The organism is Clostridium nitrophenolicum, from assembly GCF_055391695.1.
In genome coordinates, this window is the sequence record NZ_AP042469.1 from 2,479,711 (window position 1) to 2,595,053 (window position 115,343).

The 115,343-nt window shown below is 31.1% G+C and carries 112 protein-coding genes, 2 tRNA genes, 2 pseudogenes, 3 riboswitches and 2 other annotated features (2 of these 121 only partly in view); of the genes and pseudogenes, 93 read left to right on the forward strand and 23 right to left on the reverse strand.

Annotated features, from left to right (window positions below; translation table 11 throughout):
- Positions 1–275: the 3' end of a class I SAM-dependent methyltransferase gene (locus ACZ5N4_RS11615; RefSeq protein WP_464210081.1), read on the forward strand. Its footprint begins 346 nt before the window's first position; only the last 275 of its 621 coding nucleotides appear in the window; its start codon lies beyond the left edge, outside the window; the stop codon is at positions 273–275.
- Positions 276–339: 64 nt separating this feature from the next.
- Here ACZ5N4_RS11615 and ACZ5N4_RS11620 read toward each other — a convergent pair whose 3' ends face one another.
- Complete coding sequence (locus ACZ5N4_RS11620; protein WP_464210083.1) at positions 340–960, reverse strand: lysostaphin resistance A-like protein; 621 nt, start codon at positions 958–960, stop codon at positions 340–342.
- Between the two features lie 285 nt (positions 961–1,245).
- On the opposite strand from ACZ5N4_RS11620, the gene ACZ5N4_RS11625 reads away from it, so the two are divergent.
- The 11 genes from ACZ5N4_RS11625 (at position 1,246) to ACZ5N4_RS11675 (ending at position 13,398) form a co-directional block, all read left to right on the forward strand.
- A complete protein-coding gene (locus ACZ5N4_RS11625) occupies positions 1,246–2,361 on the forward strand; it encodes a S1C family serine protease (protein ID WP_464210084.1) in 1,116 nt (371 codons plus the stop codon).
- Between the two features lie 31 nt (positions 2,362–2,392).
- Positions 2,393–3,076 carry a response regulator transcription factor gene (locus ACZ5N4_RS11630; protein ID WP_464210086.1) on the forward strand — a complete coding sequence of 228 codons (684 nt, stop codon included), beginning with the start codon at positions 2,393–2,395 and terminating at the stop codon, positions 3,074–3,076.
- The gene (locus tag ACZ5N4_RS11635) at positions 3,076–4,455 is read left to right on the forward strand and encodes a HAMP domain-containing sensor histidine kinase (RefSeq protein ID WP_464210088.1); all 1,380 of its coding nucleotides are present in this window, start codon (positions 3,076–3,078) and stop codon (positions 4,453–4,455) included. Before ACZ5N4_RS11630 ends, ACZ5N4_RS11635 begins: the two co-directional genes overlap by 1 nt.
- Before the next feature lie 234 nt (positions 4,456–4,689).
- Positions 4,690–5,835, forward strand: a complete 1,146-nt coding sequence (locus ACZ5N4_RS11640) for an isochorismate synthase (protein WP_464210090.1) — start codon at positions 4,690–4,692, stop codon at positions 5,833–5,835.
- A gap of 15 nt (positions 5,836–5,850) precedes the next feature.
- Positions 5,851–7,500 carry a 2-succinyl-5-enolpyruvyl-6-hydroxy-3-cyclohexene-1-carboxylic-acid synthase gene (menD, locus tag ACZ5N4_RS11645; protein WP_464210909.1) on the forward strand — a complete coding sequence of 550 codons (1,650 nt, stop codon included), beginning with the start codon at positions 5,851–5,853 and terminating at the stop codon, positions 7,498–7,500.
- Between the two features lie 9 nt (positions 7,501–7,509).
- Complete coding sequence (menH, locus tag ACZ5N4_RS11650) at positions 7,510–8,301, forward strand: 2-succinyl-6-hydroxy-2,4-cyclohexadiene-1-carboxylate synthase (protein WP_464210092.1); 792 nt, start codon at positions 7,510–7,512, stop codon at positions 8,299–8,301.
- Positions 8,302–8,531: 230 nt separating this feature from the next.
- On the forward strand, positions 8,532–9,374 hold the full coding sequence (gene menB / locus ACZ5N4_RS11655; protein ID WP_464210094.1) for a 1,4-dihydroxy-2-naphthoyl-CoA synthase: 843 nt from the start codon (positions 8,532–8,534) through the stop codon (positions 9,372–9,374).
- A gap of 32 nt (positions 9,375–9,406) precedes the next feature.
- Complete coding sequence (gene menE, locus ACZ5N4_RS11660) at positions 9,407–10,741, forward strand: o-succinylbenzoate--CoA ligase (protein ID WP_464210096.1); 1,335 nt, start codon at positions 9,407–9,409, stop codon at positions 10,739–10,741.
- Between the two features lie 40 nt (positions 10,742–10,781).
- A complete protein-coding gene (gene menC / locus ACZ5N4_RS11665; RefSeq protein ID WP_464210098.1) occupies positions 10,782–11,891 on the forward strand; it encodes an o-succinylbenzoate synthase in 1,110 nt (369 codons plus the stop codon).
- A gap of 1 nt (position 11,892) precedes the next feature.
- Entirely contained in the window at positions 11,893–12,270 is a 378-nt protein-coding gene (locus tag ACZ5N4_RS11670) for a PaaI family thioesterase (RefSeq protein WP_464210100.1), read from the forward strand.
- 228 nt (positions 12,271–12,498) lie between these two features.
- On the forward strand, positions 12,499–13,398 hold the full coding sequence (locus ACZ5N4_RS11675; protein WP_464210102.1) for a prenyltransferase: 900 nt from the start codon (positions 12,499–12,501) through the stop codon (positions 13,396–13,398).
- Between the two features lie 253 nt (positions 13,399–13,651).
- Here ACZ5N4_RS11675 and ACZ5N4_RS11680 read toward each other — a convergent pair whose 3' ends face one another.
- Positions 13,652–14,479, reverse strand: coding sequence for a hypothetical protein (locus ACZ5N4_RS11680; RefSeq protein ID WP_464210104.1), 828 nt, complete (start codon positions 14,477–14,479; stop codon positions 13,652–13,654).
- Between the two features lie 351 nt (positions 14,480–14,830).
- Between ACZ5N4_RS11680 and ACZ5N4_RS11685 the strand changes: the two genes are divergently transcribed.
- From ACZ5N4_RS11685 to ACZ5N4_RS11710, 6 genes are all read left to right on the forward strand, one after another.
- On the forward strand, positions 14,831–15,640 hold the full coding sequence (locus tag ACZ5N4_RS11685; RefSeq protein ID WP_464210106.1) for an electron transfer flavoprotein subunit beta/FixA family protein: 810 nt from the start codon (positions 14,831–14,833) through the stop codon (positions 15,638–15,640).
- Positions 15,628–16,917 (forward strand): FAD-binding protein, encoded by a 1,290-nt coding sequence (locus tag ACZ5N4_RS11690; RefSeq protein WP_464210108.1) that lies wholly within the window; start codon positions 15,628–15,630, stop codon positions 16,915–16,917. The genes ACZ5N4_RS11685 and ACZ5N4_RS11690 overlap by 13 nt, the downstream gene beginning before the upstream one ends.
- 3 nt (positions 16,918–16,920) lie before the next feature.
- Entirely contained in the window at positions 16,921–18,216 is a 1,296-nt protein-coding gene (locus tag ACZ5N4_RS11695) for an FAD-dependent oxidoreductase (protein ID WP_464210110.1), read from the forward strand.
- Positions 18,216–18,509, forward strand: coding sequence for a ferredoxin family protein (locus ACZ5N4_RS11700; RefSeq protein WP_464210112.1), 294 nt, complete (start codon positions 18,216–18,218; stop codon positions 18,507–18,509). Before ACZ5N4_RS11695 ends, ACZ5N4_RS11700 begins: the two co-directional genes overlap by 1 nt.
- 430 nt (positions 18,510–18,939) lie before the next feature.
- The gene (locus ACZ5N4_RS11705; RefSeq protein ID WP_464210114.1) at positions 18,940–19,986 is read left to right on the forward strand and encodes a C40 family peptidase; all 1,047 of its coding nucleotides are present in this window, start codon (positions 18,940–18,942) and stop codon (positions 19,984–19,986) included.
- Between the two features lie 118 nt (positions 19,987–20,104).
- Complete coding sequence (locus ACZ5N4_RS11710; RefSeq protein WP_464210116.1) at positions 20,105–20,476, forward strand: hypothetical protein; 372 nt, start codon at positions 20,105–20,107, stop codon at positions 20,474–20,476.
- A 142-nt stretch (positions 20,477–20,618) separates the two neighbouring features.
- On the opposite strand, the gene ACZ5N4_RS11715 is transcribed toward ACZ5N4_RS11710, so the two are convergent.
- A complete protein-coding gene (locus tag ACZ5N4_RS11715) occupies positions 20,619–21,515 on the reverse strand; it encodes a multicopper oxidase family protein (RefSeq protein WP_464210117.1) in 897 nt (298 codons plus the stop codon).
- A gap of 481 nt (positions 21,516–21,996) precedes the next feature.
- Here ACZ5N4_RS11715 and ACZ5N4_RS11720 point away from each other — a divergent pair, with 481 nt between their 5' ends.
- From ACZ5N4_RS11720 to ACZ5N4_RS11765, 10 genes are all read left to right on the forward strand, one after another.
- Positions 21,997–22,977: an N-acetylmuramoyl-L-alanine amidase family protein gene (locus ACZ5N4_RS11720; RefSeq protein WP_464210119.1), complete on the forward strand. Its 981-nt coding sequence runs from the start codon at positions 21,997–21,999 to the stop codon at positions 22,975–22,977.
- A gap of 77 nt (positions 22,978–23,054) precedes the next feature.
- The gene (locus ACZ5N4_RS11725; protein WP_464210120.1) at positions 23,055–24,836 is read left to right on the forward strand and encodes a stage V sporulation protein D; all 1,782 of its coding nucleotides are present in this window, start codon (positions 23,055–23,057) and stop codon (positions 24,834–24,836) included.
- 52 nt (positions 24,837–24,888) lie between these two features.
- A complete protein-coding gene (locus ACZ5N4_RS11730; RefSeq protein WP_464210122.1) occupies positions 24,889–25,041 on the forward strand; it encodes a hypothetical protein in 153 nt (50 codons plus the stop codon).
- Between the two features lie 451 nt (positions 25,042–25,492).
- A complete protein-coding gene (locus ACZ5N4_RS11735) occupies positions 25,493–25,861 on the forward strand; it encodes a hypothetical protein (RefSeq protein ID WP_464210123.1) in 369 nt (122 codons plus the stop codon).
- Positions 25,862–26,129: 268 nt separating this feature from the next.
- A complete protein-coding gene (locus ACZ5N4_RS11740) occupies positions 26,130–26,711 on the forward strand; it encodes a sigma-54-dependent transcriptional regulator (RefSeq protein ID WP_464210125.1) in 582 nt (193 codons plus the stop codon).
- On the forward strand, positions 26,686–27,291 hold the full coding sequence (locus tag ACZ5N4_RS11745; protein ID WP_464210126.1) for an AAA-type ATPase lid domain-containing protein: 606 nt from the start codon (positions 26,686–26,688) through the stop codon (positions 27,289–27,291). Before ACZ5N4_RS11740 ends, ACZ5N4_RS11745 begins: the two co-directional genes overlap by 26 nt.
- Positions 27,292–27,439: 148 nt before the next feature.
- Positions 27,440–28,837, forward strand: a complete 1,398-nt coding sequence (locus ACZ5N4_RS11750; RefSeq protein ID WP_464210127.1) for a two-component system sensor histidine kinase NtrB — start codon at positions 27,440–27,442, stop codon at positions 28,835–28,837.
- Between the two features lie 448 nt (positions 28,838–29,285).
- On the forward strand, positions 29,286–29,849 hold the full coding sequence (locus tag ACZ5N4_RS11755; RefSeq protein WP_464210129.1) for a DUF6803 family protein: 564 nt from the start codon (positions 29,286–29,288) through the stop codon (positions 29,847–29,849).
- Between the two features lie 191 nt (positions 29,850–30,040).
- The gene (locus ACZ5N4_RS11760; protein WP_464210131.1) at positions 30,041–30,508 is read left to right on the forward strand and encodes a DUF6803 family protein; all 468 of its coding nucleotides are present in this window, start codon (positions 30,041–30,043) and stop codon (positions 30,506–30,508) included.
- 333 nt (positions 30,509–30,841) lie between these two features.
- Positions 30,842–32,122 (forward strand): S8 family peptidase, encoded by a 1,281-nt coding sequence (locus ACZ5N4_RS11765; protein ID WP_464210133.1) that lies wholly within the window; start codon positions 30,842–30,844, stop codon positions 32,120–32,122.
- A gap of 224 nt (positions 32,123–32,346) precedes the next feature.
- On the opposite strand, the gene ACZ5N4_RS11770 is transcribed toward ACZ5N4_RS11765, so the two are convergent.
- A complete protein-coding gene (locus tag ACZ5N4_RS11770) occupies positions 32,347–33,417 on the reverse strand; it encodes a YncE family protein (RefSeq protein WP_464210134.1) in 1,071 nt (356 codons plus the stop codon).
- Positions 33,418–33,771: 354 nt separating this feature from the next.
- Between ACZ5N4_RS11770 and ACZ5N4_RS11775 the strand changes: the two genes are divergently transcribed.
- The 6 genes and pseudogenes from ACZ5N4_RS11775 (at position 33,772) to ACZ5N4_RS11800 (ending at position 39,621) form a co-directional block, all read left to right on the forward strand.
- The gene (locus tag ACZ5N4_RS11775; RefSeq protein WP_464210136.1) at positions 33,772–34,311 is read left to right on the forward strand and encodes a YqaA family protein; all 540 of its coding nucleotides are present in this window, start codon (positions 33,772–33,774) and stop codon (positions 34,309–34,311) included.
- A gap of 463 nt (positions 34,312–34,774) precedes the next feature.
- Positions 34,775–36,148, forward strand: coding sequence for an MATE family efflux transporter (locus ACZ5N4_RS11780; RefSeq protein WP_464210138.1), 1,374 nt, complete (start codon positions 34,775–34,777; stop codon positions 36,146–36,148).
- Positions 36,149–36,168: 20 nt separating this feature from the next.
- A complete protein-coding gene (locus tag ACZ5N4_RS11785; protein ID WP_464210139.1) occupies positions 36,169–36,447 on the forward strand; it encodes a metal-sensing transcriptional repressor in 279 nt (92 codons plus the stop codon).
- A 175-nt stretch (positions 36,448–36,622) separates the two neighbouring features.
- Positions 36,623–36,891: pseudogene (locus tag ACZ5N4_RS11790) on the forward strand (CNNM domain-containing protein); the annotation flags it as partial.
- A gap of 635 nt (positions 36,892–37,526) precedes the next feature.
- A complete protein-coding gene (locus ACZ5N4_RS11795) occupies positions 37,527–38,087 on the forward strand; it encodes an NfeD family protein (protein WP_464210141.1) in 561 nt (186 codons plus the stop codon).
- A gap of 46 nt (positions 38,088–38,133) precedes the next feature.
- Positions 38,134–39,621 (forward strand): flotillin family protein, encoded by a 1,488-nt coding sequence (locus ACZ5N4_RS11800; RefSeq protein WP_464210143.1) that lies wholly within the window; start codon positions 38,134–38,136, stop codon positions 39,619–39,621.
- A gap of 161 nt (positions 39,622–39,782) precedes the next feature.
- On the opposite strand, the pseudogene ACZ5N4_RS11805 reads toward ACZ5N4_RS11800, so the two are convergent.
- Positions 39,783–40,367 (reverse strand): annotated as a pseudogene (locus tag ACZ5N4_RS11805) (peptide-methionine (S)-S-oxide reductase MsrA); the annotation flags it as partial.
- Between the two features lie 500 nt (positions 40,368–40,867).
- On the opposite strand from ACZ5N4_RS11805, the gene ACZ5N4_RS11810 reads away from it, so the two are divergent.
- From ACZ5N4_RS11810 to ACZ5N4_RS11820, 3 genes are all read left to right on the forward strand, one after another.
- The gene (locus ACZ5N4_RS11810; RefSeq protein ID WP_464210145.1) at positions 40,868–42,187 is read left to right on the forward strand and encodes a M48 family metallopeptidase; all 1,320 of its coding nucleotides are present in this window, start codon (positions 40,868–40,870) and stop codon (positions 42,185–42,187) included.
- A 163-nt stretch (positions 42,188–42,350) separates the two neighbouring features.
- The gene (locus ACZ5N4_RS11815) at positions 42,351–43,046 is read left to right on the forward strand and encodes a metallophosphoesterase family protein (RefSeq protein WP_464210147.1); all 696 of its coding nucleotides are present in this window, start codon (positions 42,351–42,353) and stop codon (positions 43,044–43,046) included.
- Positions 43,047–43,063: 17 nt separating this feature from the next.
- The gene (locus ACZ5N4_RS11820; RefSeq protein WP_464210149.1) at positions 43,064–43,393 is read left to right on the forward strand and encodes a hypothetical protein; all 330 of its coding nucleotides are present in this window, start codon (positions 43,064–43,066) and stop codon (positions 43,391–43,393) included.
- A 60-nt stretch (positions 43,394–43,453) separates the two neighbouring features.
- Here the strand turns inward: ACZ5N4_RS11820 and ACZ5N4_RS11825 are convergent, their stop codons facing one another.
- Positions 43,454–44,767, reverse strand: a complete 1,314-nt coding sequence (locus ACZ5N4_RS11825) for an aminotransferase class V-fold PLP-dependent enzyme (RefSeq protein ID WP_464210151.1) — start codon at positions 44,765–44,767, stop codon at positions 43,454–43,456.
- A 287-nt stretch (positions 44,768–45,054) separates the two neighbouring features.
- Positions 45,055–45,138: riboswitch (cyclic di-GMP riboswitch) on the forward strand.
- Between the two features lie 77 nt (positions 45,139–45,215).
- Between ACZ5N4_RS11825 and ACZ5N4_RS11830 the strand changes: the two genes are divergently transcribed.
- Genes ACZ5N4_RS11830 through ACZ5N4_RS11840 form a run of 3 tightly spaced genes read left to right on the forward strand, consistent with a single transcriptional unit; the run spans position 45,216 to position 47,150 of the window.
- Positions 45,216–45,587, forward strand: coding sequence for a response regulator (locus ACZ5N4_RS11830; protein ID WP_464210153.1), 372 nt, complete (start codon positions 45,216–45,218; stop codon positions 45,585–45,587).
- Entirely contained in the window at positions 45,584–46,219 is a 636-nt protein-coding gene (locus ACZ5N4_RS11835; protein WP_464210155.1) for a chemotaxis protein CheC, read from the forward strand. Before ACZ5N4_RS11830 ends, ACZ5N4_RS11835 begins: the two co-directional genes overlap by 4 nt.
- Entirely contained in the window at positions 46,212–47,150 is a 939-nt protein-coding gene (locus ACZ5N4_RS11840; protein ID WP_464210157.1) for a GGDEF domain-containing protein, read from the forward strand. Before ACZ5N4_RS11835 ends, ACZ5N4_RS11840 begins: the two co-directional genes overlap by 8 nt.
- Positions 47,151–47,319: 169 nt before the next feature.
- Here the strand turns inward: ACZ5N4_RS11840 and ACZ5N4_RS11845 are convergent, their stop codons facing one another.
- From ACZ5N4_RS11845 to ACZ5N4_RS11855, 3 genes are read right to left on the reverse strand one after another with little or no spacing between them, the layout of a single operon-like run.
- A complete protein-coding gene (locus tag ACZ5N4_RS11845) occupies positions 47,320–48,426 on the reverse strand; it encodes a DegT/DnrJ/EryC1/StrS family aminotransferase (protein ID WP_464210159.1) in 1,107 nt (368 codons plus the stop codon).
- A 20-nt stretch (positions 48,427–48,446) separates the two neighbouring features.
- Positions 48,447–49,628, reverse strand: coding sequence for a DegT/DnrJ/EryC1/StrS family aminotransferase (locus ACZ5N4_RS11850; RefSeq protein WP_464210911.1), 1,182 nt, complete (start codon positions 49,626–49,628; stop codon positions 48,447–48,449).
- A 39-nt stretch (positions 49,629–49,667) separates the two neighbouring features.
- The gene (locus ACZ5N4_RS11855) at positions 49,668–50,867 is read right to left on the reverse strand and encodes a MerR family transcriptional regulator (RefSeq protein ID WP_464210161.1); all 1,200 of its coding nucleotides are present in this window, start codon (positions 50,865–50,867) and stop codon (positions 49,668–49,670) included.
- 143 nt (positions 50,868–51,010) lie between these two features.
- Here ACZ5N4_RS11855 and ACZ5N4_RS11860 point away from each other — a divergent pair, with 143 nt between their 5' ends.
- The 8 genes from ACZ5N4_RS11860 (at position 51,011) to ACZ5N4_RS11895 (ending at position 55,739) form a co-directional block, all read left to right on the forward strand.
- The gene (locus ACZ5N4_RS11860) at positions 51,011–51,145 is read left to right on the forward strand and encodes a hypothetical protein (protein WP_281395940.1); all 135 of its coding nucleotides are present in this window, start codon (positions 51,011–51,013) and stop codon (positions 51,143–51,145) included.
- Between the two features lie 134 nt (positions 51,146–51,279).
- Positions 51,280–52,104, forward strand: coding sequence for a shikimate dehydrogenase (gene aroE / locus ACZ5N4_RS11865; protein ID WP_464210164.1), 825 nt, complete (start codon positions 51,280–51,282; stop codon positions 52,102–52,104).
- Complete coding sequence (locus ACZ5N4_RS11870) at positions 52,097–52,597, forward strand: shikimate kinase (protein WP_464210166.1); 501 nt, start codon at positions 52,097–52,099, stop codon at positions 52,595–52,597. The genes aroE and ACZ5N4_RS11870 overlap by 8 nt, the downstream gene beginning before the upstream one ends.
- Before the next feature lie 14 nt (positions 52,598–52,611).
- The gene (gene aroQ, locus ACZ5N4_RS11875) at positions 52,612–53,055 is read left to right on the forward strand and encodes a type II 3-dehydroquinate dehydratase (protein ID WP_464210168.1); all 444 of its coding nucleotides are present in this window, start codon (positions 52,612–52,614) and stop codon (positions 53,053–53,055) included.
- A gap of 162 nt (positions 53,056–53,217) precedes the next feature.
- Entirely contained in the window at positions 53,218–53,790 is a 573-nt protein-coding gene (locus tag ACZ5N4_RS11880; protein ID WP_464210170.1) for a nitroreductase family protein, read from the forward strand.
- Positions 53,791–53,830: 40 nt separating this feature from the next.
- Complete coding sequence (locus ACZ5N4_RS11885) at positions 53,831–54,208, forward strand: VOC family protein (RefSeq protein WP_464210172.1); 378 nt, start codon at positions 53,831–53,833, stop codon at positions 54,206–54,208.
- A gap of 23 nt (positions 54,209–54,231) precedes the next feature.
- Positions 54,232–54,972 carry an MBL fold metallo-hydrolase gene (locus ACZ5N4_RS11890; protein ID WP_464210174.1) on the forward strand — a complete coding sequence of 247 codons (741 nt, stop codon included), beginning with the start codon at positions 54,232–54,234 and terminating at the stop codon, positions 54,970–54,972.
- 74 nt (positions 54,973–55,046) lie between these two features.
- Positions 55,047–55,739, forward strand: coding sequence for an SDR family oxidoreductase (locus ACZ5N4_RS11895; RefSeq protein WP_464210176.1), 693 nt, complete (start codon positions 55,047–55,049; stop codon positions 55,737–55,739).
- 174 nt (positions 55,740–55,913) lie between these two features.
- On the opposite strand, the gene ACZ5N4_RS11900 is transcribed toward ACZ5N4_RS11895, so the two are convergent.
- Positions 55,914–56,468 (reverse strand): GNAT family N-acetyltransferase, encoded by a 555-nt coding sequence (locus ACZ5N4_RS11900; RefSeq protein ID WP_464210178.1) that lies wholly within the window; start codon positions 56,466–56,468, stop codon positions 55,914–55,916.
- A gap of 495 nt (positions 56,469–56,963) precedes the next feature.
- On the opposite strand from ACZ5N4_RS11900, the gene nirJ1 reads away from it, so the two are divergent.
- From nirJ1 to ahbB, 4 genes are all read left to right on the forward strand, one after another.
- Positions 56,964–58,127 (forward strand): putative heme d1 biosynthesis radical SAM protein NirJ1, encoded by a 1,164-nt coding sequence (gene nirJ1, locus ACZ5N4_RS11905; RefSeq protein ID WP_464210180.1) that lies wholly within the window; start codon positions 56,964–56,966, stop codon positions 58,125–58,127.
- 52 nt (positions 58,128–58,179) lie between these two features.
- Complete coding sequence (nirJ2, locus tag ACZ5N4_RS11910; RefSeq protein WP_464210912.1) at positions 58,180–59,175, forward strand: putative heme d1 biosynthesis radical SAM protein NirJ2; 996 nt, start codon at positions 58,180–58,182, stop codon at positions 59,173–59,175.
- 87 nt (positions 59,176–59,262) lie between these two features.
- Complete coding sequence (ahbA, locus tag ACZ5N4_RS11915; protein WP_464210182.1) at positions 59,263–59,718, forward strand: siroheme decarboxylase subunit alpha; 456 nt, start codon at positions 59,263–59,265, stop codon at positions 59,716–59,718.
- A 3-nt stretch (positions 59,719–59,721) separates the two neighbouring features.
- A complete protein-coding gene (ahbB, locus tag ACZ5N4_RS11920; protein ID WP_464210184.1) occupies positions 59,722–60,201 on the forward strand; it encodes a siroheme decarboxylase subunit beta in 480 nt (159 codons plus the stop codon).
- A gap of 158 nt (positions 60,202–60,359) precedes the next feature.
- Here the strand turns inward: ahbB and ACZ5N4_RS11925 are convergent, their stop codons facing one another.
- Positions 60,360–61,031, reverse strand: coding sequence for a hypothetical protein (locus ACZ5N4_RS11925; RefSeq protein WP_464210186.1), 672 nt, complete (start codon positions 61,029–61,031; stop codon positions 60,360–60,362).
- 226 nt (positions 61,032–61,257) lie between these two features.
- Here ACZ5N4_RS11925 and ACZ5N4_RS11930 point away from each other — a divergent pair, with 226 nt between their 5' ends.
- Positions 61,258–62,265: an asparaginase gene (locus ACZ5N4_RS11930; RefSeq protein WP_464210188.1), complete on the forward strand. Its 1,008-nt coding sequence runs from the start codon at positions 61,258–61,260 to the stop codon at positions 62,263–62,265.
- 113 nt (positions 62,266–62,378) lie between these two features.
- Here the strand turns inward: ACZ5N4_RS11930 and ACZ5N4_RS11935 are convergent, their stop codons facing one another.
- Positions 62,379–65,843: a beta strand repeat-containing protein gene (locus ACZ5N4_RS11935; RefSeq protein WP_464210190.1), complete on the reverse strand. Its 3,465-nt coding sequence runs from the start codon at positions 65,841–65,843 to the stop codon at positions 62,379–62,381.
- A gap of 488 nt (positions 65,844–66,331) precedes the next feature.
- On the opposite strand from ACZ5N4_RS11935, the gene ndk reads away from it, so the two are divergent.
- The 3 genes from ndk to ACZ5N4_RS11950 all read left to right on the forward strand — a co-directional run bounded on the left by ndk (position 66,332) and on the right by ACZ5N4_RS11950 (position 68,545).
- Positions 66,332–66,736 (forward strand): nucleoside-diphosphate kinase, encoded by a 405-nt coding sequence (gene ndk / locus ACZ5N4_RS11940; protein WP_464210192.1) that lies wholly within the window; start codon positions 66,332–66,334, stop codon positions 66,734–66,736.
- 359 nt (positions 66,737–67,095) lie between these two features.
- Positions 67,096–68,094: an NADH:flavin oxidoreductase gene (locus ACZ5N4_RS11945; protein ID WP_464210194.1), complete on the forward strand. Its 999-nt coding sequence runs from the start codon at positions 67,096–67,098 to the stop codon at positions 68,092–68,094.
- Between the two features lie 226 nt (positions 68,095–68,320).
- Positions 68,321–68,545: a DUF5652 family protein gene (locus tag ACZ5N4_RS11950; RefSeq protein ID WP_464210196.1), complete on the forward strand. Its 225-nt coding sequence runs from the start codon at positions 68,321–68,323 to the stop codon at positions 68,543–68,545.
- Positions 68,546–68,707: 162 nt separating this feature from the next.
- Here ACZ5N4_RS11950 and ACZ5N4_RS11955 read toward each other — a convergent pair whose 3' ends face one another.
- A complete protein-coding gene (locus ACZ5N4_RS11955) occupies positions 68,708–69,646 on the reverse strand; it encodes a DMT family transporter (RefSeq protein ID WP_464210198.1) in 939 nt (312 codons plus the stop codon).
- 222 nt (positions 69,647–69,868) lie between these two features.
- A riboswitch (TPP riboswitch) is annotated at positions 69,869–69,976 on the forward strand.
- Between the two features lie 147 nt (positions 69,977–70,123).
- Between ACZ5N4_RS11955 and thiS the strand changes: the two genes are divergently transcribed.
- From thiS to ACZ5N4_RS12010, 11 genes are all read left to right on the forward strand, one after another.
- Positions 70,124–70,318: a sulfur carrier protein ThiS gene (gene thiS, locus ACZ5N4_RS11960; RefSeq protein WP_464210200.1), complete on the forward strand. Its 195-nt coding sequence runs from the start codon at positions 70,124–70,126 to the stop codon at positions 70,316–70,318.
- A 4-nt stretch (positions 70,319–70,322) separates the two neighbouring features.
- Complete coding sequence (thiF, locus tag ACZ5N4_RS11965) at positions 70,323–71,123, forward strand: sulfur carrier protein ThiS adenylyltransferase ThiF (RefSeq protein ID WP_464210914.1); 801 nt, start codon at positions 70,323–70,325, stop codon at positions 71,121–71,123.
- A gap of 14 nt (positions 71,124–71,137) precedes the next feature.
- Positions 71,138–71,902: a thiazole synthase gene (locus tag ACZ5N4_RS11970; protein ID WP_464210201.1), complete on the forward strand. Its 765-nt coding sequence runs from the start codon at positions 71,138–71,140 to the stop codon at positions 71,900–71,902.
- An 11-nt stretch (positions 71,903–71,913) separates the two neighbouring features.
- Positions 71,914–73,029, forward strand: a complete 1,116-nt coding sequence (thiH, locus tag ACZ5N4_RS11975; protein ID WP_464210203.1) for a 2-iminoacetate synthase ThiH — start codon at positions 71,914–71,916, stop codon at positions 73,027–73,029.
- Positions 73,016–73,645, forward strand: a complete 630-nt coding sequence (locus tag ACZ5N4_RS11980) for a thiamine phosphate synthase (RefSeq protein ID WP_464210205.1) — start codon at positions 73,016–73,018, stop codon at positions 73,643–73,645. The genes thiH and ACZ5N4_RS11980 overlap by 14 nt, the downstream gene beginning before the upstream one ends.
- A 349-nt stretch (positions 73,646–73,994) precedes the next feature.
- Positions 73,995–74,254 (forward strand) — a binding site (T-box leader).
- A gap of 235 nt (positions 74,255–74,489) precedes the next feature.
- Positions 74,490–75,809 carry an aspartate--tRNA(Asn) ligase gene (gene aspS, locus ACZ5N4_RS11985; protein ID WP_464210207.1) on the forward strand — a complete coding sequence of 440 codons (1,320 nt, stop codon included), beginning with the start codon at positions 74,490–74,492 and terminating at the stop codon, positions 75,807–75,809.
- A gap of 77 nt (positions 75,810–75,886) precedes the next feature.
- Entirely contained in the window at positions 75,887–76,186 is a 300-nt protein-coding gene (gene gatC, locus ACZ5N4_RS11990; RefSeq protein ID WP_464210209.1) for an Asp-tRNA(Asn)/Glu-tRNA(Gln) amidotransferase subunit GatC, read from the forward strand.
- A gap of 32 nt (positions 76,187–76,218) precedes the next feature.
- On the forward strand, positions 76,219–77,679 hold the full coding sequence (gene gatA, locus ACZ5N4_RS11995; protein WP_464210210.1) for an Asp-tRNA(Asn)/Glu-tRNA(Gln) amidotransferase subunit GatA: 1,461 nt from the start codon (positions 76,219–76,221) through the stop codon (positions 77,677–77,679).
- Positions 77,680–77,798: 119 nt separating this feature from the next.
- Positions 77,799–79,238 carry an Asp-tRNA(Asn)/Glu-tRNA(Gln) amidotransferase subunit GatB gene (gatB, locus tag ACZ5N4_RS12000; RefSeq protein ID WP_464210212.1) on the forward strand — a complete coding sequence of 480 codons (1,440 nt, stop codon included), beginning with the start codon at positions 77,799–77,801 and terminating at the stop codon, positions 79,236–79,238.
- A gap of 277 nt (positions 79,239–79,515) precedes the next feature.
- Positions 79,516–80,970, forward strand: coding sequence for an MFS transporter (locus ACZ5N4_RS12005; RefSeq protein WP_464210214.1), 1,455 nt, complete (start codon positions 79,516–79,518; stop codon positions 80,968–80,970).
- 79 nt (positions 80,971–81,049) lie between these two features.
- Positions 81,050–81,370 (forward strand): hypothetical protein, encoded by a 321-nt coding sequence (locus tag ACZ5N4_RS12010; RefSeq protein ID WP_464210215.1) that lies wholly within the window; start codon positions 81,050–81,052, stop codon positions 81,368–81,370.
- A gap of 57 nt (positions 81,371–81,427) precedes the next feature.
- On the opposite strand, the gene modA is transcribed toward ACZ5N4_RS12010, so the two are convergent.
- The 3 genes from modA to modB all read right to left on the reverse strand — a co-directional run bounded on the left by modA (position 81,428) and on the right by modB (position 83,663).
- Positions 81,428–82,210 (reverse strand): molybdate ABC transporter substrate-binding protein, encoded by a 783-nt coding sequence (gene modA, locus ACZ5N4_RS12015; RefSeq protein ID WP_464210217.1) that lies wholly within the window; start codon positions 82,208–82,210, stop codon positions 81,428–81,430.
- Positions 82,211–82,315: 105 nt separating this feature from the next.
- Positions 82,316–82,981, reverse strand: coding sequence for an ATP-binding cassette domain-containing protein (locus ACZ5N4_RS12020; RefSeq protein ID WP_464210218.1), 666 nt, complete (start codon positions 82,979–82,981; stop codon positions 82,316–82,318).
- 19 nt (positions 82,982–83,000) lie between these two features.
- Entirely contained in the window at positions 83,001–83,663 is a 663-nt protein-coding gene (gene modB, locus ACZ5N4_RS12025; RefSeq protein WP_464210220.1) for a molybdate ABC transporter permease subunit, read from the reverse strand.
- Positions 83,664–83,892: 229 nt separating this feature from the next.
- Here modB and ACZ5N4_RS12030 point away from each other — a divergent pair, with 229 nt between their 5' ends.
- From ACZ5N4_RS12030 to ACZ5N4_RS12085, 12 genes are all read left to right on the forward strand, one after another.
- Positions 83,893–84,939 (forward strand): XdhC family aldehyde oxidoreductase maturation factor, encoded by a 1,047-nt coding sequence (locus tag ACZ5N4_RS12030; protein ID WP_464210222.1) that lies wholly within the window; start codon positions 83,893–83,895, stop codon positions 84,937–84,939.
- Between the two features lie 30 nt (positions 84,940–84,969).
- Positions 84,970–86,847 (forward strand): sigma-54 interaction domain-containing protein, encoded by a 1,878-nt coding sequence (locus ACZ5N4_RS12035; RefSeq protein ID WP_464210224.1) that lies wholly within the window; start codon positions 84,970–84,972, stop codon positions 86,845–86,847.
- 172 nt (positions 86,848–87,019) lie between these two features.
- Positions 87,020–87,255: a binding site (T-box leader), on the forward strand.
- Positions 87,256–87,350: 95 nt separating this feature from the next.
- Positions 87,351–87,451: riboswitch (SAM riboswitch) on the forward strand.
- Between the two features lie 102 nt (positions 87,452–87,553).
- Positions 87,554–87,703, forward strand: a complete 150-nt coding sequence (locus ACZ5N4_RS12040) for a hypothetical protein (RefSeq protein WP_464210225.1) — start codon at positions 87,554–87,556, stop codon at positions 87,701–87,703.
- A 90-nt stretch (positions 87,704–87,793) separates the two neighbouring features.
- Entirely contained in the window at positions 87,794–89,416 is a 1,623-nt protein-coding gene (locus ACZ5N4_RS12045) for a nitrite/sulfite reductase (protein ID WP_464210227.1), read from the forward strand.
- A gap of 23 nt (positions 89,417–89,439) precedes the next feature.
- The gene (cysC, locus tag ACZ5N4_RS12050; RefSeq protein ID WP_464210229.1) at positions 89,440–90,048 is read left to right on the forward strand and encodes an adenylyl-sulfate kinase; all 609 of its coding nucleotides are present in this window, start codon (positions 89,440–89,442) and stop codon (positions 90,046–90,048) included.
- Between the two features lie 26 nt (positions 90,049–90,074).
- On the forward strand, positions 90,075–91,118 hold the full coding sequence (locus ACZ5N4_RS12055; RefSeq protein WP_464210230.1) for an aliphatic sulfonate ABC transporter substrate-binding protein: 1,044 nt from the start codon (positions 90,075–90,077) through the stop codon (positions 91,116–91,118).
- A 16-nt stretch (positions 91,119–91,134) separates the two neighbouring features.
- On the forward strand, positions 91,135–91,974 hold the full coding sequence (locus ACZ5N4_RS12060; protein ID WP_464210232.1) for an ABC transporter ATP-binding protein: 840 nt from the start codon (positions 91,135–91,137) through the stop codon (positions 91,972–91,974).
- Positions 91,907–92,683, forward strand: coding sequence for an ABC transporter permease (locus tag ACZ5N4_RS12065; protein ID WP_464210916.1), 777 nt, complete (start codon positions 91,907–91,909; stop codon positions 92,681–92,683). Before ACZ5N4_RS12060 ends, ACZ5N4_RS12065 begins: the two co-directional genes overlap by 68 nt.
- 20 nt (positions 92,684–92,703) lie before the next feature.
- A complete protein-coding gene (locus ACZ5N4_RS12070; RefSeq protein WP_464210918.1) occupies positions 92,704–94,386 on the forward strand; it encodes an adenylyl-sulfate reductase subunit alpha in 1,683 nt (560 codons plus the stop codon).
- Positions 94,376–94,690: a 4Fe-4S dicluster domain-containing protein gene (locus ACZ5N4_RS12075; protein WP_464210234.1), complete on the forward strand. Its 315-nt coding sequence runs from the start codon at positions 94,376–94,378 to the stop codon at positions 94,688–94,690. Before ACZ5N4_RS12070 ends, ACZ5N4_RS12075 begins: the two co-directional genes overlap by 11 nt.
- 56 nt (positions 94,691–94,746) lie before the next feature.
- Positions 94,747–95,628 carry a sulfate adenylyltransferase subunit CysD gene (gene cysD / locus ACZ5N4_RS12080; RefSeq protein ID WP_464210236.1) on the forward strand — a complete coding sequence of 294 codons (882 nt, stop codon included), beginning with the start codon at positions 94,747–94,749 and terminating at the stop codon, positions 95,626–95,628.
- 39 nt (positions 95,629–95,667) lie between these two features.
- Complete coding sequence (locus ACZ5N4_RS12085; protein WP_464210238.1) at positions 95,668–97,467, forward strand: GTP-binding protein; 1,800 nt, start codon at positions 95,668–95,670, stop codon at positions 97,465–97,467.
- A gap of 53 nt (positions 97,468–97,520) precedes the next feature.
- Here the strand turns inward: ACZ5N4_RS12085 and ACZ5N4_RS12090 are convergent, their stop codons facing one another.
- A complete protein-coding gene (locus tag ACZ5N4_RS12090; protein ID WP_464210240.1) occupies positions 97,521–98,351 on the reverse strand; it encodes a methyl-accepting chemotaxis protein in 831 nt (276 codons plus the stop codon).
- A gap of 179 nt (positions 98,352–98,530) precedes the next feature.
- Between ACZ5N4_RS12090 and ACZ5N4_RS12095 the strand changes: the two genes are divergently transcribed.
- The 3 genes from ACZ5N4_RS12095 to ACZ5N4_RS12105 all read left to right on the forward strand — a co-directional run bounded on the left by ACZ5N4_RS12095 (position 98,531) and on the right by ACZ5N4_RS12105 (position 99,256).
- On the forward strand, positions 98,531–98,680 hold the full coding sequence (locus ACZ5N4_RS12095) for a hypothetical protein (protein WP_464210242.1): 150 nt from the start codon (positions 98,531–98,533) through the stop codon (positions 98,678–98,680).
- 16 nt (positions 98,681–98,696) lie between these two features.
- Complete coding sequence (locus ACZ5N4_RS12100; RefSeq protein WP_464210244.1) at positions 98,697–98,837, forward strand: hypothetical protein; 141 nt, start codon at positions 98,697–98,699, stop codon at positions 98,835–98,837.
- Between the two features lie 227 nt (positions 98,838–99,064).
- A complete protein-coding gene (locus tag ACZ5N4_RS12105; RefSeq protein WP_464210246.1) occupies positions 99,065–99,256 on the forward strand; it encodes a hypothetical protein in 192 nt (63 codons plus the stop codon).
- A 47-nt stretch (positions 99,257–99,303) separates the two neighbouring features.
- On the opposite strand, the gene ACZ5N4_RS12110 is transcribed toward ACZ5N4_RS12105, so the two are convergent.
- The gene (locus ACZ5N4_RS12110; protein ID WP_464210248.1) at positions 99,304–99,984 is read right to left on the reverse strand and encodes a Crp/Fnr family transcriptional regulator; all 681 of its coding nucleotides are present in this window, start codon (positions 99,982–99,984) and stop codon (positions 99,304–99,306) included.
- A 136-nt stretch (positions 99,985–100,120) separates the two neighbouring features.
- Here ACZ5N4_RS12110 and ACZ5N4_RS12115 point away from each other — a divergent pair, with 136 nt between their 5' ends.
- Positions 100,121–100,858 carry an ATP-binding protein gene (locus ACZ5N4_RS12115; RefSeq protein ID WP_464210250.1) on the forward strand — a complete coding sequence of 246 codons (738 nt, stop codon included), beginning with the start codon at positions 100,121–100,123 and terminating at the stop codon, positions 100,856–100,858.
- 348 nt (positions 100,859–101,206) lie between these two features.
- On the opposite strand, the gene iadA is transcribed toward ACZ5N4_RS12115, so the two are convergent.
- Positions 101,207–102,376 (reverse strand): beta-aspartyl-peptidase, encoded by a 1,170-nt coding sequence (gene iadA / locus ACZ5N4_RS12120; RefSeq protein ID WP_464210252.1) that lies wholly within the window; start codon positions 102,374–102,376, stop codon positions 101,207–101,209.
- Between the two features lie 251 nt (positions 102,377–102,627).
- Between iadA and ACZ5N4_RS12125 the strand changes: the two genes are divergently transcribed.
- The 4 genes from ACZ5N4_RS12125 to ACZ5N4_RS12140 all read left to right on the forward strand — a co-directional run bounded on the left by ACZ5N4_RS12125 (position 102,628) and on the right by ACZ5N4_RS12140 (position 104,806).
- Entirely contained in the window at positions 102,628–103,014 is a 387-nt protein-coding gene (locus ACZ5N4_RS12125) for a zinc ribbon domain-containing protein (RefSeq protein WP_464210254.1), read from the forward strand.
- A gap of 133 nt (positions 103,015–103,147) precedes the next feature.
- Positions 103,148–103,222, forward strand: a tRNA-Glu gene (locus ACZ5N4_RS12130).
- 35 nt (positions 103,223–103,257) lie between these two features.
- Positions 103,258–103,332: transfer RNA gene (locus tag ACZ5N4_RS12135), tRNA-Glu, on the forward strand.
- Positions 103,333–103,909: 577 nt separating this feature from the next.
- A complete protein-coding gene (locus ACZ5N4_RS12140; protein WP_464210256.1) occupies positions 103,910–104,806 on the forward strand; it encodes an HD domain-containing protein in 897 nt (298 codons plus the stop codon).
- 124 nt (positions 104,807–104,930) lie between these two features.
- On the opposite strand, the gene ACZ5N4_RS12145 is transcribed toward ACZ5N4_RS12140, so the two are convergent.
- A complete protein-coding gene (locus ACZ5N4_RS12145) occupies positions 104,931–105,905 on the reverse strand; it encodes a dipeptidase (RefSeq protein ID WP_464210258.1) in 975 nt (324 codons plus the stop codon).
- Between the two features lie 255 nt (positions 105,906–106,160).
- Here ACZ5N4_RS12145 and ACZ5N4_RS12150 point away from each other — a divergent pair, with 255 nt between their 5' ends.
- Both ACZ5N4_RS12150 and ACZ5N4_RS12155 read left to right on the forward strand, forming a co-directional pair.
- Entirely contained in the window at positions 106,161–106,715 is a 555-nt protein-coding gene (locus ACZ5N4_RS12150) for a biotin transporter BioY (protein WP_464210260.1), read from the forward strand.
- 275 nt (positions 106,716–106,990) lie between these two features.
- Positions 106,991–107,347, forward strand: coding sequence for a DUF3307 domain-containing protein (locus ACZ5N4_RS12155; RefSeq protein WP_464210262.1), 357 nt, complete (start codon positions 106,991–106,993; stop codon positions 107,345–107,347).
- 307 nt (positions 107,348–107,654) lie between these two features.
- Here ACZ5N4_RS12155 and ACZ5N4_RS12160 read toward each other — a convergent pair whose 3' ends face one another.
- The gene (locus ACZ5N4_RS12160; RefSeq protein WP_464210264.1) at positions 107,655–108,644 is read right to left on the reverse strand and encodes a biotin--[acetyl-CoA-carboxylase] ligase; all 990 of its coding nucleotides are present in this window, start codon (positions 108,642–108,644) and stop codon (positions 107,655–107,657) included.
- Between the two features lie 169 nt (positions 108,645–108,813).
- Positions 108,814–108,984, reverse strand: coding sequence for a hypothetical protein (locus tag ACZ5N4_RS12165; RefSeq protein ID WP_464210266.1), 171 nt, complete (start codon positions 108,982–108,984; stop codon positions 108,814–108,816).
- Between the two features lie 171 nt (positions 108,985–109,155).
- Here ACZ5N4_RS12165 and ACZ5N4_RS12170 point away from each other — a divergent pair, with 171 nt between their 5' ends.
- The 4 genes from ACZ5N4_RS12170 (at position 109,156) to ACZ5N4_RS12185 (ending at position 112,535) form a co-directional block, all read left to right on the forward strand.
- Complete coding sequence (locus tag ACZ5N4_RS12170; protein WP_464210268.1) at positions 109,156–109,377, forward strand: helix-turn-helix domain-containing protein; 222 nt, start codon at positions 109,156–109,158, stop codon at positions 109,375–109,377.
- A gap of 135 nt (positions 109,378–109,512) precedes the next feature.
- Entirely contained in the window at positions 109,513–109,716 is a 204-nt protein-coding gene (locus ACZ5N4_RS12175) for a hypothetical protein (RefSeq protein ID WP_464210270.1), read from the forward strand.
- Between the two features lie 30 nt (positions 109,717–109,746).
- Positions 109,747–110,658 carry a ribonuclease Z gene (locus tag ACZ5N4_RS12180; RefSeq protein ID WP_464210272.1) on the forward strand — a complete coding sequence of 304 codons (912 nt, stop codon included), beginning with the start codon at positions 109,747–109,749 and terminating at the stop codon, positions 110,656–110,658.
- 587 nt (positions 110,659–111,245) lie between these two features.
- Positions 111,246–112,535 carry an NCS2 family permease gene (locus tag ACZ5N4_RS12185; RefSeq protein ID WP_464210273.1) on the forward strand — a complete coding sequence of 430 codons (1,290 nt, stop codon included), beginning with the start codon at positions 111,246–111,248 and terminating at the stop codon, positions 112,533–112,535.
- Positions 112,536–112,600: 65 nt separating this feature from the next.
- Here ACZ5N4_RS12185 and ACZ5N4_RS12190 read toward each other — a convergent pair whose 3' ends face one another.
- On the reverse strand, positions 112,601–115,343 hold the 3' portion of the coding sequence (locus tag ACZ5N4_RS12190; RefSeq protein ID WP_464210275.1) for an AAA domain-containing protein. Its footprint extends 1,358 nt past the window's final position; only the last 2,743 of its 4,101 coding nucleotides appear in the window; its start codon lies beyond the right edge, outside the window; it ends in the stop codon at positions 112,601–112,603.

Genomic DNA, 115,343 nt, shown 5'->3' on the forward strand with positions numbered 1-115,343 from the left:
TTTGTTCCGTACCAGATCCAATAAAATGTCTTAATGAAATAAGAAGAGTATGCAGACCAAATGGGAAAATAATAATGATAGAACATGTTAGAAGTGAGAAAAAAGTTTTGGGTATAATTATGGATATATTAAATCCGATTGTAGTAAATACCTATGGAGCTAATATAAATAGAAGAACATTAGAAAATATTAAAAAATCAGGTTTTAAAAATGTTGAAGTAACTAATTTATACGGAGATATTGTTAAGAAGATAGTAATATATAATGAAAAATAAGAATTCTAAAAAAAAGTGTACTGATAACAGCATCAGTACACCTTTTTTAGATGAATACTTTTTATTACATCAGCGGGAATAAAACAAATATAGTTACATCCCAAATAGCATGAGATATTATCACAGGTAAAAGACTTTTTTCTTTCTTATAAAGCCATCCCCAAAATAATCCACATACTAAAGCTGCTATAATTAGCATAAAGTTACCGGTGACAATATGTGTAGCTGAATATAATAAAACAGATATTAAGTACCCTTTAGTATGACCTAGTTTTTTACTTAAAGCATTTTGTATAAATCCTCTCCAGTATATCTCCTCTCCTGGACCAATTATAAAAAGTAGTAACAGGCCTATTAATGTTAGATTAGTATTTGATTTATTACTATAAACTGATAAGATTTGAGCGTCTTTGAATGGAAATAAATATCCTGATATAATATTTCCTACATAAAATATTCCATACAAGACTAATGCTGATATTATTCCAACTAGAATATATCTAGGCTTTAGTTTTCCAAAATGAAAGATATTTCTGTCAGCAAAAAATGCCATTAATACTAAGAATAATATTGATAAACTCATTTCTATCCAAAAGTTAAAAAGTTTTATAACAAACATTAAGTACCATAAGATTGCTGCTGAAAATAATGTAAAAGCTAAGTATTTATAATTTTTATTATTCAAGAAAATGCCTCCTTATAGATATTAAGACTTTGTTGCTATTAATATTAAAGCGTTCTTACAAAGTTACAGGATCAATTTTTGATTTACATACACTATAAATTAAGAATATGAAGATTTTATAAAGATTTTACATAGAAAACTTTATAAAATGCATCTAAATCGAAGGGTATTAAAATTCTTATAGCACTATAATCTACATAAAATCTTTATAAAATTGAGTTATTATATGAAAATAATATTAAAATAATTTTAAGAATCTGGTGTAGGTTAAAAGGAGCGATTAAAATGGATAATAATAAAGATAAAAACAAAGGAAAATTTGGATATTTTCTATCTTCTTTATTAGGAGTTTTAGTAGGGGCGGGTTTAGTATTTGGAATCTACAATGTAGATACATCTACTAGTACTCAAATTTCTAAAACAACGCAAGTAAGGCAAGAACAAGGAGAAGGACAAATTAGCAGTCAAAAGACTGGAACTTCAACCATAAGTGTTGTGGCTAAGAAACTTATGCCAGCAGTGGTTGGAATTACATCAACAGTTAATCCAGGAATATACAAACAGGGAGAATCAGGTGTTGGATCAGGAATTATAGTAGATGAGAGAGGTTATATATTAACTAATAATCATGTAGTTAGTAAAAAAACAGATGAGATTTTAGTTTCATTATATGATGGAAGAGAAGTTAAAGGTAAAGTAGTATGGGCAGATGAAAATCTTGATATGGCTGTAGTAAAAATTAATGCTAATAAACTTGTAGCAGCGCCACTTGGTGATTCAGATGCTTTAAGTGTAGGGGATACTGCAGTAGCTATAGGAAATCCACTTGGGCTTACATTCCAAAGAACTGTTACATCAGGAATTATCAGTGCAATGAATAGAACCATAGGAGAAGAAGGAGGCGTGTTTATGGAGGACTTATTGCAGACAGATGCCTCCATAAATCCAGGGAATAGTGGAGGACCACTTATTAATATAAATGGTGAAGTAATAGGAATGAATACTGTTAAAGTTACAAGCGCTGAAGGCATGGGTTTTGCTATTCCTATAAATCTAGCAAAGCCAATTTTAAAGAGTATTGAAGAAAAAGGAAGTTTCGCTACACCAATTATAGGTATCCAAGGTGTTGACAAACAAATGGCAGGATTTACAACAAATATTAAAGTAGATAATGGAATTTATGTTTATGAGTCAATAATAGGGGGACCAGCATACAAGCAGGGGATTAGAAAAGGCGATGTGATTTTATCGGTTAATGGTAAGCAAACTAATACTATGATTAGCTTTAAAACTGAACTTTATACTGCAGGTGTGGGAAACACAATAAGTCTGAAAGTTAAAAGTGCAGATGGTAGTGAAAAGGACATAAAAGTTAAGTTAGAATCTGCTAAGTCTAATTAAATTATAACAATGTTAAGTTGAGGTGAGTAGAATGAATAATATTTTAATAATAGAGGATGAAGAAAAAATATCTAATGTCCAAAAGGCATATTTAGAAAAGGAAGGTTACGGAGTATATACTTCAACTACCGGGTTAAAGGGTTTAGAATTATTTGATTCAATAGAATTTAATTTAATTATACTAGATCTGATGCTGCCTGATATTCAAGGAGAAGAAATATGTAAGATTATAAGAGATAAATCTGATGTACACATATTTATGATTACTGCTAAGTCTTCATTAGAAGATAGAATAGAGGGCCTTAATACTGGAGCTGACGAGTATTTAGTTAAGCCTTTTAGTCCAAGAGAACTGGTTGCAAGGGTTAACGCTTTATTTAGAAGGTTAGAGGTAAATACTAGCTCAGTTTTATCTTTAGATAATGGAAATCTTCAAATCGACAAAGAAAGTAGAATTGTACGGGTTAATGGAGAAGAAATAGCTCTAACTCCTAATGAATTTGACATTTTATATGTTCTTGCAACGAATAAGGGAAAGGTCCTTACTAGAGAACAATTAATCGATAGGGTGTTTGGCATGGACTTCGAAGGATTTGATAGAACAGTAGATGTTCATATTAAAAATATAAGAAAGAAAATTGAGGAAGATAGTAAAAAACCTAAGTATATTTTAACTGTGCCTAGAATAGGCTATAAATTTGGTGGTGAAAGTTGATGTATAGTATAAGAAGGAAATTAAGTATTATAATTTTATTTTGTTCTATACTAGCTATACTTTTAACTGCAGTTTTTGTAAATGCTATAATAAATAATAAGTTTAATACGTATATGGTGGATATTCAGAATAAAAGAAATGATAGAATTGTACAGTATTTTGAAGAAGTTTATAAGAGAGATAAAAAGTGGACAACAGATTCAGGAAGTGAAATGAAACATGAGGCATATATGAGTAATTATTGTATAACGCTTTTGGATTCAAATAAAAAATTAGTTTGGATGATGGATCCAAACGATGTAAAAGAAGAAGACCATTTTAAGACCATAAGTAGTAACAGTAATAATGGAATTTACAGTACAACAAGTTTTCCAATCAAATATAACGGTAATAATGTTGGCTATGTGGAGATAGGCCAATATTCTTCAGCTTTAGTATCTGCTGAGGATATAAATTTTAAGTTGTCCATTAATAGGGGAATTGTTGCTAGCATTTTTTTTAGTCTTTTTATTGTAATAATCATTAGTATCTATATTTCAAAACAGTTTTCAGTACCTATTAAAGAAGTATCCGATGTATCAGTAAAATTATCTAATGGAGATTACAATCCCAGAACCTATGTAGATACAAATATATTAGAAATTGAAAAGCTTAAAAATAGCATAAATACTTTGGGAGAAAAACTTAGGCAGCAGGACTCATTAAGAAAAAGGTTAGTTTCTGATATATCTCATGAAATAAGAACTCCACTGAATATCCTTCAAAACAATTTAGAGGCCATGATTGATGGGATTTTTCCTGTAACCACAGAACAGTTGATAGGCTTGAATGATGAGGTTATTAGATTTGGAAAACTTTTAAATAATCTAAATACTCTAAAGGAGTTTGATTCAGAAACAGTTTCTATTAACAAAGATGAAGTTTCTATAGATAAGTTACTACATTCTGTATGTGATGACTTCTCAGTTGCATTAAAGGAGAAAAGCATAGATTTAACCTATAATGCAATACCAGATGAAGATTATACTATAGTTGGAGATGTAGATAAATTAAAACAGGTATTTATTAATCTTCTGTCAAATGCAGTAAAATTCTCAAACTATGGAGGAAAGATTTGGGTTAATTTAGTTAGAAGTAAGAAGGATATCATTGTTAGTATAAGAGATAACGGAATTGGAATTAACAAAGAAGACTTACCTTTTATATTTGAAAGACTTTATAGAGGCGATAAGAGTAGAAATAAAATTGAAGGCAGTGGGATAGGGTTGACTATAGTAAAGGATGTTTTAATTCGTCATTCAGCATCTATTGATGTTGAAAGTGAAGTTAACAAGGGGACTAGTTTTACTATAAGATTTAGTAATATAAAAAATTTATAAAATAATAAACCTAAAATCAAAATATGAAATTGGAAAAATGGCTCAGGCTACTGAAAGATAAGTCAGTAGTCTTAATTGCGATATCTTAATTTTGGGCAACCCATACTAAAAGATATAATGAATCCAGAAATGCTTATGTAAATGTAGGGACATCTTCATAATATCTTCATAGTATGACTTTATAATTAATCCATGAAAGAACTAAAAATATATATATAATTGGAGGTGTGTAATTTGAAATATCAGGAAAAACAAATCAAATTAGACAACCCACTTTCATTTTTAAAGCATTTTAAAAATGAAGAATGTTTTCTATTTTATAATCCATTAAAAAAGGAGTTTATTATTGGTGCTAAACGCTTAAAAACTCTTTCTATAGAAGAAAGTTCAAAGGATTATTTATATACATTTTCCTCAATGACATTTTTTGATTCAATCAAAGATGAAAAGTGGGCAGGGATTGGAAATGAGACTATTGCATTTGAATATTACTTTGTTCAAAAAGATGGAAAGCAGACACTTTATTACTTAAAAGATTTAGTTGAAATAGAAAATGCAGAAGTGAAAATTTGCAAACATTCTTACAAATATGCAGCAGAAGATTATGAAGATTGGAAACAATTGTTTCATAGTGTAAATAATTCAATATCAACACAAGAAGTAAATAAAGTTGTTATTTCAAGAGAAGTTAAAATTGAATGTGATACTTTAATAAACGTAGAAAGTGTTTTACAAAATCTTTTAGAAAAGAATCCAAATAGCTTTGTATTTGCTTATTCTAAAGAAGGAAAAACTTTTTTAGGAGCAACACCAGAGATTTTGGTTCAAAAGGAAAAAGATAATATTTTAAGTTATGCTTTGGCAGGTACAATTTTACGAGCTGACAAAAATGATGAATTACAAAAAAATATGCTGCTAGATGATGCTAAAAATCGTCATGAACATCAAATTGTTATTGATTCGATAGTTGATGTAATGGAAAAATTCACCTCTGAAGTAATAGTAGATGAAACAAGAATTTTAACTCTTAAAAATTTACATCACTTGCACTCAGGTATCCATGTAAAGGATAAAAGCAGCACATTATTAGAATGGGTAATGCGATTACATCCTACCCCAGCATTAGGTGGAAGTCCTGTAAGTAAAGCATTAGAATTAATTAGAAGATATGAAAAACATGAAAGAGGATTATATGCTGCTCCGATTGGTATAATAAATGAAAATGGAGATGGTATTTTTGTAGCGGGGATACGATCTGCACTTATTCGAGAAAATGTAGCTTTTGCGTACACGGGCTGTGGCATAGTAGATAAATCAAATTGTGAAATTGAATATATTGAAACTAAAAACAAATTAAGAACCATAATTGAAAGTTTATAGAGAAAGGTGAAAGGAATGACAAATTATATTGCTGCTTTAGTTGATGAATTGTATCAATTAGGTTTACGAGAAGTTGTAATTAGTCCAGGTTCACGATCTACCCCTTTAGCTTTATTATTTTGTGAACAGGATTTTAAAACTTTTATAAATATTGATGAGCGTTCAGCAGCTTTCTTTGCACTTGGTATTGCCAAAGAATGTGAAAGACCTGTTGTATTAGTTTGTACTTCAGGCTCTGCAGTTGCAAATTATTTACCTGCAATTGTTGAAGCAAAGTATTCACGAGTACCTTTAATTGTTTTAACAGCTGATCGTCCACATGAATTGCGTCAGATTGGTGCACCTCAGACGATTGATCAAAATAAAATATTTGGTGATTATACAAAATACTATGAAGAATTAGCATTACCTGAAGAAAGTGAAAATATGTATCGCTATGTACGTGTGGTGATGCAAAAAGCATATGCAAGTGCTATGTCAAAAGAATATGGTGTAGTTCATATTAACGTACCTATTCGTGATCCTTTAATTCCAGATTTAGATAAATTGGACTTTACTATAGGACGCCAAAAAGACAAATTTGAATATATAAGAGGAGAAAATTGTTTTTTATTTGATGCTTCAATTTTAAAAAATAAGAATGGAATTATCATTTGTGGTGGAGATGCTTACTCAGACTATCATAAAGAAGTATTGGAATTAGGTGATCGGTTAAAGGCACCAGTATTAGCTGATCCAATCTCAAATTTACGAAATTACTCAAAAGATATTATTATTGATAGTTACGATGCATTTTTAAAAAGTGATATTATTAAAAAAGAGTTAGAGCCAGAATTTATTATTCACTTTGGGCAAGTTCCTGTATCGAAACGTTTGCAGCAATTTTTGTCTATGCATCAAGATGTTTTATATATACAAGTAGATGAGACCTTTGAATATCGTAATCCATCTCTCTCTACGAAAAAATATGTTGTTTCATCGCCAAGATTGTTTGCTAAATCTATTTCTATAGAAAATAGTAACATAGAATATTTATCTAAGTGGATAAACTATCAAAAACAAATGCGTAAACAATTAAATGGTGCCAAAGATGAAATAAATTTATTTGAAGGTAAACTAATTCAAAAGTTACAAAATATGCTGCCAGAGGAAAGCCGATTAGTTGTTTCAAACAGTATGTCAATTCGTGAAATTGATTACTTTTTTGAAGCTCGCAATCAAAACATCAAAGTATTGTGTAATAGGGGTGCCAATGGAATTGATGGCACTGTTTCAACTGCACTAGGTGTATCTACATCAGATAAACCAACGATTTTATTAACTGGTGATTTGTCATTTTACTATGATTTAAATGGATTGCTAGTTGGAAAAACACATAATTTGAATTTAACCATTATATTATTGAATAATGATGGCGGTGGAATCTTTAGATATTTACCACAAAGTAAAGAGAAACGTTTTGACTATTTATTCTTAACGCCACATGGAATGAACTTTGAGGGTATAAAAACTTTGTATAACTTAACATATTATGAAGCAATGGATTATCAAGCTTTTGAAGATGTTTTTAAAGAAGCATTAACTTTAGAAGGAGTTAAGTTAATTGAAGTAAAAATTGATTCAGAGCTAAGTAAAAAAATACACGATAAATATACAACATTATAGGGTGTTATCATGTTTATTGAAATTGAAAATATTAAATATCACTTTCAGATAAAAGGTGAGGGAAAACCAATTATTTGCTTACATGGTTTTTCTGAAAATTTAAGTACATGGGAACTACTTGAATTAGAGGATTATCAGCTAATATTAATAGATCTTATTGGACATGGAGAAAGTGGCAAACCATTGTCGAGTAAATGCTATAGCTTAGAGATAATAATCAAACATTTAAATAAGCTCATTTATCAATTAGGTTTAAAAAAATATTCAATGTTAGGTTACTCAATGGGAGGAAGAATTGCATTAGCCTATACATTAGCTTATCCCAATGAAATTGATAGGCTTGTTCTAGAAAGTGCATCTTATGGTGAATGTGATTTGGTAAATCGATTAAAAAGACGCAAAAGCGATTTAGAACTAGCGAAAAAAATAAGAGAAAATGGAATAGAATGGTTTAGTGAATATTGGTCAAGTTTGAGTATTTTTGAATCGCAAAGAAGATTACCAAAATCTATTATCGATGAGATAGTTAAAAGACGTTTATTAAATAGAGCTCATGCACTTTCTAACACATTGCTATGCACTGGACAAGGGAAATTCCCATGTTTGAAAAATCAAATATTCAATCTGCCGATGCCTGTATTATACATCAGTGGAGAATACGATAGAAAATACAATCAAATAGGTAATGAATTTACAAAACTGAATTCTAATATAAAGCACAAGATAATAGAGGGTGTGGGGCACAATACTCATATCGAAGATATAAATGCATTTATTGAAGTTTTAAATAAATTCTTATGAAGTGAAACTTGAATCAGATGGAGTTTGTCTACGACTCCGCCCGTTAAATGCCATTTAGGCATTTAGCCCCCACCTGATTCTTAGTTGAACGAATCCAGGTGTGTAGCTGCTCTTTACTTCCACTTTGGAGATGGGAGTATTAGAGCAGATAGCTATCGGATAAATAGTTTTATAAAATATAAAAATTATAGAAAAGTATAAATCAGTAAAATTTTAGGAGGGGTAATAGCATGAATAAGTTTTCTTGGGAAAAACTAAATCGTAATTATGAAGATGTTATTTATGAAACATATGATGGAATTGCAAAGATTACAATTAATCGTCCAGAAGTACGTAATGCATTTCGTCCTAAAACAATCATGGAATTAATTGATGCTTTTACAATAGCTCGTGAAGATAACAAAATAGGTGTCATTATTTTGACTGGTGCAAATCATGGGCAAGGTCAAGATAAAGAAGCGTTTTGTTCTGGAGGGGATCAAAAAGTACGTGGACATGGAGGTTATGTAGGAGATGATCAGATTCCACGTTTGAATGTTTTAGATTTGCAGCGATTAATCCGTGTTACACCGAAGCCAGTTATTGCTATGGTAAATGGATATGCAATTGGTGGAGGACATGTATTGCATATAGTGTGTGATTTAACAATTGCATCTGAAAATGCTAAATTCGGTCAAACAGGGCCTAAAGTAGGCTCTTTTGATGGTGGATATGGTGCTGGATATTTAGCTCGCATTGTTGGTCATAAAAAAGCACGTGAAATTTGGTTTTTATGTCGCCAATATACTGCAAAAGAAGCTCTTGATATGGGATTAGTAAACACTGTTGTACCATTCGATAAATTAGAAGAAGAAACAGTAAAATGGGCAAAAGAAATTTTGCAACATTCACCTACTGCAATACGTCTTTTAAAGGCATCCTTTAATGCAGATACAGATGGATTAGCTGGATTACAGCAATTAGCTGGAGATGCTACATTGTTATTTTACACAACAGAAGAAGCAAAAGAAGGTCGAGATGCATTTAAAGAAAAAAGAGATCCTGATTTTGACCAATTCCCGAAATATCCATAAAATAAGAAATCCATTTAATAAAGGTGATAAAAATGAATTGGCTTAAAAAGTGGAACATTGAAAGACCTGATAAAAAGTTTATTAACGATCTAACCTTTAGTGAGGTTTATGAGAGTGTAATAGATTTAGCTAAAAGACTATATCTATATGTAAAGAATGAGAGAAGGGTTGCCATTTATTCAAATAACTCAGTTGATATGGCACTTTTCTTTTTAGCACTCCAATTTTTGCAAAAAGAAGTATTGATGCTTAATACACGTTTGACAGATGAAGAAATAACAAAACAATTGAAAGTATTAAATATTCGAGTTGTATTTTCTTTTGATAACAAATTTATATCATTTAGTGAAGTTTATAAAAATGAAAAGGAAGATGATATAAAGTTAGTAGAAGAATTTAATAAAGAAAAAATTGCTGTTATCATGAATACAAGTGCTACAACAGGTGAATTCAAATCAGTCCCCCTTAGATGGAAACAGCTTTACTCTCATGTAAAAGCATCACAAAAAAGTCTAGGAGTAACAGATGAAGATAACTGGCTTGTCGTATTGCCTATGTATCATATTAGTGGGTTATCTATCTTAATACGAAGTTTATACAATGGAACGAAAATTACTATATTAGAAAAATTTAATGAAGAACAAGTAATAGAGCTAATTGAAAACAATAGAATTAATATGCTATCAATTGTACCAACTATGTTAAATAGAATTATTGATAGAATTGAGAAGCATAATTTACGTGTAGTATTAGTAGGTGGTGAATTCATTCCTAATTCACTAGTTGAAAAAAGTATAATAAAAAGTATTCCTATATATAAGACCTATGGAATGACGGAGACTACAAGCCAGTCTGTAACATTTTCAGTATTAGAGTGTCCAGAAAAAATTGATTCAGTAGGATTGCCACTTGAGGAAGTGGATATTAGAATTGAAAACCCTGATGAAAAAGGAATAGGTGAAGTTTTAATTAAAAGTCCAATGTTAATGGACGGATATATAGGAAAAGAAAAAATTTCTGGTTATTTTAATACAGAAGATGTAGGTTATATAGATGAAAATGGATTTTTATATATACTTGACCGCCGCAAAAATATAATTATATCTGGTGGCGAAAATATTTATCCTAAAGAGATTGAAAATGCTTTATATGCACATCCTAAAATAAATGAATGTGCAGTTGTTGGTAAGAAAGATGAGAGGTGGGGACAAATTCCTGTTCTATATGTGGTATCTTCATTAGATGAAGATACAATATTGGATTATCTTTCAAACAAACTAGCAAAATATAAAATTCCACAAAAAATTATTTACTTGGAGGAGCTTCCTAAAAATGCATCAGGCAAAATATTAAAAAAGAATTTGTAGGAGTTCCAATGTGCAATCCTATAAATAAGAGGTTGGCTATATGAGAATTGAAAGAATAGAACTTTTTCATGTTAAAATGCCTTTAAATTTCACATTTAAAACATCACAGACTAGCTTAAAACATCGAGAGACAATTATAATTAAAGTAATTGATGGACTTGGAAATAAGGGCTATGGTGAAGTGGTTGCATTTAATGAACCATTTTATACAAATGAAACATTGATAGACTCTAAATTTATGTTAATAAATACTTATATCCCTAAGTTGATTCAAAAAGATATTAAACATCCATTTGATATACATAAGTGGATAAATCTATCATATCCAATGGCACTTACAGGTTTAGAAAATGCTTTAGTAGATTTGTATGCTAGACAACATAAGCAATCTATTATGGATATTATATTTGATGAAGAAACTAATGATGAGATATATGCAGGAGTTGTATTAGGAGATCAGGATCTGCCCAATCTCATTAAAGAAATTGATCAATATCAGAAAGAAGGATATACTCGTTTTAAAATAAAAATTAAACCAAGTGATGGGTTTGTAAAGTTAGAGGCTATTAGAAAAAAGTATCCTAATATTAAATTATTAGTAGATGCAAACAAAAGTTATAAGATTGATCAAATTAAAGAATTAAAGAAATTGGATACATTGAACTTGCTTTGTATAGAAGAACCGCTAGATTCAGTAGATTTTCAAGTATATCAAAAACTTCAAGAAGAGATGGAAACTCCCATATGCTTGGATGAAAGCATTCAAACAATTAATGATTTAAAAACAGCAATTGAATTAAAAGCTTTTAAAGTAGTAAATATAAAAATAGGTCGCATTGGCGGAATGTATTATGCAAAGCAAATGATTGATTTATGTAGAAAAAATAATATTCAATATTGGATAGGAAGTATGCTTGAAAGTGGTATTTCTAAAATATTACATGTTCATTTAGCAAGTTTAAAAGATACTTATATACCTGGAGATTTATCATCAACAAATCGTTACTTTAAAGAAGATATAATTAAACCCGAAATCATAGCTAAAAAGGGAATAATTAAAATTCCAAAAGGCAATGGTTTAGGGGTAGAGATTGACGAAAATACATTAAATAGTTTTACAATTGACTATATTAAAATAGATGGTGATTAGCATGAATTTAATAGAGTGCCTAAATATTGAATATATTCGTGTATATGATAATGAGCTTGAAGCTAAAATGAATTTAACACAATTTCACGACCAAACCTTTGGTTATTTGCATGGAGGTGCCACAATAGCCTTTGGAGAAACTATTGCAGGTTATGCTTCAAATCAAAAAATAGATAAGAAGCAAACAGCAGTAGGTCAAAGCATTACTGCAAATCATATGAAATCTAAGAAAATAGAGGGTTATATTATAGCAAAAGGAAAGCTTATGCATAAAGGAAGCACATCGCATGTTTGGAGTATTGAAATGTTTGATGAAAATAATGTATTGATTTCATATGTAACAGTTACAAATGCTATTATTAAGTTAAATAAAGACTAGCTATTTTATCATGATAAACAGGATTCTTGGCTTCAAATGGAGTTTTAAACTTCACCTGAAGCTTAGAAGCCGTTATCCAGGGCCGTAGCGCCACTTATCCTCAACTTTAAGAAAAGCAGAGAGCCAAAATCTCCGATTTGGTGCGAATCGCTTTCACAGAGTGCGTTGGGGTGTTAGTGGCGATAGACATCGGATAAACATAGTTGCTTGAGTAATTAGAGGTGGAAAATGAATTTTCAGACAATAATAAAGCTTATGGATATAAAAACTCTTGTTGCAGGAATTGTTCCTGTAATTTTAGGTTCAATTTATTCAAGGTATGCTTTTGGAAAGTTAAATATTATTTATCTTATATTATTATCTGTTGCCATGATATTGATTCAAAGTGCAACTAATATGATTAATGATTATTTTGATTTTAAACGTGGAGCAGATAGTAAAGAGAAGGAGAAGGAAAAAGCTTTAGTGAGTGGTGAGATTACTCCGAAACAAGTTTTGTTTATTATATTCATATATCAATTTATTGCTTTTATAATTGGTATTTTTATAGCGAGCCAAACAAGCTATTACATTTTACTTGTTGCTGTCATTGGTGAAATTATTTCAATTTTATATGCTTGTGGACCTTTACCTATTTCATATACCCCAATAGGTGAAGTTGTATCTGGAATAACCATGGGGATTGGTATAACAACAACGGTGATTTATATTCATTCGGGTATATTTAATTTAAATACAGTGTTAGTAGCATTACCTACTTCGCTCTTTATTGGTACCATATTACTATCTAATAATTTAAGTGATATAGAAGAAGATAAAAAAATTGGTAGAAAAACATTACCTATACTGATAGGAATTAAAAACGCTGAGAAGTTATGGATTATTAATGTAGTGATGTTACTTGCGTTGACACTTCTCTTAGCGTTGATACGCATTTATCCTTTTGTTGTAGTAGTAATTGTTATTTTATTATTTCCTTATAAGTCAATTTCTAATTTTTTATCATATAGTAAGAGTATTCATACAAAAGGCAGAACAATGGGCCTTATAGGTCAGATTGGATTAAAATATCATTTAGCTGTAATTATTGGATTATTAATATCAATTATATTTAAAGTAGGGATCTGATAATATCAGCTTCTTAGAAAAAACTACTCTAAGAAAGAAGTAGGATTAAAATTTAATAATAAAATAAGAAACCTCTTTGTATTTTATCTTTAAGATTATATATCAAAGTAATATTGAAGCATTATAGTAAGTAAATTTGATATGAAAGCATATTAATAAAAACAGCCCAGTTACTTTTACAGAGCTGTTTTTTTATATTTTTTATGATTTTATACAGTGCCTATTTTTTTGTTTTAACACGTAATTTTAAGGTTTATATTATTAAGCGAGCGTTGCTAAGTTTATTTAATTCACTTATAAATTCATTAAGAGTATGAGTCCCCATTAATATTCCATCTAAATATTTTTCAGATATCTTATTATAGTCATTTAAGTTATATAGAGAAGTTATGGCTGAAATTATAAAATTATATTTACTTAAATGGCGTATCCTTAATTGTGAATTGGTTGCATCTACTAGGTTTCCATTTATAACTGCAGTACCCTCATCATATTCAGCTCTTGTGATTATTGTGCCATCAAGTAGTGCGTATTCTTCTGACATATATACAGACTTATCGATTTTTTTAGTTATTTCTTCATGTGTTATTCTATAAAGTCCTGTTGGTTCTTCTGGCTTTGCTTCTATATAAATAAAATTCCTTTCATATGAAGAAGTCGAGAAAACTGCAATTTTATTTATCTCCAGTTCATCGAATCCAATTAAAATTTTAGAGTCACTTATAACCTCAAAGTCTTGTATACTAAAACAATTATCTCCATGGAGGGCCCAAATTGGTTCACAACAATGTCTACCGTCAGCTTTAAAGGAAATAGGGGCTTTTAAGAGAATTTTGAGTCTTTCTACTGCTTCTTTAGGACTATCAAACCATTTAAGTCCTCTTACATCAGGAAAAGCGTAAGATAGTCTATAAGAGAAAAAAGTAGCAGGATTTTCATATAAAATTGGTAATTGCTCTTCAGTAGCAGTTATTAATGTTTCTTCTTCTGAGATTGTTATTTTTTTGTGTTCTATCAAGTATGATTCTTCGAACAATTTGTTAAATTTATTATTTGTCTCATTTGGTAAGTTCCTTTTCATATAAATTTTCCCTCCAAAATTGTTATTAGTAAAAAATTTTAAAGTATTACATAAAAATAATTGTAATTTAAACTATGTAAAGTAAATAAAATTACTATCTAAGATTTTTAAAATTTATTATGAATCTAGTATAGTAAAGTGATATGAAGATTTTATAAAGAAAGATATGTTTAAAAATAAGTTCTTTACGAAGTTAAAAAGAAGAGTTATTTATTTTTAAAATCTAATAAATCTTCATTTTATCTTCATATCAGATTTATATAATAAAGCTGTAAATAGTTGGTGTAAATTTTATACTTTAATATAAGTTGAAATTAAAAAAGTGTTAGAAGAGAAGGAGTTGTTGTATACTTGCATATTTTAGTTTGTGTAAAACAAGTACCAGATACTACAGAAATTAAAATGGATCCCAAAACAAATACATTAGATAGATCAAGCGCGCCCACAATTATTAATCCTTATGATGCACATGCTGTAGAAGAAGCTGTGAAGATTAAAAATAAGTTTGGCGGTAAGGTTTCTATTATTTCAATGGGACCACCTCAAGCAGAAGAAGTAATTAAAAAATGTATTGAAATGGGAGCTGATGAAGGGTATCTTCTTTCAGATAGAGCCTTTGCTGGTTCTGATACCTTATCTACAAGTTATATACTCGCAATGGGAATAAAAAAAATAATGAAAAAGGAGCCTATTGACTTAGTGTTTTGTGGAAAGCAGGCTATAGATGGAGATACTGCTCAGGTTGGACCAGGCATTGCATCTAGACTTGGAATACCGCAGTTAACCTATGTTGAAAATATAAAACATTTAAATTTAAAAAATAACACTGTTATGGTACACAGAAAAATTGATAATGGATACGAAGTTGTTCAATCAAAACTTCCTTGTTTAATTACAGTAGAAAAAGATATAAATGATTTAAGTTATTCCCCGCTGCCAAACATGATTAGGGCAGCACGATATAGTCCAACAGTTTGGGGAATTAACTCTTTTAATGCAGATATGAGTCAGTTAGGACTTAAAGGTTCTCCAACTTCAGTTCGCCGTATATTTCCTCCACCTCAAAGGCCTGGTGGAGAATTACTAAAGGGCAATGTTGATGAAGTGGTAAAACTGATTACAGATAGCTTGAAAGGAGGAATAGTTAAATGGCAGTTATAATTGCAGATTCCTGTATTGGATGTGAATCCTGTATTCCAAGTTGTCCATTTGATGCTTTAGAGATTAATGGAGAAGGTAAACTAGTAGCTAGTAAAGAAAAGTGTATTGAATGTGGAAAATGTGTGTCTGTGTGTCCAGTTTCTGCATTGAGTATTTTGGGAGATAAGAAGCAAGTTAAAAATGATTTACAGAAAAAGCCTAAAGAAAATAATAAAGCTTCAAGTACTGAAGAACCTACAGGAGATGTATGGGTTTTTGCGGAACAATTAGAAGGTAAATTAGCATCTGTTACGCTTGAACTAATTGGTGAAGCAAAAAAACTTGCTTTAAAGTTGAATGTAAAAGTATGTGCAGTTTTGTTAGGAGATAAAATTGAATCTATAATACCTGAATTATTTGCACATGGTGCAGATGGCGTGTATGTTATAGATAATCCAGTATTTCATTTTTATAGAGCTGAGACCTATAACAAAGCTTTTTGCTATTTAATAGATAAGTATAAACCAGAAATATTGTTAATGGGAGCAACAACTACTGGGCGAGATTTAGCTGGTGCTGTTGCAACTGCAATGAAAACTGGACTTACAGCAGACTGTACTCAGCTGGATATTGACTTAGATAAAAGAGTACTACTTGCCAGCCGCCCAGCCTTTGGAGGAAATATAATGGCCACTATAGTATGCGAAGAACATCGTCCTCAAATGGCTACTGTTCGTCCAAGAGTTATGCAGATGCCAGAACCTGAGGTAAATAAAACAGGCTCAATAATTAAAGAGACATTTAAAATTGAAGAAAAATCACTTAGAACTAAGGTGCTTGAGATTATTAAGGAACAGTCAGAAAATGCAAAACTTGAAGATGCTAAAATCATGGTTTGTGGCGGAAGAGGTGTGCAGAATCAGGAAGGATTTAAATTGTTGGAGGAGTTAGCAAAAGTTATTGGAGGTGTAGTTGCAGGAAGTCGTGGTGCTGTTGAGAAGGGGTTAGTGGATCATAAACGTCAAGTTGGGCAGACTGGTCAAACAGTATCTCCTAAGCTTTATTTTGCTATAGGAATTTCCGGTGCAATACAGCATACTGTTGGAATACAGGGAGCAGAAACTATAGTCTCTATAAATACAGATTCAGACTGCGAAATGATGAAGCTAGCTACCTATGGAATTCAAGGAGATGTTTTTGAAATATTACCTAAGTTAATTAGTAGTTTTAAAGAAGCACTCGGAGATATTTCACAGGCAAAAACTAAAGATTTATGTGCAGTTACGGAGGAGGTTTAAAGATTGGCAGAAAAATTTGATGTTATTGTTGTAGGTGCAGGTGTTTCTGGACTTGCAGCAGCATATATAATGGCAAAAGAAGGTCTTAATGTTATTGTAATTGAAAAAGGTAAATACCCTGGTTCAAAAAATGTTATGGGAGGGGTATTATATCGTCACATGATGGATGAAATCATTCCAGAGTTCTGGAAGGAAGCACCTCTTGAACGCCCTATTGTTGAGCAAAATTTTTGGCTTCTAGGTAAAGAATCTGTAGCAAAAACCGGTTATAAAGGGATGGAATGGTCAAAGCCTCCTTATAATAATTTTACAGTCTTCAGAGGCAAGTTTGACCAGTGGTTTTCAAAAAAATGCATAGAAGCTGGTGCGTTAATTATCAATGAGACCGTTGTAAAGGAATGTATTATAGAAAATAATAAGGTGGTTGGGGTTAAAACAGATAGACCAGATGGAGATATCTATGCTGATGTGGTTGTTCTTGCGGATGGTGTTAACTCATTACTAGCAAAAAGTCTTGGCTTTCATAAAGAGTGGCGTAAAGAGCAAGTGGCTCTTGCGGTTATGGAGGAACTAAAGCTGCCGTCAGATAAAATAGAAGAGAGATTCAATTTGGACAAAGGTATGGGAGCAACCATTGAAATGTTTGGTGATGGAACTTTAGGAATGGTAGGTACAGCATTTATCTATACAAATAAGGAGCATATATCTGTTGGTTGTGGAGCTTTGCTTTCTCAGATGAGTGAGAGAAATGTTAAACCTTATGAACTATTAGAGTATATAAAGCAACATCCTGTTGTAAAGCCTTTAATTGCAGGAAGTGAAGCAAGTGAGTATTATGCACACTTAATTCCAGAAGGAGGATATAATAGTATACCTAAATTAATAGGAGACGGTGTTTTAGTAGTTGGTGATGCAGCACAGTTTGTAAATGGTATTCATAGAGAAGGATCAAATTTAGGAATGACTTCTGGACGTTTTGCTGCTGAGACTATTATACATGCCAAGAAGCTAGGTAAATTTAATGAACAAACCCTTTCACGTTATCAGGAACTACTTAAAGAAAGTTATGTTATGAAAGATCTAAAAAAATACAAAAATGCATCTACAACTATGGAAGAAAATCCACATTTCTTTAACCACTATATACCAGCGACTAATAAAGTTATGAGTGAAATGTTTACAGTAGACGGACTATCAAAATGGGAGAAACAAAAGTTGGCTATTAAGCATATGGCTGGTGGGAAGTCTATATTAAGTATGGGTATGGATGGATTTAAAATATGGAGGGCGATGAAGTAATGGAAAATATAAAGATAAAAGTTAATATTGATGATAAATTATTTTTGAATACCTATAATGTAGATAATGTTTCACACTTAGCCATAAAAGATCAGACAATATGTGAGAATTGTAAAGAAAAGACCTGCACTTTCATTTGCCCAGCCCGTGTTTATGAATTTAAGGATGGACATATTGCTGTTGGGTATGAAGGTTGTCTTGAATGTGGAGCTTGTCGTATAGCTTGTTCACATGATAACATTGATTGGAACTTTCCAAGGGGAGGTTTTGGTATACAGTTTAGGTTGGCATAAGAGAACTATGAGTTATATAAAAATAAAAAATCTGAGATGTGATAAATACATTTCAGATTTTTTATTTTAGTTATAGTCTGTAATGAATAGTTAAGAGGTCTATATTAATTAAAAAAGCGGAAATTTGATTAAGTTATTTATATATCTATTGATTGTATGGCTGTAGTTTAATGATTCACGAGGGTAGAAAATTATAAAAAGTTTCATCTCAATAAAAAATCTACATAAAATCTTCATAAAAATCTTGTATAATGCAAAGGGATATATACTCTAATAAATTGGAATAAATTGTGATATTCTATATCTTTAGGCATTTTGGTAAAATATCTGATATAGATATTATGTTAATTTACTAAAATATATTATTTAGTATGAATACATCAATTTATGTATTTGCGTTAAATAAGTATTAAAGTTAGGAGAGGTAGTATTGAATAAAAGATTAAAGCAGCTTTTGATGGCATTATCACTTACGGTAACAGTTAACAGTGTAGTTTTTGCACAACCGACATCAAATACTAATAACTCATATTCAAAGATTCAAGAACTTGAAAGAAATATAGAAAACTTGGACAACCAAATAGAAGGTATAATGGAAAAAATCAGTGATAATAAAAAACAAATACTGACAAAAGAAAAGGATATCAAGAATTCAGAAAATGAATTAAAAACAGCTGAAAGTGATATGAAAAAAGAAAAAGAATTATTTAATAGGAGAATGAGGGCATTTTACATAAATGGGTCTAGCGGATATTTAGGTATTCTTTTAGAATCTAATGGATTTGGAGATTTAATTTCAAGAGTTGACATGGTTAAAAGCATAGTAAGTTTTGATAATAAGGTTATCTCAAACTATAAGGCAAAACAAAAGAGTATTGAGGATAAAGTGGATAAGCTAAAAACAGAAAACAAAAAATTGTTAGCGTTAAAGACAGAAAATGAAAAGAAACTAAGTGACCTTAATAAAAATAAAAGTGATCAAAAAAAATTGATAGAACAAGCTAAGCAGCAGCAAAGACAATATGCAGCAGCTGAACAATCAGCAGTAAGCTCAGCAGTAAAACAAGTTGCTAGTATAAGAACTGCAGCACCAAAGGTAAGTCTATCTAGGGGAGGCTCACCTATAAGTAATGATAATGTTGTTGCATATGCCTCAAATTTTCTAGGAACACCGTATTTGTGGGGTGGAACTACACCAAGCGGGTTTGATTGTTCAGGATTTACTCAGTATGTATATAAACACTTTGGAATTTCTGTAGGAAGGACTACATATGATCAGATAAATGATGGAGTAGGTGTATCAAGAGATCAATTACAGCCAGGAGACTTAGTTTTCTTTGGAAAAGGTGGCGACCCTACTCATATGGGAATGTATGTAGGTAATGGTGCATATATACACGCCCCACGTACTGGTGATGTAGTTAAGATATCGCCAGTTGATAGAAGTGATTATATAACAGCTCGAAGAGTTAAATAGTATAAATATCTATGAGTGTATAGCTATATTTTAAAAAGTGAATTTCTCCATATTTTCTACATAATTAAAACTTATAATAAAAACATAGAAAAGAGAAAATAAAAAGGAGAGATAAATAATGAAAAAGAGATTAATTGTTTTAATGACAACAGCAATATTAGCTATAGGAGGAATTTCAGTAGCTTATGCACAAGGAAAGGATTATGTAAATTCAAATAAAGCAAATGAGAATTTAAATTATCAAAATACAAGCGATTTCAGTAATATGACAAAGATTATGAGAGAAAATGGCTTTAGTGATGCAGCAAAAGCTATGGAAAATAAAGATTTTGATTCTATGAATAACTTTATGAACAACTTAACTGATGAAGATTATAAGAATATGAGTGAAATGATGAAGAACAATGGATATGCTCCAATGGCAAAGATGATGGAGTCTGTTAGTAGACAAGATATGATAAATATGCATAAATCTATGATGGGAAGGTAGCAAATATAATAAAAGATGAAATTTAGTGAGAGATACTAATTTCATCTTTTATTATATTTTAAGTAAATTTTATTAATTATTAGATAATACTAGCATTGCAGAAGATGATAATTAGATTATCTAATTTTATTTAGCTTTTAATTTAACAATAAACGATTGTTGTAAACATACCTCCAGAAGGAGCTGTTCCGTTATTAGACATGTGATGAGGTATATGACAGTGGAAAGGCCAAATTCCAGGATTATTAGCTATAAATTCTATATCCCAGGTTTCACCAGAAGATACATAAATAGTACTCTTAGTCATCCTATTTTGAGGCTCAATCATATTACCATCAGAAGCAGTTACGGAAAATTGATGACCATGAATATGAATAGGATGAGACTTTTCCATCGAGTTAGCCAATCTGATTCGTATTCTTTCTCCAAACCGCGCATTCAATGGCGTAACAAATGGAAAACATCTTCCATTCATTGTAGAAAAGTTAAACTCATGACTGTGCGGATCAATATCATAGACACCTGTTTTTACTACTTTCATAGGTAAATTAGGAATTTTGAATTCTTGAAGAAGTATAAAATAATCTCTACTAATTTCTTTATTGCATTCTTCCTTTGGATCTAAAATAATGAATCCGCCTGTAAGACCCATCATTTGTTGTTTTGGAGAATTCTCATGGGTATGATACATGTGAGTCCCTGGAGGATTAGTTATTTTAAATCTATAATCAAAGTAGCATCCAGGTTCAATTTTAGGAGTAGGTTGAACATCTGAAACTCCGTCCATGGTAATAGGAACATCTAAACCATGCCAATGTATAGTTGTGGCTTCAGGAAGCTTATTATAAACTCTAATGTTGACATAATCACCAGGATATACTTGAATAGTAGGACCTGGTATACTACCATTATATCCCCATCCTTTTATAAACAAGCCTGAAAGTAACTCTCTTTCAACAGGTTCAGCAACTAATTCAAAATATTTCAATCCTTTTCTCATTGTAAAAGGAAGAGAAGGAGCATCTGGAGTAATAACCATTTCAATATTTCTCCTAAATATAGCAATAACACTAATAATATATGTATTAATATTTAGAAGTGTTCAGAAATTTTAAATTATAAATAACTTCAGCATATAGTTAACCAATTAAGTTCTTTTTTGCTAATCTGTACACTATCTTCATAAAACCTACACAATAATTGTATATAATATAAAGACGTTTAATAATTTTTTAATATTTATTAAGCATGATCAAAAATTAGAGATTATGTAGAGGTATCAAGAGGCTAACTATAAAGAGATTTGTTAGTCATTTTATGATAATGGACAATTCATATCATATGATATGTTTATCAATAATATGATATATTTTTATGCGTCTTGTACTGGAGGTGTAGCTAAAAATTCTTCTGTTAATAGAAGTGACTATCCAAAAGACAGAAGGGTGAAATGATAATTAAAAGCTATTTTATTAATAAAAAATGCATACAGATTAATGAAAAAATAAGGAGGAACGAAATTGAAACATATAAAGGTCATTATATTATGTATTTTCTCGATAATGTTCTTAACAATTTTTGTTTCTAATAAGTGTTTGGCTGCAAGTAATAGTGATTATGTTAATATTAAACTTAAATCTGATCTTGTTGCTGTAGACAAGGTGTTATCCGTAAAATTTAATAATAGTTTAAATAGAAATACAATAAATAATAACAATGTTTTAGTATTGGATGAAAGTAACAAGAATGTTAACATAAATGTTAAAGTTGGAGTTGATAATAAGTCCATAATAGTTTCTGCAGTAAACAACTACGAGCATGGGAGAAATTATACATTAATTATAAAGAAAGGAGTACAATCTTCTAAAGGAAAAAGCTTATCAAAATCAATAAGGATGAGATTCACAACAGAAAGTAAAAATAAAATAACTTCTCCAATAACTATTACTATTGATGCTGGGCATGGGGGATATGACTCAGGAGCAGTTGGCCCTACTGGAGTTTTAGAAAAAAATATTACTCTACCTATAGCGTTGAAAGTAGGAGAGATACTGTCTAAAAATGGCATTAATGTTATCTATACAAGAGCATCGGATAATGTAGTTTGGCCGTCTAATGAAGGGGAAGATCTTGAAAAAAGATCTGATATGTCAGATAAAGCTAATGCAGATTATTTTGTGTCTATACATGCTAATAGTATAGATAATTCAAGTATTAATGGATTAGAAACTTTTTATTTTGAAGGTAGTTCAAAAGGAGAAAAGTTAGCCAAATCAGTACAACAGGAATTGCTACAGATATCAGGATTAAAGGATAGAGGCGTCAAGGTTGAAAGATACTATGTATTAAAAAATACAAATGCTGTGGCTATTTTGACAGAGGTTGGATTTATAAGTAATCCTGAACAAGAAAAAGTTTTAAATACACTAGAATACCAAAATAAATATGCTGAGGCAATTGCTGCAGGAATTCTCAAATATTTAGAGATAAAATATAATTAATTTTAAAATTGTGTAGTATATAATTTATAATTAAAAAGTTATGAAGGTTGAATTGAAATTATTAAAGAGGCAATAAGATGAAGAAAAGAATTTTTATTAAAAAACATAGGTTTATAGTTGTTTTGATATTTATATGTACAGTATTTCTAGCACTTGTTGGACGACTTTTTTATGTAATGGTAGCAATATCTCCAAAATATAAGGCCATTGCTGATGAACAACAAAAAAGTGAAATACAAATTAATGCGAAACGAGGAAGAATACTTGATAGAAACGCAAATGAGTTAGCTATAAGCGTCGATGTTTACCGAATAGACTTAGATTTAAAAACTATAAGGCAAACGTTAGCAAATAATACTATGACTTCTGATGAACTAGCCAATAAACTTGCATCAATACTTAATATGAAACAAGAAGGTATCGCTAAGATATTAAATTCAACTCTACCTAGTGGTTTGCCAGCTAGTTCTGCTGTATTAAAGAGAGAAGTAGAAAAACCTCAAGTAGATAAAATTAAAGCTCTAAATATTAGAGGGATAATTGTATCTCCAGATATGAAAAGGTATTATATTAACGGCAATTTTTTATCAAGTGTATTAGGATATGTAAACTCTGATGGTAAAGGTGTTTCAGGAGTTGAATTAAGCTATAATAAAGAACTTTCAGGAACTTCTGGCAATATTATTTATGAAAAAGATGTAAAGAATAATCCATTGCCGTATGAGAACCCTGAGTATGTACAACCTATAGATGGTAAAGATGTTGTTCTAACAATAGATGAAACAATTCAGGATTATGTTGAAAAAGCTGCGCAGAAAGCATTAGAAAACAACAAAGCTAGAGCAGTGAATATTATAGTTATGAACCCGAAAAATGGAGAAATATTAGCAATGGCAAGTAAACCAAGTCTTGACCTCAATAATCCATCAAATATTTCAAGTAATTCTAAAGACGTTCAAAAACTTTGGAAAAATGCCTCTGTTCAAGATAACTTTGAACCAGGGTCTATTTTTAAAGTTATAACTGCTGCTTCAGCACTAGAAAGTGACACTGGACTAAATGATACATATATAGACAATGGAAGTATAAAGATTGGTAATACAGTGATTCACTGTTGGAACTTAGATGGTCATGGTAAGCAAAACTTTGTAGATATAATAAAGAATTCTTGCAATGTAGGATTTGTAGAATTAGGACTTAAGTTAGGCAAAGAGAAACTCATATCTTTTGGGCAAAAGATGGGCTTTGGTAAAAAAACCGGTATAGACTTACCTGGAGAATCTTCAGGTGTTTTAAGAAATGCAAACAAGACAAATGATGTAGATTTGGCAACTTTAGCTTTTGGACAAGGAGTCGCAGTTACTCAGGTCCAATATATGGCAGCTTTTAATGCTATTGCTAATGGAGGAACATGGATAAGGCCGCACGTTATGAAAGATATTGTTCACTTTGATGATAATAATAAAATGTTTATAGATAAAAAATATAGCGATTATGATAAAAGAAATGTTTTTGATGCAAATCTATCATCAACTTTAAGACAGGATTTGGTAAAGGTTGTTACTGAAGGTGTGGGACAAAATGCATTTGTACAGGGGCTTGATATTGCTGGAAAAACAGGTACTGCACAAGTAGCAGATGCTGAAACCGGTAAATACGCTCCAGGAAAATATATGTCTTCCTTTGCAGGTATGGCTCCAGCTGAGAATCCCAAAATAACTCTTTTAGTAAGTGTAGATCAACCAGAGGGATCAAACTATTATGCTGGAGAGGTTTCTGCTCCTGTAGCAAGAGATTTGTTTAGTCAAATATTTAATTATATTGCAATCAAAGGAGAAGAAAATGTGTTAGGTAAATAGGCTGAAACTAGTCTAAACTTAAAACACAGATAAATAAGGAAGAAAAACGAATATGATAAAGAATAAATTTAAACAAAAGAAGATTAAGCGAAAGAAAAAAGTTGCTAAGCTTCTTGTAGTATCAGTATCTATTTTTGCAGTTTTAACTGGAGGATTTTTGATACTTAGGAGACAAGCTGAAAAGGCAAATCATTCCAGCAGATAAGTTAATAGAAAATGTAAAAGAAACAAGCAAAGGTAAAAATAAGATAGTAATCTTAATGCATGATATATCAACAAAGGAAACAACAGTACAAGCACTACCACAGATAATAGAACATTTAAAGTCACAAGGGTATAGTTTTAAAACTTTGTAGTAGAATTCGAATAAAGGTAATACTTATTTAATTTTAAAAAATTAATAAGTGTTACTTTTATTTATAATAGTTTATAGAGTGCCATGGCAAGAAGAAAAAGTAAATTATATTTCTAGATGTTAAGTAAAAATTTAAATGATGTTATGAAAGAATTATTGTTTATTTATAATATATTAAAAAAATAGATACAATTTCAAATTCTTCATCTTATCTACATAACTCTATTTTATACTATGTGTAAGATAATAAAAGATTAAACAAATTAGAATATGATTTTAATATTAAAGAGAGGTGTTTAAATTGAGATTCTTAGCAGATAACTGGTGGTATATTTTATTTTGGGGATTAATGGGATATATAATGTTCCGAGGAGGAGGATGCTGTGGAGGTGGACATTCAAGTCACAACGATTCAAGTGGAGAAAATCATGGGGGTGGCTGCTGCGGGGGCGGGCATACAGATCATTTGAATCACAAAAACAAAGTAAAACACAATGAAATATATAGTGAGAAATCAACAAATGTTAGTATAGATACTGCTCGAGATCCTGTATGCGGCATGATCGTATCAAAGGCAGATTCTATATCAAGAGAGATAAATAGTGAGACGTACTATTTTTGCAGCCAGATCTGTGCCAATGAATTTGAAAGAAAGCATGCAATTAGATAAAATAATTATAAAAAATTTAGTGAATAGTTGGTGTAAAGAAGATATGCCTAGAAAATTAAATTATATTTGAATTGCTATTGAACTAAAAATTCAATAGCAATTTAAAAAATCTTTTAGCTCCCCCCTAACGGGGAGAGTGATATATGAATGAAGAAAGCTTTAAGGTTAAAGCTTACTAAGAGTTGGTGAATATAAAGTATCTTATTTTTTGGTTATATAGGAGGAGATTTAGATTAAAAAGATATTAATAGCAGATGATGAAAAAAATATGCTTTGGGCGTTAAAAAAAGCATTTAAGAATGAGGAGTATAAAATAATTACAGCATCTGATGGTTTAGAAGCTATTGATATAGTTCTAAATGATGATATAGATTTAATATTACTTGACCTTAAAATGCCAAAAGCAGATGGTATGGAAGTGCTAATAAAAGTTAAGGAAAAAAATCTTAAGATTCCCATTGTAATGATTACAGCCCATGGAACAATGGAAAGTGCGGTTGAAGCTATGAAGCGTGGAGCCATAGATTATATATCAAAGCCCTTCAACATTGATGAACTAAAAGTAATAATAAATAATGCACTTAATATAAGTAATATGCAGGAAAAAATAGAATTACTTACAGAGGAGCTCAATAGTAAATCAGGAAAAACTATGATCTATAAAAGTGAAAAAATGAAAAGAATATTAGATGTACTAAATAAGGTCGCAGATAGTAATGCAACTGTACTAATAACTGGAGAAAGCGGCACAGGTAAGGAACTAATTGCTAATGCCCTTCATTTTGGTAGTAATAGAAATAATAAACCATATGTTAAGGTAAACTGTGGAGCTCTTCCAGAAAGCATTTGAAAGAGTTGGAGGAATTGACACCATTAAAGTAGATGTAAGAATACTTGCTGCAACTAATAGAAATCTTTTGGATATGGTTAAAAAAGGAGAATTTAGAGAAGACTTATTCTACAGGCTCAACGTAATACCAATAGAAATTCCTCCGCTAAGAGATCGAAAAGAAGAAATACCATCTCTTGTGCAATTTTTTATAAATCGTTATTCGTCTAATATAAAAAGAGGTGAGATAAAGTTTTCAGACGAGGCATTAGAAGCACTTGTAAATTATAAATGGATAGGCAATATAAGAGAACTTGAGAATTTTATTGAAAGACTTGTAATTTTAAATGACGGAAAAACTATTGAAATTTTTGATCTACCAAAAGAAATTTTAAATCATAGTAATGAATCAACAGAATTTACAATTCCAGATGAAGGAATTAATCTTGATGAAGTGGAAAGACGACTTATAGTACAAGCGCTTAAAAAAGCGAATAATAATCAAACGAAAGCAGCAAAGCTTTTGGGGATTACTAGACATACCTTGCTATATAGAATGGAGAAATACAATATTAAAGAATTAAAACAACTGGTAGTATAAGCCGGTTGTTTTAATTTTATAAATATGAAATATTGGGCATAAAATTTGCTGTTAAATATATGAACAAATTAAACAAAGGGGGAAATAGCACAGACAGGTGTGTCGAATAGCACAATTAAAGCGGATAAATAAAAAGGTAGGTGTGACAATGAAATCAACTATTAAAACAAAAATATTTATAGGATTTAGTATTATTGTGATTACTTTAATGCTTTATTTAACTATGTATTCTAAAGGAGGGCTTCATGATTTTTATAGAAGGTTATATTATATCCCTATAATACTAGCTGCATTTAAGTTTAGATTAAAGGGTGCAATTATAACATTCAGTGTTATTATATTACTTTATGCTCCGCATCTTTTACTGTATTTTATGGTGACAGATGCTAATATTGTAAATCAGATGCTTGAAATAATAATGTTTGTAGTTGTTGCATGTATAACAGGAACCCTTGTAGAAAAAGAATTTAGAGTAAAAAAGCTTTTAGAAGATCAAATTACGAAAATTACAGGTTTAGAGAATTATACAAAAAATATTTTAGACAGTATTTTAAATGGTGTCATTGCCATTGATAGAAATCTAAAAATTACTTCTATTAATAAAGAAGGCAAAGATATATTAGGTTATCAAGATAATCATGATAAGTATATATACGAATTTTTTGAGAGTAAAGAAATAATTAGGAAGCTGTTAAAAGATGCTTTAGATTTTAATAAAAATATTGTGGGATATGAAACATATAGTATTAATAAAAAAGGAACTAAAGTTCCTATTAGAATACATTCCTATGTTCTTAAAAATCTACTTGATATATCACAAGGAATGGTATTGATAATCGAAGATATTTCTCAGATTAAAAAGTTAGAGGAACATATAAGAAGGACTGAAAAACTCTCAGCCGTAGGTGAGCTAGCATCAGGAATTGCACATGAAATTAGAAATCCTTTGGGAATTATTAAAACAATTGCTCAAACTATTAATAAGGATGTGGAAGATGAAGAAACAAAAGAGGGACTTGCGATTATAGAGCATGAAATAGATCGAGCTAATAAAGTAATACAAGGACTTTTAGACTTTGCAAGGCCTAGTATTTTTAAGAGTTCAGTTCAATATTTAGATAAAACTATAGATATTGTAATAATGATAATAAACAAGTATGCTGAGCAGCATAAGGTCAATATAAGTTTTAATTATGAAAAAGATATTACCTCGAGTGTTGATGAAGATAAGCTGAAGCAGGCATTCATAAATATTATTTTTAATTCAGTCCAAGCTATGCCTGGTGGCGGAAATATTTATATAAATCTATATAGGAAAGATGAATGGAATGTTATTTCATTTAAGGATGAAGGATTTGGTATAAATAAGAATAAATTAGAAAAAGTATTTGAGCCCTTTTACACTACGAAAGAAAATGGAATAGGGCTTGGTTTATCCATAACCCATAGAATTATAGAAGAACATAAAGGTTATATGCAGATTGAGAGTGAAGAGGGAAAAGGAACTCAAATAAAGATTTATTTACCATTTATTAAATCAGAATAATACTACTTCAGAGATTTGGCATAAAAATTGCTGATTTATATATATGAATCAATTAATTTATAGTATGGATTTCATATAAACTATGGATCAAATGCTGGTGATTGATTTAATGACCTATCTAGTGTTTAGAATGTTTTGATGTAGGGGAAGGAGGAATGTTTGGACATGTTGAACCTTATTTAAAATTTGTATTATATAACGCATTGAATGTGGCATATGACACAATAATTAGAACAATTTCATTTATTGTAGGTGGTGCAGATGTATGAAATATACAATTGATACACTTTCATATGGATGGGTGGTGTAGTATTAGGTTTCAAAATTTCAAAGTAATTTATAGTATTTGATGAAACTAACTTATTATAATTAACGGTATGCATGATAATAAAAACAGAATTACGAAGGAGGTAGCTTACGTTTTACCGTTTCGTAGGCATAAATAATTATGAATAGCATGACACATTATATGGCTTTAGTAATGGGAAATCAACCATGGAATTTGATTATTTTTTCAGCACTACCAATTATCTTCGCAGAAACATTAACTATAACAGAGTTCGTTACTCTTTTTAATAGGAAAGGTAATAGTGCTGCTCTTGGAGAAGTGGCGGTAGCTATGGGACCTAGTCAATCTTTTAATAAGCAAAATAATAGCATTGCTAGAAAAATAAATAAGTTTGTAGGAATAGTAGGTGGACTTTACTTTACTGTTATATTTGCTTATTTGTTTACTGCAGTAGCTATCCCTCTAACAATGAGTGGGCAATGGAATACATGGGTAGATGTTATAGCAGTAGGCTTCTATCTTAGTAGAGTACTTTTCTTGTTACCAATAGCACTTATGGATCTGGGATTAATTTTTAAAAATAAATCAGAAGAAGAGAAAATGCAGATTCACTTTAAATTAGTTGTTGGATTTTTAATTGTAGCACATATTAATATGATATTTGGTATGCTTAATCCAGATGTAGTTAGAATGGCACCTTCAATGGGAAATATGAAAATGTAATAAGTGTTTAAAAAATAGTTGATATGTAATTAAGAATATTGTACTTGTTCTTAGTATCTAGATATATCTTATTGTAGAATACACTAACATATCAAAATTAAGTAAATTGTTTTAAGTAACGATTATTATAAATAAAATAAAGCAAGGAAAAGGAGAAGCTTACGTTTATCATCTCGTAAGCACAACATAATATGAACAGTATGACACATTATATGGGTTTATTAGCAAGTAATCAACCATGGAACTTAATTATTTTTATGGCAATACCAGTTATTCTGGCAGAAACATTAACTATATCAGAGTTATTTATAATTTATAGTAGACAAAAAGATGGTACTGTTAAGAAAATAAGCAAACTTGCAGGAATAATATGTGGATTTTACTTCACAGGTATATTCGTTTATTTATTTAAGACAGCAGTTATTCCATTAACAATAAATGGTGAGTGGAACACTTGGGTAGATGTTTTGGCAGTAGGTTCATATTTAAGTGGGGTGATTTTTCTATTACCTATAGCTCTTATGGAATTAGAAGTAATTTTCAAAAGTAAGTCAGAAGAGAATAAAGCGAAACTTCACTATAAACTTATATCTGGTTTTCTCGTAGTTGCACATATAGCTATGGTATTTGGCATGTTAAATCCAGACTTGATTAGATAATCTATTAGTTGAGAGCGTGAAAATGTAATAAGTGATTAAAATAGATGAGAAATTTATTTATAGCAAATGTTTATACTAAAGCTTAATACTTTTTAACTAAAGCAGTCTTTTTCGATATGAAGGAGACTGTTTTCTTATATCCTAATTTAAAATATATAGTAAAAAATCAACTGTTAAATAATTATAAACTAAAACAATCTACATAACATCTACATAATTATTATGTATTATAGGTTTATAATAATAAGTTTAGTAGAGATTACCAATGATGTAAATACTCACAAGTAACAAATATTAATTCATTAGCAGTATAAACCTAAAGGAGGACTTTCTATGGTAAAAAGAGTCATTGCAGGGATAACAACAGCATCAGTAGTACTTGTATTAAGTTCGTTATTTACTTATGCAGATATAAAAAATAATATAAATAATCTTAGATATGACAATAACTCCAATAGTATTAATAATCTAGAAAAGGTATCAATAAAGGTAGATTCTAATAACTTTCTAAGCCGATTAAGACATATTCAGATTGTACAATTGTCTAATGGAAAATATATCTTAATATCACATAATATGCAAGAGCAAGATATTCTAGACAAAATTCATAATATAAGAGAAATTCAAATAATCGAAGCACCCCAAAATATAGAGATTGTTAAACCAATACAAAGAACACCTGTAAAAAAAGATTTTAAATTAGGAGAGATAAACGAGAATACTAGCAATGCTGTGAATGACCCAGGTGCAAAATACGAATGGGACATTTCGTATACACAAGCTGATAAAGCATGGGCTTTAATAAATCAGAAAAGAGAAGTGAAAGTAGCAGTTTTAGATACAGGAGTAGATTATACGCATCCTGATTTAAAAAATAGAGTATTAACAGATGAGGGATATAACTTTGTAGATAACAATTACGATTTAATGGACTATAATGGTCATGGAACTCATGTATCAGGAATTATTGCTGCTGAAGCAAATAATAAAGTGGATATAGCAGGCATAGCTGGAAAGCTAGATGTTAAGATTATTCCAGTAAAGGTACTTGATAAAAATGGAGAGGGAGTAACGGACGACATCGCTAAAGGTATAGTATATGCAGTAGATAAGGGTGCCGACGTAATTAATTTAAGTTTTGGAATCAAATCTAAAAGTAAATTAATTGCAGATGCAATAAACTATGCTAAGAGTAAAGGTGTATTTGTAGTAGCTGCTTCTGGTAATGATAATGAAAACAGCGATAATTTTAGTCCAGCTGGTGATGGTGCATTTACGGTAGCTGCAATGAACTATAATTATAAAAAGGCTTATTTCTCTGACTATGGCAACTCTATAAAAGTTGCTGCACCTGGTGTAAGTATACTAAGTACGGTTCCAGGTGGTTATGAGGCATGGAGTGGGACAAGCATGGCGGCACCAGTGGTATCAGGTATTGCAGCTATGATCAAGGCTGAAAATCCTCAGTTATCTCCAAGTCAAATGGAAGATATTTTAGATAGTACTGCTAAGGATATTATGTATAAAGGTAAAGATCAACAATCTGGGTATGGACTTATAGATGCCTATAATGCTATTAAAAAGGTAAAAGAACTAGAAAAGAATAATAAATAATTAACTTAAGATATTGAAATGGCGTAAATTTTGCCTATTAATAAGTTACTAATAGGATGTCTTTATATTTCAAAAGTTTTAGCCTCTTTATATTTGATAAAGAGTATTTAACTTACATTCAAGATAATGTAATTCGAGATATAAATGTAAAGATTAAAGTGAAAACTCAGCACTTTAAGGGTGCTGAGTTAATTTTTAACTAAAGTAAAAAGCTCAATATTTTATTATCTATAGCTTATGCCATTAGGTGTTTTGTCTACTGCAACTGTTGCTATTACTTTATTACTAGTATTATCAATTACACTAACAGTATTATCGTACATATTAGTTACATAAATAAACTTATTATCAGCACTTGTTACTACTCCATGGGCACCCTTACCAGTTTCTATTGTAGCTACAACTTTTTTTGTAACTAAATCAATCTTACTTACAGTATTTGAAGGTTTATCTTCAGTACCTTGATTTGCTACGAAAGCAAATTTATCATCTGGTTGAATGTAAACCTGCGCTGGTCCCACGCCTACAGGTATTTTTTCAACTTTATCTGTAGAAAGGTCGATTATTGCTAAAGCATTTTCACTGTTTACAGTTGCTAAAAGGGTTTTACCATCGCTTGTTATACCAGTAGTTACAGGAGTTTTTCCGACTTTAATTTTCTTTACTTCTTTAAAGTTTGTAATATCCAAAACACTTATAGTATCTTCATTCATATTAGCTACATAAGCGAACTTACTATCTTTGGAGACACGGAAGCCATGAGGACCATTACCAGTAGAAATTTTACCAACTACGTTATAATCTTTTATATCAATTACTGATACATTGTTGTCTTCGTTGTTTGTTATTAATACATATTTACCATCGGATGTAAATACTATGTGAGCAGGGTGCTTACCTACTTCTACTTTTTTAATAAGTTTATTAGTTTCAACATCATAAAATAGTGCTGATCCATTCATACTCATCGTACCATGTTCAGTTTTACCTTTCTCCATCATGACAGCTGAGGTAGCAGCTGCTATTTTGCCATCTGGTGAAACTTGCACATTATGTGGAGCACCATCTACTTTGATAGTTTCTAATACTTTGTTTGTTTTAGAATCTATTTTTGAAATACTTCCACCTTCATTTGCAGTATAATAATAGGAAGTTCTTTGTTCTACCTTGGTCTGGTTAGGGGGTTGTTCATTTTGCTTATTAGTTTGATTTTTATTTGTATTACCACAACCAGATAAAACCAAAGTTAGTGCAGTTATAGTACTCAATGCTTTGAAGTATTTAGATTTAAACATTAATATCATCCTTTCTTGAAATTAACAGTCGTTTCGATAGTATTATTGTAATTAATGCATATGAAGAAATTATGAAGAAGTTATATTATTTATTTAGTAGATACATACAAATGTTATATTTTTAGTTTAACAATTATTATAGATAAAACTAACTATTTTTATTCTATAACCTATCGTGAACTACGTTTGAATAAGTAGTAAGCTTAAAAGTTATTAAGATGTCTCATGCTTTTTTGCATAGGAATATTTTAACTGATCTTATGTAAACTTTAATTTAAGGAAGTAATTAAAAATATGAGTAAAACTTAAGAGTTTCTAAGGATTTAAAGATACTACGTTAAGGAGTTAAGTGATATGGTAAGTTTTTTAATAAACTATGGAATTTTAGGGATTATAATAGCTGCTTTAATCGAGCCAATTTTTATGCCACTTCCTATGGAGGTAGTATTTATTCCAATTGTTATTACAAATACTAAAAGAGCATTTTTGTATTCTTTAATTTTAGTAATTTTCTCTGCAGTTGGTTCTGTTATAGGGTATATAGTGGGTAAAAGCATAGGAAGGAATATTCTAAAAAAGTTAATATCCGAAGAGAATTTAGAAAAGATTGAGGATAAATATAATAAGAATGCATTTTTGGCTATTTTAACATCTGCTTTTACGCCAATCCCATATGAAGCCTATGTGCTTTCAGCAGGTATATTTAAGGTTAACTTTATAAAGTTCATTACATCAGCAGTACTTAGTAGAGCAATACGATATATTCCTCAGGGAATTATTATAAGTTTATATGGAGTGACTTTGATAAATGTAATAAAAAATTACACTATAATCATGGGTATAGCAGTGCTTATGGCTATACTATTAGCTAAATATGCTTTTAAGAGAAAATGAATCAATTAAGATATGGTATCAAAGTGTATATAAGCTTTCCCTTATATTTAGATAGTTAGAATAAGGTTATATGATAACAAATGGGTTAAGAATAAAATCATAGGAGTTTTTGAACTTATATATGTCACAGAGCAGGATTAAGTAAAACATTCTTATATACATATTCTTATGAACTTATAACGCTATTCTTTTAGGTAAATTATCACAGAAATAATGGTTCGCTTATACACAATTGTAATATATTATGAAACATCAAGAGCAGAAATGCTCTTTTTATTTTTTTGTTAAATACCTAATCGTTATGATATTTAGGTAATATAATAAAGTCTTATTCAAACAAATTAATGTAATTTTAGTTTATAACATATCTAAGTTATATAGTAATAAATTGACAATAATCATAGAGAAGATTTATAATTTAAATATCCCCCTGCGGGGGATATTGTAGATGGGAGGAGACGATATGGTTAAAATAAAAAAAAGTAATATTTTAAAAAACTATTTTGATATACAGACGATTAAGATAATTATGCCTCTTGCAATACCAGTAATAATAGAAAATATTTTACAAATTTTTCTTGGAACAACTGATACGTATTTTGCTGGAAAATTAGATTCTAATGCTATCGCAGGTGTAGGTATTACTAACCTTATAATGAATATATACATTGCATTTTTCACTGCTGTAGGAGTTGGGACAACTGCCATTGTTTCAAGAAACATAGGGTTAAATCAAACAGAGAAAGCTGCTGATACAGTTAAGCAATCTATAATATTAACAGTAGTAATTAGTTTAGTACTAGGTGGTATTAGTTATATTTTTGCAAAACCTATTTTAACAGTATTAGGTGCTGAGTCAGAGGTTCTAGTATATGCGTTGCCTTATTTCATGGCTGTTGCTGTACCATCAGTATTTTTATCTTTAATGTTAGTACTATCAAGTGCTTTAAGAGGAGCAGGAGATACAAAGACTCCAATGGTAGTTACAACAGTAGCAAATTTAATTAATATAGTATTAAATTATATTTTAATATTTGGTATTTGGAACTTTAAAGGATTAGGAATATTAGGTGGTGGATTAGCTACTACTATTGCTCGAATGATTGCAGTTATAATACTTCTACTTACTCTTTGTAAGGGGAAAACGGTTATAAAGTTAAATATGTTTGTGAAATGGTCAATAGATAAAAAACTATTATTATCAATAAGTAGAATAGGTATTCCAGCTGGAATAGAAAAATTAATAATGAGAGCTGGTCAATTGGTTTATGGCTCGGTGATTATAGCTTTGGGAACTTCATCTTATGTAGCCCATAATATTGCTGGGACTATAGAAAGTTATTCTTATCTTCCAGCTATGGGGTTTGGTGTAGCAGCAGCCACATTGGTTGGAAATAACCTTGGAGCAAACAAACCAGAAGAAGCAAAAAAATATGCTTTAATATCAAATATTTTATCAACTATGTTAATGGTAATAATGGGTATTTTCTTTTTTATTACAGCACCATTTTTAGCAAAATTATTTACAAGCGATAAAGAAGTACAAGAATTAGTTGTATCAGTATTAAGAATAATAGCATTATTTCAACCATTTTTATCATTAACAATGGTTATATCTAGTGCATTGCAAGGAGCAGGAGATACTAAATTTCCAATGTATTCTACATTAATAGGAATATGGGGAATACGAGTTGTATTTGGATATTTATTTGCCATAATATTTAAGCTTGGATTAGTAGGTATTTGGTTAGCTTATTCCCTAGATATAGTTATAAGAGGTATAATACTGTTATTAAGATTTTTAAATGATAAATGGAAATATATTAAAATTGATTAACGGTTAAAGGAGAATTAAATATGGATAATCATAGTCATAACCATCCAAACCAAAAGCAGATAATAAATAGATTATCAAGGATAATCGGACATGCGGAAGCTATAAAAAGAATGTGTATAGAAGAAAAAGAGTGCAGTGAAATATTAATTCAGATAGCTGCAGTTAAATCAGCACTGAATAATGTAGGAAAAATTATATTACAAGACCACATAAATCATTGCATAATAGATGCTGCTAAAAATAATGATGAAGAAGCGTTAAATAAGTTGAACAGTGCTATTGACAAGTTTTTGAAGTAGAAAAATATTATTAGTATATAATAAGCAAAAGTTTACGTTATACTTATTACGCTGAGGCGCAACATAAATGACGTAGACCTTTTTTAATAAAATATTGAAGAGTCTCATGTTTAGCTATTAATATGAATCCTTTGTTTTCTAAAAAAATATTATTATTGTATTTTTACTTGTATTTATGAACGCTTTTTTTGTTGCCACAGAATTTGCAATGGTAAAAGTACGAAAGTCTAGGATAGAAACATTAGTACTTGAAGGAAATAAAAACGCAAAACATACTTTAAAGGTTGCTAATGATTTGAATTCATACTTATCCGCTGTCAGCTAGGAATAACTTTAGCATCATTATGTTTAGGATGAATAGGAGAACCTGCTATTTCAGATATTCTAAATCCGATGCTTAATCTATTTCATCTATCAGAAAGTGCTGTACACTCAATTTCGTTAAACGAAAGAGTCTCGCGTGCAATTTAAAAAATGCGTATGAAATATTAGTGTTAACAGAGGATGATATTAGAGAATCGGGAACTCACGAACAGCTTATGCATAAAAAGGGTATATATGCTTCTATATATAGTTTACAATTTGAACAAGTGTCATAATAAATTTTAAAGGTAATATCAGTGGCAATTTACAGTTAAATACTTAAAATGTTTGTATTTTCAAAATAAAACTGTTTTTTCTCAAAAGGAAAAAACAGTTTTATTATTTTGGAAAAAGAAAAGTACAGTTACAGCTGGGTTTTTAGCCTATTTTATTGCCAATGTTCATAAATATAATATAGAGAGTGATATTTAGCATTAGTGAGCGTAAGTTAGAAAACACAACTTAATTCTAATATTTAATTGTTTGCCTATATAGATTGCCCAATACAACCTATTAAGGATTTGATTTAAATGTAATACGTGGTATAATAAGGTACAATACATAATAAGTTATTGAATAACGTATTATGTATTGCAATTAGCAAACATACTTATAATCTATATGGCCATTTAGTAAATATATATTATGTAATGATCAGTATAATTTTAAAATAAAACTAAAAATGTTATACATAGGGTATGAAGGAGGGTTTTTTTATGGAACATGTATATACTATTGTTTTTTGGGTAGGGGTTATATACACCTTGGTAACATTTTTATTAGGAGGTTTATTTGATTTTATTCATATTGAGGGGCATATTGATACACATGTTGACACTCATATTGATACTCAAGGTTCAGGACATACACTCACGGTTTTCCCATTAAAACCTATAACTATAGTTTCATTTATCACTATATTTGGTGGTGCTGGAATTATGGGGAACCACTATGGACTAAATGCAATATATACATTTATATTGGCAGTTGTTTCCGGTATTATGGTTTCATTTATATTATATAAATTTCTAGTAGTACCACTTTATAAGGCACAAAATACAAGTGCAGTTTCCCAGGATAAGCTTATAGGAATGAAAGCTATAGTTATATCTCCAATATTAGAAAATGGATTTGGAGTTATATCATATATTGTCAACGGAAATAAATATAATGCGCCTGCACAGCATATTGGTAAAAAATCAATATTACAAGGAGAAGATGTAATTATATATGAAATTAAAAATAATGTATTTTATGTTCAACCTTTAAATGAATAAATTAAAATTTATTAAATAAAAAATATAATAAAAAGGGGAGAGAAATATGTTCGACATGTCAATTATGATTGTTCCTGTAATCATTGTGGGGGTCATTATACTTTTAGCATTGGGTGTTTTCTCCATGTGGAAAAGAGTACCTCAGGACAAAGCATTGGTTGTTACAGGTCTTAAAAAGAGAGTCATTACTGGTGGTGGTGGATTTGTAATACCAATGTTAGAAAGGACAGACAAAATATCACTAGAAAATATGGAGATTGAAATAAGTATTGATGGTGCTTTAACCGGTCAGGGAGTAGGAATTGCAGCAGATGGAGTTGCTGTTGTAAAGGTAAAATCAGATACTGATTCAATTTTATCTGCTGCAGAGCAATTTAATACATCAAATGGAATGCAGCATACTCTTCAAGTTATTGTACACACAACAAAGAATGTCCTAGAAGGTAAGCTTAGAGAAATTGTTTCAAAAATGACAGTAGAAGAAATATATAAAGATAGGGAAATGTTTGCATCTCACGTTCAGGAAGTTGCAGCAATTGACCTTGCACAAATGGGACTTGAGTTAAAGGTTTTAACTATTAAGGATATTTCAGATAAAAACGGTTATTTAGAAGCTCTTGGAAAACCAAGGATTGCGGCAGTTAAAAGAGATGCTCAAATAGCAGAAGCAGATGCAGCAAAAGAAACAAAAATTAAAACCTCAGATGCAATTAGAGAAGGAGAGGCTGCTAGGATTTTATCAGAAACTCAAATTGCTGAATCTGTAAAACAAAAGGAATTAAAAGTACAAGCGTATAGAAAAGAGCAAGAGCAAGCCAAAGCTATATCAGACCTGGCATATGAAATCGAATCTAATAAGGTTAAGAAGGAAGTTACTGAAACACAGATGCAGGTAGAGATCACTAAAAAGCAGAAGGAAAAAGAACTTGCAGATGCTACAGTTCAAGTAGAAATTACCAAGAAGGAAAAAGAGATTGAACTTGCTGAAAAAGAGGCTGCTAGAAAAGAGAGAGAACTTGAAGCTACAGTTAAGAAACAAGCAGAAGCGGATAAATATAGACAGGTGCAAACAGCAGATGCAGTTAGATATAAGGAAATTGCGGATGCAGAAGCAAGAGCAAGATCAATTGAACTAGAAGGTAAGGCAAAGGCAGATGCTTTAAAACTTCAAGGTATGGCAGAAGTAGATATAATAAGAGAAAAAGGTAAAGCAGAAGCAGAGGCTATGATGAAAAAAGCAGAAGCATTTAAATTATATAATGATGCTGCTATGGCTCAAATGATTATAGAAAAATTACCTGAAATTGCAAAGGCTATTTCTGAACCATTATCCAAAACTGAAAAGATTGTTATTGTTGATAGTGGTACAGGAGAAGGAAAAGGTGCTTCAAAAGTCACTGGTTATGTTACTGATATTATGGCACAGCTTCCTGAGGCAGTAGAGGCATTGACAGGTGTAAAAGTTATGGATTTCCTAAACAAAGGTTCATTAAAGAAAAATGAAAAATCAAAAGATGGAGATGTGACAAAATAGATTAAGAAACTTATTTCATTCTACTAAAGCCAAGAATTCTGTTTATAAAAAAATCAGCCCTTAGATTAGATATTAAATTTTAAGTAAAAGTGACCTTAGGTATATTTATTAAGGTCACTTTTATTTAATGAATTCTATATTTACAATAATTTTATTTTAGCTTAACATTTAAGAATGTTATCTGAAGATTTATTATTTAATAAAAGTAGCTTTACAATAGGGTTATCCCAATTAAATTTTGCCGCAGAATCCTTTATATCCTCTACAGTTCCGTAACCAGCAATATAAGAGTTTAAGCGGGCAGCTTCTGTAGAATTTATAAATTCCTTAGCTGAAGGATATTTGTTTCTAATTTCCATAGATAATGCAGTTTCAAGCTGTAAGTAATATTTTTGATGGTACAGTTCTGCATAATAAAATGTAGACAGAGGTAGAATTTCTGTATAAATTTTAGTTTTTAAATTATTTTCCAAAGCATTTTTCATATCTAAAGCCATAGATTTTTGAGATTCATTAGCGTAAAATATAGCAGATTTATACTGTGTAGAATAAGGCTGTCTAGTCGGGTTATGATTTTTCCAAAACATGTCCAGAATTTCTTTATAAGAAAGCTTATCCATATCAAAGTCTATTTGTATTGTTTCGGTGTGATCGCCTAAATCACGATAAGTTGGATTTAATTTTTTTCCTCCGCAGTAACCGACTCTTGTAGATAATACCCCATTTAAATGTCCAAACTTGGCATCTGGTCCCCAGAATCATCCAAGAGATAGTGTAGCAGTTTCTATACTATTTTTTAATGTCATATTTTAAGCACCTCCAAAGTATTTTAAATTTACATAATATATAAATGTATAATTAATAATTACAGTGTCAATTCATCTTAGTATCTTCATTTTACTATATAATATTCTTTATATATAGGTTAATGGGGCTGAAATTTTATATAGATACTTTTCTTTGGTACTCAGCTTACTAGTGGTATTCATAGCTGTACAACTTCCATACTGTTAATAATTTTAAGTCTAAGCAGGCATCCAAAATCTGTAATTTTGAGATGATTGCTTACACAGCGTGCTGATTTGGAGTGAATCGCTTACTCAGTGAGTACTTATTCGACGACAGGAGAAGGAGTTTCATATTTAAAATATAATAATATATAAAATGTGAGAGAATGATGAGGATAAAGAAAAGATAACTAGCATATATTAAAAATATACTAGCAAGGACATTTATGGGGGTAATAATGAAGAAGGAACTTACGGTATCAATAATTATATTTATATGTTTAATGATTGGATTTTTATTTAGTGTAAAAATTACTGAAGAGCAAAATAATAAAAATTTAGTTCAAAACTATACATATTCATCAGAGTACAGAAAGGACAACGGAGATTATAGCCAGATTGCCAAGCCATCAGAGAAGTCTATAGAATATCAACAAAAAAAAGTAGCGGTATGGGTTACAAGAATAATTTTAGGCATGATTATTCCAGCTGTATTCATATTTTCTGGATTCTCAAGTTCTATAAGAAATTGGGCACAAAGTAAAAGCAGTATGCTTTTGACAACTATTATATTGTACTTTGTATTGTACTATACAATAAGCTCACTATTGACTATTCCTTTAGATTATTACAGTAGTTATGTGCTTAAACATGCCTATGGTCTTTCTAATCAAACCTTTGGAAAATGGGTTAGCGATTTTTTTAAGAGTTATAGTATTGGAATACTGTCAGGTGCGCTATTCATTTGGATTCCTTATTTACTAATTAGGAAGTCGCCAGACTATTGGTGGTTACAGTTAGGAATATTAATAATTCCAATAATATTTTTTGTAACTTTTATTTCACCAGTATATATTGATCCTCTTTTCAATAAATATGAAAAGATGCAAGATACAGTGCTGGAGCAGAAAATTTATGATGAAATAAGTAAAACAACTATTGGGAATTGTAAAGTCTATCAGATAAATAAAAGTGTAGATACAAAAGAAATGAATGCTTATATGACAGGGGTACTTAATACTAAAAGAATAGTTCTTTGGGATACAACAATTAAAAATCTTAATCAAAGAGAAGTGTTATGTATTGTAGCTCATGAAATGGGTCACTACCTAATGGGACATGTGTGGAAGGCAATAATCTTTGCAGGAGCTTCCTGTATATTAATTCTTTATTTAATTAATAAAAGTGCAGTTTGGATATTAGATAAATCTGGAGGGGTATTTGAATTTACTAAACTTCATGATGTAGCATCTCTTCCTCTTATAATATTGCTCGTAAATATTTTTATATTTGTGGCTACACCATTGTCTAATGCTTATTCCAGATATACGGAAATGGAAGCAGATAGATTTGAATTAGAACTTACAAGAGATAATGAGGCATCAATATCATCAACTATTAAACTTCATGAAGAAAGTCTCATATTGCCAACTACAGGAGTGGTATATAAACTTTGGAACTATACTCATCCAACTTTTCAAGAAAGAGTGGAATTTGCAAGTAAATACAAGCCTTGGGAGGAAAACAAACCTCTCAAATATAAAAAATATATAAAATAGTATAGGGGTACTTGGCCGAAAGTTAACTTAATATCCCTTTATATAAGTTAACTTTCTAGTTAATTTCTCCATAGATAGCTAATTCTAAAACTAAAATTTTGCTATTTATAATGATGTTTTGTGGTATAATTTACAATATAACCTACAGATGGGAGGCGGAGCTATGAAAATAGCGGTAATTTCAGATGTACATGGTAATTTAGAAGCATTAAAAGTTGCATTAGAAAGTATTGAAAAATCAAAGGTTGACACAATAGTTTGTTTAGGGGACTTAGTCGGATATGGACCTTATCCCAATGAAGTAGTTGAACTCATTAGAGAGCAAAGAATAATGAACATATTAGGCAATTATGATGCAGCAGTTTTGGAAGAAAAGTTTAATTACATAAGAGATAATGAAGTAAATAAGTTTTGTATGCCTTGGGCAGCAAAAGAGTTAAAAGAAGAAAATAGAGCATATTTAAGATCACTGCCTAGACAAATAGTATTGGAATTTGAGAATAAGAAGATACACTTTGTGCATGGAAGTGTAAGAACAATAAATGAATATTTAAAGGAAGATTCTAGAGAAGCGGAAGAGGTCATGGGAATATTTGAAGGGGATATTTTAGTATGTGCGCACACTCACATACCATATAAAAAGTTTTACGGTAGTAAACTTTTGTTAAATGATGGAAGTATAGGTAAGCCAAAGATTGGAAGACCTAATGGCACTTATTTAATAATAAATATAGATAAAGAAAAGGTTGAGAGTGAGATTGTTGAATTCACTTATAATTATGAAAAAACAGCAAGGGCAATGGAAGAAAAGAAAATACATGATAACTGTATAAATAGCATAAGAACTGGAGTAGAATAAGGTTTGGAGGGGAAATCATGGAGAATAATAAAATTTTTAAAGGACTCTATATGAATGCTATGCTGCTGGAAGACAGATTGAGAATTGCTCAAAATAAAGGTTTCACTAATAAAAATTTGGAGGAATCTTATGATGAAATAATGTTTGAAGATATGGATTTACATCACATAGAGTTTGCACCAGCAAAGTCAATAATTATTCAGGGATACTTACATATTCCATTTAATAAAAAGTTAACACTTACAAGTATTTTTAAAGGAAAAGCTAAGGAATTAAAAATTTGGTTTAATAAAGATGGGAATGAAGATTTCGAGGAGTTAAGAGAACTTCTCATGGAAAAAAGATAGAATAATAAAAAGAAAGGTATACATCAAAAAAATTGTATACCTTTTTTATATAAATTTTTATTATTGTAGATGAGATCTGTTTTTTATAATTTTCTTTATTGTCTTAACTAATACATCTACCTCAGAGTAGGTATTGTAAAAGCTGAAGCTAAGTCTAACCATTCCTGGACGTTTTGAATCTTTGTTTTTTTGATAATGCTCCATTTCGTCTAATGGAATTTTTAATAATCTTCTAATATATGGGTGTGCACAAAAACAGCCACTTCGCACTGCGATTCCTGATATTCTGGATAACTCCTTAGCTGTAACTTCATGATAGATACCCTCTATATTAAAAGGTAATATGGCAACTTTATCACAATCATCACTAGTATCACAGTAAATAGTAACCTCTGGTATTTCTCTCAGTTTACCTAAAGCATAGTTGTAAATGTTCAGTTCTTGTTTATCTATATCCTTCATACCTAGGTGTTTAAGTGTTTTAATAGAAGCGGTTAAAGCTATAACTCCCATGATATTTGGAGTTCCTGCCTCATTTTTATCAGGTGGATCTGCCCATGTTACAAAGTCATCTGTTACTATATCTATAGTACCTCCACCAACATGATCTGGTTCTGCCTGCGAAAAAAATTCCTTAGGCCCTATAAGAACGCCTGTACCAAAAGGAGCATACATTTTGTGAGCTGAAAATGCGAGAAAGTCTATGCATCTTTTCTTGTGTGAGGATTTCATGCGAACAGGATAATGAGGTACTAGTTGAGCTCCATCTACCAATATTTTTGCATTATAACTGTGACAGATGCTAGCTATTTTATATATTGGATTTTTATAGCCAGTAACGTTGGAAGCCCCTGTAACGCATACAAGCTTAACCTTTCCATTATATTCTTTAAGCTTACTTTCTAAATCATCTATTTTCAATTTTCCTAAATCATCTACGTCTATATAATCAACTTTAAATTTATTTCTCCAAGGTAAGTCATTAGAGTGATGCTCCATTCTTGTTGTTAGAATTACACAATCCTTATATATAGTTGAAACAGCAGAGGATAATTTATTTATAGCTTCAGTAGTGTTTTTTACATAAATAACTGTATTTTCACGATAATCGCAGTGAACAAAATCGCACACAATTTTTCTAGAATCCTCATAAATTTTAGATGAAAATATGGATTTGTAGCCTGTCCCCCTGTGAATTGATGAGTAGTACTTTGAAAAATCCATTATTTCATCTAAAACAGAATTAAGTGGAGGAGTAGTAGCTGCATTATCAAAATTTATAGCTATTATCGATTTCCCATTTTCGGTGGGAACTTTCTCATCTACACCAGCAACTATATTTCTATAATTAGATTTTGTTTTATCGTGAGACATGATAAATCACTCCTTATACTAATAATATGCAAAATTAATGCAGGGAGTGATTTTATTTATTACAAATATGAAATTATCTTAGATTTAAGTTATATTAAAGATAACTTATGAAATATAATAGAAATAGCATAAATAATTAAATGATTCAATGATGGAATTTACATCATTAAATATTAAATGTTGATTTTTTTGCTTTTATTTAGTAAAATTACATTGATTATTATGAATAGTTGTATTATTGTTTTTGTTTGTATTTATATAATAGTTCAGATATATTTAAAAGTTTTATAAAAGTTGGAAGCAATGAAAAATTCCTTTTATGTGGGCACCTTGGGAATTTTGAGCTAGTGGTGCACCCTGCCAACAATTAATTAATTAACATTAATTAATTGTTATTTTTTTTGAATTTATTATATAAAAGTTAAAACATAGAAGAGAGGAATTCATTATGTTAAAAATTTTGATTGTTGATGATTCTAATTTTTCTCAAAGAATAATGGCCAATTTAATAAAAAAGTATCTAGAAGATGTTGATATTCATTTTGCAAATGATGGACAAGAAGGAATAGAAGAATACAAAAAAATTAATCCGGATTATGCCTTTGTAGATTTATTGATGCCAAATATGAGTGGAAATGACATGATAGGGTTAATAAAAGAGTTTAAAGCTGATGCAAAAATAATTGTAGCTTCTGCGGACGTACAAAAAAGAGTTAGAGAAGAGATAGAAGGATTAGGTATAATGTCATTTATAAATAAACCTTTTAATGATGAAAAAGCAAAACTTATATGTGATATGATAAGGAATGATTTAAAATGAATGATACTGCACTAAGAAAAGATATGTTAAAAGAATTATTCAATATAAGTGTTGGTAAATCAGCTAGCATTCTTTCAGAAATAATTGATAAAAAAATATTGTTAAATGTACCTGATATAGAGATATTGGACATAAAAGATAACAAAATTCAATTGGATAAATATTTTAATGATATTATAGAAGGCGCTATTATGGTGTCCTCAATTTCCTTCAAAGAAAGATCAGCTGGAAGAGCCAGCCTGATTTTTCCTGCCGATAAAATGAGAAACTTTATAAACCTTTGTCTTCATGAGGAGAGCAAAGATGAATATTGTGATTTGAATTTTACAGATATAGACTTTGATATTATAAAAGAGGTAGGAAACATAGTTTTAAATTCTATTATTGGAGAAATTGGAAATTATATAAATATAAAGTTTAATTATATGATACCTGAAATAAAAGTGTTTAATAGTATGGATATCGAAGAATTCATAGAAAATGAAGAATATGCATATATTTTAATGCTATATGTAACCTTTAATATAGAGGATTCAAAGATTGAAGGAGCTATTGTAATTAATTTGACATTAAAGTTCTTAGACGAGATATTGAAAAAAATATATATGATGGAAGCTGATTTTAATGGATAAAATATTACGTGATACATTAGATTGTATAGACGAAGGAACTATAGTATTAAATGAAAAATATGAAATATTATATTGGAATAATTATATGGAATATTTGACTGGTATAAAATTGGAAAATGTACTTCAAAGGAACATATATAGCGTTTTACCAGGCTTAAATAAAAAATATTTTAAAGATTTAATACAAAATATAATGCAAAATGAATGTAAAATGTTTCTCTCGGCGGCTATGCACAAGGATTTGATCAGCATTGATAAAAAATTAAATTTAAAAATAAGTAAATTGAGAAGTGACGACAGGAATGTTATTCTTCTTGAGTTTATTGATGTAACCAATCAATTTCTTCATATTGAACAGTTAAGAAAATACGTTCATGATTTGTATCTATTAAATAAGGAATTAAAAGAAAAAGAAAAGATTATAAAAAATTTAGCTTATTATGATAAGTTAACAGGTGTTGCAAATAGAACATTATTTTATAAATATGCTGAGAAATTTTTAGATGGTGCCAAAAGAAACAACAAATTGTTAGGATTGATGTTTATAGATGTCAACAAATTTAAAAACATAAATGACACATATGGACATGAAGTAGGTGATAGAGTTCTTGTTAGAGTTGCTGATATATTAACGAAAGCTACAAGAAAAAATGACGTAGTTGCTAGATATGGTGGAGATGAATTTTTAATATTATTACCGGATATAAAAAGCTTTAATAATTATAAATCTATAGTTTCGAGAATTATTAATAATAAAAACAAAATCATAAATGATGAAAAACAAATAAATATATCATTAAGTATTGGAGTTAGCTTTTATCCGAAGAATGGAGATAGTATTGATGAATTAATAGTAAAAGCTGACAAGGCAATGTATGTTGCAAAAAATAAAGATGGGGAAGATAATTGCTTTTGTGATATAGGGCTATAAGGCCGAAAATTGACTTACATCCCGGGCTATATTTCCAAACTTCAGTTCATTAAAAACTTTTAGCTTTGGAAACATAGCCCTTTGTGTAAGTCAATTTTCTAGTTTTAAACCTTATAGTGTATAAAAAACAAGAATTAATTCTACTGTAAGTTTATATAAACTAAGAATATTATTTTCTATAGAATTTCTTTATAGTCTCACATACAAAATCTACTTCTTCCTCAGTTATTTCTGGGTAGATTGGAAGGGCTAGAATTTCCTCTGAAATTTTTTCTGATACAGGGAAATCACCTTTCTTATGTCCTAGATAGCTGAAGCATTTTTGCATATGAAGTGGTATTGGATAGTAAATGCTGTAACCTATTTCATTTTCTTTTAAGAAGTCAGCAAGTTCATCTCTTTTTTCTGCTAGTATATTAAATACATAGTATACTGGGCTTTGAGGTCCTTTAATCTTAGGGAATCTTACGTATTCACAGTCTGATAATTTATCCATATACCAGTTAGCAATAATTTCTCTCTTTTTAATAGCTTCGTCTATATACTTTAATTTAATTGAAAGTACAGCAGCTTGAATTGAATCAAGTCTGGAGTTATATCCTATATAGTCATAATGATATTTTTTAGAAGCTCCATGAACTCTGAACATTTTAGTCATTTGAGCTAGATTATCATCGTTAGTAACTATCATACCACCGTCACCATAACCGCCTAGGGTTTTTGTTGGGAAGAATGAGAATATACCCATATCACCAATAGTACCAGAGTGTTTGCCATTCCATCTCATACCAAAAGCTTCAGCAGCATCTTCTAAAACTCTTATATTGTGCTTAGAGGATATTTCCATTATTCTATCCATGTTATTCATTTGAGAGAAAAGGTGAATTGGTATAATTCCTGCTGTATTTGAAGTTATTTTTTCTTCTATTCTAGTTGTGTCTATTTCAAAAGTTTCTTCATCAATATCTACAAAAACAGGTTTTGCATTATGCTTTGCTATACAAGAAGTTGACGCCAAGAATGTAAATGGTGAAGTAATAACTTCTTTACCAGAAGTAAAGCCTAAAATGTGTGAAGCTATTACCAAAGCATCTGTACCAGAAGCTACACCAATTGCGTGTTTAGCTCCAGTATATTTTTTTATTTCCTCTTCAAAATTTGTAACAGTAGGTCCTAGTATAAAACTACCTTTCTCTATTACGTCAAATATTGCTTTATCAAATTCTGCTTTTTTTTCATTATATTCTCTTTGAGATGTATAAAAATTAACTTTCATATTTACGTACCTCACTTAATTTATTTTGCCATAACTTTTTCAACTGCTTTAATAAGTTCCTTAACTACATACTCAGCATCTTCTAATGTAAGAAGTGAGTATAGTGGCACAGAAATTTCATTAGCATATTGTGCATAAGCATTTGGATAATCTTCTATCTTATAGCCAAGGTTTTTATAAAGAGTGAACATTGGCAGCGGAATAAAGTGAACATTAGTAGCTATATCCATGTCAGCTAATGTTTTTATAACTTCAGCTCTCTGTTCTTCATTAAAGCCCTTAACACGTAAAGGATATAAGTGATAAGAAGTTACAGTTTCGCCTTCTCTTTCAAATGGAAGTATAGCCCAATCCTTTTCACCTAAATGTTTAGAGTAAACATCAAATATAGCTTTACGCTTTACAAGCATATCTTCATATCTTGTTAATTGCACTAAGCCAATAGCAGAAGCCATGTCTGTAAGATTGCACTTGTAACCATCTGTTACTATATCATATTGCCAAGCTCCAGCTTTCATCTTTGAAAGAGCATCCTTTGATTGACCGTGTAAGGAAGCTAATTTAAATTCTTTATATAAATCTTCTTTTCCTTTAAAGTTATTATCACCAAAGCTTATAGCTCCACCTTCAGCAGTAGTAAAGTTCTTTACTGCATGGAAGGAGAATATATGAAAGTCTGCTTGACCTCCCACTCTTTTTCCTTTATATTTTGCACCAAAAGCATGTGATGAATCAGATACAAAAATTATATCTTCACGATTTTTAGATTTTAGCATAGCACGTACTGCATCATAGTCTACAGGTATTCCAGAAAAATCAACAGTATAAATTGCTTTTGTTTTAGGAGTAATAGCATCTGCTATTTTCTCTATATCTATTATGAAACTATCTTTTTTAACATCTACAAATATTGGCTTGATACCTCTATGCAAGGAAACGCTTGCAGTAGCAGTATAAGTATAAGGAGTAGTTATAACTTCATCGCCCTCTTTTATATCAAAAACTTTTAATATAAGCTCTAAGCCTGCAGTAGCACTATTTAATGCAACAGCTTTGTTAGTTTCTAGATATTCTGCTAATTTTGTTTCAAATTCAGCAGTTTTAGGTCCGGAAGTAATCCAGCCTGATCTTAAAACCTCAACAACTGCATCAATTTCTGCTTGAGTTATATCTGGTGGTGAAAATGGTATTTTTTTATTCATTATAATCAATCCTTTCATTTTTACGTTATTAAACTTTTATTATTTTCTTCCTTGAAAAAAACCTGTGTCTTTAGTAATATATATTCCTCCAGTTTCTTTAATTTCTTTTTGCAAAAAATCTATAAGCTGCTGGAGTTTTTCATCAGTAAATATTTCTTTTGTGTTTCCAGGCATAGAAAATATGTAATCAATAAGAGGAATTGGATGGGTAACTACTAAACTATCAGTGTATCTATTTAGTTTTACCTCTTTAAACCATTTTGAAACCTGGCTCAAGCCATTTTCTAGCTGAAAACTTTCAGTAGAGTCCCAACTTTTTGTAGTTATGCTTTCAGAATTAAATCTTGAGAGAATTTCTCTCATTTCCTTCATGTGATTTTTACCAACAGTGGAAGCGTAAAAATATCCATTTGGTTTTAAAACTCTATGTATTTCAGAAAATGCCTTTTCTCTGTCTGTTACATGATACAGCATATGATTTGCTATTACTACATCAAAACTACAGCTTTTAAAGGGAATATTTTGTGCATCTACAATTTGAAATTTAAATCTTTGGGATTTAACACCTAAATTTTTTTTTGCATCTTTAAGCATTCCATTGGAAAAGTCCGTTAATGTAATATTCCAGCTGGAAGGAATATAATTAAAATTTTTCTCCCAAAGGCTGCCATCACCACAGCCCAGTTCTAGTATATGTGCATTTTCAGGAACTTGCATTTGATCAAAAAACCAGTTCATCCAACCTTGCTTATTAGTACTGAAAAGCTCATGAATTCTTATTCTTGCTTTTAGATTTGAAGCATTTTCGTATTGTTCAGACCACTTTTTATCTATGTTTATTATATTAATTATATTTATAAATTTATCCCAATTTAATACATTGCTCTTATCCAGCATATGGACGGTTTCATCTATTGATTTTATTACCATTTGTATATGCTGTATTTTTTCTTCCATTATGGACTTTTGTATTTCTAAAGATTTTTTAAAGTCTTGATCATTTATATCCTGCTTCATTATATTAGAAATATCATCTAGAGAAAGACCTATGAACTTTAATGTTAAAATTTTTTGTAGTCTTCCAAAGTCCTGTTTGCTGTATAACCTATGACCTAGATCATTGTGACAGTTAGGTTTTAATAAACCTATTTTGTCATAATATCTTAAAGTTCTTAAAGTAACTCCAGCTTTTTTGGCAAATTCACCTGTAGTGAATAAAGTATTCTCCTTTTCGGACATTTTACCACCTCTACTTAGACTATTTTAACACATGACGTAAGGTAAGGTGCAAGTATTTTTTTGCAAGAACAGATAAATTTACTATAGTTTTAATCACAATTTTATTTATAGTATATAAACTAAAAGTATAAGGGGTGAATTACATGGGTCGTAGGAAAGGATGCAGACACTGTATATATAGATATTTTGACTGCTGTAGGTATTGCAATATTTTAGGATTAGAGCCTAACTCTGATTTGATACTTGTAATAATTATATTAAAACATATGAGAAGATAAAGATAACGTAGGGTTTCCCTGTGAAACTCTACGTTATTTTTATATTTTAGAGTTTTTTCTTTATTATGTAGTAAAATTTTTGTAATATATTATTATGAGGATAGAAGAAATGTAAGGTGAGGTGCAAAAAGGTAATGAGTAATTTTTACGGGCTTATAGGAGAGAAATTAGGCCACAGTTTTTCTCCGCAAATTCATAACATGATTTTTGAAAGCATAGATCCAAAAGCAGTCTATAATCTATTTGAAATTAAAAAAGAAAATTTAGAAAAAGCAGTAGAAGGACTTAAGGCTCTTGAAGCTAGAGGAGTAACTGTTACCATACCATATAAAGTGGAGATAACTAAGTATCTTAATGAGATATCTCCTGAGGCTGAAAGAATAGGAGCTGTAAATACAGTAGATTTTAAAAATGGAAAGTTAATTGGATATAACACAGATTATTATGGCTTTGGTGAAACATTAAAAAAAGCAGCAATAGATATTACAAATAAAAGTGCAGTAATATTAGGTACTGGAGGTGCATCTAAGGCGGTAGTTCAATATTTAATAGATAATAATATTGGGGAACTTATATATGTAAGTAGAGAGCCTCAAAGGGCCAATAATTCAGGAGATTTTAAAGTTATATCCTACGAGCAATTACATGAGTTGAAAAATAAGGATTTAATCATAAATTGTACCCCATGCGGTATGTATCCCAATGTAGAAAACAGTCCGGTAAGCAAAGAGGTTTTAAGAGAATTTTCAGTAGCTGTAGATATAATATACAATCCTCTAGAAACAAAATTTTTATCTGATGCAAGAGAGTTAAACTTAAAAACAATAAACGGACTATATATGTTAGTTGCTCAAGCAGCTGCTGCTCAGGAAATTTGGCATGGAATAGAGATAAGTGATAATGTTGTAAATAAAATACACAAAAAACTACAGCTTATGATAGGTGAAAATAATGAATAAATTAAATAAGAATATTATTTTGATAGGTATGCCTGGTTGTGGGAAAACAACAATAGGCAAGGTTTTATCTAATAGACTTAATGTTGAATTTATTGATATGGATTGGTATATAGAAAAACAATCTGGAAAAACAATTACTCAAATTTTTGAAAAAGGCGAAGAGTATTTTAGACAATTAGAAAATGAAGCTGCCAGAGAATTAGGGGAGAAAAAGCAAGTTATAATATCTACAGGAGGAGGAGTAATAAAAAACCTAGAGAATATAAAATTGTTAAAGAAAAACGGAATAGTAGTTTTTATAGACAGACCTGTAGAAGATATTAAAAAAAACATAGAAACTCCTAAAAGACCTCTTTTAAAACAAGGAGCAGATAAAATTTACGATTTATTTAAAGAAAGATATAATATATATAAAGAGTGCTGTGATTTTCAAATTATAAATGATAGTAATATTGATGAAGTTATAGAAAAAATAGTTAAAGCATTAAACTAAAAGGAGAAAGTACAATGAAGATATTGGTTATCAATGGGCCTAACTTAAACTTTCTTGGTATAAGAGAAAAAGGTATATATGGTGACAAAAACTATGGAGACCTCTGCAATCTGCTAAAAGAAAAGTCTAAGGAATTAAAATTTGAACTAGATATAGTACAAAGTAATATTGAAGGGGAAATAATAAATTATATACAAAGGGCATATAATGAAAAATATGATGGTATAGTGATTAATCCAGGAGCATATACCCACTACAGTATAGCTATTTATGATGCTTTAAAATCTGTAAATATTCCTTCTGTTGAGGTGCATTTAAGCAATATACATACAAGAGAAGAATTTAGACATAAATCTGTTACAGCCGCTGCTTGCGTTGGGCAAATTTGTGGATTTGGATTTTTGGGATATGTCATGGCATTTCAAGCATTAATTGATTGCCTTGAAAATAGTAAATAAGGCAATTATAGTAACCTACAGGGAACCTAAGTACAAAAAAGTGCTTTCTTGAATAGAATTTTTATATAAAACTATAATGGTTATATAGAATATATTTGATAATAATAATTTTGTACTATTAGTTGTGGTTTTAACTAAGGTACTGTAAGGGGTGTGTAAAAATTGATTAGAGAACTAGTTTTGAAAAACAGAACTTATAGAAGGTTTTATCAAGAACATAATATAAGTATGGAGAGCTTAAGAGAATTAATAGATCTTGCTAGACTATCTTCATCTGGGACAAATATGCAGCCATTAAAATATATTTTATCTAATGATATTGTAAAGAATGAAAAAATATTCAAGCATCTTAGATGGGCTGGGTACCTAAAAGATTGGAATGGTCCGGAAGAAGGAGAAAAGCCTAGTGCATATGTAATAGTGCTTAAAGATTTGAATATAAGCAAAAATTGTTGGTGGGACCACGGTATAGCTGCACAGAGCATCCTCTTAGGAGCTGTTGAAAAAGGATTAGGTGGCTGCATGTTTGGCAGCATTGATAGAGCAGGATTGGCAAAAGATCTTAATATTAGCGACAATTATGAAATTCTTATGGTAATTGCACTCGGCAAACCAAAGGAAGATGTGGTATTAGAAGAGCTAGAGCCATCAGTAGATATTAAGTATTGGAGAGATGAAAAAGCCGTTCACCACGTACCAAAAAGAAAATTAAAAGATATCATTTTAGATATTTAATAAAACTGACTAAATTTAATAATAATAAGAGGTGTTAAAAATGAAATTTAAATTTGAACACAATAATATCAATGTATTAGATCTTGAAAAGAGTGTAGACTTCTATAAAGAGGCATTAGGCTTTGAGGAGGTTAGAAGATATCATGCCCCAGATGGAAGCTTTACTTTAGTATTTTTAAAAGATGCAGGCAGCAGTCATACATTAGAGCTTACATATCTTACAGATAGAAAAGAGCCATATAACTTAGGAGATAACGAAATACATATGGCTGTAACAACAGATGACTTCGATAAAGCATATGAGCACCATAAAAATATGGGATGTATATGCTACGAAAATAAGGGAATGGGACTTTACTTTATAGCAGATCCAGACGGATATTGGACAGAAATTTTACCAAATAAAAATGTAGTATAAATGATCTTGAGGTGAAGTTAAATTTGGATAAAGCAAAAATACACTATTTATATCATGATGGATTTATAATAGAAACAAAATCTAATGTTTTAATTTTTGATTACTTTAATGATGATAGTGAAAAAAGAACTTTGCAGCATGGTGTGGTTTGCAGAGAAGCACTACAAACAGAAAAAAACGTCATGGTGTTTGTTTCTCACTCGCATTTTGATCACTTTAACCCAATTATATTTTCATGGAAAGAAATAAATCCTAGCATAAAATACATTTTAAGTACTGATATAGAAAAAAATGATGATTTTCCTGAAGTTATCTATATATCAGAAGGTGGAAATATAGAGGTTGATGACATAGAGATAAAGGCATATGGATCTACAGATATAGGAATATCCTTCTTAGTAAAGGTAGATGGAATTTCCATATTCCATGCCGGAGATCTAAATTGGTGGCATTGGAAAGAAGATAGTGATGAAGAAAATTCAGCTATGGAAAAAGCCTTTAAGAAAGAAGTAGAAAAGTTATCTAATGAAAATATGGACATATCATTTTTTCCTGTAGATCATAGGTTAGAAGAATACTACTACCTTGGAGGCGAATACTTAATCGAAAAGGTAAAACCAAAACTTTTTATACCAATGCACTTTGGGGATAAACCGGAAATAACAAAAAGCTTTAAAGAAAGGATGACTAACTGTTCCTCAGATATTATAGAGATACATGAGAGAGGGCAGGAGATATTGCTTGAAGTAGGTGAAGAGTTCTAAGTCTATAGACTTAGAACTTAACTTATGAGTTAAGAACCTATAATTCTTAAAATCTATAAGAAAGGATGATGAATATGAGCAAAAATATTGTGGTTATAACAGGCGCTGGCAGTGGATTAGGCGCTGCACTAGCCAAAAAATATTCCAATTTAGATTATCACGTATGTTTACTCGGTCGGACTAAATCAAAGCTTGAGCAAATGGCGAAAACTTTAACTCATAGTTATTCTATTTATGAGGTAGATGTTACTTCCAAACAAATGGTAACCCAAATAATTCAATCTATACAAGATGATTTAGGATCAATCCATTTACTTATTAATAATGCTGGTGTTGGATTTTTTGATTATGCAGAGAACTTGAGCGAAGATTCAATCCATCAAATGATTGATATTAATTTAAAAGGAACAATTTTTTGCACTCAAGAAGTGTTAAAAGGGATGAGAAAACGTAATGAAGGAACAATTGTAAATATTGTTTCTACAGCTGGTAAAGAAGGAAAAATAACAGAATCCGTTTATTGTGCAAGTAAATTTGGTGTAAGGGGATTTACAGAGAGTCTAGCCCTAGAATTGAAAAAAACTTCTATTAATGTATTTGCTGTATACATGGGCGGTATGAAAACCGAGTTTTGGGATGGTGTATTTTCAGAGGAACAAACTAAGAAATTAATGGACCCTAATGATATCGCGGATATTATTATGGATAATATTAAACCACGGAAATATTCAACTGTAACGGAAGTTGTTATTAAAAATCAACAATAGTTGAAGTTGAAATATTTATTAACAGGTTATCCATAGATTATATAAATAATGGATATATCATAAATGTATAATATATCCATTATCTTGTTTTTTCAGTATTTTTTAAAATTAGGTATTGATAAAAACTGTAATTGGTAGATTTTATTTTAGGAGTTGAAGTCAGAGATAGCTATCTTATGAATTCATACTTTCCCATTCGCTGCGAAGAATTCCATAAAGGTACATGTCATATCTTTTACCATCTCTATGAATGAACTCTCTATAAACACCTTCTCTTTTAAAACCTAAGCTTTCATAAAGTTTTATAGCTGGGTCATTATAGGATAAAACATTAAGCTGAATTCTATGTAAATTCAATTCTTGGAATCCAAATTCCATAGTCAGCGCTAAGGATTCTTTACCGAAACCTCTTCCCCTAAAGGTATCATCTCCTATGCCTATATAAATAATAGCAACTCCATTATTCCATAGTATATTTTCAAAACCAGTAACGCCTATAAATTTATTCTCTTCCACTGTTCTTACTGCAAATATATATCTATCATTAGAATTTCTTATATCCTGAAGCATTTCTAAAAGTTGTGGTTGTGATTTAGGAAATGCTGCAATCATATCATAATGTCTTAAAAATTTCACATCATTGTACCAATTCTCAAAGGTATTTAAGTCTTCTTCCTTTAAGGAAGTCAGTCTTAGATTAGGTCCGTTTAGTAAATCACTATTTAACATCTCTTCACCTCTTGATTTAATATATAGATAAATTAGCTGGAAAGTTGACTTATACAGAGGGATATGTTTCCAAAGCTGAATGTACATTTTAAAAACTTTGTGTCAGTCTTAGCGGAGAATTTGAGAAAACCTTAGATTATTCGATTGTCTGAGCATAGCGAGTTTATCGAAGATTCTTAGGTTTTCTCAAATTTGAGCTTTAGACTGACTAAAAGTTTTTAACGTATTGAAGCTTGGAAACATAGACCAGAGTATAAGTCAACTTTCGGTCCTTTCTATCTATATATAACTTAAGTTTCACTTTATTCCAGTTTATTATAACTCATAATTTACCATTTATCCAATGGTAATAGTATATTTTAAATACTTCTTTTGTTTTTTAGTATTTAAGTGTAAAATTACTAATAAAATGTATAATGTAGAAAGTATTCGCACAGAAAGGAGATTATATTGAAGATAGTTTAGTTTAATAAATTATCTCAATAAAAATTAAATATGATTAGTGTTACAAAACTGTTATGTGATTCTGAAAATTTTGGAGACAAACTTCGTTATACTAAAGGTGCTTCAGATGAAAAATATGGAGTAAGTGCAGGCAGAGGCCCAGTAGTTGTATGGAATTGCACAAAGGCCTGCAACTTAAAGTGTTTACATTGCTATGCAGATTCAGATTGCAATAAACATGATGGAGAATTAAGTACTGAGGAAGCTAAGTATTTTATTGAAGACTTAGGTGATTTTAAAGTACCAGTTATACTTTTTTCTGGTGGGGAGCCATTAATACGAAGTGATATCTTTGAGTTAATAGAACATTCAAATAAAAACAATATAAGAAGTACCATTTCTACAAATGGCACATTACTTGATAAAGATGTTTGTAAAAAATTAAAAAGTTTGAATGTAGGATATGTTGGAGTTAGTTTAGATGGAATTGGATCGAGGCATGATGATTTTAGAAGAACTAAAGGGAGCTTTGATAAGGCTTTAAGTGGAATAAGAAACTGCTTGGAAATAGGTCAAAAGGTAGGACTTAGATTTACTATAAATCGCCATAATTATGACCAACTTGAGGATATTTTTAGGCTTATTAAAGAAGAAAAAATACCGAGAGTGTGTTTTTATCACCTTGTCTATTCTGGAAGAGGAAGCGAAATGGTAAAGGATGATATAACAAAAGAAGAAACAAGAGCTGCTATGGATTTAATAATTGAAAAAACAATTGAGCTTGGAAAAGGATATGAAATTTTAACTGTAGATAATCATGCGGATGCAGTATATATATATTTACAATCACAAAGAAAGTATCCTGAATTAGCATCCAAGGTCTTGAATTTAATCAGTATGAATGGAGGTAATAGATCAGGTATGGCCTTTGGCAATATAGATTATAGGGGTGATGTTCATCCAGATCAATTTACATGGCAGCATACTTTCGGTAACATAAGAGATAGTAAATTCAGCGACATATGGAAAAATAACTCACATCCTATAATTGAAGGATTAAGGAATAGGAAAGCTTTATTAAAAGGTAGATGCAGCAACTGTAAATGGTTATCAATATGTAATGGAAATTTCAGAGCAAGAGCAGAAGCTGTAAGTGGAGACTTTTGGGAGTCGGATCCCGCTTGTTACTTAAGTGATAAAGAGACAGGGGTATAATTGACAAGAAATATTTTACTTCATTTTAAGGTGATTAGGGGGAATGAACAAAATGATAATGTCTTGGAATATTACAAATAAATGCAATATGTACTGTGAGCATTGTTATAGAGATGCAGGAGAAAAAAATAATGGTGAACTTACCACAGAAGAAGGAAAAGCGCTCATAAGAGAGATTTCTAAAGCAGGCTTTAAAATAATGATTTTTTCTGGTGGAGAACCGTTGATTAGAGAAGATATATTTGAACTTATAGCCTATGCCAATGAATTAAATTTAAGACCGGTTATAGGCACAAATGGTACGCTTATCACTAAAGAAGTAGCATCAAAGTTAAAAGAATGTGGATTAAAAGCTGTAGGAATAAGTCTAGATAGCTTAAATGGAAACAAGCATGATAAATTTAGAAGATATAAAAACGCATGGAGAGATGCACTGTATGGGATGAAAAACTGCAGAGATATAGGATTACCTTTTCAAATTCATACTACAGTTATGGATTGGAATAAAAATGAGGTTACAAATATAATAGATTTTACTGCTGCTATGGGAGGAGTTGCTCATTATCCATTTTTTTTAGTTCCTACTGGCAGAGGTAAAGATATTGCAGATGAATCACTTGGTAAAGAGGAGTATGAAGAGCTATTAAAAATCATTATGTCTAAACAGAAAGAAGTTAATATAGAAATAAAACCTACTTGTGCACCTCAATTCGTTAGAATAGCAAAAGAACTAGGTGTAGAAACACGATTCAGCAAAGGGTGTCTGGCAGGAACAAGTTATTGTATCATAAGCCCTAAAGGAGATGTACAGCCTTGTGCTTATTTAAATAAAGTTGCAGGTAATGTAAGAGAAGTTCCTTTTAGCGACATTTGGAAAAATAGTGAGATTTTTAATGAGCTTAGAACGCTTAATTATGGCGGCAGCTGTGGAAACTGCAAATATAAAAATTCCTGCGGAGGATGCAGGGCAAGAGCTGCTTACTATAGTGATGGCAACTATATGGCTGGAGACTCTATATGTAAATACTCTAATAACGAGGATAATTAATATAGAGGTAAAAATCCGAAAGGTAACTTTCTAGATTATAGCCCTATAGCAACTCATTACAATGTAAAAATTCAATAGAGGTGTTACATGGATAATATAGATAAGAAGCTGCTTAATTTAGTTCAGAATGGTCTGCCTGTAGAGTCAAGACCATTTCTAACTATAGGTAAAAAACTTGGAATTACAGAAGAAGAGGTTATAAGTAGATTAGAAAAGTTAAAAAGAGAAGCTTTCATAAGAAGAATAGGAGGCATTTTTGATTCGAAAAAATTAGGATATGTGAGTACCTTATGTGCAATTAGTGTTCCAGAAGAAAGAATTGGAGATGTGTCAGAAATAATTAATGAATATGAAGAAGTGACACATAATTATATCAGAAATCACCATTATAATATGTGGTTTACAATAATAGCGCAGTCAAAAGAAAAAGTAGATGAAGTTATACGAGATATAAAATCTAAAGCAGAAATTAATAGAATAATTAATTTGCCTTCGGTTAAACTCTTTAAAATTAGAGCTACTTTTCATATCAATGGGGGGTAAAAGATGTTTAATTCAATAGAAAAGACTATTATTAGTAAGCTTTCTGGAGACATTCCTTTAGTAAAGGAACCGTATAAAAAAATAGCAGAAGAAGTGGGTATTACAGAAGAAGAGGTATTAGATAAAGTTAAAGAGCTTCAAAATAGAGGAGCTCTTAGAAGAGTTGGAGGGATATTACATCATAGGCAGGCAGGATTTAAGTATAATGCAATGGTGGTATGGGTAATACCTGAAAATAGAATTGAAGAAGCTGCTAAGACAATATGTTTATTTAAAGAAGTAACCCATTGCTATCAGCGGCCAACTTTTGATGGGTGGCCTTATAATCTTTTTACAATGGTACATGGAGAAACCACTGATTATTGTGAAAATGTTATTAAACAAATATCAAAGAGTATAAAAATCCAAGATTATAAGGTTTTATATAGTTTAAAAGAATTAAAAAAAAGTAGCAAAAGGTATTTTGATTTATCCGAAGTGTAAATTTCTAACATTAACTTAAAACATAGCAAAAGTTAAACTTGTCAATTATAAAAATAATATAGGGAAACCAGAAAGCTAACTTATAGGTCGAGATATGTTTACGTAACAAAGGATTGTAAATATATCCGGTCGATAAGTTAGCTTTCGGCCTTTGAGTCCTATGAATATGAAATATTCTTTTGATAGTTAGTAATTATCATAAGATTATCAAAATATAAATAGTTAAATAAATGTGGAGAATCCCTCAAAGATATAGTTAGGCCTAAATTAGAGTCTATTGATGAAGTATTAACTCTAGAGACAGTCAGGTCGTATAAAAAATCTCTAAAGAGAAGTTTTTCTGCTGAACCGTTATGCAGTATTGTACTGTTTATAGAAGAATAGCTTAAAAGGGCATCAAAGCTTGCAATCACATTATAAACAATACTAGTACCATTATAAAGAGTAATTTTAACATTACCTATAACTTCTTTTGATGAGATATCATAAATTTTAGATATCTGATATTTGGTTAGGTTCGGGAAAGTATTATTTAAAAATAAATCATTGGCGTACATATAATTAAACAATATCTTATGAGAATTACTAGAAATAAAGCAGAAAAGATAGTCATTATACATAATCAATTCTTCATTAAATCTATAATCAGTTTCTTGTATTATTATTTTTTCAGAATTTCTATAAGCTTCTGCACAGAGTCTATTAAATTCAATATTCTTCTCCTTTATATTTTCGCTATGGGGCCAATAATTATGAAAGGCATTGTTAGTACTAGAGAATGTTATCTGTTTTCCATTAAAATTTATAGAATATATTAGAAACACCTCCAAATAACTTTTGACAATTTATCATCAAAAATTAATAATATCTATACATTAATATATAAAACAGACCTTAAATATTCTAAAATAGGAAATGTTTATAAATTACAGAGTTTTTAATTTTATAGGAGAATATACCAAACTACTTAATATTATAATTATATAAACAGAATTCTTGGCTTCAGGTGGAGTTTGGCTGTAATTAAGAGAATGTGTACCCAAAAGGAGGGTTAGTATGTCGGAAGTCCTTGTAAACGTTACCAGAGGGCCTTTGGTTGAAAGTATTCATAGAGGTGATATAGCTGTGGTTGACAGTAAAGGGCAACTGTTGTATCACGTTGGGGATCCCTACAAAGTTAGTTTTATGCGTTCAGCAGCTAAGCCTATTCAAACATTAAATGTAATTTTAAGTGGAGCGGCAGATAGGTTTAATTTTACAGAGGAAGAGCTTGCCATAATGTGCGCATCACATTATGGAGAGGATTTTCATAGAAAAGTAGTAGAAGGAATATTAAATAAGATAGGACTTTCAGTTGATAATTTATTATGCGGAGCCACATTGTCTTTGAGTCCTAAATATACAGAAGAACTTATATGGAATCATACTAAGCTGCAGCCTACACATACGGATTGTTCTGGAAAACATTCAGGAATGCTTGCAGTATGTATTCATAAAAGATACAGCATTAATAATTATAATATAGAAAATCACCCAATTCAAAGAGAGCTAAAGAGTATTACCGCAAAAATTTGTGGAATAAATAAAGATGAAATTTACTTAGGAATAGATGGGTGTACTGTACCAGTATACGGTATGCCCTTATATAATATGGCATTGGGTTTTGCAAAGTTAGCAAATGCAAATTCTTTATCAAAAGAATATAAGGATGCTTGTAACAGTGTGTTTGAAGCCATGAATAAAGCTCCAGAAATGATTTCTGGTACAAATGGCTTCTGTACTGAACTTATAAAAAATACTAAGGGTAAACTTATAGGGAAGCTAGGAGCTGAAGCAGTATACTGTATTGGTATAAAAGATAGAGACCTGGGAATAGCAATAAAAATAGAGGACGGCAATTATAGGGCGGTGTGGCCAACGGTTATAAAATGTATAGAGGACTTAGGAGTCTTAGATAAAAATGAAAGTATATTACTACAAAAATATAGGGTTGGTAAAAACTTGAACAATATAGGAGAAGAGATAGGAGAAATTAGAGCTGTATTTGACTTAGTAAAAAATTAAATAGCTAATATGCGCTAAGTAATAGATAAAAACCTTGTCTAGTTGAGCAAAGCTTATACTAAACAAGGTTTTTGTAGTTTTTAAATAAGTAATATTAAAGTGAACTTAAACTTCTAATTTTCAGCAATATAATCAATTTTAGTTCTACTGCTTTCAATCTTACCAAGACTTGTAACTGTGATGTACACACTTCCAGCACTTGTACTAAGTTGAGATATAGTAATAGTTGTTTGTGTATCATTAGATGAAACTACTGCTGTGCCAATTAGGTTTCCACCAGTAGCTGCATCATAAACTTTTATTACATCATTTGATGATAGATTATTTACTGTTATTACATCAGATGTACCAACTGCATTATTCACTATACTAACGTTTCCTGGATAAAGAGCAGCTGATGTTTGCTCTGCTATATAATCAGCTTTTGTTCTTTTACTTTCACTCTTTCCGAAATTTGTAACGGAAACATACACACTTCCTGAAGCGGTAGTTAACTGTGAAATTGTAACAGTAACTTCATTACTGTTAGCTGGAACAACAGCATAACCTAATAAATTACCACCTTGTGCAGCATCATAAACTTTAACAACATCATTAGCTGCTAGGCTTTTAACTGTCACTGTATCTGAGATTACAGCATTGTTTGTAATAAATATATTTCCTATAACAGGTGCTGATGACTCTGCAAGGTAATCTGCTTTAACCCTATTACTTTCTGTTTTTCCAGATCTTATTACGGAAATATATACGCTTCCAGCATTAGTTCCAAGCTGTGATATAGTAACGATAGCTTGAGAATTACCACTGGATACTGTTGCAGTTCCAAGTAAACTTCCGCCTACTTCAGAGCTATAAACTTTAACTACATCGTTAGCAGCTACGCCTGTAACAGTAATAACGTCAGATGTTCCAGAATTATTTTCTATATTTATATCACCAGCAGATAAATCATTAGATTGAGATTCAGCATTATATTGTACTGCAGTTCTGCTGCTTTCTGTCTTTCCTGTACTTGTTAAAGATACATAGATAGTTCCAGAACTAACACCAAGCTGTGTTATAGCCACGATTGCTTCCATACTATCTCCAGATACTGTGGCAGAACCTAATAAATTACCGCCTTGTGCACTATCGTATACTTTTACTACGTCATTTGATTGAAGACCTGCAAGCTTTACAGTATCTTTTATACCTGCATTATTTTCAACAATTATATTTGCGGCATTAGGTGCGCTGCTTACAAGCTTTGCAGAATATGCTGCTTGAACTCTATCGCTTTCTAGCTTTCCTTTACTAGTAATAGAAATAAACACATTACCTGCTTCAGAACCAAGTTGTGTAACAGATATTGTTGCTTCTGTATCATATGTTCCTACGGTTCCAGAGCCAAGTAAGGTACCACCTTGAGCAGAGTCATATACCTTTACTACATCACTCCCGATAACTCCAGCGACTGTTACTGTGCTAGCCATTCCTGCGTTATTTATAATAGATATTTTATTAGCTTCTGGTGATTTAGATTTAGACTCTGCAGAAAATCCTACTTGAGTCCTGCCGCTTTCACCTTTATTAGTACTAGTTACAGAAATATATACACTTCCTGCATCATTTCCAAGCTGTGAAATTGAGACTGTCGCTTCTGTTTGATAATTGTCCACAGTTGTAGAGCCAAGTACAGTACCGCCTTGAGCGGAATCATAGACTTTTACTACATCATTGGAAGAAAGTCCAGTTATTTGTACAGTGTCATTCATTCCAGCATTATTAGTAACGATTATGTTTTCTGCTTTAGGATCACTGGATTTTGCTTCGGCTAAATAATCAATTTTTATTCTGTCGCATTCAGCTTTATTTAAACTGGTTCGAGAGACATAAACACTACCAGCTATTGTCCCAAGCTGTGCAATAGATATTGTTGCATTTGTTTCACCTGAGGCTACTGTAGCAGATCCAAGCAGATTTCCGCCTTTAGCTAAATCATATACTTTTATAACATCATTCTGAGAAAGATTATTTACACTAACAGTATCTGCACTTCCTGATCTATTAGTAATAGATACATTATTTGTATCTAATGAATCAGACTTAGACTCAGAAGAATAATCAACTTGTACTCTACTACTTTCAAGCTTACCTTTACCAGTTATAGAAACATAAACACTTCCAGCTGCAGATCCAAGTTGAGGCACTGATATAGTTACATCTGTAGCACTATCAGATACTGTTGCAGATGCAAGTAAATTACCTCCATTAGCACTATCATATATCTTTACTAAGTCACCAGCGGTTAACGGAGATACATATATAGTATCTGCTTTTCCTGCATTATTGTTAACTACTATATTCTCAGGATCTACTGAATTAGACTGAGATTCTGCAGAATAAATTACTTTTTTTCTAGAACTTTCAAGCATTCCTGGAGTAATAATAGAAATGTAGACACTTCCCGTTGCAGTTCCAAGTTGTCCTATACGAACTGTTGCGCTGGAATCTGATGTTGCCACTGCTGATCCAAGCAATTTTCCACCAGTGGAAGCATTATACACATTTACTTTATCTCCTTGGGTAAGACCAGTAACGTATACTGTATCAGGCTTACCGGAATTATTAGTAATTGTTACATTATCTGCTTGTATTATATCGGATTGACCTTCTGCAGAAAAACCTACTTCAGTTCTAGCGCTTTCTAATAATCCTGGGCTTTTTACAGAAACATAAATATTGCCAGCAGCAGTTCCAAGTTGTGATATAGTTAATTTTGCTTCAGTTCTTTGTGAACCTACTGTTGAAGAAGATAATAATTTTCCACCAGTAGCTGCATTATATACATTAACTTTATCACCAGCAGCAAGACTGGACACATATATAGTATCTGACTTTCCTGAATTATTTGTAATATTTATATTATTTGAGGATGGAGCTTCAGACTGAAATTCCCCTGGAAAATCAATTTTTACTCTATCGCTTTCATGCATTCCTTGTGTTGTAACTGCAGCATATACACTTCCAGCGTTTATCCCTAGTTGAGAAATAGACATAGTTGCATCTGTTTTATTAGAACCTATTGTTGAAGCGCACAGTAATTTTCCACCAGTAGCTGCAGTATATATCCTTACAACATCACGAGGAGCAAGGCCAGAAACATATATGGTATCTGATTTCCCCGAATTATTTGTAATTTTTATATTATCCGCTAGCGGCACCTCAGATTGACCTTCTGCAGAATAACCAATTGCTGATCTGCTACTTTCTGTCATTCCAGCTGAAGTAACTGTTATATAAACACTTCCCTCAGAACTTCCAAGCTGTGAAATAGGGATTGTTATATCTGTCTTTTGATTAGATACAGTTTTTTTAGCTAGTACTTTTCCACCACTCGAAGCATTATATACGGTTACAATATCACCACCAATTACACCAGTAACATATATAGTGTCTGCTTTTCCTACATTATTTGTTATAATTACTTCGCTAGAACTTGGTGCAACTGAAACTCCCGCTGCCTGAACTATAGTCCCTTGAACCGTAGTATAGGATAACAGTAACAGGCATAAAATTCCTGAAAAACATTTCTTCATTGCTAAATTTCCCCCTATGTATACAAGTAGTTACTGACTTTAGTTTTATTTTTTAATGTTTCTATACTAAAGTATATAACTTTTTGTTTTTATAAAAATAAACATACAAAGATATCCGAAAAATTAAATCATAACACTCCCTTCAATTGTATATTTAGATACTTTATTGAATGTTTATTCTTATCATGAATTAAATGTGACAAATAATCACAAACTTGAACAAAGCTTGTCTTTTATCAGACAACTATCAATTACTATACTCGAAATTGTATTTCCACTCTTGATAACTTATTCATTATTTTACAAAACCTTTACAATTACGACTACCATATTGTGGAATATTATTAGATATAGTTGTAATTTGTCGAATTAATTATATTGAAATAATTAGTAAATTTGATGTAACATGTTTTGCAATAGGAATAATAGTTGGGTGTTTTGGGAATATATTACTAAAAACGTCTGTCAATGATAGAAAGGATGATATAATGGAAAAAACATTGGTGCTTATTAAACCAGATGCTATGGCGAGAAAATTAATGGGTGAAATAATCTCTATTTATGAGAAAAAAGGACTACACATATCAGCTTTAAAGATAATAAAGCCATCCATAGAAATTGCAGAAAGTCATTATATTGAACATAAAGATAAAGCATTCTTTAAAGAACTTGTTAACTTTATTACAAGAGGTGAAGTATGTGCTTTAATTATAGAAGCAGACAATGCTATTGAGTTGGTGAGGAAAATAAATGGAGCAACCAATCCATTAGATGCGGATATGGGCAGCATAAGAGGTCAATTTGCAGTATCAAAATCCGAAAATGCTGTTCATTCTTCTGATTGCGCAGAAAATGCTGAACGTGAGATGAAAATATGGTTTCCAGAAATATAATCAGTTTAATTGTAATTTTAAATTTTTATAGAATTCCTTGTTAGGTTCCATTGGAGTTATCTTAATGGCAATAGTAGTAAAGCCAAAGAATACACAGAAAGATGCACTTTTGCTTATGTTAGATATGAGGATTTAAAGAAAATACTTAGTTTCTAGTAAAGAGTTAAATCAGTACTTTACCATCAAGTATAGATTTAATTCTTTATTGATTTTATATGTATCTTTTCTGTAACTATGTATATAGAAAGTGCATTCTTGTTTTTAGTTAATATAAATGTTAGTGTTTAAATGTTAACATATATAATATTAAATAGTATAAAATGATAAAAAGAAGAGTTTAATAAAAGGAGGATATGCTTATGTCATATTTGCTTAAACCATTACAAGTGGGGACGTTAAGATTAGATAATCGCTTGGTTATGCCACCTATGGCTACTGCAAAGGCCGAATCTGATGGAAAAGTGAGTCAAGATATTCTTGATTATTATAAGGAAAAATCTGAAGGAGGAAATATATCCTTAATTATAATTGAACACAGTTTTATTACTCCAGAAGGGAAAGCAAGCAAAAATCAGCTTTCTGTTTCTGATGATAATATGATTGAAGGTTTACGAAAGTTAGCTGATATTATTCATCAAAATGGTTCAAAAGCTATTATGCAGCTCAACCATGCTGGAAGTGCAGCAGAAAAAGAAGTTATAGGAACAATGCCAGTTGGCCCTTCAGCAGTTATAAATCCACGTAAAGGAAATATACCACGTGAACTTACAAATAAAGAAATTGATGATATTATTCAGGCCTTCCATGATGCAGCTCGCCGTACAAAGGAAGCTGGATTTGATGGAGTGGAAATACATTCTGCCCATGGATATCTGCTTAATCAATTCTTCTCTCCGTTAACTAACAAGAGACAAGATGAGTATGGTGGAAGCATTCATAACCGTATTCGTATTCATCTTAAAGTTATTGAAGCAGTGCGCAAAGCTGTAGGTGATGATTTCCCTATTCTTTTGAGGTTAGGAGCTTCCGATTATATGGAGGATGGAAGCACTATAGAAGATAGTCAAATTGCAGCTAAAGAATTTGAAAAAGCTGGAATAGATATTTTGGATATTTCTGGTGGTTTTTGTGGATATGTTATACCAGGTTGTAGTGAGCAGGGATATTTTGCACAACTTTCAGAGTCTGCTAAGAAAGTTATCTCAATTCCTGTAATTCTAACTGGCGGAATAACGGAAGCAAAAGCTGCTGAACAGCTGTTAGCTGATCGGAAGGCAGATCTTATTGGTGTAGGAAGAGCTATTTTTAAAGATTCTACTTGGGCACAGAGAGCTGTAAAAAGTCTTCTTACAATATAATTTAACACACAAAAAGAAAATTGATCATAAATGGTTTATTAGAAAAAGTCATCTAACTAAAAAAGTGTTTAGTTAGATGACTTTTGCAGCTTTAGTAGGAGGAGAAATCCATTTATTTTCAATATGCTTCTCTTCCACTCAAATCAAATAAATATGCGGCACGAATAATAATTTAAACATATGCAAAATCTATTTAATGGGTATTATGTAAAAAGGAGCTGATATTTTGCCTAATAACATTCAACTCATATTTAATAATCCCTATGTTTTTTATCCTCTAATCATTTGGGCTGTGGTCTGGAAAGGATTAGCTCTATGGAGAGCTGCCAGACTTAAACAATTAGGATGGTATATAGCATTAATTATCATTAACACCTTTTGTATATTAGAGATAATCTATCTCATTGCTACAAATAAAAAATATAAGGAATCCAAGGGCTGTATATTCTAACTTTTATAGCCTCTGTTTGATATAGCCTCTGTTTGAGTAAAATATATCTTTTGTGCTCGGCTGCCAATCATCTTTTGTTTTTCTTGTGAGAAAGGATAACAGTATTTTCTCAACTATGACTTCTGTGGCCGGCGGGGCACTGCATTGCCTATTCTCGTCTTATTATACCCCCTCAATTTCTTTAGCTACAATTTCATCTTTAAAGCTAAAGCGGCTGGTTCCCCAAACTCCGATAAGTATCATGATAGAACCAATTATATGATAATATTTAAACTCTTCATGTAATATAATAACTCCTGCAGCAATAGACACTATTGTTGAAAGATTTGCAAATACAGCTGATTTAGAAGCTTCAATTTTAGAGAGAGTAAAGTTTACTAAGAAAAATGCAATAACTGAAGACAAAATTCCTAAATAAAAGATAGATATAATAAAATCCTTACTCTTAAGTGGTAAAAGGTAATTGCTAAAAGTACCGTATATCATGTGTTCACCTATTGAAACTATATTAAAGAATAATGCCGCTAAACCCATCATAAAATAGGTTATTTCCATAGGTGTAAAACTTGAGGAAAGCTTTCTTGACAGTATGTTGAATACTGCAGCGGCCATTACTGTAATTATAAGAAGCACAATACCAATTATGCCGGTACTTCCTGAATTTGTACTATTCATAAAGGCAATATAAGCGACACCTGATACCGACAGAATTATAAAAAATAATTGAAGGCTAGAAAACTTTTCTTTAAGAAAATATGAAGCCAATATTGTAACGATTATAGGAATAAGCGCTATCATAATCCCTGCAAAAGATGATGATGAATACTTAATTCCATAGGTTTCAAAAATAAAATAAATTACAGGCTCCATAAGTGCTAAGAAAAATAAATTTTTTACAGGCTTATTTTTATAGTTTACTTTGATAACTTTAAAAGTTACAAGTAAAGTCATTATTACAAAAGCAGTTAAAAATCTAAAGGAAAGCAGCGAAAAAGGAGACGCTACATTTAAAGCTCTTTTAGAGAATAAAAAGCTTAAACCAAATATAATAGATGTAGTAGTAGCAGATAAATAAGGAAGCATATTTTTGTTATAACTCATAAAGATCCTCCATTTTGTAATACTTAGTTAAATTAAAGATTTAAGCATTTTGTACTTCAAATAATATAATACAATTATATCATAGCTTAATGCAATAAAAATTCATTAAATATACAAAAAATGTAATATTGTTAATTATAATTGATGGTTACAATTGTATATAGCTATTGATTTATAATATGGTTTATGATAAATTAAACTTAGAAATCGATAACAATTTAATATTATATCAAGGGGAGCCTATAAAGATAGGCTGAGAGTGGAATGTTATTCCTTACCCTCATAACCTGATTTGGGTAATGCCAACGTAGGGAGATACGGGATAGCTGTATTTTATCACAAATTCTCCGAATTTGTGATTTTTTATTTTAGTAATATTCGCAATTTTAGGTGTTAAGTATCCTAATAGATTAGGTTATGAGGGAAGCATATATTTATTTGCTTTCCTTTTTATTTTGACAAAAAGGAGGGAGTTAAATGATTATAAACGGTGAAGTAATGAATATAAAAGAAGGTACTACAGTTTCAGAATTACTTAAGGTTCTAAATCTAGATTGTCAGAAGATCGTAGTAGAAGTGGATTTAGAAATATTGAATAAAGATGAATTCACTTCAAGAAAGCTAACCAGTGAATCTAAAGTTGAAATAATCCGTTTTGTCGGAGGTGGCTAAAGTGATTAATATTTTTGTAAATGAGAAAAAGTATAAGATAGAGAATAACACTACTGTTTTTGAGCTCAAGGAAAGTATCAAAAAAGATGCAGATGTAATTGTATATAATGGATTTATCATAAAAGTAGATTATAAGCTAAAAGAAAATGATAAAGTTGTCTTTATAAAGAAAGGTGAGATTCCTAAGGCAGAAGATATGGAAGCGATGCTTATGTCAAGACATACACCCTTTGTCCATGAAAAAATAAAACAAGCTTCCGTAGGAATTGCGGGACTAGGTGGCCTTGGTTCAAATATAGCTGTGTCACTTGCAAGAATAGGAATTGGCAGACTACTTTTAATAGACTTTGATGTAGTAGAGCCAAGTAATTTAAACAGGCAGCAGTATTTTATAAAACATTTGGGTATGAAAAAAACAGACGCATTAGAGCAAATAATAAGTGATTGCAATCCCTTCGTTAAAATTGAAAAAAAGGAGATCTTTATTGAGGAGAACAATATAATTGAAACTTTTAAAGACGTAGACATAATAGTGGAGGCTTTTGACAATCCAGTTTCCAAAGCTCTGCTCGTAAATACAGTGTTAAGTAAAATGAAAAACAAGAAAATAGTTGCAGCTTCCGGCATGGCAGGGTACTTTTCCAGCAATTCAATTGTTACTAAAAAGATAAAAGAGAACTTTTATCTAGTTGGTGATGGAGAAAATGAAGCTAAACCAGGCTGTGGACTTATGGCGCCTAGAGTAGCCATAGCTGCAAATCATCAGGCAAATACAGTGTTAAGAATCATATTAGGAGAAGAATAAATGGAGGTTTTATCATGGATAAATTAATAATTGGTGGCACAGAATTAAATAGCAGATTATTTGTAGGTACAGGTAAGTACTCATCTAATGAAATGATAGGTAAGGTTTTAGAAAGTTCACAATCACAGGTTATTACTGTTGCATTAAGAAGAGTGGACTTAAACTCAAAGGATGAAAATATATTAAATTTTATAAACAAGGATTGTATACTACTTCCTAATACTTCAGGAGCAAGAAATGCAGAAGAGGCTATTAGAGTTGCTAGATTGGGAAAGGCTGCTGGCTGTGGCAATTGGGTTAAGATAGAGGTTATTTCTGATAACAAATATCTTCTTCCAGACAATCTTCAAACAATAAAAGCTACAGAAGTTTTAGCCAAGGAAGGATTTGTAGTTCTTCCATATATGAATCCAGATTTAATGGATGCTAAGAGACTAGTCGATGCTGGTGCAGCAGCAGTAATGCCTTTAGGTTCACCTATAGGAACAAATAGGGGCATAAGAACAAAAGAGATGGTTAGAATTTTAATCGATGAAATAAAATTACCTATAGTTGTAGATGCTGGGATAGGAAGACCTTCAGAGGCAGCGGAAGCTATGGAAATGGGAGCAGATGCAGTGCTGGTAAATACAGCTATAGCTACTGCCGGGGATCCAATGTTAATGGCTAAAGCATTTTCATTCGCAGTACAAGCAGGCAGAATGGCTTATCTATCAAAACTAGGTGTTCAAAGAGAATATGCAGAAGCCTCATCTCCTCTTACAGGATTTTTACGATAGGAAGTGAAAAAATGGGTTTTTATGAAACAATAAGAAAGTTTCAGGATTTTGATTTTAATAATTATTTTGAAAAAGTGACGAATAATGACATTGAAAGAGTTTTGTCGAAGGACAGGATAAATGAAGAGGACTTTTTAAAACTACTTTCACCAAAAGCTGAAAATTACTTAGAAGCCATGGCACAAAAGGCAAGAGATATTACATTAAGGCATTTTGGAAAAAGTATAGTGCTATACACACCTATATATATTGCTAACTATTGTGAAAATAGATGTGCCTACTGCGGATATAACGTTGAAAATAAAATTGCGAGAAAAAAGCTTGCTTTTGAGGAAGTGGAACAGGAGGCCAAAGCTATTGCAGCAACTGGATTAAAGCATATAATAGTTCTAACTGGTGAGTCTTCATATTACACTCCAGTATCATATATAAAAGATTGTATAAAAATACTAAAAAAATATTTTAGTTCAATATGCATAGAAATATATCCATTAGAAGAAAAAGAGTATGCAGAACTTATTGAAGCTGGCGTGGACAGTCTCACAGTTTATCAAGAAGTATATAACGAAAAAGTATACGATAAGGTACATATTAGTGGACCTAAAAAAGACTATAAATACAGACTTGAAACTCCTGATAGAGCTTGTAGAGCCAAAATTCATTCTGTTGGAGTAGGAGCATTACTGGGACTTTATGAATGGAGAAGTGAGGCATTCTTTTCTGGACTTCATGGAGCGCACATCCAGGACATATATCCTGACGTAGAAATCAATATGTCTGTACCTAGAATAAGGCCTCATGCAGGAAGTTTTGTGGATATATTTGAAGTTACAGATAAAAATGTAGTTCAAGTAGCTTTAGCTTATAAAATATTCTTGCAGAGAGCGGGAATTAATATTACCACAAGAGAAAGCAAGGATTTTAGGGACAACTTTATTCTTCTTGGAGTTACTAAGATGTCTGCAGGAGTTTCTACAGAAGTTGGAGGTCATTCAGAGGGTGATAAGGGAGATGGTCAATTTGACATTGCAGATAACAGAACTGTAGAAGAGATAAAAGAGGTAATAATAAAAAAGGGATATAATCCAGTGTTTAAAGATTGGGGAGACTTAAATGCAGGGTTATAAAGAAGAACTTAATATGTTTCAACTTAAAGGAAATAAAAAGATATATATAGTAACAAATAGGAAGCTCATAAGAGAAGGAAGTATTTACGACGTAATAGAAAGATGTGCAAAAATGGGGGCCGATGGAGTAATACTAAGAGAAAAAGATTTGGATTATGAAGAGCTTAAAGATATTGCTTTAGGTGTTAGGAACATTACACAAAAGTATAATATTCCATTAATTGTGAATGGAAACATTGACGTGGCTATGGATATTAAAGCGGATGGTTTTCATAGCAGTTTTCAAGCTTTTAAAAATATAGCTGAAAAGATGGGATTGGAGAAGAGAATTCAAAGCGGGCAACGCAAATTTATCTATGGCGTTTCAATTCATAAACATGAAGAAGCTTTGGAAGCGGAAAAGTTAGGTGCAGATTACCTAATAGCAGGGAACATATTTGAAACAGATTGTAAGCCTGGACTAGAAGGTAAGGGAATAGATTTTTTATCAAAAATATGCAGCAGTGCTAACATACCTGTTATAGCTATAGGAGGCATAAATATTAATAATATAGAAAATGTTTTAGCTATCGGTGCTTTTGGAGTAGCTGTTATGTCATATGCAATGAAAATTTAATAATCTAGAAAAGACTGTTGTTTTGGTAATAGAAATACAGTCTTTTTTAATAGAAATCATGAATAAAAGTCTTTTTTGTGGAAAACTTAACTTTATAATGGAGTGTACTTAAGAATGGATAAAAACAACAATAAAACTCCAGATAAAGATAATAGAACTATGAAAAAAATTATATAATAAAAATTAATTTTATAATGTAACCTTTACTCTATTGATATAATATCATGTAATAAGTTATAGTAATAACTCATTATAAATAAATCAGCAAAGATATTAAAAAATTATTAAAATAGGGTATTGACGTATACTAATATTGTGATTATAATAAATAACATAAAGTTGAATTTTCAGAAAAGCGATGACAGGGAGAGTAAATATAGTCGGGATTTAAAGAGAATTCGGGATGGTGGAAACCGAATATGAACACTGTATTGAAGAACACCCTAGAGTGCTAACCGAAATTTGTAAGAGTAGGCTTAGACGCAGCGTCCAGCGTTATGAGGACTAAGTATCGAGAAAGCATGATTTTTCAATGTATTATCTGTACTGAATTGAGATGGCTATTAAAAGCTAGCTAGGGTGGCACCACGGAAATTATTCGTCCCTATACCATAACGGTATAAGGGCGTTTTTTATTTCTAAAAACGCTAAAGTACAGAATATTATTGAAAATGAATGAAAATAATATTTTATTTTCGATAAAAACATGCTTGCTGATATCATGAGAGAGCTTTAATGCTAATTTGGGTGGCACCGCGGAATTGTATTCGTCCCTGTATCTTTAAGATACAGGGACGTTTTTATATTGGTGAAGAAAAAATAAAAAATTTAGGAGGTAAAGATTATGGAAATGTTAGTAAAAAAAGAAGAAGTAGGGTCAAAAGAAAGAGTATATGTAGAAGATGTTAAAAAGGCTCATGGTGATGAAGTTTTAGTAAGAGGATGGATACACAAAATTCATGATTTGGGAAAATTTGGTTTTGTACACCTTAGAGATAAAACAGGAATAATTCAATTAGTTGCAGATAAAGAAACACTTAAAGAGTTGAAGGCAGAAATGAGTGTAGAAGTAGTAGGAACTAAAGTTGAAAACCCTAAGGCACCTGGTGGAATTGAATTGCAAATTAAAGATTTAAAAGTTTTAGGAAAAACCTATTATGATATGCTTCCAATAGCAGTTAATCAAGGGAAGACAAAAGTACACCTAGAAACGGAATTAGACCACAGAGGCATAAGTCTTAGAGCGCCAAAGAAAAGAGCAATCTTTAAAGTTCAGGAAGAAATAGTAACAGCTTTCAGAGATTATTTAAGAGGTGAGAAATTTTCAGAAATTCATACACCAAAAATATTAGGAACAGGTACTGAAGGTGGATCAGAAGTCTTTACTGTAAACTACTTTGATCGCAGAGCCTTTTTAGCTCAAAGTCCTCAATTTTATAAGCAGATGATGGTAGGAGCTGGATTTGAAAGAGTATTTGAGATAGGGCACGCATATAGAGCTGAGCTTCACAACACATGGAGACATTTAAATGAGTATGTAAGTCTTGACGTAGAGATGGGATTCATAAAGGATGAAAATGATGTTATGGATTTAGAAGAAGGTTTCATAAGATATCTATTTGAGTATCTAAGAAAGACTTGTCCAAATGAGTTAAAAATGTATGAAATAGAGCTTCCAGAAAAAGTTGAGATTCCTAGAATACCTCTTTCAGAGGCTCACAGAATATTATTAGAAAAGTGTGGCAAAAAGTCCCCAGTAGGAAATATAGATGCTGAAGGAGAAATTTTGTTTTCAAAATATGTAAAAGAAACTTATGGAAGTGACTTTGTTTTTCTTACAGAGTATCCTGCTCTCAAAAGGCCAATGTATGCAATGCCTGATGGTAAGGGAATGACAAGAAGCTTTGACTTAATATATAAAGGTTTGGAAATAACTACAGGAGGTCAAAGAATTCATGACTATGAAATGTTAAAAGAAAACATTATAAAATTTGGATTAAACCCTGAGGACTTTGATTTCTACATTGAAAACTTTAGATATGGCATGCCGCCACATGGTGGATTTGCAATAGGTCTTGAAAGATTAACTATGAAAATATTAAACCTAGAAAATATAAGAGAGTCTACGTTACTACCAAGAGATATGAAAAGAATGACACCCTAGGAATATTCAAATAAATAACAAGTGAATATGATAGCATATTTTGCGTCATACTGCGTTAGCAGAACCCAAATAATGAAATGGAGGAAAGAAAAATGATTAGTATTGATGAAGTAAAATATATTGCTAAACTTTCAAAATTAAAGTTTACGGAAGAAGAAGCAGAAAAAATGGCAGCAGAGTTTGGTGCAATTCTAGGACATTTTGAATATATAGATAAATTTGATTTAAGTGACATAGATATACATCCCAAGGGAGAAGGCTTGAAGTCAGTGATAAGAAAAGATGAAGAGAAAGTCTTTGAAGATAAGGAAAAACTGTTTCAAAATGTTAAAAGCAAAAGAGAAACTTATATTGAAGTTCCAAAGATAATTGAGTAGAGAATTAAATATTAAAATCAGGAGGAAGTCTTATGAGAATAGGAGCTATGACAGCTTATGAGATAAAAAAAGGTATAGAAGAAAAGAAATTTACGTCTGAAGAAGTTGTAATAGAATTATTTAAAAGAATAAAAGAAGTAGATAAAGATGTGGATGGATATTTAACATTATGTGAAGAAGAAGCGCTCAAAACCGCAAGAGCTGTTGATGAAAAAATCAAAAAGGGAGAAAAAGTAGGTAAATTAGCAGGGGTGCCTATTGCTATAAAAGATAATATATGTACAGACGGAATTAGAACTACCTGTGCATCTAAAATGCTAGAAGATTTTATTCCACCTTATGATGCTACAGTGGTTAAAAAATTAAAAGAAGAAGATGCAGTTATTATTGGAAAAACAAATATGGATGAATTTGCAATGGGATCTTCCACTGAAAATTCCGCATTTAAGAAGACAAAAAATCCTTGGGATTTAAAAAGGGTTCCAGGAGGTTCATCAGGTGGTTCCGCCGCAGTAGTAGCAGCAGGGATAGCACCAATATCTTTAGGATCTGATACTGGTGGCTCTATCCGTCAGCCCGCAGCCTTCTGTGGAATTGCAGGTCTTAAACCTACCTATGGGTTAGTATCAAGATTTGGATTAGTTGCTTTTGCGTCTTCACTTGATCAAATAGGTCCCTTCGGAAAGACCGTTAGAGATTGTGCACTTACGCTAGAAGTAATTGCAGGTCATGATTCAATGGATAGCACTAGTTATAACAAAGAAGTAGAAAAAGACTATTTAAGCGCATTAGATGGCAGAGTTGATGGATTAAAGATTGCAGTTCCAAAAGAATTCTTTGGAAAAGGGCTTAATAGTGAAATAGAAAAGTCTGTTAAAGATACAATGGAAAAGTTAAGAAGCATGGGAGCGGTAGTAGAGGAAATATCACTGCCTATTACAGAAGAAGGTCTTTCAGCTTACTATGTAATATCCTCAGCAGAAGCTAGCTCAAATCTTTCTAGATACGATGGAATAAGATACGGGTACAGAGCTAAGAATTATGAAACAGTAGATGAACTTATGGAAATGTCCAGAAGTGAAGGCTTTGGAAAAGAAGTTAAGAGAAGAATAATGCTTGGAACCTATGTATTATCCTCAGGTTATTATGATGCTTATTATAATAGAGCACAAAAGCTCAGAAAGAAGATACAAGAGCAGTATAAAGAAGTATTTGAAAGCTATGATTTGATTTTAAGTCCTACTTCACCAATATTACCATTTTCAAGTGGGGAGAAGAGTTCAAATCCACTAGAGATGTATTTAGCAGATATATATACCGTAAATATAAACTTGGCTGGAGTGCCTGCTATATCAATACCATGTGCCTTCAGCAGTGAAGGTCTTCCAATAGGTGTTCAAATTATTGGACCACATTTTGGTGAAAAGAAAATATTAAAAGCTGCTTATGCCTTAGAGCAGGAGCTAAATATAGATGCACTAGCAATTAAGTAGTGAATTGATGTAGAAATTACTCTTAAAACACACTTTGATTTTAATAATGAAAATAAAGATGCTAAAATTTAGAACCCTGTTTATGTAGTAAATTAACTTAAAAAGGAAGGAGCCTAATTATGAGCTTTGAAACTATAATAGGTCTTGAAATACATGCTGAATTACACACTAAGACTAAAATATTTTGTAACTGTTCCACAGAATTTGGAGCAGAGCCTAACAGTCACACATGTCCTATATGTTTGGGACTGCCGGGAACACTCCCAGTTCTAAACGAAGAAGTAATTAACCTTGCTGTTAAGGCAGGTACAGTATTAAACTGTGAAATAAATAAATTAAACAAAATGGATAGGAAAAATTACTTTTATCCAGATCTTCCAAAAGCATATCAGATATCTCAATTTGACATGCCAATATGCAAAGGTGGATATGTAGAATTCGAATTAGATAGAGTTAAAAAGAGAGTTCGTTTAAATAGAATACACATTGAAGAAGATGCTGGAAAACTTGTGCATCTTGAGGATGAGCCATTCTCATTAGTAGACTATAACCGTGTAGGAGTTCCACTAGCAGAAATAGTTACTGAGCCAGATCTACGTTCACCGCAGGAGGCAGTAGCATTTCTTAAAGCATTAAAATCTATTTTAGAGTATGCAGAGATTTCTGACTGTAGAATGGAACAGGGTTCAATGAGATGCGATGCAAACATTTCAATAAGAGCTATAGGAGAAGAAAAATTAAATGCTAAAGTAGAACTTAAAAATATAAACTCTTTTAGAGAGCTTCAAAAAGCTCTTGAAAAAGAAGAAAAACGTCAAAGAGAATTATACACTTATGGCGAGCAGCATAAAATAAAACAAGAAACAAGAAGATGGGACAGTGGAAAGGGAAGAACAGTTCCTATGAGATCTAAGGAAGATGCGGATGATTATAGATACTTTCCAGATCCAGATTTAGCTCCAATTATAATAAAAGATGAACAAATAGACGCTATAAGAAGCCATATTCCAGAGCTTCCACATGCAAAGAAACAAAGATTTATAGAAGAATATAAATTAGGAGAAAAAGAAGTGGAGATTCTTGTAGGAGATAAGGCTCTTGGAGAATTCTACGAGGGAGTGGTAAAAGAAGGAGCTGACCCTAAAACTGCATCAAATTGGATTTTAGGCGATTTGCTCAGAATATTAAAGGAAAAAGAAATGGAATGCGGTGATATGACTTTAGCACCACAGTTACTATATAGGCTTATAAAGCTTATTGACGAAGGAAAAATAAGCGGTACTGCTGCTAAAGAAGTATTTGATGAAATGTTTATGAGCGGCAAAAATCCAGAAGATATAGTAAAGGAAAAGGGATTAAGCCAGATAAGCTCATCAGAGGTTTTAGAAAAGGTTGTAAATGAAATTTTATCTGCAAATCCTAAATCTATAGAAGATTATAAAAATGGAAAACTTCAAGCTGCCGGATTCTTGATGGGTCAGGTAATGAAAGCTACTAAAGGTCAGGCTAACCCAGCGGTAGCTAAGGAACTTATAGAAGTAAAACTTAAAGAATATTAATTTTAAAAAACTACCTATGAATAATGGGTAGTTTTATTTTAGATTAAAGACTATCTGATTATTAAAACTTGTTGATAAAGAAAAGAGTAAGAGAGGGCTTTGTTAGATCTTATAGGAAAAAATTCTAAGCATTTAAATATATAACACCATAAAAATAATTAAGCTATAAATAGGGCAAAATATTAATAGAAAGGTCTATATATAATGCAGTTAAATAAAATATTATATAAAGTTTGCTTAGAAACTTTTTACTAGTGAAGGGAGCATATATCTTAATATGTTTAAAGAAAAAATGAACTGTGAAGATGAAAAACAAAAAATATACAAAAGAAGATGGATTATCTTAACGGTAGTTTTATTAGGTACCCTTATGGCTACACTAGATAGCAGCATTGTAAATGTAGCGCTCCCGGATATGTCTTCTAAGCTTTCTGTTGGATTAGATGAAATACAGTGGGTTGTTACTAGCTATTTAATTGTTGTTTCAGCTTTTGTGCTGATTTTTGGAAGAGTGGCAGACATAATAGGGAAAAGCAAAGTTTATCAATATGGCTTTTTAATATTTACAATTGGATCATTATTGTGTGGACTATCAGGGACTGTAAGGTTTTTAATTTTTTCTAGAATTATTCAGGCTATTGGTGCTGCTATGACTATGTCATCGAATCAAGGTATAATTGCAGCAACATTTCCTCCAAATGAAAGAGGAAGGGCATTGGGACTTTCCGCTACTACAGTTGCTGTAGGTACAATGCTTGGACCTCCTATAGGAGGAATTATGGTAGAATTTTTTAATTGGCAGTCTATATTTTTAATAAATATTCCAATAGGAATAATTGGGTATTTGGCAGGAAGAAAAATATTGCCTATAGATGAAAAATCTCAAGGACCTATACATTTTGATTTAAAAGGTTCTATTATATTTATAATTTTTGTTGTATCACTATTTTGGGCTATGTTAAGTGGAGAAAGCTTAGGGTGGAGAAATTACAAAATTATAATAAGCTTTGTAATAAGTATTGTTGCTTTAGTTTCTTTTTACTTTGTGGAAAAGCAGGTGGAGCATCCAATGCTTGACTTCAAAATGTTTCATAATAAGCTATTTAATTTAAGCATATTTTGTGCCTTTGTTTCTTTTGTGGCGATATTTTGTAATAATATAATTCATCCATTTTATCTTGAATATATAATGAATATTAGTCCGGGAAAAGCAGGTATACTAATGATGATTTTTCCAATAAGTGCAGGTACCATTGCACCTATAAGTGGTTATCTCTCAGACAAAATAGGCAGCGAGCTTCTTACTGTTTTAGGCTTGTTTGCAACAACAGTTGGTCTTCTTTTAGTAGGATTTTTAAATACAACTTCAACATACTTTGATATAGTGGTTAGAGTTGCAGTATTAGGCTTAGGAAATGGATTATTTCAATCACCTAATAATTCTATTGTTATGTCTCTTGTGCCTCGCGATAAGTTGGGAATAGCAGGAAGCGTTAATGCTCTAGTGAGAAATATGGGGATGGTTTTTGGAATAGCTTTTTCAGTAGCACTGCTTTATAACAGGATGAGTGCAAAGATAGGATATAATGTTACTAGCTTTGTACCAGGAAGACATGATGTATTTATATATGCTATGAATATTGTATACATAGCTGCGGCTTCAATTTGTGCCATTGGGATGATACTAACTATTATAAGAATGATTAAAAGAAAAAGTGTTAGCAATGGATAGAACTACAATATATATTTAACTTGAAACTAAATATAGACAGATAGAAAAATACATTACTTATGGAAGGAGTTGAGGTATTATGAGTAAGTTTACTCCAGATGACTTTGAAAAAATATTGAGTAATTTAAAAAGCAAAATAAAAGATTTTCTTGAGTGTGAAAATATAAGAGCAATTGAAAGCAATTTTAATACTAAAGGAATGATATTTAGGTCTAAAAATGATCCCAGAAAAGATGGAACAATTATAGTTGGAGAAGACAATGGTTTAATCGCAGTAGATATAAGTGTAGCTGATAATGCAGTAAGGAGCTTTATTCTTGAAGATGAAAATGACGGAGATGGAATAAAAAATATAATAGGATGGTTTGAACAAAATTATAAAGAAAAGAGCCTTAAATAGGACTCTTTTCTTTGTAATTATAATATTGATAGCAAAATTGCTTATTTTATAGAATTTTTAACCCACAGTTTCAAAACCATATTTTTTAAATGTAGCCTTAGCATCCTCTGAATTTAAGTATTCTAAGAACTTTTTAGCTTCATCTTTATTTTTACTGGAGGATATAACAGCTTCAGGATATAGTATTGGTTTATGTAATTTTTCATCAAAAACTTGAACTATAGAGCAATTTTTTAGACTTATAGTATCAGAATTATAAACTATGCCAGCAGCAGCTTCACCTTTTTCAACATAAGTTGCTACTTGAGTTACATCCTTACCATAAACTATTTTTGAACTGATTTTATCCCACTGATTTAAGTTTGTAAGTGTTTCTTTAGTATATTGACCTGCAGGAACAGAAGCAGGTTCTCCTACGGATATTTTAACGTCATTGTTTATTACGTCATTAATGTTCTTAATCTTATCTTTATAATCATTAGAAACTATTAGAACTAGCTTATTTTTCAATAGATTTTTCTTAGTATCCTTATCTATTAAGCTTTTAGCGTTTAAATCATCCATTTGCTTCATACCAGCAGAAATGAAAATATCCACAGAAGCTCCTTGCTCTATTTGTTTTTGTAAGGTTCCAGAAGAACCAAAGTTTAATGTAAGTTTCACATTATTTTTTTGCTCATATTTTGGTTTGAGTTCGTTTAAAGCATCTCTTAAGCTAGCGGCTGCAGAAATAGTAATATTTTTTTCAGGACTTTTATTAGCTTCATTTGCTGTTTTACCGCAGGCAGTAAAGGAAATTAATGCTAAAAGCGTCATTGCAGAAATTAATATTTTTCTCAATACAAGTTCCCCCTCGTAAAGTTATCAATTTACTAGAACAATGTATTCTAGTAGAAATAAAATGTTAGTTGATTAAAAGCATCGATGCGTAAAATATATATTTAATTACATAATTATGTTACGTTTTGGAGTTTCAACATCACAAATGTTACCGGATTCAATATTTATTATCCTATCTCCTAATAAACGAGCCTCTTCTGGATTATGAGTAACTAATATAATATCAATTTTCCATAACTTCTTTAATTGAAGAAATTCTTTATACACAGAATTTTTAGTGTTCACATCTAAGGCAGAAAAAGGTTCATCTAAAAGTAGCATCTCAGGTCTCACCGCCAGTGCTCTTGCTAAAGCAGCTCTTTGCTTTTCACCGCCGGATATTTGACTTGGGTATCTATCTTCAAGATGATAAATGTTAAATACATTCATCAAGTAATCTATGTAATCAGAATCCTTTAGTTTTTTGCATTTAGTTCCAAAGGATATATTTTGTTTTATAGTCATGTGAGGAAATAAAGCGTAATTCTGAAAAACATATCCAATATTTCTATCTTTAATTTTCATATTTATTTTTTTATTAGAGGAGAAAATTGTCTTACCATTCATTGTTATAGCTCCTTCGTCAGGAGCCTTAGTTCCACATATACAATCTAATATTGTTGTTTTCCCTGAGCCTGAAGGACCTTGAATAACAAGAACTTCTTTATCAATAGAAAAGCTAACATCTAAATTAAAATAATTCATTTTTTTAAATAATTTAATGTCAATCATTTATTATTTCCACCTTAAACTAATTATTATTCTTTTTCTTTGTCCACATGTTTAGTCCATAAATTAAAGTAAAACTAAATATCAAGACAATAGTGAAAAGTATATTTGCAGTTTTAGTATCTCCACCTTCAACTGCAAAATATATAGCTAGTGGAATTGTCTGTGTTTTGCCAGGAATATTTCCAGCTACCATAAGTGTAGCACCAAATTCTCCTAAAGCTCTGGCAAAAGAAAGAATTGTACCACTAAGTATTCCAGTATAAGCCAAAGGTAAAGTAACTTTAAAGAATACTCTAGCTTCACTGGCACCAAGAGTTCTAGCAGTGTTTTCATATATTTTATCAACGCTCGTAAAAGCTGCCTTACAACTTTGATACATTAATGGTAAAGAAACGATATAAGAAGCAATACAAGCAGCTGTAGTGGTAAATATTAAATGTACTCCAAAGAGATTATAAAGTACTTCTCCAATAAAGCCTTTTTTACCTAATAAAATCAGCAAACCATATCCTGTTACAGAGGGAGGAAGTACCATTGGTAAAATTATTATAGCTTCTAATATATCCTTACCTCTAAAATTATACTTTGTAAGTACTCTTGCTAAGAAGACACCAGTAATTAATGTAAAAATTGTTGAAATTAAAGATACTTTTAAAGATATAATTAAAGGACTTAATATCATAAAAACGACCTACTTCTGTTTAATTTGAATCAGTTGAACTTTATATATTTTATACATATCTAGTTTAACTTACTAAATATTATATGTAAACAACAACAGTATTATAAAAAATGTTTAAATAATGCGCAATGTTCAAAAAATAATCATTAATTTAATTTTACACATTGGACAATATAACATAAATATTTTATAGTATAAATATAAAATATTGCTATTAGAGGTGGTATACATGTTTCAGATATATGATATAGCAAGTGAGCTTATAGATAAAAGAGAAAATTTTGTTTTAGCTACTATTTTACATAAAAATGGCTCAGCGCCTCGTAAGCGAGGATCTAAAATGATAATAAAAGAGGATTATTCAATTATAGGCACTATTGGTGGAGGCCTATTTGAGGCTCTTACAGTTAAGTTATCCAAAGAGGTGTTTGATAACAAAAGATCTATAATTAAAAACCTTGATTTGTCAACTGAAGGTGGGAGCTCTCTAGAAATTGTATGCGGCGGAGAATTAAAAGTACTAATGGAATATGTTGATGCTGAGAACAATAATATTGCAGAAATATATAAGAAGTCATCTAACTTAAGGAAACAGGGAATAAATTTTTCAATAGTAACAAAAATAGAAAGTAAAGATGAAATTTTTCATAATAGCTGCAAGTGGATTTGCACTGAAATTGATTTTTATGGGGAAGAAAGTGATATAGTCCAACCAGTATTTCAAAAGATTAGAGAAAATTTTAAGGAAGTAACAGTGCAAGTGCTTATGGCAAATAAGGAGAAATACCTGATAGAACCTGTAATGAATTGTGAAACAGTATACCTATTTGGTGCTGGACATGTATCTCAAAAATTAGCAGAGGTTATGAAAATGTTAGATTTTAAAATTGTAGTTTTAGATGACAGGAGAGAGTTTGCTAATAAAGAAAGATTTAAAACCGCAGATAAAATCATCATACTTTCTGCCTTTGATGATATTTTAAAACATATAGAAATAAATGATCAAAGTTATATAGTGATAATAACAAGAGGACATGCTTACGATAAAGATATTTTAGCACAAGCCTTAGAAACAAATGCTAAATATATAGGTATGATAGGAAGTAAGACAAAAAGAAGCTTTATCTACAGCCAGTTAAAAGATGAGGGATACACTCAGGAGGAATTAGACAGAGTATTTTGTCCTATAGGACTGGAAATTTCAGCGCAAACTCCAGAAGAAATAGCCATTAGCATAGCTGCAGAGTTGATAAAAATAAGAAGAAGCAGCAAATAAAGTTAATACTTTGTAAAAGGAGTAATAGAAGTGATTAAAGAATCAGATATTAAAAATTCTCATGAAAGATGCAGAAATATTGGCATTGATACTGAACAAGTTTTTAGCAAAAAGATACTAGATGAAATAGAACTTAATATTAAATATGTAATTAATAGAGAATTAATTATAAATGCTTTGCCTCATATGGAGAATTTGGTTAAATATTCAGAGTGTGATGAATTTTTTTATATACTTACAGACTGTGATGGCTGCATACTAAGTGTTATTGGTGATGAGAAGATAGTTGCTGAGATCTCTAATATGAAAATAATACCTGGTGCATACATGGATGAAGAAAACATTGGAACAAACTCTATAGGAATGGCAATAAAAAACAAATGCCCTGCAATGATTTCATCCTCAGAACACTATATTAAGGCCTATAGTAAATGGACATCCTTTGCTGCTCCTATAAAAGATAACAATGACTTAATAATAGGAATTCTAAGCATTGTAGGGACTTCAGTAAAGTTCCATCCTCATACCATAGGTATGATTATGTCTTCCTGCAGCTCTATTAAGAAAATGATTGAGATTCAAAGATTAAACAAGATTCAATACGTAATAGATAAACACATAAAAACAGTTTTCGATGCAATCCCAAAAGCTTTAATTATATCTGATATAGAGGGAAAAATAAGAACCTATAATAAAAAAGCTTTAGAAATATTCAGAGCTACAGAGGAGCAATTAAAATCATTAAAAGTTAAGGATGTTGTGAAGGACTGGGATAACATAATAAAAGAAATATATTTAAGTAAAAGTGTTTCAATGGAAGTAAGTATACTAAATAATTCTAAATATAGGTTAATGGCAAAACCAATATATAATACAGAAGACAATATAATTGAGATAGTATATATTTTTGAAGAATTGAGCAAAAGCAGAAATTTTAGTGACAAATTCAAAAACTATCAAGCTTTTTATACCTTTGATAAAATAATTAGTGAAGAAGAGAGTATCACTTGTACAATTGAATATGCTAAAAAGATATCTAATAATAAAGGAACAGTGCTTATTACAGGAGAAAGTGGGACAGGTAAAAATTTATTTGCAGAGTCTATCCACAACTACAGCAGTAGAATGGATGGTCCTTTTGTAAAAGTAAATTGTAGTTCAATTCTCAAACCACTTATTGAATCGGAGCTTTTTGGATATGAATATGAAGACACAATAAGTGGTAAAAAGGAAATTAATGTAGGGAAGCTTGAACTAGCTGATGGTGGTACTATATTTATTGAAGAAGTAGGGAATTTATCAAGAAGTGCCCAAACAAAAATACTTAAAATGATTCAGGAAGGTGTTATAACCAGAGTTGGCAGCAATAGGCCTATACCTGTAGACGTAAGAATTATAACATCAAGCAGTAAAAATTTAAAAGAAGAAGTTGAAAAAGGAAATTTAAGAAAAGATCTATTTTATCGATTAAATGTACTGCCTATTTATCTTCCACCACTTAGGAATAGAAAAAGTGATATATCCGTTCTTACTGAGCATTTTATGAAGATAGAAGCCCAAAAATGTAATAAGAATAATATTATTATACCTCAAGAATACAGCTGGAAAATGCTTAGTTATAATTGGCCGGGAAACGTTGAAGAATTAAAAAATATAGTTAAACTTATTGTAGAAGCAGAAATGATGCCTATAGGTTATTTTAGTGAAAAAGATTGTAAAATAGTAAAACTATTAGATTTAAATAAAGAGCATTTAAAGTTTGACTATATTGAAAAACAGCATATTTTAAAGGTTTTAAAAATATTTAAAGGTAATATTACTCATGCCGCAGAAATACTTGGAATGCAGCGGAACACTCTATACAATAAAATAAAAAAGCATGGAATCAGCGTATCAAATTTAGGCTAATAAATCTTTTAAGTAGACTTTATAATGTTATATGGGGTTTCTAATTAGAAACCCTATATAGAGTTAAAAGATCGAAAATTAGCATAATTTGATATAAAAAATATATTGATTTTTATTAAAGCATCATTTATAATCTAATTAAAATCCGATTAAATATATTGGAATTATAAGAATAAATGCTGTGAATAGGAAAAGTAAGTTATATGGATCAGACAGAGAGAGGCTCCTTGGTTGAGAGAGCTTTATGTGCAAATATATCTGAAGTGCCCCTATGAGCATAAAACCGAAATTAGTAGGCTTTTACGGAATCTCCCGTTACAGAGATATGGTATGTCAGTATCAGAATAAAGATGGACATTTTTTGTCTAACCAGAGTGGGACCGCGGAAGTTAACCTTCTGCCTCTGAATTTTTTCAGAGGCAGAGGGTTTTTTTTATTACTTAAAAGTAAGTATTGACAGATAAGTATTATTAAATTATACTATGGCTTAGATAATTTAATAATATTTATCAAGAGTGGACGAGAGATTGGCTTGATGACTCCACAGCAACCTGCTAGTGTAAGGTGCTAATACCAACAAAGCAAAAGCTTTGGGTGATAAAGATTGGTTGGTTTGTACAAAACCTCTTTATGCGTCTAAGGCATAAGGAGGTTTTTTATTTTAAATAAAAAAAATTATAAAACAATTTTAAAGGAGGAATTAAAATTGCAGTGCAAAGAAAAAAGTATCAGAAAAAATACTATAATGGGAGATTTATTAACTCCTATAAAGTCTTTAAAAATTAGTTATAGTAATCTAATAAGGAAGTCAAATAATTATTTTTATAAACAAGTAATTATAAAACTTGCTGCTTAACCAATAGGTAAGGATATGTAATATAGAAGAGCAAAGATATCCAGCAGCAGCCATTTAACAGAAATAGAAAGAGATTTGGAGGCACTAAGTATGGAAACTTTAGAAAGAATAAAACAGGAAATTAAATTTTATAAAAGCAAGATAACTGATTATAAAAATGGCAATATTGATCCTAATATTAAAGGCATAAGATCTGTTATGGGTGTTTATGCAGAGCGAGAGAAAGAAAAGTATATGCTTAGAATAAAAACTCCTGCTGGTATAATTACTGCTGATCAGCTTCAGGCTGTAAGCAAAATTGCTGATAAGTACTCCCATGGAAAAATACATTTTACAACAAGACAGGATATTCAATTTCATGCAGTAGAATTAGAAAATACGGCAAACATTATGGAGGAGATTTTAGAGATAGGGATAAATTCCTTAGGAGCAGGTGGAAATTCAGCAAGAAATGTAGCATGTTCACCGCTTGCAGGTGTAGATAAAGATGAAATTTTTGATGTTACTCCCTATGCAGAGGAGACTGCGGAGCATTTATTAAAAGATCCGTCAGCAATTAAACTACCAAGAAAATATAAAGTTTCATTTTCAAACAACAACTTAGATACTGCTTATGCTACAATAGCAGACTTGGGATTTGTTGCAAAAGTTGAGAATGATAAAAAAGGATTTCAGGTATATGGAGCAGGGGGATTAGGAGGTTCATCTACAGCAGCATTAAAAATAGAGGACTTCATTGATGAAAAAGATGTTCTCTACTATGTTCAAGCAATGAAGGAACTTTTTGAAGCTGAAGGAGATAGAGAAAACAGAAGCAAAGCAAGAATAAGATTTATTCGCTATAGACTAGGTGAAGACAAATTTAAAGAACTACTCAAATATTATGTGAATAAAGCTAAAGAGCAATTAAATCTAGATTTAATCATAAAAGAAGTAAATAAGGAATACGAACATGAGGATGGCAGTTCTAGTATATCAAGCAGGTTAGTCATAGAACAAAAGCAAAAGGGATATTATTCAGTTTATATTCATCCTCAAAATGGATACATTACAACAGAGAATTTGAATAAGGTATTAAATTATATTGGAACTTTAGAATATGACACTTCTATAAGACTTACAAATACTCAAGGCTTTTATATAAGAGATATAAAAGGTAAGGATGTAGATAAGCTGTTAGAAATTGTGTATTCATTTGCAACACAATTAGAAATAGAAAGCACTATATCTTGTGTAGGAGTAGCAGTTTGTGGAACTGGTCTATGTAATTCTCAAGGTCTATCAAATGCAATATATGAGAGATTTTTAAATGTACCTGAAGACATAAAGAAACTTTTACCTAAGATATTTATTTCAGGATGTCCTAACTCCTGTGGACAGCACCAGATTGGACAAATAGGATTTACAGGCAAAGCTGTCAGAGGTGAAGATGGAATGGTTCCAGCATATAAACTTTATTACGGTGGCACTTTAGGAGTTGACGAAACTAAACTAGGTGAAGCAAAAGGAGAAATTCCTGCCAAGAAGGTTCCAGAATTTTTATATGAATTAGCACTTCTGGCTCATGAATATAAAAATGAAAATTTTGATGAGTTCATAAAAGAGCAGTGGATAAAGGTAGAAGAACTGATCAGGAAGTTTGAAATTATAGATAGGAACTCAAAGCTTTACTATGATTTTAATTCCGATGTCAAGTTTTTATCTAAAAAATAATTTAGTTAGGAAGCAGGGTTTTTATGGAAACAAATAAGTCTAATAATATAGTGTGGCATAGTTTAAGTATTGAAAGAGAGCATAGAGAAGAGCTGTTAAATCAAAAAGGTTTATTAATCTGGTTTACCGGACTCTCTGGCTCAGGCAAATCAACTATTGCTGATGCTTTAAATAAAGAATTGTATAGAAGAAGCTATCTGACTTATATGCTTGATGGTGATAACTTAAGGCATGGATTAAATGCTGATTTAGGTTTTTCTAGAGAAGATAGAATAGAAAATATTAGAAGAGTAAGAGAGCTCTCAGGGCTTTTTGTAGATGCAGGTATTATAACAATCACAACCTTTATATCACCTTTTAAGGAAGATAGACAGAAGGTAAGAGATTTAGTAAAGGATAGATTTATAGAGGTTTTTATAGATTGCGACTTGGAGATATGCGAACAAAGGGATCCTAAAGGCTTATATAAAAAAGCAAGAGAAGGAAAAATAAAGGATTTTACTGGCATAGATTCAGTATATGAAAAATCAGAAAATCCAGAGATAACAATATACTCACATAAGCAATCTATAGATGAATGTGTAAAAAAAATAATAGCATACTTAGAGGATAACAAATATCTCATAAAGTAAAACTTAATTTTATAGGGGGATGAAAAATGAAACTTAAAAATATAGGTATTTATCTTATAGCTATTATTGCAGCTGTAAGTTTTATAGGATGTTCTTCAGATAAGAGCAGCAATAAGAACAGTGGTGAAAATACAAAAATCAGAATTGGATTTTTCCCTAATATAACACACTCACAAGCATTGGTCGGTAAAAATCAAGGACAATTCGAAAAATTATTAGGAGATAAATATCCTATTGAATGGAAACAATTTAATGCAGGTCCAGCGGAAATTGAGGCGCTTCTTGCGGGAGAATTAGACATGGGATATATAGGACCGGGTCCTGCTATAAATGGATATACAAAATCTAAAGGTGAAATACAGATTATTGCAGGAGCATCAGATGCAGGAGCAGTGTTAGTTGCTAGAAAAGATGCTGATATCAAAGAAGTTAAAGACCTACAAGGTAAAAAAGTGGCTATTCCTCAGTTTGGAAATACTCAAGATTTATCATTAAGAGCGTTATTAAAAGAAAATGGACTTAAGGATAAAACAAAAGGTGGAACTGTTGAAATAGTTCAAGCTGAAAATCCAGATATAAAAACTTTATTAGATCAAAGCAGAATTGATGCTGCTTTAGTTCCAGAACCATGGGGTTCAAGGCTTGAAAAAGAGATAGGAGCCAAATTAGTTCTTGACTACAATAAGGTTTGGAGAGAAGGCCAGTATTCAACAGCAGTTATTGTGGCAAGAAAGGACTTTATAAAAAAGCATCCAGAGGTAATTGAAAAGTTTTTAAAAGCTCATATTGATATAACAGATTATATAAATAAAGACAATGAAGGTGCAAAAAGTGCTATAAATGATGAGCTTGGCAAACTAACAAAAAAGCCTCTTCCAAAAGAAGTTTTGGATAGCTCCTTTAAAAGAGTTGTAGTAACTAATAATCCAGAAAAAAAATCTATTGAGGAAATGGTAGGCTTGTCAGTTGACGTTGGATTCTTAAGAGAAAAACCAGATTTAAAGAATTTATTTAGTCTAGATATATTAAATAAAGTTCTCAAGGAAAATGGAAAGCCGGAAATAAAATAAGAAAGAGGTAGTTAATTTGAGTTTAGTAATTGAAGGGGTTAACAAAAAGTTTATATCAAAGCACAAGCAAACCTATACCTTAGATAATATAAACCTTTCCTTTAAAAAAGGAGAGTTCATCTGTCTTCTTGGACCTTCAGGTTGTGGAAAGTCTACACTTTTAAATATAATCGCAGGCCTTGAAACTCCAAGCGAAGGGAAGATATATTTAAATGAAAAAGAAATAAATGGAGTAGGTGTTGATAGAGCTGTTATGTTTCAAGAATCTGCTTTATTTCCTTGGTTGAAAGTTATAGATAATGTAGAGTTTGGGATGAAGATGGCAGGAATTTCAAAGAAGGAGAGAAGAGAAAGAGCTCTTCACTATCTTAAAATGGTACATTTAGCAAAATTCCAAAATTCATTTGTTCATGAGCTCTCTGGTGGAATGAGACAAAGAGTTGCTCTGGCAAGAGCATTGACCTTGGATTCAGAGGTGCTTTTAATGGATGAACCCTTTGCAGCTCTAGATAGTCAGACAAAAAGTATCCTGCAGTCAGAACTTCAGAAGGTTTGGTGGGAAACAAAGAAAACAATTATATTTGTCACTCATAATGTAGAAGAAGCAGTGCTTTTAGGAGATAGAGTAATTGTAATGTCTACAAACCCAGGAAGGGTTAAGAGAGAATTCAAAATAGAGCTGGGAAGGCCAAGAAAACTAGAAAATATAGATTTAGCATACATTACTGCGCAAGTAATGAAGGAGCTTAAAGAGGAGGTTGAAAAAGTTGCAAAAGCTGAATACGACAATGATTGGAGCATTGAAAAAAATAGCATTTTACATCCTTCTGATAGTGATATGGGAATTGGTATATAAGCTAGGAGTTGATGTGCTTTCAATTTGGAAATCTTATACCTTTCCATCACCTATCGATGTGTTTAAAAGTCTTTATTTTTTAGCTATAGATAATACTCTTGCAATTGCTGTATCAGCTAGTATGAAAAGGCTTATAGTAGGATATTTGTTATCTGTTGTCATAGGCCTTTCCTTAGGATTGTTTATTGTCCGTTACAAATATATTGGAGAAAATATTAAAGCACTTCTATTAGGACTTCAAACCCTTCCTAGTATTTGCTGGCTGCCTTTTGCCATACTTTGGTTTGGCTTAAGTGAAAAGACAATAATATTTGTAATAGCAATGGGATCTATTTTTGCAATTTCTATAGCAACAGAAGGTGCTATTAGTAATGTATATCCTTTATATATAAAAGCGGCAAAGACAATGGGAGCTAAAGGGTTAAAACTTTACTTAAATGTTGTAATCCCAGCATCGCTTCCTTCTATTGTTGCAGGAATGAAGCAGGGGTGGTCCTTTGCATGGAGAGCACTTATGGCTGGAGAAATGCTTGCTGTAACGAAGGGTCTTGGGCAAGTTTTGATGGTAGGAAGAGATTTGGCAGATATCAGCCAGGTAGTAGCGGTTATGATTGTAATTATAGTTATTGGTCTCTTCCTAGATAATATTGTCTTTGGAAAGATAGAAGCAAATATAAGACAAAAATGGGGACTGGAAGTTAAGTTGTAAAGATGAAAGGAAGATATAAGTTGGACTTTAAAACAGAAGTACTAGAAACAGATGTTTTGGTAATTGGCGGAGGAGCAGCGGGATGCTTTAATGCGATTTCTATTACTGAAAAATCTGACTTAAAAGTTATAATTGCAGAAAAAGCAAATATTAAAAGAAGCGGCTGCTTAGCTGCTGGAGTTAACGCTTTAAATGCATATATAGGCAAGGGAGAAAGTGAAGAATCCTTTGTTGAGTATGTAAAAAGAGATTCAGAAAATGTAATTCGTGAAGACTTAGTGTATAGCATTGCCAAAAGACTTAACAAAGTAACAAAGAAGATTGAGGATTTAGGACTGCCTATATTGAAGGATGAAGAAGGTAATTATATTCAAAGAGGCAAAAGAAGTATAAAAATCAATGGTGAAAACATTAAGCCAATTCTTGCTGCTGAAGTGAATAAAAAAGCTAATATTAAGGTTTTAAATAGAGTAAATATAATAGATTATCTGATTAAAGATAAAAAAGTAATTGGTGCAATAGGTTTTTCAATTGATGAAAATATTATTTATGTCATATATTCTAAATTTGTTGTATGTGCAACCGGTGGTGCTTCAGGACTTTATAAACCTAACAATCCAGGCTTTTCAAAACATAAGATGTGGTATAGTCCTTTTAATACAGGAGCAGGTTATGCTATGGGAATACGTGCAGGAGCGGAAATGACATCCTTTGAGATGAGATTTATAGCTTTAAGATGTAAAAATACAATAGCACCTACTGGAACAATCGCACAAGGAGTTAAAGCTGAACAAGTAAATAAATATGGAGAATATTATGTTCAAAAGTATGGGAAGCCGACCACTCATATGAGACTATATGCCACTATCATGGAAAACTACAGAGGAAATGGTCCATGTTATTTAAATACAAAAGGTATATCAGAAGAACTTGATAAGGAATTATTTAAAGCATATTTAAATATGGCACCTGCTCAAACACTAAAGTGGGTAGAGAGAAATACAGCGCCATCACAAGAAAATGTTGAAGTAGATGGTACAGAACCTTATATAGTAGGTGGTCATACAGCTAGCGGTTACTGGGTTGATAATGATAGAAAGACAACACTTAAGGGCTTATATGCAATAGGCGATGTTGCTGGTGGAAGTCCTAAAAAATATGTAACAGGATGTTTTGCAGAAGGAGAAATAGCCGCAGAATCAATTATTAAGAATGTGGAGTATAGAACATTAAAAACATTAGATCATGAGCAAATAAAGGATAAGCTACAACAAGTAAGCAAGTTCTTTTATAATGATGGAAGTTTATTTTCAATAAAAGAAGCCGAAGAAGCTATGCAAAACATCATGGACACATATGCTGGCGGAATTTCTAAGGCATACAGATACAATTATAAAAGTTTAAAAATTGCTTTAGAAAAAATTGATGAATTAATGGTGTCTGCATATAGATTAAAGGCAAGAAATCTACATGAGTTGATGTCTATTTATGAAATAATTGATAGGCTCTATGTTTGCAAGATAGTGATTGAGCATCTTAAGACGAGGAAGGAAACAAGATGGAGATGTTATCAGGAAAATGAAGATTATCCGAAAAAGGACGATGCAAACTGGCTTAAATATGTAAATTCCATTTATGAAAATGGAAAAGTAAAAATTATTTTTAGAGATTTAATTGAAAGGGATGAAACTTATGAGCATTAAAATTGATAAGAACAAATGTGTTGGATGTGGTAAATGCATTAAGGTTTGTCCCGGAAGCTTGATATATGGAGATGAAAACAAAAAAGCCTATATAAAATATGAAGATGAATGTTGGGGATGTACTGCCTGTTTGAAGGAATGCAGTACATCAGCAATAAGATACTTCCTAGGAGAAGATATAGGTGGTTCTGGAGGATCCATGACTGTAACAAAATGCGATGACTCCTGGGAATGGAATATTATAGATTCCAAGGGAAAGATCCATATAGTAAAAATTAATACAAAGGAATCAAATAAATATTAATTAGATAAAACATTTTTATAATTTAAACACAGAAATAGAAGTGTGGAGGGATTAAGTTGAACCATTTAGATAAACTAGAAAATAAAAGTATTCATATATTAAGAGAAGCATATAGTGAATTTAAAAATCTTGGAATGTTATGGTCCATTGGAAAGGACAGTACAGTGCTATTGTGGCTTGCAAGAAAGGCTTTCTTTGGTCATGTTCCTATTCCTTTAGTTCATGTTGATACTCATTATAAAATAGCGGAGATGATAGAATACAGAGATAGGCTGGCTTTAGAATGGAAACTTGATATGATTTATGGAGAAAATAAAGAAGCCCTTGATAAGAAAGAAACATTTCCAGATGGTAATGTTACAAGATTAGAGTGCTGTAAAAGACTTAAGACAGAGGCTTTAACTAATACTTTAAATGGAGAGTGGCCAAGATATAGATTGAATCATGACACAGGAAAATACGAAATAGATAAAAATACAGAAGCATTTACAGGAATTATTGTAGGTGTAAGAGCTGATGAAGAAGGAAGTCGTTCAAAAGAGAGATATTTTTCACCTAGAGATAAGAATAATGATTGGGATATAGCAGAGCAGCCACCGGAATTTTGGAATCAATATAAAACGGATTTTGCACCAGGAACTCATGTTAGAATTCATCCTCTTTTAGATTGGACAGAACTTGATATATGGGAATATATACAAAGAGAGAATATTCCTATAGTATCTTTATATTTTGATCAAGGAAATGGCAAGAGGTATCGTTCACTTGGATGTTGGCCTTGCACAAATCCAGTAGAATCAACTTCAAAAACTGTAGAGGAAATAGTTGAAGAACTTAAAACTGGTAAATTTGCTAATATCGCTGAAAGATCTGGTAGAGCTCAGGATAAAGAAGACGGCGGTGGACTAGAAGAGCTTAGAAAGAATGGCTATATGTAAAGTAGTTAAGAAAGCAGCTAAAGAAATGGAGGAAGTCAAATGAGTTTTGTTAGAGAAGATATGAACATTGTAATAGTAGGACATGTCGATCATGGTAAAAGTACTATAATAGGTAGATTATTAGCGGATACAAATTCCCTGCCAGAAGGTAAGTTAGAACAGGTCAAAGAAAGATGTAGAAGAAATTCCAAGCCTTTTGAATATGCATTCTTACTAGACGCTTTAAAAGATGAACAGGAACAGGGAATAACAATAGATGCAGCTAGATGTTTTTTCAAAACAGAAAAAAGAGATTACATCATAATAGATGCGCCTGGACATATAGAATTTTTGAAAAACATGGTAACTGGCGCTTCAAGAGCAGAAGTTGCGTTACTTGTGATAGATGCAGAGGAAGGAATAAAAGAAAATTCTAAAAGACATGGATATTTACTATCTATGCTAGGCATAAAAAACGTAGTAGTTTTAATTAATAAAATGGATCTGGTTCAGTATAGTGAAAAAATATTTAATAATATTGTAAGAGATTACACAGAATTTTTAAATAAGATAGATGTAGAACCAAAGTGCTTCATCCCTGTAAGTGGATTTTTTGGTGAAAATATAGTTAAAGAATCAGATAAAATGAATTGGTATGAAGGAGAATCTGTATTAGGAGTACTAGATGGCTTTGAAAAGGAGAAGCTTCCAGATGATAAGCCTTTTAGAATGCCTGTACAAGCAGTATACAAGTTCACAAAGGATGGAGATAGCAGAAGAATTGTAGCTGGAACTATTGAAACTGGGCGAATAAATGTAGGAGATGAAGTAGTATTTTACCCTTCAGGCAAAAAAAGCAAGGTTAAATCTATAGAAGTATTTAATGCAGAAGAGAGAAAAAGTGTAAGTTCAGGATATGCTGCAGGCTTTACATTAGATGAACAGATATACATTAAAAGAGGAGAAGTAGCGACTGTTTTAAGTGAGACTAAACCTAAAATCACCTGCAGAATAAAAGTTAATCTGTTTTGGCTTGGTAGAAAGCCAATGATAAAAGGAAAAGATTATATATTGAAAGTTGGTACAGCAAAGGTTGAGGTTAAAGTTGAGGAAATTACTAAAGTAGTTGATGCCTCTAATTTAGATAATGAGGTTAAAGAGTCTATAGACAGACATGAGGTAGCAGAGTGCATTTTAAAAACCGATAAGCCAATTGCCTTTGATTTATCTCATGAAATTGCGCAAACAAGCAGATTTGTAATTGTAGATAACTATGAAATAGCTGGCGGAGGAATAATATTAAAGGACTTAGAAGACGAACAAACTTGGGTAAGAGATAAAGTTATTATAAGAAATTACAAATGGGAGAAAAGTCACATTACCAGAGAAGAAAGATCAGAAAAGTTTGGCCAAAAACCTGCCTTGATATGTATAACCGGACAAGAAGATACTGGTAAGAAAAGCATAGCAAAGGCACTTGAAAGAAAACTGTTTTCAGATGGCAGAATGGTGTATTTTCTAGGAATCAGCAACGTGCTTTATGGAGTAGATGCTGATATTAAGCATTCGGAAAAAGAAAACAAAGCAGAGCATTTAAGAAGATTAGCAGAAGTATCGAATATAGTTGTAGACTCAGGAACAATACCAATAGTTACAGCAGTAGAACTTAGTAGTGATGACTTAAAGATAATGGAGACTTCCGTAGATTCAAAAGAAATTATTAAAATATGGATAGGGGAAGAGGTAACTACTGATATAAATTATGACTTACACATATCTAAATATGATAAAGCTGAGGGGGTAGTGGATAAGATAAAACTACTGCTTCAAGATAGAGGAATAATATTTAAACCATTCTAATTTGAATAAAATATAGGGTTATAAGTTCGAAACTTATAACCCTATATTTTATTTTATTCCGCCATTTTTTTTAAAGTTGCTGCCAAAGAATTTAAATTCTGCAAAGCAGCATCCATCTGCTGAATTCGCGATAACTGCTCTTTAAAAGTATCTGTAGTGGAGGTAATACTTTGGGCAATACTGTTTACCGAAGTCTCTATTTTGGTAAGGGTATTGTTAATTTCGTTTATAGATTGACTGCTGGAATTGGATAACTTTCTAATTTCATTGGCTACTACAGAGAAGCCTCGTCCATGTTCTCCTGCTCTGGAAGCCTCTATAGCAGCATTTAACCCTAAAAGGTTTGTTTGAGATGCTACATTTCTTACAAAACTCAATACTTCATCTGTATTCTTTGCGCTACTTGCCGCTTCATGTACTTCAGATAACACCATATCGTTAGAATGTACAGCTTCTTCTATGCCACAAGAAATTAATCCAGAGGCTTGGGAAATCTCATCTAAAGATTCTGATAAAGTTTTAGATAAACTTAATATTTCATTATATCTTTTTAAACTTTTCACTAGAACAATACTTCCCACTATAGTACCACGGTCATCTTTTACTGGGATACCTATGGCTTTAATGGCAACTCCAAACACTTCTTTTGGAACTATAAGTGTAAGTGGTTTTTTAGCTTTAATACATTCGTAAGCAGCACCACCAGGTCTCAGTGGATCGCCAGGTTTAGCATTCATATTTATATTTGCGCTATTAACTACTTTTATAAAATGATTTGTAGTAGACATAGTAAAGGCTATTTCATCTTCAAAAAAATACTGCATGTAAGGCATTAATTCATTGAAAGCTTCATGCAATTTGTTTTCAATAATAAGTTCATCCATAATTATCCCCCTTGATATTGAATTATAAAACTTATGTCATTTTACTATATTTATTAAAATGACTACGAAACATACACAATTATATAATATCACAATACTATAAGGATTTTAAAATATAATATGAAAAATGTAGTAACATCTACAGGGGCATATAAATATAATGTTATTATAAGAAGCAGATGAAGAGATTTGTAAAAGATACTTTAGATTTAATACTACATGAAGAAATACAATTTAAAAAGGTAGTAACATCTACAGAGGCATATAAATATAATGTTGTTATAAAAGCAGATGAAGAAATTTATATTAGATTTAATACTAAAAGATGATAAGGAGGGAGACTTTATGGGACACAGACATTGTTGTAGGAGACGCAGACATTGTTGTGATGGATTTGATGGCGGATTTGGAGGTAGCGGCATAGTTTTTCTAATAATTATATTGATCATATTCTGCGGATTTGGAACTGGAAGACGCTGCTGTTAAAGTTATGAACATTAGGGAAGCGAAAATTTCGTTTCCCATTTTAATTTTAAAATATGATTTAAAAATGTAGTAACATTTACAGAGGCATATAAATATAATGTTATTATAGAAGCAGATGAAGAGATTTGTAAAAGATACTTAAGATTTAATACTAGGTAAAGAAATACAATTTAAAAATGTAGTAACATTTACAGAAGCATATAAATATAATGTTATTGTAGAAGCAGATGAAGAAATTTATATTAGATTTAATACTAAAAGATGATAAGGAGGGAGACTTTATGGGACACAGACATTGTTGTAGGAGACGCAGACATTGTTGTGATGGATTTGATGGCGGATTCGGAGGCAGTGGCATAGTTTTTCTAATAATTATCCTGATCATATTCGGTGGATTTGGTGGAAGACGCTGCTGCTAAAGCTTATAAATACGAATATTAGGGAAACGATAATTTCGTTTCCCATTTTAATTTGATAGAATCTCTTCTAACAATTCCAAATCTAAAATAGTAATAGTGTTTTTAACAAAATCTATTATACCTTCATCCTTCATGTTGATTAGTTCTCTCGAAAGAGAAGGACGTGGAATACCGAGCTGTTCAGCCATCTCTTTTTTTGTACAGCTTAATTTAATCATTAGCTTTTGTTGAGATTCATATTCCTCCAAAATATAAGATGCTATTTTCTGTCTTATTGTTTGATAAGATATATTTCTCAATTTATTATTAAGCATAAGTATTTTGTTAGATAGAAGAGTCATGAAGTTATTTAAAAATTTTGAGTTTATACTAGACAATTTTAGTATATTTTCTTTGGATATAAACATAACCTTTGAATTTTCAGGAGAGGCAATTGTTGCGGGGTAGGTGCTTCTGTTTGAAAATATTATTACTTCTCCAAAAATATGACCTTCATTAAGCTTGCTTATTGTTACTGTTTTTCCAGATGCATATATTTTTTGGACTTCTACACTTCCATTTAGTACAATTCCAATATTCGAACAATTAGATCCCTCTATGGCTATAATTTCACCTTTAGAATAAGAATTGACTGAATAATTTATGTTTTTTAATAGCTCTTCAATGTCATTTTCGCTAAAGCTCTTCATAAGAATACATTGTTTTAATATATTTATTAAGTCCTTCATAATCTTACCTCCAAATAATATATATAATGGGAAAGGTTTGAATAAACTATGTATATATAAGGTAACATATGTTACTGACATATATAAGTGTATTTTATTATAATAAAGACAATAAGACAAGAGGAGGAAATTTATCATGATAAGAAAAATTGTAAATATAGATGAAGCAAAATGTAATGGATGTGGACTATGTGTACATGCATGTCATGAAGGAGCTATTGAATTGATAGAAGGGAAGGCAGTACTCATAAGTGATGAATACTGTGATGGTCTTGGAGATTGTCTTCCAGAGTGTCCAACTAATGCTATAACAATTATTGAAAGAGAAAGCAAAGCTTATGATGAAGAGGCTGTAGCTCAAAAAATAGCAGAAAGAATGAAAAAAACTGAAGAGAAGCCTTTACCATGTGGATGTCCAGGTACTGCTGCTAAAATGATAGAAAGAAAGCCTTTAAAGGCAGTGTCAACAGTAAAATCAAATATTAGAAAATCAAATTCAGAGGATTCATTATCAGAATTAAGACAATGGCCTGTACAGCTTAGACTTATAAATACTGAGGCACCATATTTAAAGAATGCTGACCTATTAGTTGCAGCGGACTGCACAGCTTATGCTTATGCAAACTTCCATAGTGATTTCATTAAAGATCATATTACAGTTATAGGATGTCCTAAATTAGATGATGTAAAATACTATGAAGAAAAGCTTGCTGAAATTCTAAAAAAGAATAATATTAAGAGTATTACAGTAGTTAGAATGGAAGTACCTTGCTGTGGAGGAATAGTAAGTGCAGTTAAAAATGCAATGCTTAACTCACAAACTATAGTACCGTATAAAGAAGTAACTATATCAACTGATGGAAATGTAATATAGAGGTAAAAAGCCGAAAGTTAACTTATATCCCGGGCTATGTTTCCAAGCTTCAGTCCGTTAAAAACTTTTAGTCAGTCTAAAGCTTGCGCTTCAAGATAACCTAAGAATTTTCGAGAACTCGCTATGCTCAGTTCGGACCAACATATCAATTACCATTGATACGTTGCTCGTGAAAAGCCATTTAGGCTTTTCACCAACTCAAAGTTCTAATGTTCTCTTAAAGCACTTCACTAAGACTGATACAAAGTTTTTAAATCTACCTTCAGCTTTGGAAACATAGCCCTTTGTGTAAGTGAATTTTCTAGTTTGGAACCCTATAGAGGTAAACTAGTTTTTGGTTGTTTACCCCTATACTTTGTTTTCAAAGGTTCCAAATACTACAGGTTTATAATTTTCAACCATAACTTTGCCTTTACATAATACTGTATGAGGTTTCAAATCTTTATCTAAGAGAAGCAAATCAGCGTCGTAACCCTCCTCAATTTTACCTTTATTTTTTAATTTTAGGAATTTAGCAGGAGAAGCTGTCAATGGAATAAGGGTTTCCTCCATTGAAATGCCTTTACCTACACACTCTCTTATTGTGTCCATGTTCGTTGAAGGAGAGCCTATTGTCAGCTTTAATAGTTTCCCAGTACTATCAAATATAGGCATGCTGCCGCCAGAGTCTGAACTCATAGTAATGCTATAAGGAGATATGCCTTCATTAAGTAGAGTTTTGTAAACATCAGAAGCATATACTGCATCATCGCCTTCAGGTTTAATACCAGTAGTTATGTCTACAAATCCTCCATTTTTAGCATACTCAATTGATTGTTTATAAACTAATGGATTTCTGTTTATATGTGTAGGAAGTAAATTGTCATAAGGAATTTCTGAATCCTTAACCATATCCATTACAGGAGTGAGTCCTTTTTTTCCATCGCCAATATGCATATGTAAAATACCGCATTTGCCTGAGATCATTCCACCAACCCTAGCTTCACTAGCTAAATGAACTAAATCATTTTCTGATGGATGACTGCCTCTGTGGTCAGATACTGCTATTTCTCCAACTCCGATAATTTTATCCACAAGAACAATGTCGCCTCTAGCACTGTCTGTTATTGTTCTTGTAGGCATCTGATAGCATCCAGTCCAGCAAAAAGTACTTATTCCTTCTTCTTCAAGAGCTCTTGCCTTAGCAATAAGGTTACCCATACTTCTTGTAGTTCCGTCAGTGCCAAGAAGGCCTATGCAGGTAGTGATTCCATTCATAGTAAGGTTTGTAAGTGTAAGCTCAGGAGCTCTTGTAGTAAAACCACCTTCACCACCACCACCAGTAATATGTACGTGAAGATCTATTAATCCAGGAACTACAGTTAGACCTTCTCCGTCAATTACTTTAATTTCAGGAAAATTTTTATCCGGTAAATTTACTTCAGAAGAAATATAAGCAATTTTATCGTAAAAAACTAAAATATTTTTTTTGCCTAGAGATTGAGGAGAAAAAACTTCTATATTTTTTATCAAAATCATTTAGGTTCACCTTCTTATAGTTAAATTTTCACTATCACTATATATTATGATAACCTTATATCAATTTTTATGCAAAACTGCATTAATTTTTTATAATTATAGGTGTATAAGGCGGAAAGTTAACTTATAATTATTAGAATACAATAGATAAAAGAAAACTCTTATGTTAAAATTTATGTTGGAATTTTTATATATGAAGATTGGCACTATATAGGTTATAGAAGCTTTTATAATACTAGGAGGTAACAGCAGTGTTTTTTGTAGGAATTTTTGGTATAGAAGATAAGAAAAAAGAGATTAGAACTATTAGAAATTTATCTTGTAAAAATTGTGATGTTCTATCTGGACTTACATTGTTTAAGGTATACTCATATTTTCATATATTTTTTCTTCCCTTATTTAGATGGAATGAAAGATATTATTTAGTTTGTAGCCGCTGCAGTTCAATATATGAAATATCAAAGGAGAAGGGGATTAGAGCAGAAAGGGGAGAAGAAGAAGCAATTACCTATTGGGACTTAAAATCCATGGAGTATGGGTATTACAATAATCATATTCAGCATAAATGCAAAAATTGCGGCAAAGAGTTAGAGAGTAACTTTGAATATTGTCCTTACTGCGGAAAAAGGAGAGAGTAGCTAATATTGTTGTGTCTACTATAGTAATTTTAAATAAATTACTAAATAGATTAAGAAATATGTTGACATATGGGGGAAAATAAGATATTATACTTATTGTGCTCGGTAGAGTATATGTAATAAATATTAATAAGGCCCATTGGTCAAGTGGTTAAGACACCACCCTTTCACGGTGGTAACAGGGGTTCGAGTCCCCTATGGGTCACCATAAATTTCAATAAAAATTTTGAAATAACTTAATAAGGCCCTTTGGTCAAGCGGTCAAGACACCACCCTTTCACGGTGGTAACAGGGGTTCGATTCCCCTAAGGGTCACCATAAAAAGCTGTAAACACTATGTGTTTACAGCTTTTTTAAAAATTTCAGCTAATAACAAACATTTTGTTATTAGCTGCCTGTACCATTTTTTAACAACCTTTATTGCCACCGGCAGGAATAACATTAAAACCTTTTCCGAAAATTCCCTTGGTATAAACTATTTTTGAATTATCGAATAGATAAGAAGAATCCGGTTCAATGGCAAATTTTACACCATTAACAGTTACTATTTCGTCTTCTGTACTTGGCTCATCCAGAGCAACTCCTAAGATAGGACCGCCTCATCCAAAACCTCTGACCATTAATCTAACAGCAGATTTATTTTTTTCTTCTAAGTTTTTTACTAAAGCTTCTTTTGTATTATCATCAAAAATTATATTCATAATACAACCTCCTTACTTATACGGGGTATAGGTATATTTTTATTTTATTATATTATTTAATCTTCCACCTGTCAACAAAAATATTTAAAGAAAATTATTAATATATTTCCTTTAATAACTTTCAATGAAACAATACATAATAATAGATAGCTAATACTTATATATTATTATGAAAATTTGCAAGAGGTGAAGAAATGAAGAACATATATGCAAAAGAAGTTAAATCAGGAGAGACTATAATTGCAACCTTTATGATAATGAAAAAACTCTTTAGGGACAAAGAAAAGACTATTGCTTATATTGGGGATAAATCAGGAGATATCAAAGCATCAATAGTAGATTCAATGGACACTTTAAAAATAGGAGATGTTATAAAGGCAAAAGGTGTATTAGAAAACATATTTGAAATAAAAGAATTTAAAAAAGTTGAGGAATTTTTAATGGAAGATTACCTTCCTTATGTAAATAGACCAATAGAAGATATAATGAAAGAATTGGAAGAAATGTCACAAGAGGAATTTAAAAGTAAAGAATGCATAGAGTTAAATAACTATTTTTTCAGTAATAAAGAGTTTGTAGAAAAATTTAAAAAAGGTATAGGAGGAGTAAGTCAGCATCATAACTATATAGGTGGATTAGCAGAACATACTTTAAATGTAATGTATCTTACTAAAATGCTTGTATATAGGTATAATGCTAGAAATAAAGAGATTGCAATATTGGCAGCAAAGCTCCATGATATAGGAAAAACTGTAGAGTATTTTGTTGATGGACCTTTTTCCTTTACTTTAAGGGGAGAGATGGAAGGACACATTGTTATAGGTGTGCAGATGTTAGAGGAAGCCTTTAGTAATAATCCAGATTTATATAGTGAAGATTTTAAGGAGAGAATCAAGGGATGTGTAGTTCAGCATCATGGGAAGCTAGAATATGGTTCTCCTAAAAAGCCTAATACAGAAGAAGCACATATTGTACACTTTGCAGACCAGGTAGATGCTTTCCTAAATAAAATAGAACAAATAAGAGAAGGTGTTGAGCCAAATACATGGTCCGATTACGATAGAAGAATAGAAGGAAAACTATATATATAAAGACAAGCAAAATCCCTTGTCTTTAGTTTATCAAGTGATTCTTAGGCTTAGGCGGAGGTTGCTTATGAGGATTACCTCTCTCCACCAGAGCCTTAGAATAACTTATCCATGGGCGTATCATCCGTTATTTCTCATTGGGAGAGTTACGGATGGTACCATCGGATAAAACATCTTTAATTATTCTTAATGAATTTTTATAGAATATTTTTTCTATGTCTTCCTCAGAAAAACTATTTTTTTTCAATTCATCTATAAGTTTTCCCATTTGAGCTATATTTTCTATTTCACTTGGAACGTCTATGCCGTCAAAATCTGAACCCAGTGATATAACTTCAATTCCACCAACGTTTTTTATATGTTTTATGTGTTTTACCATATCGGAGATTCTAGCAGGGGAGTTTGCGCCTAAAAAGGATTCTTCAAAGTTTATACCTATTACACCACCGGCTTCGGATAAAATTTTAATCATATCATCTGTAAGATTTCTTGGGTGGTTTGTTATAGTACGGGAATTAGAGTGAGAGGCCAAGAAAGGTTTTTTAGAAAATTTAGCTACATCATAAAAGCCTTTATCAGATAGATGAGATACGTCAATAAGCATACATAATCTATTCAATTCTTTCACTAACTCTATACCAAAAGTAGTCAGACCTTTACTCATATACTCTTCCTTACAATTAGGGAAACCTATTTCATTTGGAAAATTCCATGTTAAAGTAATCAATCTAACCCCTAATCTATGAAAATTTCTTAAGTTATATAAACTCCCATTTAAAGCTTCTCCACCTTCAATGGTAATAAAGGCAGATATTTTATTTTCTAAGTTATTCTTAGTAATATCATTATAATTAGTTGCTAAAGATAAATATTTCTTGTTTTTATTCAGCTCTATATAAAATTTGTCCAACATTTTTAAACAAGTATCTAAGGGGTTATTAGTCTTTTCTGAATTAATATATAGAGCAAAAAACTGAGCCAGAGAGTTGCCTTTCTTCATTTTTTCTATATCCACACTTAGATTATTTTTATATAGGTTTGAATCTTTTTCACTTTTTAGCAATTCATGAATAGTATCACAGTGAAAATCAATTACATGCATATTTTAAGCCTCCTAAAAATTTTTAAATTTCTATCTAACTTATGATATTCTCCATAATTTATTATATTACTATATGTACGTTATTGTAATAGTGACATAGATTTACTGATTTATATAGAGTAAAGATTAAAGTAATATTGTTATCTGTAAAAGGCATTGGTAGTTGACAATGCCTTTAGACCTATAGTATCATTATTGTAAACTCGTAGATAATTAAAAGTTTACAATAATAGTTGCGTTTATGGAGGCGTTATTATGAAAATTAAAACAAGAGATATTATTTTAGTATCAATGTTCGCAGCATTGTCAGCAATAGGAGCATTTATAAAAATACCTGTCGGCCCAGCACCTATAACACTTCAGTTTTTATTTGTAGCTTTATCTGGTATTTTATTAGGATCAAGGCTCGGAGCTCTTTCACAGATTGTTTATGTCGTAATAGGACTTATAGGTATTCCGGTATTTACTGCTGGTGGGGGAATTTCATATATATTTAAGCCTACTTTTGGATATTTAATTGGATTTATTGTTGCCTCATATGTTGTAGGAAAAATATCAGAAACTGCAGATAGACCAAGTTTGAAAAGATTATTTATAGCTTCTTTAATTGGCTTAGTAATATCTTATGCAATAGGAGTTCCTTACCTTTATGTTGTACTTAAATATGTAGTAGGCGCAAAGATAACAATTTATAGCGCTTTAAAGGCAGGGTGTTTAGTTTTCATTCCAGGAGATTTAGCAAAATGTTTAGTAACAACTGTGCTTTCATATAGAATAATACCGACTTTAAAAAGAGCTGCGTTAGTATAGGATTTTAAAAGGCAAACATCTACTAAAAGATGTTTGCCTTTTAAAGTTATAGAGTCTCAAATACAAATTTTATGTTTTATTGGTTAACAATTTAAATATTATGTAAAGTAACATAAAAAGTAAACTAACTCAACAACTTAAAACTATACATAAATTAAATATATAGATAAATAAGATAGAAAATAGAGTATTGGATAAATAGCTTGAATAGCATCTTATTTAATGCAATAATATTTATAGAAATTTAGAATGAGTAATTAAATAGAGGATTAGATATGAAATTATATATACTACTAGTATTTTCACATATTGTTGGAGATATATTTCTGCAGAGAAATGCTATTTTAAGTAGGTTTCTTAAAGGAAGAGATTTATCAAAATTAAAGAGACAGGCTTTGAGATATTTAGCTTTGCATGCAGCATTGTATAGTTTACCAATTGGATTAACATTAATACTTTTTCAATCATTTAATATGTATAGATTTTTAATAATTTTTCTAAGCCATTTTGCTATTGATTATATAAAATGCTATATGATTAGATATAAAGAGATGTCTTTAGAATTTGTTATAGTTAACTTAATTGATCAGTTGATGCATATTGGAGTGCTATTTATTGTTGTAAATTTATAAATAGGTTTCTAAGCCTTTGGATGACGTTAAATATCGGATAAAATTTAGATATATGGAGTGTAATATATCTAAATTTTAAGCTCCATATAGGGAAGCTAACTTTAGGTCTTATTCCTCTATAGATATCAAACTTCGATAATTGACTTAACCAAGGTATTCATAGGGGGACATCTGATAGTACATTTAATGATTTTATGTTAGCTCTTAGCAGCAAGCCTTAGAGATAACTAAAATTATTAACAGTACAGAAGAGGTACCTCTATGAATACCGCTAATAAGTCAAACATTCAGGTTGGATACCTATATACTAAGGCGTATAATTGCCATTAAGACCTCTTATAGAAACTTCCCCGCATATTACTTCTTCTACAGATCCATCAGGGTATTGAACTATTAGTTCTCCGGTATTGCTTAAATTAATAGCTTTCCCAAAGTGTTCTTGGTTTCTTTTTATAATTCTTACTTCTTTACCAATTAAAATAGAATTTTCTCTACAAATTTTTATAGAACTTTCAATGCTATTTTTATGTATAATCTCATCATATAGAGCTTCAAAGTTATTTAATAAATTAGCAACTATTTCTTTTCTGTTTACTTTATTTCCTATTTCACAACTTAGGGAAGTAGCTAAGTTCTTTAATTCTTCAGGAAATTCTTCTTTATCTATGTTAACGTTTATACCTATGCCTATAACTATATAATTTACCTTATTTATTTCTCCACTCATTTCAGTAAGTATTCCACAAACTTTTTTGCCATTCAAGATTATGTCATTTGGCCATTTAATATAAGTTTGTATACCAAGTTCACTAAGAGTTTTAACTACAGCAGCTGCGCCTATTTGAGTCACCATAGCAACACTCTGTGGATCTATGTCTGGTTTCAATACAATAGACATCCAAATTCCTTTATATTTAGGAGATGTCCAAACACGTCCAAGTCTACCTCGGCCTAAAGTCTGCTCTTCACTTATAATAACAGTACCATTGCTTAAATCATTTGCCAGTTCTTTTGCCTTATTATTTGTTGACTCAATGGTCTGAAAGTACATAATATTTCTTCCTATATACTTAGTGTTTAAAATATTGCTTATTTCTTCAAAGGTCAATAAGTCTGGAGATGACAGTAGTTTATAACCTCTTTTGGAGATAGATTCTATATGATATCCTTCTTCTTTTAAAGCATTCATGTATTTCCATATAGCGGTACGGCTAACTCCAAGCTTTTCACTTATTAATTGTCCGGATATAAAATTTTTCTCATTCTCTCTGAGCAAATAGAGAATTTTATCTTTCATAAAAACCACCTCTTTATTTTGTCTAATACATTATACTACAAAAAAGTAGAATATGTCTGCAGAGGAATAGAAAAACAAAGGACATACTTTTTTTAAGTATATCCTATATCTTGGAGGTAAATACATATTATATACTAATAGCAATGCATTATGTTATATATAGCAAAATTTATTGATTGTGTGATAGTTTGGAACGTTTGGTAAATTTGTTGCCGTTTTCGTGGGAACCAATTCTTTCACCATTTATTATTCCTATATTAGCACCATCTTTTGGGTACATTTTTCTAAGTTCAGCATTGGATTTGTGATCTGTCTTTAAGTGGCTTTTATTGTTATCCATTTGAGCACCTCCACATAAATTATATACAATAATAATTTACCCTTTTGGCTTAAAATATATTCTTTTATTTAGGACAAGGTGGTTCTAAAATAGTAAAATTTGCTATAATTTTTAATAAAAAAGAGTTATAATTACATTAAGGATTTTCATAACTGAATAGGGGGTTTTCTTATGTTAAATGGCAAAAAAATTCGTGAAATTAGACTAAGACTTGGATATACAACCTTGGACATTCAAAATCTCACGAAAAACAAAAATTACAAAACTTCTATTTCAAAATCTTATTTAGAAGAACTTGAGAGAGGGGATAAGAAAAATCCGAGTTTTGATAAAGTGGTTGTCCTTGCAAGAGTACTGGGATGTAAAGTTGATGATTTGATAATAAGCGCTTAGAAAGCTAATAGGAAATATATGTGTAAAGCTGCAGTATAAAAATAAAATGCAGCTTTATTTTATTAAATAAAAAATCCTTAATAGTATAAAACATTTTTCAGCGGAAAATCTAATGTTAGAAGGAGTTGATTTATTATGAGCAAAAATTATAAAAAAGATTCAAAAACAGATTTGGGAGATTTACCAAGTAACTACATTGTTAATGCTGGTAAAAAAATAATTGAAAATGGAATTATTTCAGAAGAGATTAAAGAGGATAAAGATGGTAACTGTACTATAGGTGGACATAAAATAGAAGCTAATGCATGCAGTATGCTAAAAGATGATTATAAAGTTTAAATAATTTAATTTTGAAAGAGGGATAAGTTTATGCTTGATGTTTGTTTACTTGGATGTGGGGGAAGCATGCCTGTACCAAATAGATGTCTTACATCTATGATTGTATCTTACAAAGGTAGAAAAATTTTAATTGATTGTGGTGAAGGTACTCAAGTTAGTTTAAAAATTCTTGGTTGGGGTCTCAAATCAATAGATGCAATATTATTTACACATTTTCACGCAGATCATATTGCAGGACTACCAGGATTATTGCTCACAATAGCTAATTCAAATAGAATAGATCCTATCATAATAATAGGACCGCAAGGTTTGTGGGAAGTAGTAAATGGTCTTAGGGTAATAGCACCTGTACTTCCTTATAAGATTGACTTACTGGAGATGCATGGACAAGGAAAGGCTTCAAAAAGTCTTAATGGGTTTAATATAAATATAATATCTGTTCAGCATACAGTACCTTGTTTTTCATATTCAATAGAGGTGCCAAGGGTTAGAAAATTTGATAAAGATAAGGCTCTTAAAAATAAAATACCAGTAACGCTTTGGAATAGATTGCAAAAGGGTGAAGAGGTTCAAAGTAATGGCAGATGGTTTACTCCAGATATGGTTTTAGGAGAAGAGCGAAAGGGGTTAAAAATATCATATTGCACTGATACAAGACCAGTAGAGGAACTAAAGGAATTTATAAAGAATTCTGATCTTTTTATATGTGAAGGTATGTATGGGGAAGATGGCTATATAGAAAAGGCATTAGAAAATAATCATATGCTTTTTTCAGAAGCTGCAACATTAGCAAAGGAGGGAGAGGTAAAGGAACTGTGGCTTACTCACTACAGTCCCTCTCTAATATCTCCAGAAGATTATATTGAAAATGCAACAAATATTTTTCCAAACACAGTACTGGGAAAAGATAGACTTATTAAAAATCTAACATTTGAAGACTAAATATATAGAGTTACTAGGCGGTCAGTTGACTTATACGCTGGCATATGTTTCCAAGCTTCAGCACGTTAAAAACTTTTAGCTAGTCTAAAGCTTGTGCTTAAAGACAACCTAAGAACTTTCGAGAACTCGCTGTGCTCAGTTCGGACCAACATATCAATTACCATTGATACGTTGCTCGTGAAAAGCCATTTAGGCTTTTCACCAACTTAAAGTTCTAAGGTTCTCTTAAAACCCTTCACTGAGACTGGCACAAAGTTTTTAAATCTACTTCAGCTTTGGAAACATATCCCTCTGTATAAGTCAACTTTCTAGTTAGTAACTCTATATATGCTATGAGAAGAAGAGTGAGTCAGTATATTTTGCATGACTTACTCTTTTTATTATAGATACAAGTTTAAATCAATACGAACATTACATAATAACATTATATAAAAACAGTATTTTATTTAAGTATCTTAGAAAGTAAATACAAAATATAATTAGTATTTATGGTTAAAACGTTCGTGAAAAATGTTGACTTTTAAATAATCCTTTGCTAATATGAACAGGGACAAAAAATTCTACAAAATATTACAAAGGAGAAATTTATGGAATCATATTTTAAACTTAGAGAAAATGAAACTAATATAAAGACCGAAATTTTAGCAGGTATAACCACATTTATGACTATGGCTTATATATTAGTTGTAAATCCAAGCATTTTATCTCAAACAGGAATGAACTTCGGTGCAGTTTTTACAGCTACAGCATTAGCAGCAATTGTATCAACACTGCTTATGGGTATATATGCAAAATTGCCCTTTGCACAAGCACCAGGAATGGGGATAAATGCATTTTTTGCATTTACAATAGTAATTGGAATGGGACATACATGGCAGTTCGCTTTAACAGCAGCTTTTTTGGAAGGAATTATATTTATTATTCTTACAATATTCAATGTTCGCGAAGCTATAATTGATTCAATACCGGTAAATGTAAAAAAAGCAATTTCTGTAGGAATAGGATTGTTTATTGCATTTATAGGTCTTGAAAACGCAGGTATAGTTGTACATCCTAAGTCAGGAACAATAGTGGCATTAGGAAATGTAACCAGCGGAACAGCATTACTTGCTATAATAGGTGTTATATTAACTGGAGTGTTACTAGCGAGAAATATAAAGGGAGCATTACTTATAGGTATAGTTGTTACAACCATTATAGGTATACCTATGGGAATAACAAAACTGCCAAATGCGGTTTTTAGCATGCCTCCAAGCATTAGTCCGATATTTTTAAAGTTTGAATGGAATCATATTTTTACTGCAGATATGTTTATAGCATTGTTTACTTTATTGTTTATGGATATGTTTGATACAATCGGAACTTTAGTTGGTGTTGCAACAAAAGCTGGAATGTTAGACGAAAAGGGAAATGTTCCAAGAGCAAAAGAAGCATTGATGTCAGATGCTATAGGAACTACGTTAGGAGCATGTTTTGGTACTAGCACAGTGTGCACTTATGTAGAAAGCGCTTCAGGTGTTGCAGCAGGGGGAAAAACAGGACTAACAGCTGTGTCAACTTCTGTAATGTTCATGCTTGCTTTGTTCATATCACCTTTATTTCTCATGATACCATCAGCAGCAACAGCACCAGCATTAATACTAGTGGGACTATTTATGTTATCACCAATAAAGGAACTAGACTTAACAGATTTTACGGAAGCTATACCAGCTTTCTTAACAATAATTATGATGCCTTTAGCTTACAGTATTTCTGATGGTCTTATATTTGGAATAGTATCATATGTAGCATTAAAGGTGCTAGTAGGTAAAGGAAAAGATGTAACAATAACTACGTATATAATAGCAGCACTGTTTATACTTAAGTTTTTCGTATAATAGAATAATTTAAAATAGAAAGACCTGGAAACCGTAGTTTTCAGGTCTTTGTTATATAAGTAAAATTACTCTACAGTATATGCGGCTTCTTCAAGGGATACTTGTGCACTAGCATCAGCTTCTGGTTTAATGCCTAAGCTGTCTAATTGTGAATAAAGTCTTTCCATAGTTTTCTCTGGTTTATAGTAGAATTGGCTTTCTCTTATAATAAAGAATTTCCAGCCAACTCGCTGAAGAGTCATACGCCTGTTGTGAATTTCCTCCCAGTTTAGTGCGTAAGCTGTATCTTCGCTACAGCAATCTATTGCAAGCCTACTGTTTAATCCCTCAACCACAAAGTCTATTTTGTACTTGCCAATAGTTACATTAGATTTTACATCATAATTTTTACTTCTTAACAGACTAAATACATCCTTTTTAAATCCAGAAACTAATATATTTTCATCTTTAGAAGTAAAAGTATACTTTTTGCTAGAGTCCAAACAGTAACTAAGTAGTTCTGCTCTTACACATTTAGGATTTAAATCTTCCAAATCAACAGAATGAAATAAAAACATCTGATTTTTAGCTCTGCTGGCTGCAACATTGAATCTTCTTATATCAGACTCCTTGGTTAAAGCTGTGAATTTTGCGTTATTAGCTATAACAAGAGATAAAAACATGAGATCTCTCTCATCACCTTGGAATGAATAGGCATCCCCACATATTATTTTTCTTTCAATCATTTTTTCAATGCCTATTTTTTCTTTAAGCAAGTTCTCTATTAATTCACTTTGTGACTCACCAAGCAGGGAGATAACGCCCATAGTCATGTCTTTGTATCTTGGATCATCGCAGCATTCAACTATTTTTTCTACAAGAGCCTCAGCTTCTTTTTCATTTGTATTTTTAGAGTTGTCCTTATCCCCAGATACCTTTACTGCACAAACTTCCGGCTTAAAGGTATGCTTATTTTCAGGACATCTAAGAGGTATGATTTCACCTGAATAACATAAGTTATTGCTGAAGCCTATAATGTCAGGTGCACACCTAAAATGTTCCTTAAGGACTAATCTGCTAGGGAATACTCTTAAAGCAGTGTGATATAAACTTGTTTTTAAATCAAACCATTCTTTGTGAGGTACATCTCTTAAATATCTATGAATAAGGTTTTCCACCATTTCGTTATCTTTTCCTATAGCTTCAGGACTTATTTGGCATTCGTCACCTACAATAACTGCTCGTTTACCTCTTAACAATGCTGTTATTGCAGATATATCACTTTGGCTGCTCTCATCAACTATAACTACATCAAATATATTCTTTTCAAGCTTAATGTTTTCGATTATTTTATTTAACGGCATAATCCAAACAGGAATAACTTCCTTACAGTTTTCCATCTCTCTTTGAGCTAGCTTTCTGTATTTTGCAGCTTGCTTTCCGGTACCTTTACCTATTCTTTTTATAGATTCTAGCCAGGTGAAAAGACTTCTTTTTTGAGATTCAGTAGTTCTCATTATTTGGCTATACCAGGTCTTTTTAGCTACAATTTCTTTAATTAATATCTTTTCTCTAAGTTTTTCAGCTTCTGTATCTTGTTCTATTTGTTCAGGACTTAATTTATAAACTTCATTTAATAGAGAACTTCCTGAACGCCATTTCCATGCTTCCTCCCAATTATTATACGAAAGGTTTAGATTATTATTTTCCCATTCATTTAATAGTTTTTTTACAAACAAAGGACAGGTTTCTTCTAATTTATTTAAGTATCTATCTATTTGATCACCTGTATCTTTAAGCTCTCTTAACTGCCATAGGCTATCATATAATTTTCTAACCTTTGTCTTGTCATACTCAGCTATCCAATCGGATGCTTCATTTAATAACTCATTATTTAAAAACATTTTTCTTATATTTTCAGTATATTTACTTAAGTCTTCATATTCTCTTATACACTTAATAGATTGAAGTCCTTTTAATAGGTAGTTTATTGAATCTTTTTTACAAAGATTTAATTCAATAGGGAGTTTAATACCTTCTATAAGCTTATTAATTGGATTTATGTATTCTTCTTCCCAATTTATAATAGCTTCTATTTCTAATACATTTTCCGCAATAACATTTAGAAAATTGCTATCGGAATTATTTACGAGTTTTCCACCATATTCTTTAACAGTATTGTTCCATAAGTTTTTTAAGCTTCTTTCTAAAAGCTCTTTTTCTAAGGCTTTATTAAAGATATTAGACTGCTCTTTTGATATAATAGGCCTATAATCCACTTCACAGCTTTCCAAAATATAATTTACATTTTTATGAAGGAGCTTAAACATAGCACTAGGTTTACCTTTAGATTCTATGTATTTAGAAATAATTTTGAAATCTGTTTGTAGTTTATATATATCCAAATTGCTTGGAATCTTTATGTTATGTGAATTAATAATTTGTTTTATAACATTAATTTGTTTTATATGGTTGTTTATATTTAATATAACATCAGGCCAGAACTCCCTTGAGACTTCTGTATTATAATAGGACTTCATGATTGATTTAAGCCAGCTGCTTTCAATTTCTTCAATCTTAGCTTTAGCATTAATACATAGCTTTAATAGCTCTTCGAGGTCAGTATTATTTATACTGATTTTCCATAAGTCAATAATTCTTCTATACTCTTCAATATTTGATTCTAATATATTCATTTTATCAAGTTTTATATTTAGTTCTTCATAGGATGGAAGTTTGCACAGTATATCTTTTACCTTATTAAGTTTATCAACCTCTGCCTTTTTTGTTGACTTCATATGATGAATTAGTTTGTTAAACTCTTCTGAT

What these genes read in the sequence shown, in the direction of transcription:
- ACZ5N4_RS11625 (WP_464210084.1), top strand. Translation starts at nt 1,246, where the DNA reads ATGGATAATAATAAAGATAAAAACAAAGGAAAATTTGGATATTTTCTA.
- ACZ5N4_RS11630 (WP_464210086.1), top strand. Translation starts at nt 2,393, where the DNA reads ATGAATAATATTTTAATAATAGAGGATGAAGAAAAAATATCTAATGTC.
- ACZ5N4_RS11635 (WP_464210088.1), top strand. Translation starts at nt 3,076, where the DNA reads ATGTATAGTATAAGAAGGAAATTAAGTATTATAATTTTATTTTGTTCT.
- menD (WP_464210909.1), top strand. Translation starts at nt 5,851, where the DNA reads ATGACAAATTATATTGCTGCTTTAGTTGATGAATTGTATCAATTAGGT.
- menH (WP_464210092.1), top strand. Translation starts at nt 7,510, where the DNA reads ATGTTTATTGAAATTGAAAATATTAAATATCACTTTCAGATAAAAGGT.
- menB (WP_464210094.1), top strand. Translation starts at nt 8,532, where the DNA reads ATGAATAAGTTTTCTTGGGAAAAACTAAATCGTAATTATGAAGATGTT.
- menE (WP_464210096.1), top strand. Translation starts at nt 9,407, where the DNA reads ATGAATTGGCTTAAAAAGTGGAACATTGAAAGACCTGATAAAAAGTTT.
- menC (WP_464210098.1), top strand. Translation starts at nt 10,782, where the DNA reads ATGAGAATTGAAAGAATAGAACTTTTTCATGTTAAAATGCCTTTAAAT.
- ACZ5N4_RS11670 (WP_464210100.1), top strand. Translation starts at nt 11,893, where the DNA reads ATGAATTTAATAGAGTGCCTAAATATTGAATATATTCGTGTATATGAT.
- ACZ5N4_RS11675 (WP_464210102.1), top strand. Translation starts at nt 12,499, where the DNA reads ATGAATTTTCAGACAATAATAAAGCTTATGGATATAAAAACTCTTGTT.
- ACZ5N4_RS11680 (WP_464210104.1), bottom strand. Translation starts at nt 14,479, where the DNA reads ATGAAAAGGAACTTACCAAATGAGACAAATAATAAATTTAACAAATTG.
- ACZ5N4_RS11690 (WP_464210108.1), top strand. Translation starts at nt 15,628, where the DNA reads ATGGCAGTTATAATTGCAGATTCCTGTATTGGATGTGAATCCTGTATT.
- ACZ5N4_RS11700 (WP_464210112.1), top strand. Translation starts at nt 18,216, where the DNA reads ATGGAAAATATAAAGATAAAAGTTAATATTGATGATAAATTATTTTTG.
- ACZ5N4_RS11710 (WP_464210116.1), top strand. Translation starts at nt 20,105, where the DNA reads ATGAAAAAGAGATTAATTGTTTTAATGACAACAGCAATATTAGCTATA.
- ACZ5N4_RS11715 (WP_464210117.1), bottom strand. Translation starts at nt 21,515, where the DNA reads ATGGTTATTACTCCAGATGCTCCTTCTCTTCCTTTTACAATGAGAAAA.
- ACZ5N4_RS11725 (WP_464210120.1), top strand. Translation starts at nt 23,055, where the DNA reads ATGAAGAAAAGAATTTTTATTAAAAAACATAGGTTTATAGTTGTTTTG.
- ACZ5N4_RS11730 (WP_464210122.1), top strand. Translation starts at nt 24,889, where the DNA reads ATGATAAAGAATAAATTTAAACAAAAGAAGATTAAGCGAAAGAAAAAA.
- ACZ5N4_RS11740 (WP_464210125.1), top strand. Translation starts at nt 26,130, where the DNA reads ATGCTTTGGGCGTTAAAAAAAGCATTTAAGAATGAGGAGTATAAAATA.
- ACZ5N4_RS11750 (WP_464210127.1), top strand. Translation starts at nt 27,440, where the DNA reads ATGAAATCAACTATTAAAACAAAAATATTTATAGGATTTAGTATTATT.
- ACZ5N4_RS11755 (WP_464210129.1), top strand. Translation starts at nt 29,286, where the DNA reads ATGAATAGCATGACACATTATATGGCTTTAGTAATGGGAAATCAACCA.
- ACZ5N4_RS11760 (WP_464210131.1), top strand. Translation starts at nt 30,041, where the DNA reads ATGAACAGTATGACACATTATATGGGTTTATTAGCAAGTAATCAACCA.
- ACZ5N4_RS11765 (WP_464210133.1), top strand. Translation starts at nt 30,842, where the DNA reads ATGGTAAAAAGAGTCATTGCAGGGATAACAACAGCATCAGTAGTACTT.
- ACZ5N4_RS11770 (WP_464210134.1), bottom strand. Translation starts at nt 33,417, where the DNA reads ATGTTTAAATCTAAATACTTCAAAGCATTGAGTACTATAACTGCACTA.
- ACZ5N4_RS11775 (WP_464210136.1), top strand. Translation starts at nt 33,772, where the DNA reads ATGGTAAGTTTTTTAATAAACTATGGAATTTTAGGGATTATAATAGCT.
- ACZ5N4_RS11780 (WP_464210138.1), top strand. Translation starts at nt 34,775, where the DNA reads ATGGTTAAAATAAAAAAAAGTAATATTTTAAAAAACTATTTTGATATA.
- ACZ5N4_RS11785 (WP_464210139.1), top strand. Translation starts at nt 36,169, where the DNA reads ATGGATAATCATAGTCATAACCATCCAAACCAAAAGCAGATAATAAAT.
- ACZ5N4_RS11795 (WP_464210141.1), top strand. Translation starts at nt 37,527, where the DNA reads ATGGAACATGTATATACTATTGTTTTTTGGGTAGGGGTTATATACACC.
- ACZ5N4_RS11800 (WP_464210143.1), top strand. Translation starts at nt 38,134, where the DNA reads ATGTTCGACATGTCAATTATGATTGTTCCTGTAATCATTGTGGGGGTC.
- ACZ5N4_RS11810 (WP_464210145.1), top strand. Translation starts at nt 40,868, where the DNA reads ATGAAGAAGGAACTTACGGTATCAATAATTATATTTATATGTTTAATG.
- ACZ5N4_RS11815 (WP_464210147.1), top strand. Translation starts at nt 42,351, where the DNA reads ATGAAAATAGCGGTAATTTCAGATGTACATGGTAATTTAGAAGCATTA.
- ACZ5N4_RS11820 (WP_464210149.1), top strand. Translation starts at nt 43,064, where the DNA reads ATGGAGAATAATAAAATTTTTAAAGGACTCTATATGAATGCTATGCTG.
- ACZ5N4_RS11825 (WP_464210151.1), bottom strand. Translation starts at nt 44,767, where the DNA reads ATGTCTCACGATAAAACAAAATCTAATTATAGAAATATAGTTGCTGGT.
- ACZ5N4_RS11830 (WP_464210153.1), top strand. Translation starts at nt 45,216, where the DNA reads ATGTTAAAAATTTTGATTGTTGATGATTCTAATTTTTCTCAAAGAATA.
- ACZ5N4_RS11835 (WP_464210155.1), top strand. Translation starts at nt 45,584, where the DNA reads ATGAATGATACTGCACTAAGAAAAGATATGTTAAAAGAATTATTCAAT.
- ACZ5N4_RS11840 (WP_464210157.1), top strand. Translation starts at nt 46,212, where the DNA reads ATGGATAAAATATTACGTGATACATTAGATTGTATAGACGAAGGAACT.
- ACZ5N4_RS11845 (WP_464210159.1), bottom strand. Translation starts at nt 48,426, where the DNA reads ATGAAAGTTAATTTTTATACATCTCAAAGAGAATATAATGAAAAAAAA.
- ACZ5N4_RS11850 (WP_464210911.1), bottom strand. Translation starts at nt 49,628, where the DNA reads ATGAATAAAAAAATACCATTTTCACCACCAGATATAACTCAAGCAGAA.
- ACZ5N4_RS11855 (WP_464210161.1), bottom strand. Translation starts at nt 50,867, where the DNA reads ATGTCCGAAAAGGAGAATACTTTATTCACTACAGGTGAATTTGCCAAA.
- ACZ5N4_RS11860 (WP_281395940.1), top strand. Translation starts at nt 51,011, where the DNA reads ATGGGTCGTAGGAAAGGATGCAGACACTGTATATATAGATATTTTGAC.
- aroE (WP_464210164.1), top strand. Translation starts at nt 51,280, where the DNA reads ATGAGTAATTTTTACGGGCTTATAGGAGAGAAATTAGGCCACAGTTTT.
- ACZ5N4_RS11870 (WP_464210166.1), top strand. Translation starts at nt 52,097, where the DNA reads ATGAATAAATTAAATAAGAATATTATTTTGATAGGTATGCCTGGTTGT.
- aroQ (WP_464210168.1), top strand. Translation starts at nt 52,612, where the DNA reads ATGAAGATATTGGTTATCAATGGGCCTAACTTAAACTTTCTTGGTATA.
- ACZ5N4_RS11885 (WP_464210172.1), top strand. Translation starts at nt 53,831, where the DNA reads ATGAAATTTAAATTTGAACACAATAATATCAATGTATTAGATCTTGAA.
- ACZ5N4_RS11895 (WP_464210176.1), top strand. Translation starts at nt 55,047, where the DNA reads ATGAGCAAAAATATTGTGGTTATAACAGGCGCTGGCAGTGGATTAGGC.
- ACZ5N4_RS11900 (WP_464210178.1), bottom strand. Translation starts at nt 56,468, where the DNA reads ATGTTAAATAGTGATTTACTAAACGGACCTAATCTAAGACTGACTTCC.
- nirJ1 (WP_464210180.1), top strand. Translation starts at nt 56,964, where the DNA reads ATGATTAGTGTTACAAAACTGTTATGTGATTCTGAAAATTTTGGAGAC.
- nirJ2 (WP_464210912.1), top strand. Translation starts at nt 58,180, where the DNA reads ATGATAATGTCTTGGAATATTACAAATAAATGCAATATGTACTGTGAG.
- ahbA (WP_464210182.1), top strand. Translation starts at nt 59,263, where the DNA reads ATGGATAATATAGATAAGAAGCTGCTTAATTTAGTTCAGAATGGTCTG.
- ahbB (WP_464210184.1), top strand. Translation starts at nt 59,722, where the DNA reads ATGTTTAATTCAATAGAAAAGACTATTATTAGTAAGCTTTCTGGAGAC.
- ACZ5N4_RS11930 (WP_464210188.1), top strand. Translation starts at nt 61,258, where the DNA reads ATGTCGGAAGTCCTTGTAAACGTTACCAGAGGGCCTTTGGTTGAAAGT.
- ACZ5N4_RS11935 (WP_464210190.1), bottom strand. Translation starts at nt 65,843, where the DNA reads ATGAAGAAATGTTTTTCAGGAATTTTATGCCTGTTACTGTTATCCTAT.
- ndk (WP_464210192.1), top strand. Translation starts at nt 66,332, where the DNA reads ATGGAAAAAACATTGGTGCTTATTAAACCAGATGCTATGGCGAGAAAA.
- ACZ5N4_RS11945 (WP_464210194.1), top strand. Translation starts at nt 67,096, where the DNA reads ATGTCATATTTGCTTAAACCATTACAAGTGGGGACGTTAAGATTAGAT.
- ACZ5N4_RS11955 (WP_464210198.1), bottom strand. Translation starts at nt 69,646, where the DNA reads ATGAGTTATAACAAAAATATGCTTCCTTATTTATCTGCTACTACTACA.
- thiS (WP_464210200.1), top strand. Translation starts at nt 70,124, where the DNA reads ATGATTATAAACGGTGAAGTAATGAATATAAAAGAAGGTACTACAGTT.
- ACZ5N4_RS11970 (WP_464210201.1), top strand. Translation starts at nt 71,138, where the DNA reads ATGGATAAATTAATAATTGGTGGCACAGAATTAAATAGCAGATTATTT.
- thiH (WP_464210203.1), top strand. Translation starts at nt 71,914, where the DNA reads ATGGGTTTTTATGAAACAATAAGAAAGTTTCAGGATTTTGATTTTAAT.
- ACZ5N4_RS11980 (WP_464210205.1), top strand. Translation starts at nt 73,016, where the DNA reads ATGCAGGGTTATAAAGAAGAACTTAATATGTTTCAACTTAAAGGAAAT.
- aspS (WP_464210207.1), top strand. Translation starts at nt 74,490, where the DNA reads ATGGAAATGTTAGTAAAAAAAGAAGAAGTAGGGTCAAAAGAAAGAGTA.
- gatC (WP_464210209.1), top strand. Translation starts at nt 75,887, where the DNA reads ATGGAGGAAAGAAAAATGATTAGTATTGATGAAGTAAAATATATTGCT.
- gatA (WP_464210210.1), top strand. Translation starts at nt 76,219, where the DNA reads ATGAGAATAGGAGCTATGACAGCTTATGAGATAAAAAAAGGTATAGAA.
- gatB (WP_464210212.1), top strand. Translation starts at nt 77,799, where the DNA reads ATGAGCTTTGAAACTATAATAGGTCTTGAAATACATGCTGAATTACAC.
- ACZ5N4_RS12005 (WP_464210214.1), top strand. Translation starts at nt 79,516, where the DNA reads ATGTTTAAAGAAAAAATGAACTGTGAAGATGAAAAACAAAAAATATAC.
- ACZ5N4_RS12010 (WP_464210215.1), top strand. Translation starts at nt 81,050, where the DNA reads ATGAGTAAGTTTACTCCAGATGACTTTGAAAAAATATTGAGTAATTTA.
- ACZ5N4_RS12020 (WP_464210218.1), bottom strand. Translation starts at nt 82,981, where the DNA reads ATGATTGACATTAAATTATTTAAAAAAATGAATTATTTTAATTTAGAT.
- modB (WP_464210220.1), bottom strand. Translation starts at nt 83,663, where the DNA reads ATGATATTAAGTCCTTTAATTATATCTTTAAAAGTATCTTTAATTTCA.
- ACZ5N4_RS12030 (WP_464210222.1), top strand. Translation starts at nt 83,893, where the DNA reads ATGTTTCAGATATATGATATAGCAAGTGAGCTTATAGATAAAAGAGAA.
- ACZ5N4_RS12045 (WP_464210227.1), top strand. Translation starts at nt 87,794, where the DNA reads ATGGAAACTTTAGAAAGAATAAAACAGGAAATTAAATTTTATAAAAGC.
- cysC (WP_464210229.1), top strand. Translation starts at nt 89,440, where the DNA reads ATGGAAACAAATAAGTCTAATAATATAGTGTGGCATAGTTTAAGTATT.
- ACZ5N4_RS12055 (WP_464210230.1), top strand. Translation starts at nt 90,075, where the DNA reads ATGAAACTTAAAAATATAGGTATTTATCTTATAGCTATTATTGCAGCT.
- ACZ5N4_RS12065 (WP_464210916.1), top strand. Translation starts at nt 91,907, where the DNA reads ATGATTGGAGCATTGAAAAAAATAGCATTTTACATCCTTCTGATAGTG.
- ACZ5N4_RS12075 (WP_464210234.1), top strand. Translation starts at nt 94,376, where the DNA reads ATGAGCATTAAAATTGATAAGAACAAATGTGTTGGATGTGGTAAATGC.
- ACZ5N4_RS12085 (WP_464210238.1), top strand. Translation starts at nt 95,668, where the DNA reads ATGAGTTTTGTTAGAGAAGATATGAACATTGTAATAGTAGGACATGTC.
- ACZ5N4_RS12090 (WP_464210240.1), bottom strand. Translation starts at nt 98,351, where the DNA reads ATGGATGAACTTATTATTGAAAACAAATTGCATGAAGCTTTCAATGAA.
- ACZ5N4_RS12095 (WP_464210242.1), top strand. Translation starts at nt 98,531, where the DNA reads ATGAAGAGATTTGTAAAAGATACTTTAGATTTAATACTACATGAAGAA.
- ACZ5N4_RS12100 (WP_464210244.1), top strand. Translation starts at nt 98,697, where the DNA reads ATGGGACACAGACATTGTTGTAGGAGACGCAGACATTGTTGTGATGGA.
- ACZ5N4_RS12105 (WP_464210246.1), top strand. Translation starts at nt 99,065, where the DNA reads ATGAAGAAATTTATATTAGATTTAATACTAAAAGATGATAAGGAGGGA.
- ACZ5N4_RS12110 (WP_464210248.1), bottom strand. Translation starts at nt 99,984, where the DNA reads ATGAAGGACTTAATAAATATATTAAAACAATGTATTCTTATGAAGAGC.
- ACZ5N4_RS12115 (WP_464210250.1), top strand. Translation starts at nt 100,121, where the DNA reads ATGATAAGAAAAATTGTAAATATAGATGAAGCAAAATGTAATGGATGT.
- iadA (WP_464210252.1), bottom strand. Translation starts at nt 102,376, where the DNA reads ATGATTTTGATAAAAAATATAGAAGTTTTTTCTCCTCAATCTCTAGGC.
- ACZ5N4_RS12140 (WP_464210256.1), top strand. Translation starts at nt 103,910, where the DNA reads ATGAAGAACATATATGCAAAAGAAGTTAAATCAGGAGAGACTATAATT.
- ACZ5N4_RS12145 (WP_464210258.1), bottom strand. Translation starts at nt 105,905, where the DNA reads ATGCATGTAATTGATTTTCACTGTGATACTATTCATGAATTGCTAAAA.
- ACZ5N4_RS12150 (WP_464210260.1), top strand. Translation starts at nt 106,161, where the DNA reads ATGAAAATTAAAACAAGAGATATTATTTTAGTATCAATGTTCGCAGCA.
- ACZ5N4_RS12155 (WP_464210262.1), top strand. Translation starts at nt 106,991, where the DNA reads ATGAAATTATATATACTACTAGTATTTTCACATATTGTTGGAGATATA.
- ACZ5N4_RS12160 (WP_464210264.1), bottom strand. Translation starts at nt 108,644, where the DNA reads ATGAAAGATAAAATTCTCTATTTGCTCAGAGAGAATGAGAAAAATTTT.
- ACZ5N4_RS12165 (WP_464210266.1), bottom strand. Translation starts at nt 108,984, where the DNA reads ATGGATAACAATAAAAGCCACTTAAAGACAGATCACAAATCCAATGCT.
- ACZ5N4_RS12170 (WP_464210268.1), top strand. Translation starts at nt 109,156, where the DNA reads ATGTTAAATGGCAAAAAAATTCGTGAAATTAGACTAAGACTTGGATAT.
- ACZ5N4_RS12175 (WP_464210270.1), top strand. Translation starts at nt 109,513, where the DNA reads ATGAGCAAAAATTATAAAAAAGATTCAAAAACAGATTTGGGAGATTTA.
- ACZ5N4_RS12180 (WP_464210272.1), top strand. Translation starts at nt 109,747, where the DNA reads ATGCTTGATGTTTGTTTACTTGGATGTGGGGGAAGCATGCCTGTACCA.
- ACZ5N4_RS12185 (WP_464210273.1), top strand. Translation starts at nt 111,246, where the DNA reads ATGGAATCATATTTTAAACTTAGAGAAAATGAAACTAATATAAAGACC.